Annotated in this window: 98 protein-coding genes, 4 tRNA genes and 3 pseudogenes (2 of these 105 running past the window's edge); 67 read left to right on the plus strand and 38 right to left on the minus strand. The window is 36.0% G+C overall.

Annotated elements, in window-relative coordinates:
- Positions 1 to 616 carry the 3' end of a valine--tRNA ligase gene (locus tag V3565_RS05690; RefSeq protein ID WP_455478876.1) on the plus strand. The gene continues 2,108 nt to the left of window position 1, outside the view, so only the last 616 of its 2,724 coding nucleotides appear in the window; its start codon lies beyond the left edge, outside the window; the stop codon is at positions 614 to 616.
- A 692-nt stretch (positions 617 to 1,308) separates the two neighbouring features.
- Here the strand turns inward: V3565_RS05690 and V3565_RS05695 are convergent.
- The 5 genes from V3565_RS05695 to xth form a co-directional block, all read right to left on the minus strand.
- Positions 1,309 to 2,055: an amino acid ABC transporter ATP-binding protein gene (locus tag V3565_RS05695; RefSeq protein WP_455478213.1), complete on the minus strand. Its 747-nt coding sequence runs from the start codon at positions 2,053 to 2,055 to the stop codon at positions 1,309 to 1,311.
- A gap of 10 nt (positions 2,056 to 2,065) precedes the next feature.
- A complete protein-coding gene (locus V3565_RS05700) occupies positions 2,066 to 2,782 on the minus strand; it encodes an amino acid ABC transporter permease (protein ID WP_455478214.1) in 717 nt (238 codons plus the stop codon).
- Between the two features lie 2 nt (positions 2,783 to 2,784).
- On the minus strand, positions 2,785 to 3,537 hold the full coding sequence (locus V3565_RS05705) for an amino acid ABC transporter permease (RefSeq protein WP_455478215.1): 753 nt from the start codon (positions 3,535 to 3,537) through the stop codon (positions 2,785 to 2,787).
- Positions 3,538 to 3,674: 137 nt separating this feature from the next.
- Positions 3,675 to 4,580, minus strand: a complete 906-nt coding sequence (locus tag V3565_RS05710) for a transporter substrate-binding domain-containing protein (RefSeq protein ID WP_455478216.1) — start codon at positions 4,578 to 4,580, stop codon at positions 3,675 to 3,677.
- A gap of 110 nt (positions 4,581 to 4,690) precedes the next feature.
- Positions 4,691 to 5,515 carry an exodeoxyribonuclease III gene (gene xth / locus V3565_RS05715; RefSeq protein WP_455478217.1) on the minus strand — a complete coding sequence of 275 codons (825 nt, stop codon included), beginning with the start codon at positions 5,513 to 5,515 and terminating at the stop codon, positions 4,691 to 4,693.
- A 506-nt stretch (positions 5,516 to 6,021) separates the two neighbouring features.
- Here xth and rpsL point away from each other — a divergent pair.
- The 37 genes from rpsL (at position 6,022) to V3565_RS05900 (ending at position 35,297) form a co-directional block, all read left to right on the plus strand.
- Positions 6,022 to 6,393 carry a 30S ribosomal protein S12 gene (gene rpsL, locus V3565_RS05720; RefSeq protein WP_455478218.1) on the plus strand — a complete coding sequence of 124 codons (372 nt, stop codon included), beginning with the start codon at positions 6,022 to 6,024 and terminating at the stop codon, positions 6,391 to 6,393.
- Between the two features lie 18 nt (positions 6,394 to 6,411).
- Complete coding sequence (gene rpsG / locus V3565_RS05725) at positions 6,412 to 6,882, plus strand: 30S ribosomal protein S7 (RefSeq protein WP_455478219.1); 471 nt, start codon at positions 6,412 to 6,414, stop codon at positions 6,880 to 6,882.
- 29 nt (positions 6,883 to 6,911) lie between these two features.
- Positions 6,912 to 8,996 (plus strand): elongation factor G, encoded by a 2,085-nt coding sequence (fusA, locus tag V3565_RS05730; protein WP_455478220.1) that lies wholly within the window; start codon positions 6,912 to 6,914, stop codon positions 8,994 to 8,996.
- Positions 8,997 to 9,060: 64 nt separating this feature from the next.
- Complete coding sequence (gene tuf, locus V3565_RS05735; RefSeq protein ID WP_455478221.1) at positions 9,061 to 10,236, plus strand: elongation factor Tu; 1,176 nt, start codon at positions 9,061 to 9,063, stop codon at positions 10,234 to 10,236.
- A 69-nt stretch (positions 10,237 to 10,305) separates the two neighbouring features.
- Positions 10,306 to 10,614, plus strand: coding sequence for a 30S ribosomal protein S10 (rpsJ, locus tag V3565_RS05740; protein WP_455478222.1), 309 nt, complete (start codon positions 10,306 to 10,308; stop codon positions 10,612 to 10,614).
- A gap of 27 nt (positions 10,615 to 10,641) precedes the next feature.
- Positions 10,642 to 11,382 carry a 50S ribosomal protein L3 gene (rplC, locus tag V3565_RS05745; RefSeq protein WP_455478223.1) on the plus strand — a complete coding sequence of 247 codons (741 nt, stop codon included), beginning with the start codon at positions 10,642 to 10,644 and terminating at the stop codon, positions 11,380 to 11,382.
- On the plus strand, positions 11,382 to 12,002 hold the full coding sequence (gene rplD, locus V3565_RS05750; protein ID WP_455478877.1) for a 50S ribosomal protein L4: 621 nt from the start codon (positions 11,382 to 11,384) through the stop codon (positions 12,000 to 12,002). Before rplC ends, rplD begins: the two co-directional genes overlap by 1 nt.
- The gene (locus V3565_RS05755) at positions 11,999 to 12,292 is read left to right on the plus strand and encodes a 50S ribosomal protein L23 (RefSeq protein ID WP_455478224.1); all 294 of its coding nucleotides are present in this window, start codon (positions 11,999 to 12,001) and stop codon (positions 12,290 to 12,292) included. The genes rplD and V3565_RS05755 overlap by 4 nt, the downstream gene beginning before the upstream one ends.
- A 21-nt stretch (positions 12,293 to 12,313) precedes the next feature.
- On the plus strand, positions 12,314 to 13,147 hold the full coding sequence (gene rplB / locus V3565_RS05760) for a 50S ribosomal protein L2 (RefSeq protein WP_455478225.1): 834 nt from the start codon (positions 12,314 to 12,316) through the stop codon (positions 13,145 to 13,147).
- Positions 13,148 to 13,162: 15 nt separating this feature from the next.
- Positions 13,163 to 13,441, plus strand: coding sequence for a 30S ribosomal protein S19 (gene rpsS, locus V3565_RS05765; protein WP_011180910.1), 279 nt, complete (start codon positions 13,163 to 13,165; stop codon positions 13,439 to 13,441).
- Between the two features lie 2 nt (positions 13,442 to 13,443).
- Positions 13,444 to 13,833 (plus strand): 50S ribosomal protein L22, encoded by a 390-nt coding sequence (gene rplV, locus V3565_RS05770; RefSeq protein WP_455478226.1) that lies wholly within the window; start codon positions 13,444 to 13,446, stop codon positions 13,831 to 13,833.
- Complete coding sequence (gene rpsC / locus V3565_RS05775; protein WP_455478227.1) at positions 13,833 to 14,543, plus strand: 30S ribosomal protein S3; 711 nt, start codon at positions 13,833 to 13,835, stop codon at positions 14,541 to 14,543. Before rplV ends, rpsC begins: the two co-directional genes overlap by 1 nt.
- Positions 14,544 to 14,579: 36 nt before the next feature.
- A complete protein-coding gene (gene rplP, locus V3565_RS05780) occupies positions 14,580 to 14,993 on the plus strand; it encodes a 50S ribosomal protein L16 (RefSeq protein ID WP_455478228.1) in 414 nt (137 codons plus the stop codon).
- Positions 14,994 to 15,005: 12 nt separating this feature from the next.
- A complete protein-coding gene (rpmC, locus tag V3565_RS05785; RefSeq protein WP_455478229.1) occupies positions 15,006 to 15,206 on the plus strand; it encodes a 50S ribosomal protein L29 in 201 nt (66 codons plus the stop codon).
- 12 nt (positions 15,207 to 15,218) lie between these two features.
- The gene (gene rpsQ, locus V3565_RS05790) at positions 15,219 to 15,458 is read left to right on the plus strand and encodes a 30S ribosomal protein S17 (RefSeq protein ID WP_455478230.1); all 240 of its coding nucleotides are present in this window, start codon (positions 15,219 to 15,221) and stop codon (positions 15,456 to 15,458) included.
- Positions 15,459 to 15,609: 151 nt separating this feature from the next.
- Complete coding sequence (rplN, locus tag V3565_RS05795) at positions 15,610 to 15,978, plus strand: 50S ribosomal protein L14 (protein WP_455478231.1); 369 nt, start codon at positions 15,610 to 15,612, stop codon at positions 15,976 to 15,978.
- Between the two features lie 12 nt (positions 15,979 to 15,990).
- Positions 15,991 to 16,305 carry a 50S ribosomal protein L24 gene (rplX, locus tag V3565_RS05800; protein ID WP_455478232.1) on the plus strand — a complete coding sequence of 105 codons (315 nt, stop codon included), beginning with the start codon at positions 15,991 to 15,993 and terminating at the stop codon, positions 16,303 to 16,305.
- Complete coding sequence (rplE, locus tag V3565_RS05805; protein ID WP_455478233.1) at positions 16,298 to 16,855, plus strand: 50S ribosomal protein L5; 558 nt, start codon at positions 16,298 to 16,300, stop codon at positions 16,853 to 16,855. The genes rplX and rplE overlap by 8 nt, the downstream gene beginning before the upstream one ends.
- A 24-nt stretch (positions 16,856 to 16,879) precedes the next feature.
- On the plus strand, positions 16,880 to 17,185 hold the full coding sequence (gene rpsN / locus V3565_RS05810; protein WP_455478234.1) for a 30S ribosomal protein S14: 306 nt from the start codon (positions 16,880 to 16,882) through the stop codon (positions 17,183 to 17,185).
- Between the two features lie 14 nt (positions 17,186 to 17,199).
- A complete protein-coding gene (gene rpsH, locus V3565_RS05815) occupies positions 17,200 to 17,598 on the plus strand; it encodes a 30S ribosomal protein S8 (RefSeq protein WP_455478235.1) in 399 nt (132 codons plus the stop codon).
- 38 nt (positions 17,599 to 17,636) lie between these two features.
- Positions 17,637 to 18,170: a 50S ribosomal protein L6 gene (gene rplF, locus V3565_RS05820; protein WP_455478236.1), complete on the plus strand. Its 534-nt coding sequence runs from the start codon at positions 17,637 to 17,639 to the stop codon at positions 18,168 to 18,170.
- A 12-nt stretch (positions 18,171 to 18,182) separates the two neighbouring features.
- The gene (gene rplR / locus V3565_RS05825) at positions 18,183 to 18,545 is read left to right on the plus strand and encodes a 50S ribosomal protein L18 (protein WP_455478237.1); all 363 of its coding nucleotides are present in this window, start codon (positions 18,183 to 18,185) and stop codon (positions 18,543 to 18,545) included.
- Between the two features lie 101 nt (positions 18,546 to 18,646).
- Positions 18,647 to 19,195 carry a 30S ribosomal protein S5 gene (gene rpsE, locus V3565_RS05830; RefSeq protein ID WP_455478238.1) on the plus strand — a complete coding sequence of 183 codons (549 nt, stop codon included), beginning with the start codon at positions 18,647 to 18,649 and terminating at the stop codon, positions 19,193 to 19,195.
- 32 nt (positions 19,196 to 19,227) lie between these two features.
- Positions 19,228 to 19,434: a 50S ribosomal protein L30 gene (gene rpmD / locus V3565_RS05835; protein WP_455478239.1), complete on the plus strand. Its 207-nt coding sequence runs from the start codon at positions 19,228 to 19,230 to the stop codon at positions 19,432 to 19,434.
- Between the two features lie 20 nt (positions 19,435 to 19,454).
- Complete coding sequence (gene rplO / locus V3565_RS05840; protein WP_455478240.1) at positions 19,455 to 19,910, plus strand: 50S ribosomal protein L15; 456 nt, start codon at positions 19,455 to 19,457, stop codon at positions 19,908 to 19,910.
- 108 nt (positions 19,911 to 20,018) lie between these two features.
- Positions 20,019 to 21,365: a preprotein translocase subunit SecY gene (gene secY / locus V3565_RS05845; RefSeq protein ID WP_455478241.1), complete on the plus strand. Its 1,347-nt coding sequence runs from the start codon at positions 20,019 to 20,021 to the stop codon at positions 21,363 to 21,365.
- The gene (locus V3565_RS05850) at positions 21,362 to 21,940 is read left to right on the plus strand and encodes an adenylate kinase (protein WP_455478242.1); all 579 of its coding nucleotides are present in this window, start codon (positions 21,362 to 21,364) and stop codon (positions 21,938 to 21,940) included. Before secY ends, V3565_RS05850 begins: the two co-directional genes overlap by 4 nt.
- 182 nt (positions 21,941 to 22,122) lie before the next feature.
- Positions 22,123 to 22,491, plus strand: a complete 369-nt coding sequence (gene rpsM, locus V3565_RS05855) for a 30S ribosomal protein S13 (RefSeq protein WP_455478243.1) — start codon at positions 22,123 to 22,125, stop codon at positions 22,489 to 22,491.
- Positions 22,492 to 22,616: 125 nt separating this feature from the next.
- Positions 22,617 to 23,006 (plus strand): 30S ribosomal protein S11, encoded by a 390-nt coding sequence (rpsK, locus tag V3565_RS05860; RefSeq protein ID WP_455478244.1) that lies wholly within the window; start codon positions 22,617 to 22,619, stop codon positions 23,004 to 23,006.
- A 94-nt stretch (positions 23,007 to 23,100) separates the two neighbouring features.
- Positions 23,101 to 24,114 (plus strand): DNA-directed RNA polymerase subunit alpha, encoded by a 1,014-nt coding sequence (locus V3565_RS05865; RefSeq protein WP_455478245.1) that lies wholly within the window; start codon positions 23,101 to 23,103, stop codon positions 24,112 to 24,114.
- Positions 24,115 to 24,137: 23 nt separating this feature from the next.
- Positions 24,138 to 24,566, plus strand: coding sequence for a 50S ribosomal protein L17 (rplQ, locus tag V3565_RS05870; RefSeq protein WP_455478246.1), 429 nt, complete (start codon positions 24,138 to 24,140; stop codon positions 24,564 to 24,566).
- Between the two features lie 216 nt (positions 24,567 to 24,782).
- Positions 24,783 to 26,174, plus strand: a complete 1,392-nt coding sequence (locus V3565_RS05875) for a DegQ family serine endoprotease (RefSeq protein WP_455478247.1) — start codon at positions 24,783 to 24,785, stop codon at positions 26,172 to 26,174.
- Between the two features lie 8 nt (positions 26,175 to 26,182).
- Positions 26,183 to 27,496 carry a replication-associated recombination protein A gene (locus V3565_RS05880; protein WP_455478248.1) on the plus strand — a complete coding sequence of 438 codons (1,314 nt, stop codon included), beginning with the start codon at positions 26,183 to 26,185 and terminating at the stop codon, positions 27,494 to 27,496.
- 676 nt (positions 27,497 to 28,172) lie between these two features.
- A complete protein-coding gene (gene recA / locus V3565_RS05885) occupies positions 28,173 to 29,216 on the plus strand; it encodes a recombinase RecA (protein ID WP_455478249.1) in 1,044 nt (347 codons plus the stop codon).
- Between the two features lie 214 nt (positions 29,217 to 29,430).
- Positions 29,431 to 32,118, plus strand: coding sequence for an alanine--tRNA ligase (alaS, locus tag V3565_RS05890; protein WP_455478250.1), 2,688 nt, complete (start codon positions 29,431 to 29,433; stop codon positions 32,116 to 32,118).
- Positions 32,119 to 33,323: 1,205 nt separating this feature from the next.
- Positions 33,324 to 34,307, plus strand: a complete 984-nt coding sequence (locus tag V3565_RS05895) for an RluA family pseudouridine synthase (protein WP_455478251.1) — start codon at positions 33,324 to 33,326, stop codon at positions 34,305 to 34,307.
- Positions 34,308 to 34,514: 207 nt separating this feature from the next.
- The gene (locus V3565_RS05900) at positions 34,515 to 35,297 is read left to right on the plus strand and encodes an ATP12 family chaperone protein (RefSeq protein WP_455478252.1); all 783 of its coding nucleotides are present in this window, start codon (positions 34,515 to 34,517) and stop codon (positions 35,295 to 35,297) included.
- Between the two features lie 43 nt (positions 35,298 to 35,340).
- Here the strand turns inward: V3565_RS05900 and V3565_RS05905 are convergent, their stop codons facing one another.
- The 4 genes from V3565_RS05905 to uvrA all read right to left on the minus strand — a co-directional run bounded on the left by V3565_RS05905 (position 35,341) and on the right by uvrA (position 41,004).
- Positions 35,341 to 35,886, minus strand: a complete 546-nt coding sequence (locus V3565_RS05905; RefSeq protein ID WP_455478253.1) for a hypothetical protein — start codon at positions 35,884 to 35,886, stop codon at positions 35,341 to 35,343.
- 155 nt (positions 35,887 to 36,041) lie between these two features.
- Positions 36,042 to 37,451, minus strand: coding sequence for a type I glutamate--ammonia ligase (glnA, locus tag V3565_RS05910; protein WP_455478254.1), 1,410 nt, complete (start codon positions 37,449 to 37,451; stop codon positions 36,042 to 36,044).
- 52 nt (positions 37,452 to 37,503) lie between these two features.
- Positions 37,504 to 37,842, minus strand: a complete 339-nt coding sequence (locus tag V3565_RS05915; RefSeq protein ID WP_455478255.1) for a P-II family nitrogen regulator — start codon at positions 37,840 to 37,842, stop codon at positions 37,504 to 37,506.
- A 258-nt stretch (positions 37,843 to 38,100) separates the two neighbouring features.
- A complete protein-coding gene (uvrA, locus tag V3565_RS05920; RefSeq protein ID WP_455478256.1) occupies positions 38,101 to 41,004 on the minus strand; it encodes an excinuclease ABC subunit UvrA in 2,904 nt (967 codons plus the stop codon).
- Positions 41,005 to 41,220: 216 nt separating this feature from the next.
- On the opposite strand from uvrA, the gene ssb reads away from it, so the two are divergent.
- The 6 genes from ssb to V3565_RS05950 all read left to right on the plus strand — a co-directional run bounded on the left by ssb (position 41,221) and on the right by V3565_RS05950 (position 48,477).
- On the plus strand, positions 41,221 to 41,724 hold the full coding sequence (gene ssb, locus V3565_RS05925; protein ID WP_455478257.1) for a single-stranded DNA-binding protein: 504 nt from the start codon (positions 41,221 to 41,223) through the stop codon (positions 41,722 to 41,724).
- 192 nt (positions 41,725 to 41,916) lie between these two features.
- On the plus strand, positions 41,917 to 44,694 hold the full coding sequence (gene gyrA / locus V3565_RS05930) for a DNA gyrase subunit A (RefSeq protein WP_455478258.1): 2,778 nt from the start codon (positions 41,917 to 41,919) through the stop codon (positions 44,692 to 44,694).
- Between the two features lie 24 nt (positions 44,695 to 44,718).
- Positions 44,719 to 45,237 (plus strand): pantetheine-phosphate adenylyltransferase, encoded by a 519-nt coding sequence (coaD, locus tag V3565_RS05935; protein WP_455478878.1) that lies wholly within the window; start codon positions 44,719 to 44,721, stop codon positions 45,235 to 45,237.
- On the plus strand, positions 45,221 to 45,802 hold the full coding sequence (locus tag V3565_RS05940; RefSeq protein ID WP_455478259.1) for a peptidylprolyl isomerase: 582 nt from the start codon (positions 45,221 to 45,223) through the stop codon (positions 45,800 to 45,802). Before coaD ends, V3565_RS05940 begins: the two co-directional genes overlap by 17 nt.
- A gap of 18 nt (positions 45,803 to 45,820) precedes the next feature.
- Positions 45,821 to 46,333, plus strand: coding sequence for a peptidylprolyl isomerase (locus V3565_RS05945; protein WP_455478260.1), 513 nt, complete (start codon positions 45,821 to 45,823; stop codon positions 46,331 to 46,333).
- Positions 46,334 to 47,379: 1,046 nt separating this feature from the next.
- Complete coding sequence (locus tag V3565_RS05950) at positions 47,380 to 48,477, plus strand: MFS transporter (protein ID WP_455478261.1); 1,098 nt, start codon at positions 47,380 to 47,382, stop codon at positions 48,475 to 48,477.
- Positions 48,478 to 48,494: 17 nt separating this feature from the next.
- On the opposite strand, the gene V3565_RS05955 is transcribed toward V3565_RS05950, so the two are convergent.
- From V3565_RS05955 to V3565_RS05965, 3 genes are all read right to left on the minus strand, one after another.
- On the minus strand, positions 48,495 to 49,922 hold the full coding sequence (locus V3565_RS05955) for an MFS transporter (RefSeq protein ID WP_455478262.1): 1,428 nt from the start codon (positions 49,920 to 49,922) through the stop codon (positions 48,495 to 48,497).
- Between the two features lie 121 nt (positions 49,923 to 50,043).
- Positions 50,044 to 51,258, minus strand: coding sequence for an NADP-dependent isocitrate dehydrogenase (locus tag V3565_RS05960; RefSeq protein WP_455478263.1), 1,215 nt, complete (start codon positions 51,256 to 51,258; stop codon positions 50,044 to 50,046).
- Positions 51,259 to 51,966: 708 nt separating this feature from the next.
- Positions 51,967 to 52,041 (minus strand) — tRNA-Glu (locus V3565_RS05965).
- Positions 52,042 to 53,089: 1,048 nt separating this feature from the next.
- On the opposite strand from V3565_RS05965, the gene V3565_RS05970 reads away from it, so the two are divergent.
- Together V3565_RS05970 and glpX are read left to right on the plus strand one after the other, a co-directional pair.
- Positions 53,090 to 54,406: a homoserine dehydrogenase gene (locus tag V3565_RS05970; protein WP_455478264.1), complete on the plus strand. Its 1,317-nt coding sequence runs from the start codon at positions 53,090 to 53,092 to the stop codon at positions 54,404 to 54,406.
- Between the two features lie 83 nt (positions 54,407 to 54,489).
- The gene (glpX, locus tag V3565_RS05975; RefSeq protein WP_455478265.1) at positions 54,490 to 55,476 is read left to right on the plus strand and encodes a class II fructose-bisphosphatase; all 987 of its coding nucleotides are present in this window, start codon (positions 54,490 to 54,492) and stop codon (positions 55,474 to 55,476) included.
- Positions 55,477 to 55,580: 104 nt separating this feature from the next.
- Here the strand turns inward: glpX and V3565_RS05980 are convergent, their stop codons facing one another.
- Positions 55,581 to 56,687, minus strand: a complete 1,107-nt coding sequence (locus tag V3565_RS05980) for a branched-chain amino acid aminotransferase (RefSeq protein WP_455478266.1) — start codon at positions 56,685 to 56,687, stop codon at positions 55,581 to 55,583.
- A gap of 300 nt (positions 56,688 to 56,987) precedes the next feature.
- Here V3565_RS05980 and V3565_RS05985 point away from each other — a divergent pair, with 300 nt between their 5' ends.
- Positions 56,988 to 57,392, plus strand: coding sequence for a hypothetical protein (locus tag V3565_RS05985; protein WP_455478267.1), 405 nt, complete (start codon positions 56,988 to 56,990; stop codon positions 57,390 to 57,392).
- 59 nt (positions 57,393 to 57,451) lie between these two features.
- Here V3565_RS05985 and V3565_RS05990 read toward each other — a convergent pair whose 3' ends face one another.
- From V3565_RS05990 to V3565_RS06000, 3 genes are all read right to left on the minus strand, one after another.
- Positions 57,452 to 59,854 carry an SPOR domain-containing protein gene (locus V3565_RS05990; protein WP_455478268.1) on the minus strand — a complete coding sequence of 801 codons (2,403 nt, stop codon included), beginning with the start codon at positions 59,852 to 59,854 and terminating at the stop codon, positions 57,452 to 57,454.
- A 148-nt stretch (positions 59,855 to 60,002) separates the two neighbouring features.
- A complete protein-coding gene (gene argS / locus V3565_RS05995) occupies positions 60,003 to 61,760 on the minus strand; it encodes an arginine--tRNA ligase (RefSeq protein WP_455478269.1) in 1,758 nt (585 codons plus the stop codon).
- A gap of 30 nt (positions 61,761 to 61,790) precedes the next feature.
- Entirely contained in the window at positions 61,791 to 62,987 is a 1,197-nt protein-coding gene (locus V3565_RS06000; RefSeq protein WP_455478270.1) for a deoxyguanosinetriphosphate triphosphohydrolase, read from the minus strand.
- 107 nt (positions 62,988 to 63,094) lie between these two features.
- On the opposite strand from V3565_RS06000, the gene V3565_RS06005 reads away from it, so the two are divergent.
- The 5 genes and pseudogenes from V3565_RS06005 (at position 63,095) to glmS (ending at position 68,644) form a co-directional block, all read left to right on the plus strand.
- On the plus strand, positions 63,095 to 63,418 hold the full coding sequence (locus tag V3565_RS06005) for a HesB/IscA family protein (protein WP_455478271.1): 324 nt from the start codon (positions 63,095 to 63,097) through the stop codon (positions 63,416 to 63,418).
- 60 nt (positions 63,419 to 63,478) lie between these two features.
- On the plus strand, positions 63,479 to 64,447 hold the full coding sequence (locus V3565_RS06010; protein ID WP_455478272.1) for a carboxypeptidase regulatory-like domain-containing protein: 969 nt from the start codon (positions 63,479 to 63,481) through the stop codon (positions 64,445 to 64,447).
- A gap of 48 nt (positions 64,448 to 64,495) precedes the next feature.
- Positions 64,496 to 65,283: pseudogene (locus tag V3565_RS06015) on the plus strand (cytochrome c biogenesis CcdA family protein).
- A gap of 14 nt (positions 65,284 to 65,297) precedes the next feature.
- Complete coding sequence (gene glmU / locus V3565_RS06020) at positions 65,298 to 66,647, plus strand: bifunctional UDP-N-acetylglucosamine diphosphorylase/glucosamine-1-phosphate N-acetyltransferase GlmU (protein WP_455478273.1); 1,350 nt, start codon at positions 65,298 to 65,300, stop codon at positions 66,645 to 66,647.
- 173 nt (positions 66,648 to 66,820) lie between these two features.
- Complete coding sequence (glmS, locus tag V3565_RS06025; RefSeq protein WP_455478274.1) at positions 66,821 to 68,644, plus strand: glutamine--fructose-6-phosphate transaminase (isomerizing); 1,824 nt, start codon at positions 66,821 to 66,823, stop codon at positions 68,642 to 68,644.
- A gap of 105 nt (positions 68,645 to 68,749) precedes the next feature.
- Here glmS and recG read toward each other — a convergent pair whose 3' ends face one another.
- A complete protein-coding gene (gene recG / locus V3565_RS06030; RefSeq protein ID WP_455478275.1) occupies positions 68,750 to 70,858 on the minus strand; it encodes an ATP-dependent DNA helicase RecG in 2,109 nt (702 codons plus the stop codon).
- Between the two features lie 380 nt (positions 70,859 to 71,238).
- Between recG and dnaE the strand changes: the two genes are divergently transcribed.
- On the plus strand, positions 71,239 to 74,727 hold the full coding sequence (gene dnaE, locus V3565_RS06035) for a DNA polymerase III subunit alpha (protein WP_455478879.1): 3,489 nt from the start codon (positions 71,239 to 71,241) through the stop codon (positions 74,725 to 74,727).
- Positions 74,728 to 74,906: 179 nt separating this feature from the next.
- Here the strand turns inward: dnaE and V3565_RS06040 are convergent, their stop codons facing one another.
- Together V3565_RS06040 and V3565_RS06045 are read right to left on the minus strand one after the other, a co-directional pair.
- Positions 74,907 to 76,166, minus strand: a complete 1,260-nt coding sequence (locus V3565_RS06040) for an FAD-binding protein (protein ID WP_455478276.1) — start codon at positions 76,164 to 76,166, stop codon at positions 74,907 to 74,909.
- 34 nt (positions 76,167 to 76,200) lie between these two features.
- Positions 76,201 to 76,449 (minus strand): zinc-finger domain-containing protein, encoded by a 249-nt coding sequence (locus V3565_RS06045; protein ID WP_455478277.1) that lies wholly within the window; start codon positions 76,447 to 76,449, stop codon positions 76,201 to 76,203.
- A gap of 260 nt (positions 76,450 to 76,709) precedes the next feature.
- Between V3565_RS06045 and V3565_RS06050 the strand changes: the two genes are divergently transcribed.
- Positions 76,710 to 78,890: an RNA degradosome polyphosphate kinase gene (locus tag V3565_RS06050; protein ID WP_455478278.1), complete on the plus strand. Its 2,181-nt coding sequence runs from the start codon at positions 76,710 to 76,712 to the stop codon at positions 78,888 to 78,890.
- Between the two features lie 5 nt (positions 78,891 to 78,895).
- A complete protein-coding gene (gene ppx, locus V3565_RS06055) occupies positions 78,896 to 80,407 on the plus strand; it encodes an exopolyphosphatase (protein ID WP_455478279.1) in 1,512 nt (503 codons plus the stop codon).
- 71 nt (positions 80,408 to 80,478) lie between these two features.
- Here ppx and rnd read toward each other — a convergent pair whose 3' ends face one another.
- A complete protein-coding gene (gene rnd / locus V3565_RS06060; protein WP_455478880.1) occupies positions 80,479 to 81,633 on the minus strand; it encodes a ribonuclease D in 1,155 nt (384 codons plus the stop codon).
- Positions 81,634 to 81,771: 138 nt separating this feature from the next.
- Here rnd and aspS point away from each other — a divergent pair, with 138 nt between their 5' ends.
- Positions 81,772 to 83,562, plus strand: a complete 1,791-nt coding sequence (gene aspS, locus V3565_RS06065; RefSeq protein WP_455478280.1) for an aspartate--tRNA ligase — start codon at positions 81,772 to 81,774, stop codon at positions 83,560 to 83,562.
- Between the two features lie 446 nt (positions 83,563 to 84,008).
- A complete protein-coding gene (gene parC / locus V3565_RS06070; RefSeq protein WP_455478281.1) occupies positions 84,009 to 86,258 on the plus strand; it encodes a DNA topoisomerase IV subunit A in 2,250 nt (749 codons plus the stop codon).
- 94 nt (positions 86,259 to 86,352) lie between these two features.
- On the opposite strand, the gene V3565_RS06075 is transcribed toward parC, so the two are convergent.
- The 10 genes from V3565_RS06075 to rpe all read right to left on the minus strand — a co-directional run bounded on the left by V3565_RS06075 (position 86,353) and on the right by rpe (position 95,406).
- The gene (locus tag V3565_RS06075; protein WP_455478282.1) at positions 86,353 to 87,597 is read right to left on the minus strand and encodes a multidrug effflux MFS transporter; all 1,245 of its coding nucleotides are present in this window, start codon (positions 87,595 to 87,597) and stop codon (positions 86,353 to 86,355) included.
- Positions 87,598 to 87,666: 69 nt separating this feature from the next.
- A complete protein-coding gene (gene grxD / locus V3565_RS06080) occupies positions 87,667 to 87,999 on the minus strand; it encodes a Grx4 family monothiol glutaredoxin (RefSeq protein WP_455478881.1) in 333 nt (110 codons plus the stop codon).
- Positions 88,000 to 88,098: 99 nt separating this feature from the next.
- Entirely contained in the window at positions 88,099 to 88,332 is a 234-nt protein-coding gene (locus V3565_RS06085; protein WP_455478283.1) for a BolA/IbaG family iron-sulfur metabolism protein, read from the minus strand.
- Positions 88,333 to 88,401: 69 nt separating this feature from the next.
- Entirely contained in the window at positions 88,402 to 90,612 is a 2,211-nt protein-coding gene (purL, locus tag V3565_RS06090; protein ID WP_455478882.1) for a phosphoribosylformylglycinamidine synthase subunit PurL, read from the minus strand.
- A 195-nt stretch (positions 90,613 to 90,807) separates the two neighbouring features.
- Positions 90,808 to 91,479, minus strand: coding sequence for a phosphoribosylformylglycinamidine synthase subunit PurQ (gene purQ, locus V3565_RS06095; RefSeq protein WP_455478284.1), 672 nt, complete (start codon positions 91,477 to 91,479; stop codon positions 90,808 to 90,810).
- Positions 91,480 to 91,491: 12 nt separating this feature from the next.
- On the minus strand, positions 91,492 to 91,731 hold the full coding sequence (purS, locus tag V3565_RS06100) for a phosphoribosylformylglycinamidine synthase subunit PurS (RefSeq protein WP_455478285.1): 240 nt from the start codon (positions 91,729 to 91,731) through the stop codon (positions 91,492 to 91,494).
- 81 nt (positions 91,732 to 91,812) lie between these two features.
- A complete protein-coding gene (purC, locus tag V3565_RS06105; protein ID WP_455478286.1) occupies positions 91,813 to 92,577 on the minus strand; it encodes a phosphoribosylaminoimidazolesuccinocarboxamide synthase in 765 nt (254 codons plus the stop codon).
- 178 nt (positions 92,578 to 92,755) lie between these two features.
- A complete protein-coding gene (locus V3565_RS06110) occupies positions 92,756 to 93,304 on the minus strand; it encodes an alpha/beta hydrolase (protein ID WP_455478287.1) in 549 nt (182 codons plus the stop codon).
- 101 nt (positions 93,305 to 93,405) lie between these two features.
- Positions 93,406 to 94,707, minus strand: coding sequence for an adenylosuccinate lyase (gene purB / locus V3565_RS06115; protein WP_455478288.1), 1,302 nt, complete (start codon positions 94,705 to 94,707; stop codon positions 93,406 to 93,408).
- A 24-nt stretch (positions 94,708 to 94,731) separates the two neighbouring features.
- The gene (rpe, locus tag V3565_RS06120; protein WP_455478289.1) at positions 94,732 to 95,406 is read right to left on the minus strand and encodes a ribulose-phosphate 3-epimerase; all 675 of its coding nucleotides are present in this window, start codon (positions 95,404 to 95,406) and stop codon (positions 94,732 to 94,734) included.
- Between the two features lie 716 nt (positions 95,407 to 96,122).
- Here rpe and dksA point away from each other — a divergent pair.
- Positions 96,123 to 96,539 (plus strand): RNA polymerase-binding protein DksA, encoded by a 417-nt coding sequence (dksA, locus tag V3565_RS06125; protein WP_455478290.1) that lies wholly within the window; start codon positions 96,123 to 96,125, stop codon positions 96,537 to 96,539.
- A gap of 51 nt (positions 96,540 to 96,590) precedes the next feature.
- Here dksA and V3565_RS06130 read toward each other — a convergent pair whose 3' ends face one another.
- Positions 96,591 to 97,124: a flagellar biosynthetic protein FliO gene (locus V3565_RS06130; protein ID WP_455478291.1), complete on the minus strand. Its 534-nt coding sequence runs from the start codon at positions 97,122 to 97,124 to the stop codon at positions 96,591 to 96,593.
- Positions 97,125 to 97,346: 222 nt separating this feature from the next.
- Here V3565_RS06130 and V3565_RS06135 point away from each other — a divergent pair, with 222 nt between their 5' ends.
- Positions 97,347 to 99,905 carry an ATP-binding protein gene (locus V3565_RS06135; protein ID WP_455478292.1) on the plus strand — a complete coding sequence of 853 codons (2,559 nt, stop codon included), beginning with the start codon at positions 97,347 to 97,349 and terminating at the stop codon, positions 99,903 to 99,905.
- Between the two features lie 235 nt (positions 99,906 to 100,140).
- On the opposite strand, the gene purN is transcribed toward V3565_RS06135, so the two are convergent.
- Together purN and purM are read right to left on the minus strand one after the other, a co-directional pair.
- Positions 100,141 to 100,752, minus strand: coding sequence for a phosphoribosylglycinamide formyltransferase (gene purN / locus V3565_RS06140; RefSeq protein WP_455478293.1), 612 nt, complete (start codon positions 100,750 to 100,752; stop codon positions 100,141 to 100,143).
- The gene (gene purM, locus V3565_RS06145) at positions 100,749 to 101,840 is read right to left on the minus strand and encodes a phosphoribosylformylglycinamidine cyclo-ligase (RefSeq protein ID WP_455478294.1); all 1,092 of its coding nucleotides are present in this window, start codon (positions 101,838 to 101,840) and stop codon (positions 100,749 to 100,751) included. The genes purN and purM overlap by 4 nt, the downstream gene beginning before the upstream one ends.
- A 205-nt stretch (positions 101,841 to 102,045) precedes the next feature.
- On the opposite strand from purM, the gene V3565_RS06150 reads away from it, so the two are divergent.
- The 6 genes from V3565_RS06150 (at position 102,046) to V3565_RS06175 (ending at position 108,104) form a co-directional block, all read left to right on the plus strand.
- Complete coding sequence (locus V3565_RS06150; protein ID WP_455478883.1) at positions 102,046 to 103,209, plus strand: AI-2E family transporter; 1,164 nt, start codon at positions 102,046 to 102,048, stop codon at positions 103,207 to 103,209.
- Positions 103,206 to 103,895 carry a DnaA regulatory inactivator HdaA gene (gene hdaA / locus V3565_RS06155; protein WP_455478295.1) on the plus strand — a complete coding sequence of 230 codons (690 nt, stop codon included), beginning with the start codon at positions 103,206 to 103,208 and terminating at the stop codon, positions 103,893 to 103,895. The genes V3565_RS06150 and hdaA overlap by 4 nt, the downstream gene beginning before the upstream one ends.
- A gap of 399 nt (positions 103,896 to 104,294) precedes the next feature.
- Positions 104,295 to 104,371: transfer RNA gene (locus V3565_RS06160), tRNA-Pro, on the plus strand.
- A 90-nt stretch (positions 104,372 to 104,461) separates the two neighbouring features.
- Positions 104,462 to 104,767 (plus strand): ETC complex I subunit, encoded by a 306-nt coding sequence (locus tag V3565_RS06165; RefSeq protein WP_455478296.1) that lies wholly within the window; start codon positions 104,462 to 104,464, stop codon positions 104,765 to 104,767.
- Between the two features lie 36 nt (positions 104,768 to 104,803).
- Positions 104,804 to 104,880 (plus strand) — tRNA-Arg (locus V3565_RS06170).
- 431 nt (positions 104,881 to 105,311) lie between these two features.
- On the plus strand, positions 105,312 to 108,104 hold the full coding sequence (locus V3565_RS06175) for an autotransporter outer membrane beta-barrel domain-containing protein (RefSeq protein WP_455478297.1): 2,793 nt from the start codon (positions 105,312 to 105,314) through the stop codon (positions 108,102 to 108,104).
- Between the two features lie 358 nt (positions 108,105 to 108,462).
- Here the strand turns inward: V3565_RS06175 and V3565_RS06180 are convergent.
- Positions 108,463 to 108,732 (minus strand): annotated as a pseudogene (locus tag V3565_RS06180) (helix-turn-helix domain-containing protein); the annotation flags it as partial.
- Positions 108,733 to 108,851: 119 nt separating this feature from the next.
- Between V3565_RS06180 and V3565_RS06185 the strand changes: the two are divergent.
- Positions 108,852 to 109,118 (plus strand): annotated as a pseudogene (locus V3565_RS06185) (late control protein); the annotation flags it as partial.
- A 194-nt stretch (positions 109,119 to 109,312) separates the two neighbouring features.
- Here the strand turns inward: V3565_RS06185 and V3565_RS06190 are convergent.
- Positions 109,313 to 109,388, minus strand: a tRNA-Lys gene (locus V3565_RS06190).
- A 475-nt stretch (positions 109,389 to 109,863) separates the two neighbouring features.
- Between V3565_RS06190 and V3565_RS06195 the strand changes: the two genes are divergently transcribed.
- Positions 109,864 to 111,444: a TerC family protein gene (locus V3565_RS06195; protein ID WP_455478298.1), complete on the plus strand. Its 1,581-nt coding sequence runs from the start codon at positions 109,864 to 109,866 to the stop codon at positions 111,442 to 111,444.
- Between the two features lie 352 nt (positions 111,445 to 111,796).
- Here the strand turns inward: V3565_RS06195 and V3565_RS06200 are convergent, their stop codons facing one another.
- From V3565_RS06200 to secD, 3 genes are all read right to left on the minus strand, one after another.
- On the minus strand, positions 111,797 to 112,741 hold the full coding sequence (locus V3565_RS06200) for a lysylphosphatidylglycerol synthase transmembrane domain-containing protein (protein ID WP_455478299.1): 945 nt from the start codon (positions 112,739 to 112,741) through the stop codon (positions 111,797 to 111,799).
- 24 nt (positions 112,742 to 112,765) lie between these two features.
- Positions 112,766 to 114,520 (minus strand): YbaL family putative K(+) efflux transporter, encoded by a 1,755-nt coding sequence (gene ybaL / locus V3565_RS06205; RefSeq protein ID WP_455478300.1) that lies wholly within the window; start codon positions 114,518 to 114,520, stop codon positions 112,766 to 112,768.
- Positions 114,521 to 114,625: 105 nt separating this feature from the next.
- A protein-coding gene (gene secD / locus V3565_RS06210; protein ID WP_455478301.1) for a protein translocase subunit SecD crosses the window boundary here: on the minus strand, positions 114,626 to 115,343 show its 3' end. The gene runs 1,796 nt beyond the window's last position; the window shows 718 of its 2,514 coding nt (coding positions 1,797-2,514); its start codon lies beyond the right edge, outside the window; the stop codon is at positions 114,626 to 114,628.

Raw genomic sequence — 115,343 nt, forward strand, 5'->3', positions numbered from 1 at the left:
GGTTTTTGATGAAGTTTATAAGTTGCTTCATCCTTTTATGCCTCATATAACAGAGGAGTTGTGGTTTCTCACAGAAACGCAAAGTGTAAAACGTGAAGATGTTTTGGCATTGATGCAATGGCCGCAGATAACGTTTTCAGATGAAGAAGCTGCTTCTGATATTAATTGGTTGATTGATGTTATTACTGGGATTCGTTCTGTACGCTCTGAGATGAATATTCCAGCGGGTGCACTGGCGCCTCTTATTATCGTGGATGCAGATAGTGCGGCAAGAGAGCGTGTACAACGTTATGATGTTATTCTTAAAAGGTTGGCACGTGTAGAAACAATACATTTTGCTGATAAAGTTCCCTCTGTATCAGTACAAATGGTTTTAGGAGAAGTGATTTTTTGTTTGCCATTGGGTGGGTTGATTGATTTAGAAGCTGAATGTGCTCGTTTGATGAAAAACATCAATAAAATCGAACAAGATATTGAAAAAATATCAGTTAAATTAAATAATCCAAAATTTATAGCAAATGCAAATCCAAAAATTATTGAGGATGAGCGCAATCGGATTCTGGAATTGCATGCTGCAAAGAAAAAAGTATCCGCCGCTTTAGAGAAGCTACTTTAGTTATAGTTCTGTATTCTATTATTTTTTGCAGATGTTAACGTTTTGTTTTATTTGGTATTTTTATAGTTTTCATTTAAATACCTATTTTACTAAATTACGATATTTGAAATATTCTCTTTGTATAGGGATATTTCAGATATTTATAGTAAAGTTGTCATATATGTTTGGATTAAAAATAAGATAAGTAGGGAAAATTTTAGCTTATAAATAAGTTTATAGGGTGTAGGGAGAAATTGTTATTGTTGTTCTTGGATGGTCTATATCTATTACTTTTGTGATAGATATAGATAAAAGATTATTGAGAGATTATTTAATTTTTTGAGACGTGGAGTGTCTGTATTCATACAATGTGGGTTGTATTGGTACAGGTTTAGAATTTTTGTATTTTTAGTTCTTCACTTAAATTTTTAAGTTGCATAACAGGGTATTGCTAAATCACTTATAAAATTTGATTCTTTCTATGCGTTTAGTCTTTATGTGTAGCTTGCAATGAATTATAAAAATCTAAAAATTCGGTACTAATTAAAAAAATATTTTTTAATTTAAGGGAAAGCAGTAATTTTTAGCAGATGGTAGTATGATTGTTTTGATTTTTAGAAAAAAGTAAATCTTGCTGACATCTAGATATTATAACAACGTTGTTATGTTTAATCATGCAATATAAATTGTTGTGCTAATCATAATGTAAACGATTAACGGCTAAGAATTTTAGATAAAAATTCTTGCACACGTGGTGTTCTGGCTTGTGGATCAGAGAAGAAATCTTTTGATACACAATCTTCAATAATTCTCCCTTGATCCATAAAGATAACACGTTCTGATACTTTTTGAGCAAATCCCATTTCATGGGTCACACAGATCATAGTCATACCTTCCTCTGCTAATCCGATCATAACATCTAGTACTTCACCTACCATTTCAGGATCTAAAGCGGATGTTGGTTCATCAAAAAGCATAACAAGTGGATTCATAGTTAAAGCGCGTGCTATAGCTACACGCTGTTGTTGTCCTCCAGAAAGTTCACCAGGGTATTTATTTCTATGTTCAATAAGACCAACCCGTTCAAGATATAATAAACCTTGTTCAAGTGCTTCTTTTTTACTGCGCTTTAAGACTTTGATTTGTGCAATTGTTAAATTCTCTGTTACGGATAAATGTGGAAAAAGCTCAAAATGTTGAAAAACCATTCCTACATTGCTGCGTAATTTAGATAGGTTTGTACGTTTTGAATGAACTGGTATTCCATCAATCCAAATTTCACCTTTTTGGAAAGGTACCAAAGCATTAATGGTTTTTATAAAGGTTGATTTTCCTGAACCTGATGGTCCACAAACGACAACAACCTCTCCCTTACTGATATTGGTCGTACAATTTTTAAGAATATTGACTTCGCCATACCAATTGGAAACATTTTTTATTTCAATCATATGAGTAGACATTTTTTTCCTGCTATCGAATGATGGATATTTTTTTCTGTAAATATAAAACTATTTGCGATAGTGTAAAACAAATAACAAAATAGAAAATGGCTGCCAAGATATAGGCTTCTTGCTTAACGCCAAAATTGTTAGCGAGAATGTCAAAACCGTTCAAAAGACTATTTCCACTGATTGCATAAACGAGAGTTGTATCCTGAAACAGGATAATAACCTGTGTTAAAAAGACTGGCAGCATATCTCTAAAAGCTTGTGGAAGGATTATAATGTACATATTTTGCCAATATGTCATCCCAAGAGCTTGTCCTGCATATTTTTGTCCTTGCGAAACTGAATTTATTCCAGCACGCATAATTTCTGCAAAATAAGCTGCTTCAAACGCTGTAAATGTAATCAATGCTGATTTATTAGCGCCGATTGATGTACCGATCAAGAAAGGTAAAAGAACAAAAAACCATAAAATAACCATAACAAGTGGTATTGAACGCATAGCAGTTATATAAATTATTGCAAATGAAGAAAGCAGTTTCATGGAAGAAAGCCGCATCATCGTCAATAGTGTGCCAAAAATAAGTCCAAATACCGTTGCAAAAAGAGTTAGAAAAATACTAAAGAGTAGACCTGAAAGAATGTAAGAACAGAATACATCAAAAGTAAAAAATGAAAAATCAAAGCTTGAAAAATTGAAAGGGAAATAAAATCCAAACTGAGATCTTATGAAATCTATCATATTCAACGTCCCTCTGTTTGAAAATTAGGAATTTTAATCGCTTTCTCAATGATTGTCATAATGGTGAATACACACAAAGCTATCAAAATATAAAGAATCGTAACAAGAAAGTAGTTTTCATAAACATGGCTTACTTCTTCGATTGTTTGATATTGAAACTGCATTAGCTCATTTATTGAAACGGCGAATGCGACAGATGAATTTTTTATGATCCCCATTGCTTCTGAAGTAAGTGGCGGCATGATTGTCCGTATAGCACGTGGCAATACGATATAGCAATAACTTTGATAAGTTGTAAATCCCATTGCCATAGCTGCATAACGCTGTCCGGAAGGAATGGATTCAATACCTGAGCGAATCTGTTCTGCGATACGTGCAGATGTAAAGAATCCCAAAGCACATGCTACTAATAAAACAGGAGAAAAATTTATTGCGGGTGGATAAATCTTAGGTACAACAAAGTACCATAAAAATACCTGTACAAGTAGAGGGATATTACGCATAATTTCCACCCATATTCCACCGATAATGCGAAGTAGGTAAAAAATTACGGAAGTGTTTGGTAAAGTACGCATTGTACCTATAATAATACCCCAAAATACAGCCAAAATTAGAGAAGAGATAGATAATATAACTGTATTTTTTAAACTATCGAGTAGTGTATCTAAATAAGTATGGTTGACACCAAGAGTTCCAAAACACCCAGCTACTAATGTGTGGTTAAGATCATCTATACAAAGGAAAGAAAAGTCCATTAATTGATATTTCCTAAATTGTTTCATCCTCAAAAAGCAATAAAGCAGCCATATTCACATATGCTGAATTTATAAAAAAATGAACCCTAAAATAGCTACACTCTTTTTTAAAAAGGTGTAGCTATCTTTTTTATATTTTATAAATTATTTTCTGCATACTCTTCGCGGGGCTTATTGTTTGGATGCTCCCAAGCGTATCGCGTTAACTTAGATAAAGGGAGGTTAATAATGGCATTTGCAGGAGGAATCGGTTCCATAAACCATTTATTGTAAAGTTTCTGAAGTGATTTGTCTTTTATTTTGCGTACGATGCTATCGTTGATTGCTTGTTCAAAATTTTTATCGTCTAATCGGAGCATACAAGCTATCGGTTCAACTGAAAGTACGGTATCAAGAATAACATAGTCTGATGGATTTTTTGATTTAGCAATGAGTCCTGCAAGAATTGAAGCATCCATGACAAATGCATCTGCGCGACCAGACTCTAACAGTAAGAAGCTATCTGCGTGATCTTTTCCTTTGACAACTGTAAAGTTAATGTTTTTTGCGCGTTCATTTTTACGGATAAGCTGCACAGACGTTGTACCGGTAGTGGTTGCAATTGTTTTTCCTTTTAAATCATATATGGATTTAATATTAGAGTTTTTCTTTACAGCAATTCGAACTTCTTCGACGTAAGTCGTGTAAGCAAATGCTGCTTCTTTGCTGCGAGCAGTATCATTGGTAGTTGAGCCACATTCAAAATCATAAGTGTTATTTTTTAGGAGAGGGATTCTATTTTGTGATGTGATGGGAAGGTAATGAATTTCGATTGGCTTATCAATTTTTTTTGAGATATCGGCAATAATTTGCTCTGCCATTTCTGTATGAAAACCTACATACTTATTATTACCAAGAGCATAAGCTAGTCCTGATGATTCGCGAACACCGAGAGTAATTTTCCCCGTTTTTTTAATTTTCTCAAGGGTATCATTTTCAGCTTTCGCGATACCCGTTATTCCAATGATAACCATTGTAATAAAGATTAATAGCGATTGTTTCATTTCTTCCTCCATGCATGTGCAACTTCACATTTTTGTCTTTTTGTCGCTTATGATATACTGTCGTGTGTAGTGCAACACATTTATTATTTTCTGTGAGATATTTTTGTTATCTAAGTGAAAAAGTGTTGTATTTTAGACAGTGTTTTATTTTGTTGATTAAAATTAAGATAGATCCAAACGGGGGTATGATCTGATGGTTTCTGATATCCTCTTACTTCTGTTTGACTATAAGCGCAGGTAAGTTTGTCTGTAGCCTCTGGTGATAACAGCAAATGATCTATACGAACGCCGTTATTTTTTTCCCATGCACCAGCTTGAAAATCCCAAAAGCTGAATGACGGAGTATCTGTGACATTCCGGATAGCATCATAAAAACCTAAATGAACAATGCGTTGGAATATTTGTCTTGTTTGTTGGAGAAATAATGCGTCATTATGCCACTGTTGAGGATTTTTAGCATCCAAAGCGGTGGGAATGACATTATAATCACCAGCTAAAACAGTGGGTTCTTCGTATGAAAGTAACAATTTTGCATGTATATACAATCTTTCCATCCATTCCATTTTATAAGAGAATTTTTCGCTATTCACAGGATTGCCATTTGGAAGGTAAAGGGATACTACGCGGATAACCCCTTTATTCATCGAATAAATTGCTTCGATGTAGCGTGTTTGTTTATCATCATCATTTCCTGGTAATGTGCGGATAACTTCATCAGGTGTTTTTTTAGAAAGAATTGCAACGCCGTTGAAGCTTTTTTGTCCGTGCATTGCTATATGATAGCCTAAACTTTCAATTTCATATCGAGGAAAGTCTTCGTCTGTAGTTTTAGTTTCTTGTAAACAAATTATATCGGGTTGATTTTTCTGTAGCCACTTACATAATGTTTCATGTCGTGCTTTTATGCCAGCGATATTCCACGTTGCTATTTTCATGGTATCCATCTTTTATTAAATATCAATGCGCAGTAAGAAAGATTGCTGCATTATTACTGTGTCAAAGTGTTTTCAATTATGGTGTAGCTATTTGCTATAGTAGTAGAGGGATATTACTACGAAAATCTAATTTATCAAGAACTCCTATTAAAGGCTAAATTTACAATGTTACTATGATTGGTTTATTTTTATAAACTTTCTTGTGTTTAGTCCTTGACGAATGTATGTGTTCTCGCTATTAAAAGCCATCGCAGCTGATGTTGGTAATAATTGGTAGTGAGTTTTCCAGTAGTTATTTTAGACAGAGGTTGTTTTAGGAAGTTAAAAGCAAATGCCAGTGCAAGAGGCTCTTGCCTTCTCTGCTTTAGTCGGGTAGCTGTTTTAGCAGTTATGCCCGATTTTGTGTGTGAGCTTAGATGTTTATTCTGATTGTGTTAGAGTAAATGAAACAGAAAAGAAGCCCAAATTGGGTGAGGCGATTGTAGATTAAGAAAAAGGAAGGTTGCATGCCTACCGTAAATCAATTGATTCGAAAGCCGCGTGTTTTACCGGTTAAGCGCAATAAGGTTCCTGCTCTTCAGGCGAATCCGCAGAAGCGTGGTGTTTGTACTCGTGTTTATACAACGACTCCAAAGAAACCGAATTCCGCTCTTCGTAAAGTTGCTAAGGTGCGTTTAACGAATGGATTTGAGGTAATTGGTTATATTCCTGGAGAAGGACATAATCTTCAAGAGCACTCTGTTGTTATGATTCGTGGTGGTCGTGTAAAAGATTTACCGGGGGTTCGTTATCACATTATTCGTGGTTTGCTTGATACACAGGGTGTTAAGAATCGTAAGCAGCGTCGTTCAAAATATGGCGCAAAACGTCCAAAATAATATTGAAAGACAGAATCAATGTCCCGTCGTCATAGAGCAGAAAAGCGTGAAATTAATCCAGATCCTAAGTTTGGGGATTTAGTTATTACAAAATTCATGAATGCCATTATGTTTGATGGCAAAAAATCAGTTGCTGAGCGTATTGTATATCGTGCGCTTGATGTTGTGGGGAGTAAGGTGAAGTCAGATCCTGTGGCTTTGTTTCATCAGGCGTTGGAAAATGTTGCTCCTCATATTGAGGTTAGGTCGCGTCGTGTTGGTGGTGCTACTTATCAGGTTCCGATAGAAGTTCGTCCTGATCGTCGGCAAGCTCTCGCTATTCGCTGGTTGATAGCGGCGGCGCGTGGTCGTAGTGAGACGACAATGATTGATCGTCTTTCTTGTGAGTTGATGGATGCTGCTAATAATCGCGGTTCTGCAGTAAAGAAGCGTGAGGATGTTCATCGTATGGCTGAGGCTAATCGTGCATTTTCTCATTATCGCTGGTAGTATGTTTAAAGAAGACTGAGGCAATTGCAATGGCTCGCGAATATAAAATTGAGGATTATCGTAATTTTGGTATTATGGCTCATATTGATGCTGGTAAGACCACTATGACTGAGCGTATTTTGTTCTATACTGGGAAGAATCATAAAATTGGTGAAACGCATGATGGTGCTTCCACGATGGATTGGATGGAGCAGGAGCAAGAGCGGGGTATTACAATTACGTCTGCTGCAACGACAACTTTTTGGGAAGGTGTCGATGGTCGTAAGCGGCGCTTTAATATTATTGATACGCCGGGGCATGTTGATTTTACGATTGAGGTTGAGCGTTCTTTGCGCGTTCTTGATGGTGCGATAGCTTTGTTGGATGCAAATGCAGGTGTGGAACCTCAGACAGAGACTGTTTGGCGGCAGGCTGAGAAATATCATGTGCCGCGTATGGTTTTTGTGAATAAAATGGATAAGATAGGTGCTGATTTCTATCGTAGTGTGGAGATGGTTGGTTCGCGGTTGGGGGCTAAGGCGCTTGTTTTGCAGTTGCCGATTGGTGCTGAAAATGATTTTGAAGGTGTTGTTGATCTTATTGAAATGAAAGCGTTGAGGTGGGACGGTTCTATTGGTGCATCAGCAGTGGTAAGTGAAATTCCTTCTGATTTGAAAGAGAAAGCAGAGGAATATCGTGAGAAATTAATTGAGATGGCAGTTGAAGTTGATGAAGCTGCGATGGAAGCTTACTTGGAGGGTGTTATGCCAACCAATGAGCAGCTTGTTGCTCTTATTCGTAGAGGAACAATAGAGGTTCAATTTCATCCAGTTCTTTGTGGTACAGCTTTTAAAAATAAGGGAGTTCAGCCGCTTTTAGATGCTGTTGTTTCTTATCTTCCATCTCCAGTGGATGTTCCAGCAATTAGTGGTATTGATGTTAAGACTGATGGAGAGACAACGCGTGAGTCTTCGGATGATGCTCCACTTTCTATGCTTGCTTTTAAGATTATGAATGATCCTTTTGTTGGTTCGTTGACTTTTTGTCGTATTTATTCTGGTAAAGTTCAAAAAGGTATTTCTCTTGAAAATACTGTAAAGAGAAAAAAGGAGCGTTTGGGGCGTATGCTTCAAATGCACTCAAATTCTCGTGAGGATATTGAGGAGGCGTTTGCCGGTGATATTGTTGCGCTTGCAGGGCTTAAGGAAACAACAACTGGTGATACTCTCTGTGATCCTTTAAAACCTGTTATTTTGGAACGGATGGAGTTTCCTGAGCCTGTTATAGAGATTGCAATTGAGCCAAAAACAAAAGCAGATCAAGAAAAGATGGGTATTGCGCTTAATCGTTTGGCAGCTGAAGATCCTTCGTTTCGTGTTAAGTCAGATGAAGAATCTGGTCAGACGATTATAGCTGGCATGGGTGAACTTCATCTTGATATTATTGTTGATCGTATGCGGCGTGAGTTTAAGGTTGAGGCCAATGTAGGTCAGCCTCAGGTTGCTTATCGTGAGTCGATTACAAAGGCTGCGGAAATTGATTATACTCATAAAAAACAGTCTGGTGGTGCTGGGCAGTTTGCCCGTGTGAAGATTATTTTTGAGCCTCATGAAGGTGATGATTTTCTGTTTGAGTCGAAAATTGTTGGTGGTGCTGTTCCAAAGGAATATATTCCGGGTGTTCAGAAAGGAATTGAAAGTGTTATGGGGTCTGGTCCTCTTGCTGGGTTCCCTATGCTTGGTGTAAAAGCTACTTTAGTTGATGGTGGTTATCACGATGTTGATTCTTCGGTTTTGGCTTTTGAGATTGCTGCTCGTGCTGCTTTTCGAGATGGTGCAAAAAAAGCTGGTGCGCAGCTTCTTGAACCAATTATGAAGGTGGAGGTTGTTACTCCTGAAGATTATGTTGGTGATGTTATTGGTGATTTAAATTCTCGTCGAGGTCAAATTTCAGGAACTGAAGCACGTGGTATTTCGACTGTTGTGAATGCAATGGTTCCTTTGGCAAATATGTTTGGTTATGTGAATACTCTTCGTTCGATGAGTCAAGGACGCGCTCAGTATACAATGCAGTTTGACCATTATGAGCCTGTTCCTTCAGCTGTTGCTTTGGAAATTCAAAAGAAATACGCGTAATTTTGAATTGCGTAATTAATTTTAACTTAGTCCTTGATGTAGACAAAAAAAATGGAGAGCTCAAATGGCAAAGAGCAAGTTTGAACGTACGAAGCCGCATGTTAATATAGGTACGATTGGTCATGTTGATCATGGTAAGACTTCGTTAACGGCAGCAATTACAAAATATTTTGGTGAATTTAAAGCGTATGACCAGATTGATGCGGCACCGGAGGAACGTGCACGTGGAATCACTATTTCTACGGCGCATGTTGAGTATGAAACAGAGAGCCGGCATTATGCGCATGTTGATTGTCCAGGTCATGCGGATTATGTTAAAAACATGATTACAGGTGCTGCTCAGATGGATGGTGCTATTTTGGTTGTTTCTGCAGCTGATGGCCCAATGCCTCAAACGCGTGAGCATATTTTGCTGGCACGTCAGGTTGGTGTTCCAGCGATTGTTGTTTTTCTAAATAAAGTTGATCAGGTTGATGATGCTGAGCTTTTGGAGCTTGTTGAGCTTGAGGTTCGTGAGCTTTTGTCAAAATATGATTTTCCAGGAGATGATATACCAATAGTTAAGGGTTCTGCGTTGGCAGCTCTTGAAGATACAGATAAAAGTATTGGTGAAGATGCAGTTCGTCTTTTGATGAGTGAAGTTGATAATTATATACCGACACCGGAGCGTCCAGTTGATCAGCCATTTTTGATGCCGATAGAGGATGTTTTTTCGATTTCTGGTCGTGGAACTGTTGTTACAGGTCGTGTTGAGCGTGGTGTTATTAAGGTTGGTGAAGAAATCGAGATTATCGGAATTCGTCCAACTTCTAAGACGACTGTCACAGGAGTTGAAATGTTTCGCAAACTTTTAGATCAGGGGCAAGCGGGTGATAATATTGGTGCGTTGCTTCGTGGTGTTGATCGTGATGGGATCGAGCGTGGTCAAGTTTTAGCGAAGCCTGGTTCAGTTACTCCTCATACTAGGTTTAAAGCAGAGGCTTACATTTTGACAAAAGATGAAGGTGGTCGTCATACTCCATTTTTTACGAATTATCGCCCTCAATTTTATTTTCGTACAACAGATGTGACTGGAATTGTTATACTTCCAGAAGGTACTGAAATGGTTATGCCAGGAGATAATGTTGCTATGGATGTTTCCTTAATTGTTCCGATTGCAATGGAAGAGAAGCTTCGTTTTGCTATTCGTGAGGGCGGTCGTACTGTAGGTGCAGGTATCGTTTCTAAGATAATTGAGTGAATAATTATTATTTTTTTGAATGGCGCCTTTTTTTGTTAGAGGCATTTGCGTAACAAGGAAATGAATAGTATGAATAGTCAAAATATCCGCATTCGCTTGAAAGCGTTTGACCATAGAATCCTTGATGCATCGACGCGTGAGATTGTGTCGACTGCTAAGCGTACAGGTGCTAATATTCGTGGTCCAATTCCACTTCCAACGCGAATTGAAAAGTTTACAGTTAATCGTGGTCCGCATATCGATAAGAAGAGTCGTGAACAGTTTGAAATGCGTACGCATAAGCGCCTTCTTGATATTGTTGATCCGACGCCGCAAACAGTGGATGCGCTTATGAAGCTTGATCTTTCTGCTGGTGTGGATGTTGAGATTAAGCTCTGAGGTTTGAGGATAGAAGGAATAGATCTGATGCGTTCAGGTGTAATAGCACAAAAGCTTGGCATGACTCGTATTTATAATGATGTTGGTGAGCATGTTCCAGTAACAGTGCTTCGTTTAGAAAATTGTCAAGTTATTGCTCAGCGTACAGTTGAAAAAAATGGTTATACCGCTGTTCAGTTGGGTGTAGGATTTGCTAAGGTTAAAAATACGTCAAAAGCTCTTCGTGGACATTTCATTAAGGCTTCGGTTGAACCTAAGGTTAAGATAGCAGAATTTCGTGTTAGCCCTGATAATCTTCTTGATGTTGGGACTGAGATTACGGTAGAACATTTTGTCCCTGGGCAAAGAGTTGATGTCACTGGTACAAGTATTGGTAAGGGTTTTGCTGGTGTTATGAAACGGCATAATTTTGGTGGACATCGTGCATCGCATGGTAATTCAATTACGCATCGTGCTCATGGTTCTACAGGTCAGTGTCAAGATCCAGGTAAGGTGTTTAAAGGTAAGAAGATGGCTGGTCATATGGGGCAGGTGCGTGTTACAACACAAAATATTGAGGTTATTTCTACGGATATTGAGCGCGGTTTAATCTTAGTGCGTGGTGCTGTTTCTGGTTCTAAAGGCGCTTGGATTTTGGTGCGTGATGCCGTAAAAAAACGTCTTCCTGATAATGCGCCAAGACCTGCTGGTGTTCGTCATCTTGTAAAAGAAAAGACAGAAGTAATTGCTCCAGTAGCGGAAATCGCTGAATCTAAAGGAGCCGAATGATGGATATTGTGATTAAAACTCTTAGTGGTGACGAGGTTGGCACATTAAATGTTTCTGAAAATGTTTTTGGTCTTGTTCCTCGTGAGGATATTTTACAGAGGGTTGTTCGTTGGCAGCTTGCACGTCGTCAGCAAGGGACGCATCAATCTCGTGGAAGATCTGATGTGGCACGGACTGGAGCGAAGATGTTCAAGCAAAAAGGAACTGGGCGTGCTCGGCATTCATCTGCTCGTGCTCCGCAGTTTCGGGGTGGTGGTAAAGCGCATGGTCCGGTGGTGCGTAGCCATGTGCACGATCTTCCTAAAAAAATTCGTGCTCTTGGGTTGCGCTTTGCTTTATCAGCAAAATTAAAGTCAAACAGTTTAATTGTCGTTGATGAATTAAGTGTTGAAAATGCTAAAACTAAGGTTCTTGTGTCTGGTTTTTCTAAAATTGGATTTAACAATGCTCTGTTAGTTGGTGGAAGAGAACTTGATACTAATTTTTTTCGTGCGGCATCTAATATTCCTAATATTGATGTTTTGCCGATTCAGGGAATTAATGTATATGATATTTTGCGTCGCAACATGCTTGTTTTATCAAAATCGGCTGTTGAGGCTCTTGAGGAGCGTTTTAAATGACAGATCTACGTCATTATGATATAATTGTCAGTCCGGTTATTACTGAAAAGTCAACTATGATCTCTGAGTATAATCAAGTTGCTTTTAATGTTGCGATGAGGGTTACAAAGCTTGAGATTAAGGCTGCTGTTGAAGCGCTTTTTAACGTCAAAGTTAAGGCGGTTAATACGATAATTCGTAAAGGTAAGGTAAAGCGTTTTAAAGGTGTTGTTGGTCGGCAGAGTGATGTCAAAAAAGCTATTGTTACGCTTGTTCATGGTCATTCTATTGATGTTTCAACAAATCTTTAGAGAAGCTTGGAGATAAGAATAATGGCACTGAAGTATTTTAATCCAACTACGCCTGGGCAGCGCCAGCTTGTTATGGTGGATCGTTCTTGTCTTTATAAAGGTAAGTCTATAAAGAAATTGACTGAAGGTTTATCGTCGAAGGGCGGGCGCAATAATTATGGTCGAGTTACTTCTCGGTTTCAGGGTGGCGGTCATAAGCGTAGTTATAGGTTTGTTGATTTTAAACGTCTTAGGCATGGTATTTCTGCTAGAGTTGAACGTTTAGAATATGATCCTAATCGTACTGCTTTTATTGCGTTAATTCGCTATGAAGATGGACAATTGAGTTATATTCTTGCGCCTCAGCGTCTTGATGTGGGTGATTTTGTTATTTCTGGTTCGAATGTTGATATTAAGCCAGGAAATGCGATGCCACTTAGTAATATGCCAGTGGGTACAATTATTCATAATGTAGAAATGAAGCCAGGAAAGGGTGGTCAAATTGCGCGTTCAGCTGGTACTTATGCGCAGTTGATTGGGCGAGATCAAGGAATGGCTATTCTTCGTCTTAATTCTGGTGAACAGCGTTTGGTTTCTAGTGGTTGCTTTGCAACTGTTGGAGCAGTTTCAAATCCTGATCATGGGAATATTAGTGATAGTAAGGCTGGTCGGTCGCGTTGGCGTGGCAAGCGTCCGCATGTTCGTGGTGTTGCTATGAATCCTGTTGATCATCCGCATGGTGGTGGTGAGGGTCGTACATCGGGAGGACGTCATCCAGTGTCTCCTTGGGGGAAGCCTACGAAAGGTAAGCGTACGCGCTCTAATAAAGCCACTGATAAGTTTATTATGCGTACACGGCATCAGCGCAAAAAATGAGAAAGGTAGTCTAGGATGGTTCGTTCGGTTTGGAAAGGTCCGTTTGTTGACGGTTATCTTCTTGGAAAGGCTGAGAAAGTGCGTGCAAGTGGGCGCAATGAGGTTATCAAGATATGGAGTCGTCGCTCTACTATTCTTCCGCAATTTGTTGGTTTGACTTTTGGTGTTCATAACGGTAATAAGCACATACCTGTTTCTGTTTCTGAAGAGATGGTTGGGCATAAATTTGGTGAGTTCGCTCCCACTCGAACATATTATGGGCATGGTGCAGACAAAAAGGCAAAGAGGAAGTAGAAATGGGAAAGGCTAGGGTTTTACGCCAACTTAAGGATAATGAGGCTAGGGCTGTATCCAAGACAATTCGTATTAGTCCTCAAAAGCTTAATTTAGTTGCTGCAATGATTCGTGGTAAAAAGGTTAGTGTAGCGTTGGCTGATTTAGTGTTTTCGCGTAAACGTATTGCTGGAACAGTCAAGAAAACTCTTGAATCGGCTGTTGCAAATGCGGAGAATAACCATGATCTTGATATTGATTCGTTAGTTGTTGCAGAGGCTTACGTTGGTAAGTCGGTTATGATGAAACGTTTTCATGTTCGTGGTCGTGGTCGTACCAGTCGCATTGAGCGTCCGTTCTCTCATCTTACTATTATTGTTCGTGAAGTTACCGAAAAAGTGGAGGCAGTATAATGGGTCAGAAGGTTAATCCGATAGGGCTGCGTCTTGGAGTTAATAGAACTTGGGATTCACGTTGGTATGCTGATAGTGGTGAGTATGGGCGTCTTCTCCATGAAGATTTGAGGATTCGTTTATATGTGTTAGAAGAATTGAAGCAGGCGTCTATTTCTAAAGTTGTTATTGAGCGTCCTCATAAAAAGTGTCGTGTAACAATTCATTCAGCGCGTCCTGGCCTTATTATTGGTAAGAAGGGTGCTGATATTGAGAAACTTCGTCATAAACTTTCAAAGATAACGAATGTAGAGACTTCTTTGAATATTGTTGAGATTCGTAAACCAGAGGTTGATGCGACGATTATTGCACAGTCGATTGCTCAGCAGCTTGAGCGTCGTGTTGCTTTTCGACGTGCAATGAAGCGTGCAGTTCAATCAGCTATGCGTCTTGGGGCAGAAGGTATTCGTATCAATTGTTCTGGTCGTCTCGGTGGTGCCGAAATTGCTCGTATGGAGTGGTATCGTGAAGGTCGTGTTCCTCTTCATACTTTGCGTGCTGATGTTGATTACGGTACAGTTGAGGCTAAGACTGCTTATGGTGTTTGTGGTGTTAAAGTTTGGGTCTTTAAGGGTGAAATTCTTCAACATGATCCAATGGCTTCAGAGCGTCGTGCTACGGAAGCTGATCATTCTGGTTCTTTGTCGAATCGTCGTCGTGAAAATGCTTAATTTTTGTGATTGAACTAAAGTTTGGAGTAGAGAGCAATGTTGCAGCCAAAGCGCACAAAATTTCGTAAGCAGTTCAAAGGTCGTATTCATGGTGTTTCGAAAGGTGGTACTGATTTAAATTTTGGTTCTTATGGTTTGAAAGCTGTTGAGCCGGAGCGTATCACTTCTCGTCAGATTGAAGCAGCGCGTCGTGCGATTACGCGTTATATGAAGCGTTCTGGTCGTGTATGGATTCGTATTTTTCCTGATGTTCCAGTTACATCTAAGCCAACTGAGGTTAGGATGGGTAAGGGTAAAGGAAGTGTTGATTATTGGGCAGCTCGTGTAGCGCCGGGGCGTGTCATGTTTGAGCTTGATGGTATACCTGAAGATGTAGCGCGTGAAGCGTTGAGGTTAGGTGCTGCAAAATTGCCTATTAAAACGCGTTTTGTACAGCGTGTAGCTGAGTAAAGAGGTTAAGCGATGAAGGCTATAGAGCTACGGGCGCAAACGCTCGATCAAATGAAGGATGAACTGGGTAAGCTTAAGAAAGAGCAATTTAATTTGCGTTTTCAAAAAGCGACAGGTCAATTAGAAAAGACTTCACGTATTAAGCAGGTTCGTCGGGATATTGCTCGTGTCAAGACTTTTCTTCGCCAGAATGTAAACAAGAGTAAGGCTTAAGGAAGTATAAAGATGCCTAAACGCATTTTGCATGGTGTTGTCGTTAGCGACAAAAGTGATAAGACTGTTATTGTTAAAGTGGAACGCCGCTATTCTCATCCACTTCTTAAAAAGACTATTCGGCAGTCTAAAAAATATAAGGCGCATGACGAAGGTAATCAATTTAAGATTGGGGATCAGATTTCTATTCAAGAATCTAAGCCTATTTCAAAAGATAAATGTTGGATTGTTGTTAAAGACAGTGTAACGTAATTAGGTGGGCTTATTATTTTAATATTTAGTAATAGTTATTTTTTTGTTCTATTGGTAAATTTAAGATAGTATTTTTATTCATTATTTGGCAAACAAATCCGGTGTGTTACTAACGTGATCGGATGTTGATAGTAGGAAAAGGTGGACGGTCATGATTCAGATGCAAACAAATCTCGACGTTGCAGATAATTCTGGTGCTCGTCGTGTCATGTGCATCAAGGTGTTAGGCGGTTCAAAGCGGAAATATGCTTCTGTCGGTGATGTTATCGTTGTTTCAGTTAAGGATGCTATTCCGCGTGGTCGTGTAAAAAAAGGTGATGTGATGAAAGCTGTAGTGGTTCGTACAGCTAAGGATATTCGTCGTACAGACGGGAGTGTTATTCGGTTTGATGGCAATGCTGCTGTTTTGGTAGATAATAAAAAGGAGCCTATTGGTACGCGTATCTTTGGCCCAGTCCCTCGTGAGCTTCGTGGTAAAAATCATATGAAAATTATCTCTCTTGCTCCTGAAGTATTGTAAGGAGCTTATGTTATGCAAAAGATTAAAAAAGGTGATAAAGTTGTTGTCTTATCTGGTAAGGATAAGGGGTGTAGTGGTGAAGTGATTAAGGTGAATCCGAAGAAAAGTAATGCTTTTGTTCTTGGGGTTAATATGATTAAGCGTCATCAGCGTCAAACGCAAAAGCAAGAAGCGGGTGTTATTTCTAAAGAAGCTCCGATTCATTTATCTAATTTGGCGATTGCTGATCCTAAGGATGGTAAGCCTACACGTGTAGGTTTTCGTGTGAATGCAAATGGTAATAAAGTTCGTTTTGCCAAGCGTTCGGGAGAGTTGATTAATGGCTGAAGAAAAACAAAAGCCTCGCATGAAGGTGCATTATTTTGAAGTAGTTCGCAAGGCTCTTCAAGAGAAGTTTAATTACAAAAATGAAATGCAAATTCCGCGTGTTGATAAGATTGTGATTAATATGGGGATTGGTGAGGCAATTTCTGATTCTAAGAAACCTTCTGTTGCTGCTGAAGATTTAGCTTTGATTACTGGTCAAAAAGCTGTTGTTACTCGTGCGCGTAATTCTATTGCAACTTTTAAGGTTCGTGAGGGAATGCCAATTGGGGCTAAGGTTACGTTACGTAGGGATCGTATGTTTGAGTTTTTGGATCGTCTTATTACGATTGCGCTTCCACGGGTTCGTGATTTTCGTGGTTTGAATCCAAAAAGTTTTGATGGTCGTGGCAATTTTGCTATGGGTATAAAAGAACATATTGTGTTTCCAGAAATTAATTATGATAAAGTTGATCAAATTTGGGGTATGGATATTATTGTTTGTACGACAGCAAAGACAGATGATGAGGCACGTGAGTTGTTGCGTGCTCTCAATTTTCCGTTTCGTTCGTAACGGCAAACGTAGTGAGGTAGTGTTATGGCCAAAGTGAGTGCCGTTGAAAAAAATAAACATCGTGGGATGATGGTGAAGCGTTATGCTGCGCGTCGTGCGCGTTTGAAGGCAATAGTTATGGATCAGAAAGTTTCTCTTGAGGAGCGTTTTAGAGCTTCTGTTCAGCTGGCAAAATTACCACGTAATTCTGCAAAGGTTCGTGTTCGTAATCGTTGTGAAGTGTCTGGTCGTCCGCGGGCTTATTATCGGAAATTAAAGATGTCACGAATTGCGTTGCGTGAACTTGGTTCTTTCGGTCATATTCCTGGTGTTGTTAAATCTAGTTGGTAAGAGGAGATTAATTAATGTCTATGTCAGATCCTCTTGGTGATATGTTGACACGTATTCGTAATGCTCTTTGTCGTAAAAAAAATAGAGTCGTCACGCCTGCTTCAAAGCTTCGTGCATGTGTTCTTGATGTTCTTCAGTCAGAAGGTTATATTCGTGGATATAACAAAGTGGATTTTGATGATGGGAAATCTGAGATTGAGATTGAGTTGAAATATTTTGAAGGAATGTCCGCTATTCGTGAAATTTCTCGTGTTTCAAAACCTGGTCGTCGTGTGTATGTTTCTGCTAAGCTTATTCCTCCAGTAGCGAATGGTCTTGGTATTTCGATTTTATCGACTCCTAAGGGAGTTATGGCTGATCATGAAGCGCGTAAACAGAATGTTGGTGGCGAGCTTCTTTGTCGTGTTTTCTAAATGGTTGTTAAAAAATCGGAAGAAAAGTAGGTAAGATAATGTCTCGTATTGGAAAAAAGCCAATTTCAGTTCCTTCTGGGGTGGTTGCTACTGTTGAGGGTCAAGTTGTTAAGGCTAAGGGCCCTCGAGGTGAGCTGAGCTACGTTGTGAATGATGAAGTCTTTGTTAAATTTGATGGAAGTGTTATATCAGTTACGCCACGGGATCAGTCAAAAAATGCTCGCTCCAAGTGGGGTATGTCACGATCTATGATTGAAAACATTTTTTGTGGTGTGAAAGATGGTTTTGAAAAAAAGCTTGAAATTAGTGGTGTTGGTTATCGTGCTGCTATGCAAGGTAAGGATATTCAACTGTCTCTAGGATTTTCTCATGATGTTGTTTATAAAGTGCCAGCGGGTGTTGCTGTGACAGTTCCAAAACCAACAGAAATTGTTGTTTCTGGGATTGATAAGCAGCGAGTTGGGCAAGTTGCTGCGGAAATTCGGGAATATCGTAGGCCTGAGCCTTATAAAGGTAAAGGTGTTAAGTATGCAGATGAGCGTATCTTCCGTAAAGAAGGCAAAAAGAAATAAGGATTTTGTACTATGGTTTCATCGAAAAACATTATCCATCGTCGTGCGCAACGTGTTCGTCGTCGGATTAAAATGTTTTCTAACGATCGTCCACGGCTTAGTGTTTATCGTTCAAATCAGAATATTTATGCTCAGATTATTGATGATTTGCGTGGGTGCACGATAGTTTCTGCTTCTACTCTTGAAAGTTCTTTGAAAAAGTCCTTGAGAAGTGGTGCTGATAAAGACGCTGCTTTTGCTGTCGGTAAGTTGATTGCTGATCGTGCAAAAAAAGCAGGTGTTAGTGAAGTTGTTTTTGATCGTGGAGCGTATGTTTATCATGGTAGAGTAAAAGCCTTGGCTGAAGCTGCTCGTGAAGGTGGTTTAAGTTTTTAGAGTGTTTTTGTTTTGAGGGTTTTGGGTGTTTCGTCTAAGTTCCTTTTGTATAGTGTTGGAACTTTATTAACGTGCTTCCGGAAAAGAAGAAGGAATGAGGAATGGCACAAAAAGAGCGTAGTGAGCGAGATGAGCGTGATGGTGAGTTTATAGATAGGCTCGTTCATATTAATCGTGTTGCTAAAGTTGTAAAAGGTGGTCGGCGATTTGGTTTTGCTGCCCTTGTTGTAGTTGGAGATCAGAAAGGGCGTGTTGGTTTTGGTCATGGTAAGGCGCGCGAAGTTCCTGAGGCAGTTCGTAAAGCTACAGAATCTGCAAAACGTGGAATGATTTATGTGCCATTGCGATCTGGGCGTACATTGCATCATGATCTTGAAGGTCGTCATGGAGCTGGTCGCGTTTTATTGCGTTCAGCTTCTGCTGGTACTGGTATTATTGCTGGGGGGCCGATGCGTGCTATTTTTGAAACTCTTGGAATGCAGGATGTGGTTGCAAAATCACTGGGATCATCAAATCCTTATAACATGGTGCGTGCAACTTTTGATGCGTTAAAGAATCAAATGCACCCTAAAGATATTGCAGCTCAGCGTGGTATTAAGTATTCGACTTTGCAAGAGCGTCGTCAGCATTTAGTGGGTGCAGAAGGGTAGTTTCTGAGATTATCAGAAAAGAGGATTAAAGAATGGTACAGAAAAAATCTCAGAATAAAAAGACTGTAACGATAGAACAGGTCGGGAGTCCAACAAGGAGTCCAAAGATTCAGCGTGCTACGTTGAAAGGACTTGGATTGAATAAGATGCATCGTCGTCGTACTTTAGAAGATACTCTTTGTGTGCGGGGTATGATTGCTAAGGTTCAGCATCTTATTCAAGTTGTAGATGAACGTTAAAGATCGCGGGAGTGTAGAAGATGAAACTCAATGAACTGCGTAATCGGGAAGGTGCAACAAGGAATCCTAAGCGCATTGGGCGTGGTATTGGTTCTGGTACTGGTAAAACTGGCGGTCGTGGTGTTAAAGGGCAAAAATCACGTTCTGGTGTTTCACTTAATGGTTTTGAAGGTGGGCAAATGCCTATTTATCGTCGTTTGCCAAAGCGTGGATTTAGGAATTTTTTTGCTAAAAATTATAATGAAGTTTCACTTGGTCGTATTCAGTTGGCTGTTGATGCAGGTAAATTGAGCATTGATAAGCCGGTTGATGTTGTCGTATTAAAAGAATCGGGTGTTATTCATCGTTTAAAGGATGGGGTTCGTCTTCTCTCTGATGGTGAATTGAAAGCTAAAATTACATTTAATGTTTCTGGCAGTTCAAAGGCTGCTCGCATTAAAGTTGAAAAAGTGGGTGGTCAAGTTATTTGTTCTTGAGTTATTTTATTTTTTTCATTTGTTTATGTATCACGGTGATTTTTTTGATTTGTGCTTCTATAATTTGAATGTTATTTAAAGGGTTGGAGTATAGACCGGAGACGTTTTATGGCATCAGCAGCAGAGCAATTTGCTTCTAATATAAATTTCAGTACTTTTTCTCGTGCGACAGAATTAAAAAAACGCATTTGGTTTACTCTAGCTGCGCTCCTTGTGTATCGTTTTGGTACTTATATCTCTCTTCCTGGTATTAATATTGATGCTTTACGGCAGACATTTGAACATCATTCGTCTGGTGTGCTAGGATTATTTAATATGTTTGCTGGGGGTGCGGTTGGGCGCATGGCAATTTTTGCGCTTGGAATTATGCCCTATATATCAGCATCGATTATTGTGCAATTATTAACTTCAATTATTCCTTCATTAGAATCTCTTAAGAAAGATGGAGAATTAGGTAGGAAGATTATTAATCAGTATACCCGTTATGTAACTGTTGTACTAGCTATTTTGCAAGCTTTTGGTATTGCGGTTGCGCTTGAAAGTGGTATAGGAACGGGACTTCAAATTGTTACAGAACCAGGTCTCATGTTTCGTGTTTCTTCTGTTATTACGCTTGTTGGTGGGACAATGTTTTTAATGTGGCTCGGTGAGCAAATTACATCTCGCGGTGTTGGTAACGGGGTTTCTCTTATTATTTTTGCAGGGATTGTTGCTAATTTTCCTTCTACTTTTGCTCAGCTTTTAACTTCTCATAGTCAAGCTGATTTATCAACTTTTATACTAATGGGAATTATTCTTATTACTGTCCTTGTTATTGGGGTTATTGTTTTTGTGGAACGCGCTCAGCGCCGAATCCTTATTCAGTATCCTAAGCGTCAGGTTGGTAATCAAATGTTTCAGGGAGATATGTCTCATCTTCCTTTGAAATTGAATACTGCAGGTGTTATTCCGCCAATTTTTGCTTCATCTCTGTTATTGTTGCCTGCGACTGTTAATAATTTTTCTGATAAAATGCCGCGTTTGGTTCAGGATATTTCTTATTCTCTTAGTCATGGACAACCGCTTTATATGGTTATCTATGCTATTTTGATGGTATTTTTTTGCTTTTTTTATACAGCTATTGTATTTAATCCGAGTGATACAGCAGATCAGCTAAAGAAGCATTCTGGTTTTATTCCAGGTATTCGTCCTGGTGAACGTACAGCTGAGTACATTGATTATGTTTTGACTCGCATTACTGTTGTGGGTGCTATTTATATTGTTTTGGTTTGTTTGTTGCCTGAATTTGTTATATCGACATTGCAAGTTCCTTTTTATCTTGGAGGAACGTCCTTGCTTATTGTTGTCACTGTTACGCTTGATACAGTTGCTCAGATTCAAGGATATCTTGTTGCGCATCAATATGAAGGATTAATTAAAAAGTCAAAGCTGCGTGGAGGAAAAAGGAATAGATGAGGGTTGTTCTTTTAGGTCCTCCAGGAGCCGGAAAAGGTACACAGGCTAAGATGTTATCTGAGAGATACGATGTCCCTCAGTTGTCAACGGGTGATATATTGCGTGATGTTATTGCTCGAGAAACAGAAATTGGCAAAAAAGCTAAGTTTATTATAGATTCTGGTGCTTTAGTACCTGATATTATTGTTAATCAAATTGTATCAGACCGTATTAACGAAAGTGATTGTGTGAATGGCTTTGTATTGGATGGATATCCACGTACTGTAGGGCAGGCAGAAGCTTTGCAACACATTTTGCAATCGAAAAATATGCTTCTTAATGCTGTTATTGAGCTGATTGTTGATAAAGATGTTCTGATCAAGAGAATGGAAAAGCGTGTTCAGGAAGCAATAGCTGCTGGTGGAAAAGTTCGTTCAGACGATAATTCTGTTGCTTTTGCAAAACGCTTGGTAGAATATCAGAAAAAGACAGTACCTCTATCAAAATTTTATTCAGAAAAGGGGTTATTAAAGGTAGTTAATGGAATGATTGATGCTGTTGAGGTATCCCGTGTTATTAGTAAGTTTCTTGAATAGGGAATTTTTTAAGAAATAAGTGAAAGGAGTTGACTTTTACAGTAAAATCTATCAAAAGCAGCTTTATTAGATTTCAGGAAAGTGATAGAATCTGTACTTTTTTGTGCCGGTCATTTTGTGTTTTTATGTTAAAGTATATTGGTGTTTTTTAGTTTGTTGTCAATATAATAAGGAGAATAGGTGTGGCTCGTATTGCTGGCGTCAATATTCCTGCAGGTAAGCGTGTAGTTATTGCGCTTCAGTATATCTACGGGATTGGACAAAAATTTGCTCAGGAGATTACTGAAAAGGTTGGTATTTCTGCAGAGCGTCGTGTGCATGAGCTTTCAGATTCGGAAGTGTTACAGATTCGTGAAGCAATAGATCATGGTTATCAAGTTGAAGGGGATCTTCGTCGTGAGGTTGCTATGAATGTTAAGCGTTTAATGGATCTTGGTTGCTATCGTGGATTGCGTCATCGTCGCTCTTTGCCTGTTCGTGGACAGCGTACACATACGAATGCGCGCACACGTAAAGGACCGGCTAAGGCAATTGCTGGTAAGAAAAAGTAGTGATATTTTTTTTAAGTAAAGGTTTTTTAATATCTTGTTTCTCGTAAAAAAAAAGCTTTTTATGAGAGCGAGTGGGGTGTAGCTGCTGGTGTTACGGCGGTGTAGAGATCATTGAAAGGAAGATTATGGCTAAGGAAGCCACGCGTATTCGTCGTCGTGAACGTAAGAATATTTCATCGGGTGTCGTGCATATAAATTCGACGTTTAATAACACAATGATTACCATTGCTGATGCTCAAGGGAATACGATTGCTTGGTCGTCTGCTGGTGCTCAAGGGTTTAAGGGTTCACGAAAATCGACACCTTTTGCGGCTCAGGTTGCAGCAGAGGATTGTGCTAAAAAAGCACAAGAGCATGGTATGCGTTCGTTAGAAGTTGAAGTTTGTGGTCCGGGAGCTGGGCGTGAATCAGCTCTGCGTGCATTACAGTCTGTTGGTTTTGTAATTACTTCTATTCGTGATGTAACACCGATCCCTCATAATGGGTGTCGTCCGCGAAAAAGGCGGCGTGTTTAATTGGGTGTTTTTTTTCGTTATCAGAGTTTTCTCTGATGTTCACATTTGCTGTCACGAATGAATGGTGACGGAGTTAAAGAACAGGAATAAAGATATGATCCAGAAAAACTGGCAAGAACTTATTAAGCCCAATAAAATTGAGTTTTATGCGCATGATAATCCAAACGTTTTGAGTGTGGTAGCCGAGCCTCTTGAGCGGGGATTTGGTTTAACGTTGGGAAATGCGCTTCGTCGTGTATTGTTATCTTCACTTCGTGGTGCTGCAGTTACTGCAGTGCAGATTGATGGTGTATTGCATGAATTTTCATCAATTCCAGGTGTTCGTGAAGATGTTACAGATATTATTTTAAATATTAAAGAGATCGCGCTTCGTATGGAAGAGGAAGGCCCTAAACGTATTGTCGTTTATAAAGAGGGTCCTGGTGTTATGACAGCTGGAGATATCAGTACTGTTGGAGATATGGAGATTTTGAATCCAGAGCATGTGATTTGTACTCTTGATGAAGGTGCAGAGATTCGTATGGAATTTATTGTTAATACAGGAAAAGGTTATGTTCCATCTGATCGTAATTGCATTGATGATGCGCCGATAGGTCTTATTCCCGTTGATAGTTTGTATTCACCAATCCGTAAAGTATCTTATAAAGTAGAAAATACACGTGAAGGTCAAGTTCTTGATTACGATAAATTGACGTTAACGATAGAAACGAATGGTGCTGTTAATGGAGAGGATGCTGTTGCTTTTGCGGCGCGTATTCTTCAAGATCAGTTGTCATTGTTCGTTAATTTTGAGGAACCGCAAAAGGAAATTATTGAAGAATCTGTTTCTGAGCTTGCTTTTAATCCTGCCCTTCTTAAGAAAGTAGATGAATTAGAACTGTCTGTTCGTTCGGCAAATTGCCTTAAAAATGATAATATTGTCTATATTGGTGATCTTATTCAGAAGACGGAATCTGAGATGCTTAGGACACCAAATTTTGGACGGAAGTCATTAAATGAGATTAAAGAAGTTTTGGCATGCATGGGTTTGCATCTTGGTATGGAGGTTCCTGCGTGGCCACCTGAGAACATTGATGATCTTGCTAAACGGTATGAAGATCAATATTAAATTAGGATTCAAGGAGAGGGCTTATGCGCCATAATAACTCAGGCCGTAAATTGAATCGGACTGCTAGCCATCGTAAAGCAATGTTTGCAAATATGGCAGTTTCGTTGATTGAGCATGAACAAGTCGTGACAACACTGCCAAAGGCTAAGGAACTTCGTCCTATTGTTGAGAAGTTGGTTACGCTTGGTAAGCGTGGAGATTTGCACGCGCGTCGACAGGCAATTTCAGCTATTCGTGATGTTGAAAAAGTTGCAAAATTGTTTGATACAATTGCTTTGCGTTATGCATCACGTCATGGTGGTTATCTACGTATTATGAAAGCAGGTTTTCGTGCCGGTGATAATGCTCCTATGGCTGTTATTGAATTTGTTGATCGTGATGTTGCTGCAAAAGGAGCTGCAGATCGTATGCGCATGGAAAGTGCAAGCAATGAGAAAGAAACTTCTTCGTAGAAGTGTTTTGTTATTTTGGATATTATGAAGCCGTCTTTTCCAAGGCGGCTTTTTTGTTAATATGTTTTATTCAAGAGATAAATATAAAGAGAACATTATACCATATTGAATTGTTTTATTTTTATAATATTTGTTGTAACCGTCCTTGGAATATAGGGAAACTCAGTGATTTTTTTACTTAAGTAAAAAATAGATTAATTTTATGAGGAGAAAACGATGAAGCTTTCTTTTTTTATATGGTTTATTTTTATAATTATGGCACAGATATCGCTTCATTGTGCTTATGCTCAAATTCCACAAACACGATCAGAAATCACTTTTTCATTTTCTCCTTTAGTTAAAAAGACTATCCCGTCTGTTGTAAATATTTATGCAGATCGGAAAATTATGGCGCGTTCGCCTTTTGATGGTGATCCCTTTTTTGAGCAATTTTTTGGTCGTTATAAAGACAATCGTCCTTTACGCAAGCAATCATCGTTGGGTTCTGGAGTTATTGTTGATGCGCATGGTTTGATTGTTACAAATTACCATGTCATTAAGGATGCAAATGAAATTAAAGTTGCTCTTTCTGATGGGCGGGAGTTTGAAAGTAAGATTATGCTAAAAGATGAAGCAACTGATATTGCTGTGCTTAAAATTGATGCAAAAGGTGCTAAATTTTCGGTTCTTCCTTTAGGAAATTCTGATGCAGTTGAAGTTGGAGATCTTGTTCTAGCTATTGGTAATCCTTTTGGTGTTGGGCAAACGGTTACAAGTGGTATTGTTTCAGCACAAGCACGTACGCGTGTTGGTATTTCTGATTTTGACTTTTTTATTCAAACAGATGCTGCCATTAATCCAGGTAATTCTGGTGGAGCTTTGATTGACATGAAAGGACAATTAATCGGAATTAATACAGCTATTTATTCACGCTCTGGTGGTTCTGTAGGGATTGGTTTTGCTATTCCAGCGAATCTTGTGAAGGTTATGCTTGATACTGTTAAACGAGGAAGAAAGTATTTTGTGCCACCTTATATTGGTGCATCTTTTCAAAATGTTACACCCGATATTGCAGGTGGTTTAGGTTTAGAACGTCCTTATGGTGCTCTTATCATTGAGATTGTTGACGACAGTCCTGCTGCAAAAGCTGGTTTAAAAGTAGGTGATGTTATTTTAAATGTGCAAGGGATACAAATTGACAGTCCAGATAGTCTTGGATATCGTCTGATGATAGCTGGCATTGGGCAGAATCTTGTTTTGGAATATTTGCGTGGTGGAAAAATTTTTAAGACAGAAATAACTATTTTATCAATACCAGAATCTGCTTTAAAATCTGAAAAGATTATTGATGATAGTCCTCTTTCTGGTGCTGAAGTGTTGGATTTAACAGCGCAAAATAGTCGATATTTTTATCTTCCTGTAAATGCTAGAGGTGTTGTGATCACCAATATTGATGAAGTGAGTAATGCTGCAGGGATTTTTCGTTCTGGAGATATTCTTCGTGTTATTAATGGCCATAAGATTCAAACAGTTAGCCAATTAAAAAAGGTTCTTATGCAAAGTCGTTCACGTATTTGGCAATTGGAATATGAACGTGATGGTGTGTATATTCGCCAATTTGTTCGTTGAGGTTGTTTTTGAATAAAGATTTTTTTCCTTCATTTTGTGATGCTGACGTTAATAAAAACCGTCCACTTGCACACAGAATGCGTCCTAGTTCTTTCCGAGATGTAATAGGGCAAAGTCATCTCATTGGAGAAAAAGGTGTGCTTTCACGCATGGTGGAAACAGGTTCGTTTCATTCGATGATTTTTTGGGGGCCTCCAGGGACAGGAAAAACAACGGTTGCACGTTTATTAGCACTTGAAACAAATTTTGCTTTTGAGCAAGTTTCTGCTATTTTTGCTGGGGTTTCAGAACTTAAGAAGATTTTTGAAGCAGCGCGGGTTCGTTTTGTATCTGGATGTCAAACACTTCTGTTTGTCGATGAAATTCATCGTTTTAATCGTGCGCAGCAGGATAGTTTTCTTCCTGTTATGGAAGATGGAACAGTAATTCTCATAGGTGCAACAACTGAAAATCCTTCATTTGAATTGAATTCTGCTCTTCTTTCTCGTGCATGTGTTTTGACGTTTTTCCCACACGATAATGAAAGTTTGGATATGCTCTTGAAACGCGCTGAAAAAGTGGAGGGAAAGTCTCTTCCCTTGGATGATTGTGCAAGAGATGTTTTGATAAGAATGTCAGACGGTGATGCGCGGTCGGTGTTAACATTAGCGGAAAAAATTTGGTGTGCTGCACAGCCAGGAGAGATATTCGATTCTATAGCTTTGCAAAAAATCGTTCAGCGTCGTGCTCCTGTTTATGATAAAGGGAAAAGTGGTCATTATAATTTGATTTCAGCTCTGCATAAATCAGTTCGTGGATCCGATCCTGATGCTTCCCTTTATTATTTAGCACGTATGCTTGATGCAGGTGAAGATCCTTTATATATTTGTCGCAGATTGGTTCGTATAGCCATTGAAGATATTGGATTGGCTGATCCTCAAGCTCTTGTCATATGTAATGCAGCAAAGGATGCTTATAATTACTTGGGATCACCCGAAGGAGAATTAGCCTTGGCACAAGCGTGTCTTTATGTTGCAACTGCGCCAAAATCAAATGCAACATATCTTGCTTATAAGGCAGCTATGCATAGTGCTCATAAAAATGGTTCTTTGCCTCCTCCTAAACATATTCTGAATGCATCTACAAAATTTATGAAAGAAGAGGGATATGGGAATGATTATCGTTATGATCATGACGAACCAGATGCTTTTTCAGGGCAGGAATATTTTCCAGAAAAGCTTGGAAGACAAATTTATTATCAACCACAAGAACGTGGTTTTGAACGTGAGATTGTAAAGCGCCTTGAGTGGTGGAAACAATTACGGAAAAAACGAAACAATTAAAAATAAAATATTAGTTAAGATAAACTTTTATTGTTTTGATACTGATTTTTATAAATGATATAATTGTAATTTTATTAATAAAATAAACTATACTTAAAATATAAATGAATTTTATCAAAGTAATTTTTTATTGATACAATTTATAGAAATAATATTGATATATTCTAAATATGAAGAAATATACTATGTTTCATTTAGTATTCTTAAAATTAAGTCATAAATATTGTCTTTGCATCTAATAATTTGTTTGGTTTCTATGTCCTTAAAATTTAAGTTCAGTATAGTACCGTGCTGTTTTGATTTATGATGGATTTTATAGTTCTTAATAACTTGATGATTAGCAAAGGCATGCTCTTTTGAATTTTTATAAAAAATTAAAAAGAGCATGCAAAGAGTATCATATTAAAGTTTAAATTTTTTCTTTTCTATAGGATAAATATTCAATATAAGTGTCTAGTTCTTTTCTGCTATCTTTATATAGAAAGTATTTTGTTGAAGTAGACTTTATATTTTATGATAGGAAGTATGTTTTTTTGTCACATTAATTGGGTAGTGGATACAATATATGAATAATAATGGAAATAGTCTGTGAAAATCTAAATTCAAGGCTTTAGTTCAGTTGAGAGAACGGTGTACACTGAGTGCTAGATTATTTTGACTCGTTAAGGATATAATTGTGGATAAAATAAAAGCTCTAGATGCTGCTCTATCACAAATTGAACGTTCTTTCGGTAAAGGCTCGATTATGCGTCTTGGTCAAAAAGAGCAGGTTGTTGAGATTGAGACAGTTCCAACCGGTTCACTATCTTTGGATATTGCTTTGGGTGTAGGTGGATTACCAAAAGGACGTATCATTGAGATTTATGGACCAGAAAGTTCTGGAAAGACAACGCTAGCTCTTCATGCTATTGCTGAAGCACAAAAAAGTGGCGGGATTTGTGCTTTTATTGATGCAGAGCATGCTCTCGATCCTATTTATGCACGTAAGCTTGGTGTTGATTTAGAAAATTTATTTATCTCTCAACCAGATACTGGTGAACAGGCGTTAGAAATTACAGAGACACTTGTTCGTTCAGGTGCAGTTGATGTACTCGTTGTTGATTCAGTAGCAGCTTTGACACCGCGTGCAGAAATTGATGGTGAAATGGGTGATGCTTTACCTGGGTTGCAAGCACGATTAATGAGCAAAGCTTTACGAAAGCTAACAGCATCAATTTTTCGATCTAACTGTATGGTTATTTTTATTAATCAGATTCGTATGAAAATTGGTGTGATGTTTGGTTCGCCTGAAACAACAACAGGTGGAAACGCTCTAAAGTTTTATGCTTCTGTTCGTCTGGATATTCGTCGTATTGGGTCAATTAAAGATCGTGACATGGTTGTTGGTAACCAGACGCGCGTTAAAGTGGTCAAAAATAAGTTGGCTCCTCCGTTTAAGCAAGTTGAATTTGATATTATTTATGGTGAAGGTATTTCTAAGTTAGGTGAGCTGATTGATCTTGGGGTCAAAGTTGGCATTGTTGAGAAATCTGGTGCATGGTTTTCTTATAATTCTCAGCGTTTGGGGCAGGGGCGTGAGAACGCAAAGCAGTTTTTACGTGCAAATACGGAAGTGGCTACAGAGATTGAAACAGCTTTACGTCAAAATGCCGGTTTAATTGCGATTGAATTATTAGAAAATGTAAGGTCAGATAATATGGAATGTGATGAACCGATTTAATGAAGGGTGATGTCGGTTTTTTTTGGATATTGTTTAAGTATAACTGTTCCTTTTAGAGTTTTTAAATTTTTATTTTCCAAAATATAAGTATAAGGCCGTTTACTCCCCAATTTTAAATTCTTATTCTAAATTAAATCAGCTCTATGAGTTGTGATAAATTGGGTTTGTAGTAAGGGAATGTTTTATTTTTGTGCTGTGCGCTGCAGGTGTTAATATGAATAGTGTTAATAGCATTCGGTCAATTTTTCTGGATTATTTTTGTCTTAATGGACATAAAGTTCTTTCTTCCAGCCCGCTTGTTCCACGAAATGATCCTACACTCATGTTTACAAATGCAGGGATGGTGCAGTTTAAAAATGTTTTTACTGGACTTGAACAGCGCTCTTATAAGAAGGCGGTAACTGCGCAAAAATGTGTTCGCGCTGGCGGAAAACATAACGATCTTGATAATGTTGGTTATACGGCACGTCATCATACTTTTTTTGAAATGCTAGGTAATTTTTCTTTTTGTGATTACTTTAAAGAAGAAGCAATTTTTTTTGCATGGCATCTTTTAACAAAGGAATTTTGTCTTCCAAAAGATAGATTATTGGTAACTGTTTATCATAGTGATGATGTTGCTGCTGAATTATGGCGCAAGATTTCAGGTCTTCCAGATGAAAAAATTATCCGTATTGCGACGGATGATAATTTTTGGGCAATGGGGGATATAGGTCCTTGTGGTCCCTGTTCTGAGATTTTTTATGACCATGGTGATAAAATTTTTGGAGGTCCTCCTGGAAGTGATAATGAAGATGGAGATCGTTTTATTGAAATTTGGAATCTTGTTTTCATGCAGTATGAGCAAGTAAGCAAAGAAAAGCGTGTTGAATTGCCTTACCCTTCTATTGACACAGGTATGGGATTAGAGCGTATCGCTGCTGTTTTGCAGGGTGTTCACGATAATTATGATATTGATATTTTTCGTACATTAATTAGTGCTTCACAAGAAATAACAGGTGTTGAAGCAATTGGTGATTTTATTGTGAGCCATCGTGTTATTGCTGATCATCTTCGTTCATCAGCATTTTTAATTGCTGATGGTGTTCTTCCTTCTAATGAAGGAAGGGGATATGTTTTACGTCGTATTATGCGTCGTGCTATGCGTCATGCTCATTTTCTTGGTGCTAAAGAGCCATTGATGTGGCGTTTATTGCCAGCATTAATCCGTGAAATGGGACAAGCTTATCCTGAATTGGTACGTGCTGAATCTCTGATTTCAGAAATTTTGAAATTAGAAGAAATACGTTTTCGTAAAACTCTTGAACGGGGTATTTCTTTATTAAATGAAGCAAGTACAAATCTCGAAGAAGGAGACCGTTTTGATGGTGGGATTGCTTTTAAACTTTATGATACATATGGTTTTCCACTTGATTTGACGCAAGATGTTCTTCGGCATCGTGGAATATCTGTTGATATTGACGCTTTTGATAAAGCAATGGAACATCAAAAAGAGGCAGCACGTGCTAATTGGTCTGGCTCTGGTGAAACTATAACAGAGACGATTTGGTTTTCTGTTCGTGATCAAGTGGGATCTACAGAATTTTTAGGTTATAAAACAGAAAAAGCTGAAGGTGTTATTACAGCTATTGTGCAAGACGATAAAACTGTTGATCATATTTCTTCAGGGCAAAAAGCTATCATTATTGTTAATCAAACACCTTTTTATGGCGAATCTGGTGGTCAAGTTGGTGATAGTGGCATCATTTCTGGCGAAAGTTTTATTTTTGAGGTGCATGATACCCAGAAAAAGGCTGATGGTGTTTTTATTCATATTGGAGAAGTTAAATCTGGCCAAGCGAAGATATCTGATTGTGTAGAATTAACTGTAGATATTGTTCGTCGTAAAAAAATTTGTGCTAATCATTCTGCTACTCATTTACTGCACGAGGCTCTGCGTCAAATATTGGGATCTCATGTTACACAAAAGGGTTCTTTTGTATCACCGGATCGGTTGCGTTTTGATTTTTCTCATCCAAAATCAGTTTCTTTAGAAGAATTAAAAAAAATAGAAGATTTAGCAAATGATATTATTTTGCAAAATAGTGAAGTAACAACGCGCATTATGGCTGTAGATGATGCAATTTCAGAGGGAGCAATGGCATTATTTGGTGAAAAATATGATGATGAAGTGCGCGTTGTTTCTATAGGTCGACAATTTGAACAAGAAGGATTGAAAAAGCATTGGTCAGTTGAGCTTTGTGGAGGTACACATGTGGAAAGAACAGGGGATATTGGTTTAATTCATATTATTTCTGAAAGTTCTGTAGCATCTGGCGTTCGTCGTATTGAAGCTTTAACAGGTATGGCTGCTCGCCTTTATCTCAGTAATCAAAATAAGCGCATTTATGATATTGCTGATCTTTTAAAAACTTTTCCTGCTGATGTGGAAGAACGTGTGCGTGTTTTACTGGATGATCGTCGTAGACTTGAAAAAGAATTGAATAATGCACGCAAGAAAATTGTATTGAATAATGGAGCACTAAAAAAATCTCGAGAAGATATCGTTATTATCAATGGTATTTCTTTTATGGGTCGTGTTATTGAAAATATTTCAGCGCGTGATCTTAAAGTATTTGTGGATTCTGGAAAGAAGCAGATTGAATCTGGTGTGGTTGCTTTTATTGGTATTTCAGAAGATGGGAAGGGAAGTGCCGTTGTTGGTGTTACTGATGATTTAAGCAGTATATTGAATGCTATTGACTTGGTTCGTGTGGTGTCAGATGTCCTTGGTGGTAAAGGTGGTGGTGGTCGTCCTGATTTAGCTCAAGCTGGTGGCCCCAGAGGAGATAAAGCTGATGAGGCTATTATGGCATTAAAATCTTTTCTTGAAGGATCATCTTTTGTATTCTCTACCTTTTAAATATCTTCAAAAGATGAAATTTTATCGTTTGGGCTTAGGTTTTATTACAAAGACAGACTATTGTTTATGTTATGCATGTCGATTTATGTAACAGGAGTTACATTTTCAATTAAATGATCATGCTTTTCAAATGATATGATGTTAGCATTTCGAATTATCAATAATAACATGCACTGTAGTAAAAAATAATTCAATTCTGATTATGTAATTATGTAGAATCTTTAACTATATATTCTGTTTTAATACAATTCAGATGATTAATTGCTAATTGCGCAAATATAAAAAACAATAGTTTCATCTGCATGCATTCGTCTTTTTTATAAAAAAACAAGTGAAAAAGACAAATATTATTACAACCATCGGAATCTATCAAGTTTTGTCCATTTACAAGGATCTAGCAATTTAAATTAAGGGGGATCGTGCTTTAAGCAGATTACTGTACGTTGATGAAATTCTATCGTTCTTTCTTTCTCACTTGATTATAGTTTTATAGAATATGGAAGTAAAGACGTTGAATATGTTATACATTTCAACAGGATGTCATTGTATCTCTTTACAGTGGTGTTTATCCCTCTTTTTTTGATTAACAATCAAGCTATATGATTAATATAGAGTTTATAGAGTAGAAACTATAACATATAAATGTGAATGAAAATCATTAGAAATTTCGTGCTGTTGGCGTTAAATTAGGAGAATAGTTGAAAGAGTTGGTTAAAATCGTTAATTTGTTTTCTTATATCATATGCTAAGAGGTCAGCGCTATGAGCAACAAAGACATAAGTAAGAATATTAAAATATGACAACATACTAAATTATAGGAGTCAGAAAAATATTTGATTTCTCTGCAATATAAAGAAACGGTGTATCCAAACAAAATTAATTCCATAATGACAATAACAGATAATGTAACATTGTTTTTATAGATCAAAAGATATGCGTTTTTTAAGATGAGAGAAGGTTGCTTACATAAATTTTGAATAGAGATACGAATGATACCAATATCCATATCATAGGTACAAATGTTATAACTTCTTGTAGTGGTTTGTTTTGTAAATGATAAAGTTTAAATTATAAAAAGATGAAATGTTTAGATATTGACTATAATTCTGTATGATGAATCCAATCGCATATGATATTGATTTTTGTACTTAATACAGACATAGCATAAAAATTGGTAAATAAAATTATGTGGCAAGGGAACTGTAGTGGTAGGTGTAGAAATAAAAAAAGTTGAAGCAGACGAAAGTGGAATGCGCTTAGATCGCTGGTTTAAGGTGCATTATCCAAGACTTGAGTTTGGATATTTACAAAAATTTTTGCGTTCTGGTCAAATACGTGTTGATGGTAGGCGCGTTAAAGCTGATACGCGTATCGTCATGGGGCAATCCATTCGTGTACCACCTTTGTCTGTCAATGAAAGAGAGAATTTTCCTTTAACGGATAAGATTATTCGTGGACAGGATGATAGAGTAATTTTGAAAAGAATGTTGCTCTATGAAGATGCAAAAATTTTTGTTTTTAATAAACCTGCAGGTTTAGCTGTACAGGGTGGTTCTGGCTTAACGCGCCATGTGGATAGTATGCTTGAGGTATGGCGCAATAAAAAAGGTGAAAAACCACGTTTGGTTCATCGTCTTGATCGTGAAACGTCGGGTGTGCTACTCGTTGCGAGATCAAGAGGGGCTGCGCAGGCTTTGACCGCTGCTTTTAGAGCAAGGGAAATAAAAAAAGTTTATTGGGCGTTGGTGAGGGGGGTACCCAGAAAAAAACAGGATAAAATTTCAACATGGATGGTTAAAGAAGTAACTGATCAAGGTGATAAAATGCGTGTTTGTGAACATGGAGAACCAGACTCTAGTCATGCAGTTTCCTACTATCGCGTTTTAGATACAAGAGGGCGAAATCTTTCATTGCTTGAAATGGAACCTTATACTGGAAGAACACATCAGTTACGTGTGCATGCTGCTTATATGAATCATCCTATCATAGGTGATTCAAAATATTTCTTTTCGGATAGTAATTGGAATTTACCAAGAGGAATTCAAAATCGACTTCATCTTCATGCACGTCGTATTCGTATACCTCATCCTTCAGGAGGCATATTGGATATTGTTGCACCTTTACCACCTCATATGCAGCAAAGTTTTAATCTTTTGGCTTTGAATGAAATTAATGATAATACAGAATAATAAAAAAACAGTTTATTCTATTTACTTATGTGTGAACATATTCTGTCATTGATGGTATAAGTTTTGCTACACAGATGATGATATTGGTTTGCATGCTTATTGATATTTTAAACAATTATTGTGCTGTGTCTGTTTTTGAAAAGGTTGGTACAGGTTCTCTTCGAGAAAGGTCAGAAGATTCGTTGAAAATAGTACGGATGGGGTGATATGTATGAAAATTTGGACTATTTTGATATGCCATTGAATAAAAATAATTCTATTCATAAAACTCAAAAACTTTCATGCCAGCCACTACCTAAGCGATTTTATAAAAAAGTAAAAATTACATGTGAGGAGAGGGGATTTTCTATATTATTAGATGAATGCCCAGTTAAAACACCAGCTAAACACCAATTTCTCGTGCCAACAAAAGTATTTGCTGAACTAGTAGCTCAAGAATTTGAGAATCAGAAAGAGGTTATGGATCCAGTGAAAATGCCAATTACACGTTTTGTTAATACAGTGATTGATGGCATAGCTGGCAATATGCAAGTTCTTTTCGAAGACTTATTACGTTTTGTTGCATGCGATATGATTTTTTATCGTGCAAAATCTCCGAAAGAGTTAGTACAACGACAATGTCAACAGTGGGATCCTTTGTTAGATTGGATAGAAGAAGAACTTGGTTCGCGTTTTAACGTGACAGAAGGACTTATGTATATTGAACAACCTAGAGAATCTATTCAAGCAGTGAGCAATTATTTACGCAGAGTAGAGTCTCCTTATATGCTTGCTGCACTTCATACAATGACAACCTTAACGGGGTCAGTTATTATCGCTTTCGCTATTGCTGCTAGAAAAATTGATCCCGATTATGCTTGGGATATCGCGCATTTAGATGAAAACTGGACAATGGAACAATGGAAAACAGATGAGGAAACATTAGCACGACGAGCACACAAACAAGCTGAATTTAACGCAGCAGTTACAATAATCACTGAGTGCTTGTAAGGTTTAAATTGTCTTCATTTATGCATATGCAATCATTTTTTGACTATAGTATTTTCGTGATTTTTTGAGGATTTATTTTTATCTTTTCAAGTCCAGGAAGTGCCTCATTGGTTATATTTAAGATTAACCTATCATTACCACGTAGAAAATACCACTGCTTATTGTCAAGAAGGGCAATAATTTCAGTTTGGATAGAGCATTTTTCTCCTGAATTCATTGTGATTACAAACTTTAAGGGTATAACAAAATAGGGAATATTATTATCAAGTTTTCCTTCACGTTTTTGCTTTTGATTGATTTGGATATTTTCAATTTTATAATTTTCCGCCAACTGTTTTAGTTGGTTTTTCATGATTTGCTGGAATTGTGATTTACTAAGATTCTTTTTGGTGGTTAAACTATCTATGATTTGGGGAGGAATAGCATTTAAGATGGCATCTACATCTGCATTTTGAATTGCTTTACTGTACGCAAATGCGGCTTTTTCAAGAGTTGTAAGTTCTTGATTGGTAATTGTATAGGCTTGAACTACTGATGTGATAAAAGAAAAGTGTAAAAGGATAAAGAAGAAAGAAAGAATTCGCAGCATTGAAGACCTTGATAATTGATTTAAATAAATTTAGCTAAGCTTATAAAGGAAAAGCCTGTTAATAAATAGTTCATTTTACTCTTTGAGAAGAAAAATATCCCACAAAAATGGAGGGATAATCTCAATTTTCTAATTTAAAAATAATGAGTTATTTTTTAAACAGAATAATACATGTCAAATTCAACGGGATGTGGAGTTGTTTCGTATCGTAAAACTTCTTGCATTTTCAATTCAATAAAGGAATTAATCTGATCATCATCAAAAACATCGCCAGCTTTAAGAAATCCACGATCTTTATCAAGTTCTTCCAATGCTTCACGCAGACTTCCTGATACTGTAGAAATTTCTCCGAGTTCTTTTGGTGGTAAATCATAAAGATCTTTATCCATAGCTTGTCCAGGATGGATCTTATTTTTTATTCCATCTAGACCAGCCATTAAGAGTGCTGAAAATGCTAAATACGGATTTGCTGTTGGATCTGGGAAACGTACTTCGACGCGTTTTGAATTTGGTGAAGAACTCATTGGAATACGGCAAGACGCAGAACGATTACGCGCAGAATATGCAAGTAGAACTGGAGCTTCGTAACCAGGAACTAAACGCTTATAGGAATTTGTAGATGGGTTTGTAAGAGCATTAACTGCTTTTGCATGCTTAATAACACCACCAATAAAGAATAGACAAGTTTCTGATAGTCCAGCATATTCATTTCCTGCAAAGACTGGTTTTCCATCTTTCCAAATGGATATATGTACATGCATTCCTGAACCGTTGTCACCAAAAACTGGTTTAGGCATAAAGGTTGCTGTTTTTCCATAACTGTTTGCTATTTGATGCACAACATATTTAAAAATTTGCATTTTATCCGCTTCGCGAACTAAAGTATCAAAACGAATACCTAATTCATGTTGAGCAGCAGCGACTTCATGATGGTGCTTTTCAACACGGACTCCCATATCTTTTAGTGCTGTTAGCATTTCGGATCGCATGTCTTGACAGGAATCTATAGGAGGAACTGGGAAATAACCCCCCTTCATTCTTGGACGGTGACCGAGATTTCCCATATCGTATACAGTATCATCATTTAATGGAAGTTCACTTGAATTGAGTTTAAACCCTGTATTGTAAGGATCAGTTTTGTATCTTACATCATCAAAGATAAAAAATTCTGCTTCTGGACCTATATTAATTGTATCTCCAATACCTAAAGATTTCATATAAATTTCCGCTCTTTTAGCAATAGAACGAGGATCTCTACGATAAAATTCTCCAGAAACAGGATCAAGCACGTCACAAAATAGGATCAAAGTAGATTGAGCGAAAAAAGGATCAAGATGCGCTGTTTCAGGATCTGGCATCAATACCATGTCTGACTCATTAATTGTTTTCCATCCAGCAATTGAAGAACCATCAAACATAACACCATCGATAAATGTATCTTCATTGACTTCTGCAATATCCATTGTGACATGATGTAATTTCCCTCGGGGATCGGTAAAGCGTAGATCTATAAAACGTATGTCATTGTCTGTAATCTGTTTAAGAACATCTGATGCGGTTGTCATATTTAATTTCCTTATTGTACTAGGGGAATAAAAGTAAAAAACTCTATGAATGTTAAATGGTATCGATTCCAGATTCATCGGTACTGATACGAATGGCTTTATCGATGGAGGAAACAAATATTTTTCCATCTCCAATATGTTTTGTTTGAGCAGCTTTACGTATTACATCAACGACTTGTTCCAACTTTTCATCTATAACAACAATTTCAATTTTTATTTTAGGTAGAAAATCAACAACATATTGAGCACCACGATAAAGTTCTGTATGTTCTTTTTGACGGCCAAAACCTTTTGCTTCTGTTACGGTTATGGCATGTAAACCGATCTTTTGAAGCGCTTCTTTTACTTCATCAAGTTTAAAAGGTTTTATAATGGCTTCAATTTTTTTCATGCTGAAATTATCTCCAACGTTATTTTATCCTTTTAGACTGCAATATATTATATTGACAGCTATAAGATGTACCAACAGATACTTTCTACACGGAAAAGTCAAATTAGAAAGATTTTTTTGCAGAAGAAAATAAATAGCTATTACTTTATAGAAGAAAGGGTACGATTTTTATAAAACGATTCAATGATACAGTAAGAAATATTTTAGTTTTATTTTTTCTTATTATGCTTTTATATACTTTTTATATTGAAGTCTTTTTTAAGACTTTGTACCATGTAAAGGGCGACGTTTGAGAATTTTTTTTAGAAATTTTCCGGTATAAGAAGCAGGGACATTAATGATATCTTCGGGACGTCCAGCTGTAACAATTTTACCACCACCATCTCCACCTTCTGGTCCTAAATCAATAATCCAGTCTGCTGTCTTTATGACTTCAAGATTATGTTCAATTACCATGACTGTATTACCTTGATCGACAAGTTCATGTAGTACTTCAAGAAGTTTTGATATGTCATGAAAATGTAAACCTGTTGTTGGTTCATCTAAAATGTAGAGCGTACGTCCTGTTGTTTTTCGTGAAAGTTCCTTAGCGAGTTTTACTCGTTGTGCTTCTCCACCAGAAAGTGTTGTCGCTTGCTGTCCAACTTTAATGTAGCCGAGGCCAACAGTTATGAGGGTTTTCATTTTGTTATGAATGGAAGGAACTGCTTGGAAAAACTCTTCTGCTTTTTCAACTGTCATATCAAGGATATCAGCAATAGATTTTCCTTTAAATTTCACTTCCAGTGTTTCTCTATTATATCGTTTTCCTTGACAGACATCGCAAGTAACATACATATCAGGTAAAAAGTGCATTTCAATTTTTATAACACCATCTCCTTGACATGCTTCGCATCGTCCTCCTTTAACATTAAATGAAAAGCGCCCTGGTTTATAACCGCGCGCTTTTGATTCAGGAAGTTCAGAAAACCAATCACGAATTGATGTAAATGCACCTGTATAGGTTGCTGGATTAGAACGTGGTGTGCGCCCAATGGGCGATTGATCGATATCAATAACTTTATCAAGAAATTCCAATCCTTCAATTTTGTCGTATGTTGCTGGGATTTGATGGCTTCCCATGAGATTACGTGATGCTGCTTTAAAAATGGTTTCAATGAGGAATGTGGATTTTCCTCCACCTGAAATACCAGTTATGCAGGTAAATGTTCCAAGGGGGATTTCAGTACTGATATTTTTTAGGTTATTGCCTCTTGCACCTATAATTTTGAGTGTTTTTGATTTTGATATTTTACGTCTTTGAGCAGGAATAGAAACGGTCATCTTTCCAGAAAGATATTGACCTGTAAGAGAAGATGGGTTCTTAATGATTTCTTGGGGGGATCCTTGGGCTATGATTTTTCCGCCATGAATGCCTGCGGAAGGACCGATATCAACAACGTAGTCTGCAGAAAGAATAGCATCTTCATCATGCTCAACCACTATAACTGTATTCCCAAGATCGCGTAAATGGCAAAGTGTTTTTAAAAGTCGTTCATTATCGCGCTGGTGTAAACCAATGGATGGTTCATCTAAAACATATAGGACGCCTGTAAGACCAGAGCCAATTTGAGATGCCAGTCGAATACGTTGACTTTCTCCACCTGAAAGTGTTCCTGAAGTTCGAGATAAGGTAAGATATTCAAGTCCAACATGTTTCAAAAATGCTAAGCGTGCGCGAATTTCTTTTAAGATGGGTGTTGCGATATTGTGTTGTTTTTCAGTTAAATATTTACCGACGTTTGCAAACCAATCATCTGCTTTTAAGATAGAAAGTTCTGATATTTGCCCAATATGCATCCCATTGATTTTTATAGCTAGTGCCTCTGGTTTTAAGCGATAACCATAACATGTTGGACAAGGTGAAGAAGATATGTAATTCTGGATCTCTTCACGTTGCCACGAAGAATCAGATTCTTTCCATTTTCGCTCCATATTTGGGATTATGCCTTCGAAGTGTTGGTGTGTTGTGTAAGATCGTTTGCTGTCTTTATAAACAAAGGGAATTTTTTTTGTTTTTGTACCGTATAAAATAGTATTTTTCGCTTCATCTGAAAGTGTGCACCACTCATCTGTGAGTTTAAATCCACAGGCTTTACCCAATGCTTCTAAAGTCTGGGTGTAATACGGTGATGATGATTTAGACCAAGGTGCAATAGCTCCAGATTTTAAAGTAAGGTTTTCATTAGGGATGATTCTTTTGGGGTCGATTGCCTCTTTGATACCAAGACCATCGCAAACAGGACAAGCTCCAAAAGGATTGTTGAATGAGAATAGACGCGGCTCAATTTCAGGAATAGAAAAACCGGATACAGGACAAGCAAACTTTTCTGAAAAAATAAGCCGTTTATGTGTTTCATTTTTTGATTTATTAGTTGACTCTTTTGTGTTTAAGGGTTGGTCTGTCATTTCAGCGATTGCCAGTCCATCAGCTAATTGTAAGCAAGTTTCTATGCTGTCTGCTAATCGAGATGTAATATCATTACGCATAATGATTCGATCAACTACTACGTCTATGTCATGTTTATATTTTTTATCAAGAGAAGGAATATCAGGAATTTCGTAGAATTTACCATCAACTTTTACACGCTGAAACCCCTTTTTAAAAAGTTCTGTTAGCTCTTTTTTATATTCTCCTTTTCGTCCTCGCACTAAGGGTGCCATGATAAAAATCCGTGTACCTTCTGGTAAATTCATAATTTGATCGACCATTTGGCTTACTGTTCTGCCTTCAATGGGAAGTCCCGTAGCAGGAGAATAAGGAACGCCAATGCGTGCAAAAAGAAGCCGCATATAGTCGTAAATTTCGGTGGTAGTGCCTACTGTTGAACGGGGGTTGCGGCTGGTGGTTTTTTGTTCAATAGAAATGGATGGAGAGAGACCTTCTATTTGGTCAACATCTGGTTTTTGCATCATTTCCAAAAATTGACGCGCATAAGCTGAAAGACTTTCCGCATAGCGGCGTTGACCTTCGGCGTAAATCGTATCAAAAGCTAAGGATGATTTACCTGATCCTGAAAGTCCTGTTATTACGATTAGCTTATCACGCGGGAGATCCAGATCAATATTTTTCAAGTTATGCTCACGCGCGCCACGAATGGATATGTATTTTTGATGAGCCATGTTTATCCTTGGCATATGTGACAATAATTGAACATTTATTATGAAATAAAACTGTTTTTTGGTAATTACAATGTATTTTACTATTGTAACATGGGACGAGAGCGTAGGTTGTGTATAAAAAAGAAAGAAGCTTTTTATTCTTAAAGATGAAATAAACTATACGTTGTTGTGATTTTTTGTTACAATCGAATATTTTATGACTTTGGAGTTTATGCGATGGCTGGTAGCCTTAATAAAGTGATTTTAATTGGTAACCTTGGTGCAGATCCTGAAATTCGCCGTTTGAATTCTGGTGACCAAGTGGCAAATATGCGGATAGCTACTTCAGAAAGTTGGCGCGATCGCAATACAAATGAGCGCAAAGAGCGCACTGAGTGGCATAGTGTCGTTATTTTTAATGAAAATATCATAAAAATTGTAGAACAATATCTTAAAAAAGGTAGCAAAATTTATATTGAAGGTCAATTACAGACACGAAAATGGCAAGATCAAAATGGTCATGATCGTTATACAACAGAGATTGTTTTACAAAAATACCGTGGCGAATTACAAATGCTTGATGGGCGAGGAGCAGGTGGCGAAGAACAGATACAAAGTGCAAATCAGCCAGTTGGTAGCTTTGGTGACAGTAACCTAAATCAGAGAGATGTTTTTGATCATACTCGTAGCCAGTTTGGAGAGAGTTTCTCGCATAAATTAGATGATGATATACCTTTTTGATTGTTCATTTTAGATTTTTGCGATTTAGGAAATTGAATTCTGAGCATTTGATTTAAAATATTTAATATTAATAAATAACATATTGAAAATTATTGTTAAATTTCTCTCTTGTCATGGGAGAGAAATTAGCATTTTGGTGTATTTTTCGATACAATAGAGTAAAGTGATTCTTTATTTGAAAGTCTTGAAGCTGTGACTGATATTATTTCGCTACCAGAACGTGATGTTCTGACCGATATTAAACCAATTAGTATTATTGATGAAATGCAGCGCTCTTATCTCGATTATGCGATGAGCGTGATTGTTGCACGTGCACTACCTGATGTGCGTGATGGTCTAAAACCCGTTCATCGGCGCATTCTTCATGCTATGAATGAAATGGGGCTTTCTTTTGATAAATCTTATCGTAAATCTGCAGGTGTTATTGGTGAAGTTATGGGGAAATTCCATCCTCATGGTGATGCTTCAATTTATGATGCGTTGGTGCGTATGGCGCAAGATTTCTCTCTGCGAAATCCGTTAATTGATGGTCAAGGAAATTTTGGTTCTGTTGATGGTGATCCGCCTGCGGCGATGCGCTATACAGAATGTCGTTTAGAGAAAATTTCGGAAGAGCTTTTAGCTGATATAGACAAAGATACTGTTGATTTTCAGGACAATTATGATGGGCGTGAACGTGAACCTATGGTTTTACCAGCACGTTTCCCTAATCTTTTGGTTAATGGATCAGGTGGTATTGCTGTAGGTATGGCAACAAATATTCCTCCCCATAATCTTGGTGAAATCGTTGATGGTTGTATCGCTTTGATTGATAATCCTGATATAACGCTTGATGAGATAATTAAAATTATTCCTGGCCCTGATTTTCCCACAGGTGGTATTATTCTTGGCCTTTCTGGTATTCGTTCTGCTTATGAAACAGGACGTGGTTCGATCGTGATGCGTGCTAAGGTTAATATTGAAGAAATTCGTAATGGTCGACAGGCAATTATCGTAAGTGAAATACCTTATCAAGTTAATAAAGCAGCAATGATTGAAAAAATGGCAGAATTGGTGCGTGATAAGCGTATTGAAGGGGTTTCTGATTTACGTGATGAATCTGATCGTGATGGGTATCGAGTTGTTATTGAGCTTAAGAGAGATGTTGTTGCAGATGTTGTCTTAAATCAGTTGTATCGTTATACACCGCTGCAAACTTCTTTTGGTTGTAACATGGTTGCGTTAAATGGGGGAAAGCCTGAACAAATGTCGTTGCTTGATATGCTTCGTGCATTTGTTTCTTTTCGGGAAGAAGTAGTTAGTAGAAGAACAAAGTATCTTTTGCGTAAGGCACGTGAGCGTGCGCATGTTTTGGTTGGTCTTGCTATTGCTGTCGCTAATATTGATGAGATTATATCATTAATTCGAAACGCACCTGATCCCCAAACAGCACGCGTCCAATTAATGGAACGACGCTGGCCTGCAGCTGATGTCGCGCCTTTGATTAAGCTTATCGATGATCCTCGTCACATTATTCATGAAGATAGTACTTATAATTTATCTGAAGAACAAGCTCGTGCTATTTTGGAATTGCGTTTGCAAAGATTGACAGCGCTTGGGCGTGATGAAATTTCTGATGAATTGAACAAAATTGGAGTGGATATCTCTGATTACCTCCATATTTTAGCATCACGTTTACGGATTATGAATATTGTTAAGGACGAATTAAATGCTCTTCGTGAAGCATTTGCAACTCCTCGGCGCACTGCCTTTGGTTTTGGCAGTGCTGATATGGATAATGAAGATCTTATTACGCCGGAAGATATGGTAGTAACAGTTAGTCATAGCGGATATATTAAGCGTGTACCTCTCAATACATACCGTGCACAACGTCGTGGCGGTAAGGGACGTTCTGGTATGTCTACAAAAAATGAGGACTTTGTAACTCGTTTGTTTGTGGTCAATACTCATACACCTGTTCTTTTCTTTTCATCACGTGGAATTGTTTATAAAGAAAAAGTTTGGCGTTTACCTATTGGTACGCCGCAATCGCGCGGTCGGGCTCTTATCAATGTGCTTCCATTACAGCAAGGTGAGCGCATAACAACGATTATGCCTTTGCCAGAAAATGAAGCGAGTTGGAGCGCATTGGATGTCATGTTTACAACGACTCGTGGAACTGTGCGTCGCAATAAATTATCGGACTTCGTTCAGGTTAATCGTAATGGTAAGATTGCTATGAAACTGGATGAAGAAGGAGATGAAATTCTTTCTGTAGAAACTTGTACAGAAGGTGATGACGTTGTTCTGACAACAGCTAATGGGCAATGTATTCGTTTTCCAGTCGTTGAGGTTCGTGTATTCGCGGGGCGTAATTCAATCGGGGTACGTGGTATTAATTTGGCTAAGGGTGATAGAGTTATTTCTATGACTATTTTAGAGCATGTTGAGGCGACACCAATTGAGCGTTCAGCTTATATTAAACGTGCAATTAATGAACGGCGTGCAGCTGGTGCTGATGCTGAAGATGTCCTAATTCTTGATGATGATGCAGGAATTGAAACAGAGCTGACAGATGAACGTTATGCAGAGCTTAAGTCTAGTGAGCAAATGCTTTTAACAGTTAGCGAGTTTGGTTATGGAAAACGATCTTCTTCATATGAATTTCGTATTTCAGGACGTGGCGGAAAAGGGATCCGTGCTACAGATTTATCCAAGACAGTTGAAATTGGTAAGTTAGTAGCAGCTTTTCCCGTGAAGACACAAGATCAAATTATGTTAGTGACAGATGGAGGAAAACTTATTCGTGTTCCTGTTGATGGTATTCGTATAGCTGGCCGTTCAACTAAGGGGGTAATGATCTTTAATACAGCTGAAGGTGAAAAAGTTGTATCCGTCGAGCGTATCTCTGAGTCTGAAGATGATGTTAGCCAATTAGGTAATGAAGGTGAAAAGAATTCTGATACGATTGCTATTATCAAAGAGGAATAATTGCAGAAGTAGTGGAGTATAATGATGAAAATTGCTCTTTATGCAGGTTCTTTTGATCCTCTTACTAATGGCCATCTTGATGTTTTACGAGGAGGCTTAGCTTTAGCCGATAAGGTGGTTGTTGCTGTCGGTATACAAGCTAAAAAGCAATCGCTCTTTAGTTTCGAAGAGCGCGTTGATTTAATTGTACAAGTCCAAAAAGATTTGTTAGGTGCAGATTCTGATCGATTGCAGATCATTTCATTTGATACGCTTTTGATTGATAAGGCCCGGGAAATTGGTGCTTCATTTCTTATTCGTGGATTGCGTGATGGTAGTGATTTTGATTATGAAATGAAGATGGCAGGGATGAACAGCATGATGGTTCCTGAATTACCGACTGTTTTTTTACCAGCAAGTGTTTCTGGGCGTATGATAACCTCCTCATTGGTGCGTCAAATTGCCTCTATGGGAGGTGATGTTACACCTTTTGTGCCTTCTAATGTTGCAAAAGCTTTGTGTTTGAAATTTCAATTTTTAGGGAAAAATGATTGTGTATCTTAGAATTTTTGTCTTTTTAGCATGTATTTTTTGCTTTTTTTCATTGAATGCTACAGCAAACGATTCAAATTTTCTTGTTTTATCTCTTAAAAATGGTGATGTGATTATTCGTTTGCGTCCTGATCTTGCTCCGAAACACGTTGCACAAATTAAGAAATTAACAGAGGAAGGTGCTTATAATAATGTTGTATTTCATCGTGTTATTGATGGTTTTATGGCACAGACTGGTGATGTGAAATTTGGAAAAAAAGATAGTACAGATTTTGATCTTAAGCGCGTTGGTACAGGTGGATCAAATTATCCTAATATACCAGCGGAATTTTCAAAGCAGCCATTTAAACGTGGCGTTGTTGGTATGGCACGTTCACAGGATCCTCATTCAGCAAATTCTCAGTTTTTCATTTGTTTTAATGATGCTGATTTTTTAAATGGCCAATATACTGTTGTCGGAGAGGTTATAAAGGGAATGGATGTGGTTGATAAAATTAAAAAAGGAGCTACAAGTAATAATGGATCTGTGACGAATCCTGATATTATTCATGCTGCTTATTTACAAGCTGATAGGTAAGTTAAAGGAGTAAGTCATATGGCAGAGATCAGAGATTTAGAAAATACCTTAATTCTTGAAACAACTAAGGGTAAAGTAGTTATTGAGCTCTTTGTTGATTTAGCTCCTAAGCATGTTGCACGTATCAAAGAGCTTGTACGTGAAAATGCTTATGATAATGTTATATTTCATCGTGTTATTGATGATTTTATGGCCCAAACTGGCGATGTGCAATTTGGAAAAAAAGATAGTAAAAAATTTGATTTATCACGTGCAGGTATGGGCGGTTCAGATAAGCCCAATTTGGTGGCAGAGTTTTCAAATCTTTCTCATAAGCGTGGAACAGTTTCTATGGCACGCAGTCAGAATCCAAATTCTGCTAATTCTCAGTTTTTTATATGCTTTGCAGATGCTCCTTGGCTTGATCGTCAATATTCTATATGGGGTCAGGTTATTGAAGGTATGGAAAATATAGATAAGATTAAGCGGGGTGAGCCTGTAACTGATCCTGATGCGATCATAAAAGCTACCATTTTTGCAGATACAAAATAGTGTATATTTTTGTATAAATAGGTTTTCTTGCTGTTGTTTTCCCAGAATGAAAGATCATGTTCTGGTTATTTTGTATGGTAAGAAGTGTACTTTTAATTTATATTATTTAACAATAAAAGTTTTCGCGTCCATTACTTCTTTAAGATTTTTGGTGACAGATGCTTCATGGATGCAAGTATGATAAAGTAGCGAATATGATGATAGTTGTAATGAATTAGTTTTTTTTAGTTGCTAGATTTGTTGCCCTATGAAAATTTTTTCCTAAAAGAAAAGTATTGATGCTGATGCAATATTGAAAAAAAACATCAAATTATGCCTCATAAAAAATAGGTACGCAATTTATTTATATTCCCTTTGCTATTTTTATGTTAGGTGAAAATTAATACTCCGGTACGCATTACCTGATCCGGAGACAAACAGTGTATTTCCGTTTCTCATGATTATTTATATTAACAATGTTAACAATGAGTTAGTGAATTATTAAAGAAGTATAAAAATTGTATTTTTTTTTACTATGAAATAATGAATTTTCAACAAAAGGCACCGATGGAGTTTGCCCATATATAAGATATTTTTAAATGATTCATTGTTTAAGTTATGTAAGAATAAAAATGATTTCATTTACAGTAGATGTAAAAGTAATTTAGCCTGAGATTAAAGTCTAGGAAATGTAAATAGTTATTATTGTGAAGTATGTTTCTTGTTTTTTTGGCAGTAACATTTGAATCACTGAAGTTTTATTTAATTTACGAAATATTGCATTTATCACGAAAAAAACTGATGAATATCATTATTTTGGTTGTGGATGATGTGTTTAAAATCTTGTAGATAAATATTTAAGTATAGATATAAGAGTGTGTTGTATTTGTTTGTGTGTATTACAAATATCTAGGATTAAAATTTTCTAATGCAGAGATGGTTATAATGCAGAATTCTCAGAAAAAAAAACTCTTCCGTCTTTTGAACTTGATTCTAGAACGCGGAATTTTGCAATTTTATCTCTTGCCATTGGAAGTTTTGCTATTGGTACCGCTGAATTTGTTGCGATGGGTTTACAGCCAGAGATGGCTTGCAGTTCACATGTTGATATTCCTACAGCTGGCCAATATGTTTCTGCTTATGCATTGGGAGTTGTAATTGGAGCTCCTCTTTTAGCTGTTGTAACATCTAAATTACCATATAAAGCTGTTTTAATGGGATTGATGTTTTTTTATGCATTTGCAAATATTATCAGTGCATTTTTTTCTGATTTTAGCACATTAGTAATGTTGCGGTTTATTAGTGGTTTTCCGCATGGTTTTTATTTTGGGCTTGCAGCTATGGTTGCATCTTCAATGGTGAAGACGAATGAACGTTCCAAAGCTGTTGGGGGAGTAATGCTTGGTTTGACAATTGCTACAGTTATTGGAGCACCGAGTGCAACTTGGATCGGTCAGATTTTTGGTTGGCAAATTGCTTTTATCCTTGTAGGTATTGTGGCTCTACTATGTTGTTTTTTTATTTGGCAATTATTACCCTCTATTCCGAATTTTCCAAAAACAAATCCTCTCTATGAATTAAGTGTACTGAAGCAAAAGCAGGTATGGTTTCTCTTGGTTATGGTTTCGGTTGGTGCATCAGGATTATTTTCTGTTTTTACCTATATTAAGTCAACATTAATGTATATTTCCAATGTTTCTCTTGATTGGGTGCCATTTATTATGCCGTTATTTGGATTGGGGATGGTTGCAGGTAATCTGTTAGGACCTAAATACACAGCTAAAGTAGGCACGTCACCAGTAATATTTTTTTCTATGCTTTGGAGTATATTTGTTTTTTTTCTTTTTTTCTTTTTATCCCATACTCCATTAACGGCAGTGTTAGGATGTTTTCTTGTTGGCACTTCTTTTGCAGCTATGCCTTCTATACAAACAAAAATTATGGATTTTTCTAAGCACGGACAGATTTTGGCAGGTGCTTTAATGCAATCTGCTTTTAATATTGCTAATGCGCTTGGAGCAGAATCTGGAGCATTGGTTTTAAAATTTGGCTATAGCTATGAATATACCAGTATTTTGGGAAGTATTTTAACTTTTTGTGGATTGTTAATTTTTTGCTTTTCATGGTACGCGGAAAAACGCAACAAATATTCTTCTCAAGAATAAATATTCTTTGAAAAGCATTATTTATTTGATTGTCCAGCTGGATTTTTAAATATCCTATAAGAAACACGCAGAGCAAATGGAATACCAAGACAGAATAAAATAGCAATAAGTGTTACTAGAAGAGCTTTTGCTGAAGAAATCATTCCTTCTACTCCTCCAGGGTCAAGGCGACCAGCTAAATTTGTGATTGTCCCTGCTAATGTTGCGCTTAAAGCTGCTGAGAACAGTTGTATAGAAGTCAAAGATTCACTCGCACGCAGTGCATCTTTATCATCTGCACATTGTAAGATGCGTGTCAATAAATGGGGCCATGCCATACCAGCACTAATCCCAGTAGCAAATAACACTATGCAAATGATAATAGTATATTCAAGTGCAGATACTTCTTTTGGAACAAGCCACAAAAGAATGCCTACACCGAAAAGGTTAAGTATGGGAGAGTACACGATGATGTTGCAAACTTGTTTTATAGATGCTCCGGCACTTAGCAGAGAACCACATGTCCAACCAAGGCTTATGAGTGCTGCCATATAACCAGCGACAAGTGGCTCTTGTCCATGAAGAGTTTGAAGAAAAAGTGGAAAATAAAACTCTATACTAAATGCTACTACAGTCATTATGAGCATCAATGTGTATACAGGAAAAAATTCAGAAGAGAAGAAGAAAGCTTTATATGGCAACATAGGATGCAGTGTAGATGACTCTATTTTTGCCAAAACAAAGAGAAGACTGAACCCAATAACTAACCCACAGATTTGTGCAACTACAGTATCAATAGCTTCTCCAGTAGAAATGATAAAAATCAGTAAGATAAGTATGAGTAGTTGTGGAAGAGGGAGAGGGGAAGTTGGAATGTGGTTTTTATTTTTTATTGGCAAAACTACAAAAGCTACGATTGTAAAGATTATTGCCAATGAGCCGATTATCCAAAAGGACGCTCTCCACATGCCATATCGTATACAAATTCCACCTATAGCTGGTCCTAATAGGATTGATATTCCCCACATTCCAGCGATAATACCTAATGCATACGACCATAAAGTAGGAATAAAGACAATACGGACCATAGAATATGATAGTGATAGTAAAGAACCACCTCCAAATCCTTGAATAAAGCGCCCTATTAAAAATGACGGCATGGTTGAAACCGTGCTGCACACAAAAGTGCCGATGATAAAGATAAGGCAAGCAATAACATAGGCCTTCCTAGGGCCTAGTTTTTCTAGTATTTTTGTTGCAAGTGAAGTACCAAGAAGTGAAGCTGTAACAAAAACACTGGTTACCCAAGAGTAATACACCCCCCCACCAATATCCTGTAGGAGAGACGGTAAAATAGTAACTACAATGTAAGAAGTAATAGCATATAACGCAACACCGCTTGTAAGCGTTAAAGAGAGAATAGCATTCTTACCCAATAAAAGTTCAGACCAGTTTCGGTTTTTCACTGTTTTCTTCTATCCATTAAGAATCAAATCTCTTAACTTATAAGGCAATTGTTTGAATTTGCCAAGAAAAGACTAAAAACCCTCCTTTTGGAGGGTTTTAGAATTACAATAAACTCATAATTTAATTTATTATTGCTTTTTTAAGATTTTCATCAATTTTATCAAGAAATCCTGTCGTAGAAAGCCATTTTTGTCTAGGTCCGATCAACAGTGCAAGATCTTTAGTCATAAAACCTTCTTCAACTGTTTGAATACAAACTTTTTCTAATATTGTAGAAAAGTTTTTTAATTTTTCATTATTATCCAATTTAGCGCGGTGCGCCAGTCCACGTGTCCACGCAAAAATAGATGCAATAGAATTTGTTGATGTTTCTTCATTTTTTTGATGCTGACGGTAATGGCGTGTTACTGTGCCATGAGCGGCTTCTGCTTCAACGATTTTACCATCTGGTGTCATGAGAACAGAAGTCATAAGACCTAGAGAACCAAAGCCTTGAGCGACAATATCTGACTGAACATCACCATCATAATTTTTACATGCCCAAACGTAACCACCTGACCATTTAAGTGCAGAAGCAACCATATCATCAATTAGGCGATGCTCGTAGTACAATTTTCGATTTTCAAATTCATCTTTAAATTCTGTATCGAATATTTCCTGAAAGATGTCTTTAAAACGTCCATCATAGTCTTTTAAAATGGTGTTTTTTGTAGAGAGATAAACCGGAACATTCCGCTGTAGTCCATAATTAAAAGATGCGCGAGCGAAGTCACGAATTGACTCATCAAGATTGTACATGGCCATGGCAACTCCCGCACTCGGGGCATCAAAAACATCATACTCGATCACTTGATTGTCATCTCCGACAAATTTGATACTTAATTTTCCCTTGCTAGGAAATTTGAAATCAGTTGCTTTATACTGATCACCAAATGCGTGACGTCCGATAATAATTGGCTTTGTCCAGCTAGAAACGAGGCGGGGGATATTTTTGCAGATAATGGGTTCGCGAAAAATAACTCCTCCTAAAATATTACGGATCGTACCATTGGGTGATTTCCACATTTTTTTCAAGTTAAATTCTTCTACTCGTGCTTCATCAGGAGTTATGGTTGCACATTTTACACCGACACCACATTGTTTGATAGCATTGGCGGAGTCAATTGTTACTTGGTCATTGGTTGCATCTCTATTCTGGATGGAAAGATCATAATATCTGAGATCAATGTCAAGATATGGGTAAATAAATTTCTCTTTGATATATTTCCAAATAATACGAGTCATTTCATCACCATCGATTTCAACAATGGGATTTTCTACTTTGATCTTTATCATTATAAGTCCTTGTTCGTTTTAATAATATTGTTTTATAGCACTTTCAGAACTATGATGGAAAGTAAAAATAGAGCTGCAATCAAAAGCGTTAAGACAATTTGCACTTTCTTCTTCGACATATCGGTGATGTTTTTTTGTACCTTTAGAAAAAAGCGATCTTGTTATCTTTGAGCTTGTTTTTATAATTTATAAAATTTTTATTTTAATACACTTTCATTTCTAAAAATTTTTGCACCATAGTCAATTTCAGCATCTTCGAAAATGGCAGAAAGAAGAAAAGTATGCGCATTGCCGGAAATATTTGTATGATCATGAATTTTTGCTTTGTGAGAATTTTATGTTCTTCTTCGAGGAATTTAGCACTGCCATAAGCTTAGGAGGTATCAGAGAAAACAAATTTTAATATCAAAGCACAGATTTATGGAGATAAATTTATATATTATTTTATAAAATTTTATGGATCTTTAGTGTTAAGACTTGAATATGTCCCTCTGATTCACTTGACTATCAAATTTATGGTATTTTTTATCAAGTGATAGCAGGCCTTTTATAATAAGACGTAAGTAAAAAAGCTAATAGAAAAATTTAGCGAGAAGAATACAATCTACAGGAAGACGCTTGGAAAGCATATCCCTTCACTTTTATTTACGTATCCCTTATTCTTAAAAAATGAACAAAACCAAATTATTAAGTGCTACGAAAAAAAAATGGTACGCCCAAGGGGAATCGAACCCCTGTTTCCGCCGTGAAAGGGCGATGTCCTAACCGCTAGACGATGGGCGCAAACCAATGATGAGGCTTATAGAGAGGATCTTTTTACTTCGCAAGCCCTCTGCGTAATTTTTTTTAAAAAAACATTTTTTATTGAATTATTTTTTTAATTCATTTGCGTTCCTCTACCTTGGATAATATCATTCTCTAAAATTTGGTATAAAAAATATACAATGGTTATTAAGAATAGATAGGCAATCTCAGGGGTAATTTCACATACAGTCAGAGGGTATTTTTGTTATTTCTAGTTTGAGGAATAGACAAAATAATAAAATAGGTATTTTCATGGCGCGTGATACCAAGTACTCCTATGTACTATCTTATTAGTTAATATAGAATATATAAATAAAATGACAGTCAGATATTAAACAGTTTAATAAAGTAAAGCGACAAGTGTTTATTGATCATTAATAAATGATTTGAGCTATGTAAAAATCATCTTCAAGTCATAGATCAAAAAATTGCTAATTAATAGAGAATTCATGTCATGAAGTTGAAAGATTATTTTTTCATATGTATCTCCGCATGAATGAGTAAAAATATTAAAGAAAATTTTAAATCTTTCTATATGTTATTTTGCATTTTAAGTAATCATTGTCATGATTGCATGTGTAAATAGGGATTTTTGAGGTCATTAATTTTAAATACACGCCTACGATTATTCGCTAACATTTCAATTTGTCATGGATAAGATTATGAAATATATAATTTTTACAAATTTTATTGTTGTTTTATGTTTTTATACAACATCTCTGAATGACATTTTTATGAAAACCAAATAGTATGATTTTTATAAAAAGAAACATAATTTTTAATGATTATAAGTTTATGTTTTTAGATGGTTTTTGAGCTTTGAGGCAATATTACTTATATTTCGAAACATTTTTGAGTGAATATAGTGAATATATAGATGTTATTATTTGAGAAATTATTTTATTTATTCATAAAGGCTATGAGCTCGGCAGTATTGATGGTTCGCAGGGTTTGCTCGTAATTTATTGCAAGTAATTGAGGTATTTTTTAGTAAATGTATAGGGTATAAGGATAGGCAGTTTTAATAATGGCAGAGGCTTTAAAAGTTGGTATCGGAGGTCTTGGTACGGTTGGTACTTCAGTTATTCAGATTTTACGTGAAAAAGCAGATAGTTTGGCTTGCCAATGTGGACGACCAATTAAAGTTGTTGCTGTTAGCGCGCGCGACAAAGATCGTAATCGTGGAATTGATTTGAGTGATGTAAAGTGGTTCGATTCACCTGTAAAAATGGCCTCTTCTAATGAGATTGATGTTTTTGTTGAGTTAATTGGTGGTGAATTAGATGTTGTGTATGCAGCTGTCAAAGAGGCATTTAAGGCGGGACATCATGTTGTCACTGCCAATAAAGCGTTACTTGCTCGATATGGTATAGAACTTGCTATAAATTCAGAAGAAAAAGGTGTGTTTCTTAATTTTGAGGCTGCCATTGCAGGTGGGATTCCTATTGTAAAAGCGATGAGGGAATCTTTGTCTGGGAATAATGTATCGCGGATTTATGGCATTTTAAATGGAACTTGCAATTATATCTTAACGCGCATGTTTACTGAAGGCATTTCATTTCAGGATTGTTTGGTAGATGCGCAGAGGCTTGGTTATGCTGAATCTGATCCGACCTTTGACATTGGAGGAAACGATACCGCTCATAAATTAGCTTTACTGTCAAGTATAGCATTCGGAACAGAAATTTCATTAGATGATGTTTATATCGAAGGGATTAGTAATATTTCACCTATTGATATCTGTGCAGCCGATGAATTGGGGTACAGGATTAAGCTTTTAGGGATCGCGTCAAAAACTGATTTTGGGATTGAACAACGCGTTCATCCAACGTTGATACCAAAGTCATCAATGATTGCACAAATTCATGGTGTCACCAATGCTCTTTCTGTTCAAAGCGATTTATTAGGTGAATTACTGTTTTCTGGTCCTGGTGCTGGAGGATCGGCAACAGCATCAGCTGTTATTAGTGATTTGGCTAATATAGCAAAAATTCATCCTAATTTTCACTATTCACCGGTTTTAAGAATACCAGCATTGGCGCTTATTCCTTATAAAAAGGCATGTATCACTAATCATATAGGTAATTACTTTATTCGTTTGAATGTTCATGATCGTGCTGGCGTTTTTGCAATGGTTGCACAGCATATGGCGGATAATTGTATCTCATTAGAATCAGTTGTTCAGAAATCTTTTACGAAAGATCATATTAGTAAAACAAAAACAATTATTTTAGTAACGCATAAAACAACAGAAGCTAATATACGACAAACACTTGAAGAAATTGAAAAAGATGGTCACTTTGTTACAAAATCTCGATTTATTCGCATCGAACATATAGTATGAAGACGATGATTTATTGTACAATAGTATCTCAGAAAGATCAGTTTTTTTTTGAACTCTAATATTTGTTTGGTAGGATTTTTTATATGCCCACAACTCAGAAAATTTTAAATGGATTGGATCGTATTCTTACTCTTGAATTAGTACGTGTTACTGAATGTGCTGCTGTTGCAGCCGCTCGCTGGCGTGGGCGAGGTGATGAAAAAGCAGCTGATCAAGCTGCTGTAGATGCAATGCGTCGGGAACTTAATCGTTTGCCAATTGATGGTACTGTAGTGATTGGTGAAGGTGAACGTGATGAAGCTCCTATGCTCTATATTGGAGAAAAAGTAGGTCTTAAAAATGGATCAGCCGTTGATATTGCACTTGATCCGCTTGAAGGAACTACAATTTGTGCTAAAAATCTTGCAAATTCTCTAGCTGTAGTTGCAATATCTGAAAAAGGTAATTTGCTTTATGCTCCTGATGTTTATATGAAAAAAATTGCTATTGGTCCTGGCTATCCAAAAGGAATAGTCGATATAGATGCAAGCCCCGTGGACAATATTCATGCTCTTGCGAAAGCTAAAGGAGTGGCTGTTAACCAGATTACGGTTTGTATTATGGATCGGCCTCGTCATGCAAAAATTATTGATGAAGTGAGGACAACAGGGGCAGCAATTCGTTTAATTGGTGATGGTGATGTTGCTGCCGTGATTCATACAACAGATCCAGATGAAACAGGGATTGATATCTATATGGGTATTGGTGGAGCTCCAGAGGGAGTATTAGCTGCTGCAGCTTTACGCTGTATTGGTGGGCAAATGCAAGGACGTTTACAGCTTGATACAGAAGAAAAAATTGAACGTGCGGCAAAAATGGGGATCAGTAATCCTAATAAAACTTATACAGTTGAGGAGATGGCAAAAGGTGATGTTTTGTTTTCTGCAACAGGTGTAACAGATGGAAATATGCTTTCTGGTGTTAAATTTACTCCTAGATATATTCAAACAGAGACTATAGTTATGCGCTCACACACAGGAACAATCCGAAATATCAAGGCACAGCACAGAAATTATTCCAAATTCGACTAGTATTTTATTGTTAATGATTGTTGTTGGGGAATGCTATCTAGCAAAGTGCAAACGTGCTTTTTATAAAATAATCCACAAATGTATTTAAAGGATATATTCCGCAATTATGATAGTTGAACGGAGTATACCCAGCTCTTTTTGTCCTCTATGTTTCCTTTTTGAATATTAACTAGCTGCGCATGAAGTTTTTCTGTAATTTTGCCAACTTCTTCGTTTTCAATCACCAACTCTCCACCGTTATATTTAAAACGGCCAATTGGTGTTATAACGGCAGCAGTACCACACGCAAAAGATTCTTTAATATGACCACTTCGTACATCTTCCTTAAGTGATTCAAAAGAATAAGAATCCTCTTTTACGGATAAACCCATATCTTGTGCCAATTCTAAAATTGAATGACGTGTTATTCCTGGAAGAATATTTCCGTTAAGTGCAGGTGTTATAAGTGTATTATTTTTTGTAATAAAGAAAACATTCATACCACCAAGTTCTTCAATCCACTTATGCTCAACCATATCAAGGAAAAGCACTTGACTACAATTATTTTGGGTTGCACTATTTTGGGCTAGTAAACTTGCTGCATAATTCCCCCCACATTTGGCAGCACCTGTACCACCTGGACCAGCACGACTATATTCTGTTTCAATCCATACACTGACAGATTTTTCTTTACCTGAAAAATATGATTCAACCGGAGATGCTATAACGCAGAAAACATATTCTCGAGAAGGGCGAACTTTTAAAAAGCTTTCATTGCCAAACATGAATGGACGTATATATAAGCTAACGTTTGGATTATAAGAAACCCATTTTTGATCAATTTTTATCAATTGATTAACAGCATCTAAAAAGATATCTTTTGGCAATTCGGGCATAGCCAATCTCCGTGCTGATGCCATAAAACGCTGTGCATTAGCATCGGGGCGAAATAACAAAATACGACCATCCGTTGCTCGATGCGCTTTTAATCCCTCAAAAATTTCTTGAGAATAATGTAAAACAGTACTTGCTGGATTGATTTCTAAAGGTTTGTATTGAGAAATAACAGCATCATGCCAGCCTTTACCTTCACTCCATTTGATAATAACCATATGATCTGTAAAAAATTGACCAAAACCAGGTTTTTTTAAAATATCTTCGCGTTTCTCATCTGAGAGAGGTGAGTTGTGTTTTTCTATTTTAAATGGAAGTAGTGATGCAAGAAATTCCATAGGTAAAACCTTTTTAAGAGTGCTATATCTTTGTGTATATTTTACTAAAAATAATAAAACACACTTACTACAGCATTACAATCGGCAATTTTTTTGTGTCAATTTTTATTATAGAATACAAAGCAAAGAATACTTACAAATTTTCTTTATCATATTTCCATAATCATTTTTCTAGCTTTTATCAAGTATCTTGGAACTGTTATACGTATTTATCGTTATTTGAAATAAGAACCTGAATAACTTCGTATATATTATCATATAGATGATTCAAGATATGGAAATTGAGAAAGGAAACTCATTATGATTGATAAACATTATCCAGCATACGAGAAACATATAATTTCAGACAAAACAAATCACGAACAACGCAGACAGACTGGTAAAGGCATACTTGCTGTTGTTTTTACGTTTATTATCTTTTTGTTTGTTTTTGGCTTTTTAGCATCTTTTTTTGAAGAATCATCAAAACGTAATACACCCATTCATAATCCTATAGGATCGAGTCAAACTACAACAATTCCCGAAAAATATTTAAATACGAATCCACTATCTTACACAAGCCAAGACAAGATATCATTACCATCTTACGAAAAAAATCCCCTAGGTGAAGGAACTGAATTAACAATAGATTCAAAAGAAAAACCGCTTTCGATATTTGAAAAAGACAAATTTGATACAATTTTAATGCCTGAAATTAAGCAATAAGCCAAGTCTTCAATAATCAAATATAGTGCAATAGTTGCTAAAACTATAATATTATTGATTTAGCGTGTGATAAAACAGCTGCCTCCAAAGTTTTTAATTTCTTCACAAAGGTTTATAGCTTCGTCACGGTTTCGAGCTTTAATACGTACTCGATAATAAGTACCCTTTCCCGTTATAAAAGCAGAGTGAATATTTAAAGGACGAGTACCTATTAGAAATCCAAATCTAGACTTTATGCTTTTTAAAGAATCTTTAGCCAACTCAGGTGTTGGTTGGGATGAAAGTTGTATATAATAATTTTCCAAACTGTGTGTTGCTTCTCTATTAAACTGTGTTGAAGGAGAAGCAGCAACGCTCGTTTGTTTTTCTGTATTGAATTTATTTTTTACAGGAACTGGTATAAATGAATTTCTAATTTTTTCTTCAACATTAGAGATAGAAGCATTTTCCGTGATTGTTTTATCAATATCAACCGTATCAGTAGTGGGATGATGTTCTTTTTCTTTGTTGTTTGTATCAGACAATGTAGAAGAAATTGGTGCTTCTTCTTGAAATTGATTTAAGGTATCTTGATTATCTTTTTCAAGATCATAAGCGTGTTTTTCATCTGTGTGATGCATTGGAGTAAGTGTGACTGTACCATCTTGTTTTACAATAACTGTTTGTACTTTTTTTGTTGGAACAGTACGACTGGCAATTTCTGTAACTATTTCTTCAACATCAGATTCATTAAAAGAAGGGGGAGAAGTGTTTTCAAATTCTTGTTGATTTAGCACTTCTAAATCTTCTGGCGTTTCAGAATCATTAATAAGAAATTGTTGCATATCATCATTTTTTTCAATATTTTCAGTTGATTGTTTATAAACATCTAGATTATGAGCAACAATATTTTCAGTTTCTGTCGTTTCTTGTTTAAATTTAAAAGGTGTATCATCAGAGCGAATAATAAGCGCGTTTTCGTTTTTTTGTGATGATGTAAAAAAATGAAAATAACTTATAAAACCAATTGCTATTAAAATAACAGGAATGACACTTTTAGAAATAATTTTTCTTGTGATAAAAGCTTTTGAGCTGAGGATTACAGGTTCATTGGCAAGGATTTTGTTTGTATCGTTGTTTTGTGAATTTTCAGCAAAAGAGGAGGAATAATACTCTCCATTGTCAGCAGGATAATAGCCAGTGTTTTGTTTTTGAGTATTTACATATGAACCGTCTTTTTGATTTTGTACAGTCTGATTAAAAATTTCATTTAAGATTGCACTTTGCTGCCGTTGCGAAAAATCTTCTACTGGAACATTCCCTACATTGAATACATCAGCAAATTCTGCTTCAGGACTATCAGAAAATGTATCATGTTCTGGGGATTCATATGAAGATTTCGGAACCATGATCGGCTCGGTTTTCTCTACGATTTCTTCTGTAAATTTATAAGTATCAACATTTGGGGGAGGATTATTATCATGAGGGTAAGAATATGCAGAAAAATCATCTACCTGTGTAGTATTAAAAATTGCCGATGATGTTTGTGTATTATCTAATTTTTTTTGATTATATGGAGTATCTTTTTTATTATTTTGATCAGAGATATGCTCAGTATTATCGATATATTGGGGGAAATTGTCACTATATTCTGGATTTTGCGTAATATTGATTTTTTGTTCTAAGATTTTCTTTTCGCAAAACTTATGATATTCGGTTGCATAATCCCTTTGTGGAAGATTTTTCAAAGAAAATGACTTATCCACTTGCCAGTTTTCTTGATTAACTGGATTCCTATATGAGTGATTTACGGGGATGTTAGGAAATTTTTGATGATTATCATAATAATTTTGTTCTATATTTTGAGCATCTGACTGTGGTATCTCTGTCTGTGAAAAAGGCTTTGCTTGTGTAAATGGTTCTACAGTATTATCATCCTGTGCATCTGATTTATCAAAAAAGAACTCTTTTGGCTGTGTATCTAAATTATTTTTCTCAAAAAGTTGATTAACGCGTGTTGGCATTGCTTCATCTTGAGACGTCCGATTCTTTTGGATAGGCAGTGGAGAAAGTGCATCTAAAATTCGTTCTTCATCAAGATCAACAGATGGAGAATCTACCTTTTCAGACAGAAACATACTTTGTTCTAAACGGTTGAGAGAGGCGGTTGTTGCAATATTTTCTGACATTTGTTCGTTATTGGCTGAAAGTAAGCTGTCTTCTTTGTTTTTATCATCAAACGGAAAATCATTAGCTAAATTACTCTCAAATTCTGTTTCTAAAAAAGATAAGTCTAAATCATTATCAGGGAACTGTGTTTCAGAGGGTTGATGTCTTGATTGATTAATTTGTAAAGAAGACTGAGTGTCTTGACTTTTACTTTGTTTATTCGCATCAAGAAGCTGCGCAATCCTTTCTACAGAGTCATGCGGTTGGTGATCTTGTCTTATTTTTTGTAGATCTTTGCGATCATTATCGCTCATAACTTCTCTCACATTATTATTTGCATTTAAATGTAATAATGACTAATTCTAGTTATACTATTCCCTAAATAACTTTCTTCTTCGTACGAAAGAATACACGAAAAAGTTTATCAACAAATTATACATTCTATGCATTTGTAAAACTTTTTCAACGCATTTCTGTTGGTGCTTCCACTCCTACAATTTTTAATCCTGATAATAGGATATTGATGATCGCTTGTACTAATCCCAGTCTAGCAAATGATAGTTCTTTATCATCTATTCTAATAAAGCGTAAATCGGGATTATCGCTTCCTTTATTCCAATGTGCGTGGAATCTGGAAGCTAGGTCATAAAGATAAAAAGCTAGTCGATGTGGCTCTTTATGGATTACAGCTTGTTCAATGATGCGTGGATATTCAGCGAGTTTACGTATTAGTGATATTTCATTATCGTCGGTTAATCGATTAAGATGCGCAATCATAATATCATTTGAAAGATTTTCGATAAGAAAAATTTCTTTTATCTGACGAAAGACTGAATGACAACGTGCGCTTGCATACTGTACATAAAAGATAGGGTTGTCTTTTGATTGTTCTGTTACTTTTGTGAAATCAAAATCAAGAGGTGCTTCACACTTACGATACAGCATCATAAAACGCACCGAATCGCACCCAACTTCTTCCACGACATCACGCAGAGTGATAAATGACCCCGCTCTTTTTGACATACGTACAGGCTGACCGTTGCGAAAAAGTTTTACTAATTGACACAAGAAGACACTCAATTTAGCTTTCTCTCCTGAGATTGCTTTTGCCATTGCTTCTAGTCTTTTAACATAACCGGCGTGATCAGCACCTAGGATATAGATCATTTCATCAAAATTACGATTAAATTTATCGCGAAAATAAGCGACGTCAGCGGCAAAATAAGTGTAAGAACCATCAGATTTAACTAGGACACGATCTTGATCATCTCCAACATCAGTTGAACGAAACAAAGTTTGTTCACTTGGTTCCCAATCTTCAGTGTTTTGCCCTTTCGGTGGTGGTAGCTTACCTTTGTAAATATAGCCATTTAAAGTTAGATCATTGATTGTGCTACATATAGCTCGTGCGTTATCTTCATAAAGCATTCGCTCAGAAAAAAAGATATCATGATAAATATTAAGGGAAGCCAAATCTTGCCGAATCATTGACATCATTGCATTAATTGCATACTCTTTTACTATAGGTAAAGCTTCGTTTTTATCCATAGTGAGCAATTGATCTCCGAATTCTTTAGCAAGTGATTGTCCTAGTGGTATTAAGTATTCACCGGGATATAGTCCTTCTGGAATTTCATTGATTTTCTGTCCTAAAGCTTCGCGATAGCGCAACAATACAGAATGAGCGAGTATTTCAATTTGTCCACCAGCATCATTGATATAATATTCTTTTGTAATATCATATCCCACGAATTGAAGTAGATTTGAAAGTACATCTCCAATAACTGCGCTTCGACAATGTCCTACATGCATTGGACCCGTTGGGTTTGCTGATACGTATTCAACATTGACACGTTTTCCATGTCCCATTGGAATACTACCATAAGATATTCCTGATTGAAGTATGGATTTTATTACATTTTGCCAAAATGTTTTTGTCATCTTGACATTGATAAATCCAGGACCAGCAATATCAATACACTCTATAGACTGATCACGTTTAAGAAGTTCTATAATTTTTTCTGCAAGTGCACGTGGATTAAGTCCGATAGATTTCGCAAGTACCATAGCAGCATTTGTAGATAGATCGCCATGTAAAGAATCTCGTGGAGGATCAACGGTTACTTTTGATAAATCTAAATTTTCTCCATTTTTTCCTTTTATATCAGATAACTCGAGTATTTCTTTAATTTTTTTCTCGAAATTTTTAAAGACATTCATATGCAATTTCCATAGTGTATTTAGACTTGATTAAATAAAATTGTCTGTATGCTCAAACAAACGGTGATATTCACGTAAAGCGTAGTGATCAGTCATACCTGACAAAAAATCAGCAATGTGGCGTGCTAATTCTTGATTTGTTAAGTGAATCATCTTGCTGTGCCAGTCTTCAGGCATAGCATTTGGATTTTCATAATAATAGTTGTATAATTTTCGTACAATGCATTTTGCTTTATTGCAACGACTAAGAACTTTCTCATGGTGATAAAGATTTTTAAATAAGAAATCTTTTAATTCTTTTTCATAAATAGCCATTGTAGGTGAAAAGGTCACAATAAGTTTTTTTGCTGTGTGGATATCATTGATGCTTGTTGGGCTAAGATGCACTAAGTTTTCTTGTGACTGTTTAATAACGTCTTCAACCATAGTGGTGATTTGTCTGCGAACTAACTCATAACCGCATCGAGTTTGATCAAGTTGTGGATATTCTTTTTTTATATCTTTTAATAATAATGCAGTTAGCGAAATGTGTTTAAGCTGGTCAATTGTCAATAAGTGTGAATGTAGACCGTCATCAATATCATGAGCATCATAAGCAATGTCATCAGCAATAGCGGCACATTGTGCTTCTAATCCAGAAAAACAATCAAGCTCAAGATCCTGTTTTGCATTATATTGCAGAATATCTAAAGGAACATCTTTGCAGTTAGAATACGGTCCTAAAAGGGGACCATTATGTTTTACAAGTCCTTCAAGTGTTTCCCAAGTAAGATTAAGTCCATCAAAATTTGCGTAGCGCTGTTCTAGACTCGTTACAATGCGTAATGCTTGTGCATTATGATTAAAGCCACCATAATTTGCCATTACCTCATTAAGTGCATCTTCTCCTGCGTGTCCGAAGGGCGTATGCCCAAAATCGTGAACAAGGGCAATGGCTTCTGTAAGATCTTCGTCCAGACACAGAGCACGAGCCAATGTCCGCGCAATTTGAGAAACTTCTATTGAATGTGTAAGCCGAGTGCGATAATGATCGTTCTCATCAGCAATAAACACTTGGGTTTTGTGTTTGAGTCGTCGGAATGCATTAGAATGAATAATACGATCTCTGTCTCTTTGAAAAGGTGATCGTATGCTGCTAGCAGTTTCATGAAATAATCTGCCACGGCTTTTCTGTGGGTTAGAGCTGTATATTGCTCGAAATTGATAATTTATATTGCTCATATCCATTGCAAGTCATCTATTTTCAATTTAAGTGTAAACTTATGTACTATTAATAAATTTCTAGCTATTTTGATACTCTTTCTTGATAATGTAATACAAGGACAATAGGCAAGATGAGCGTGAATATTTCAGATTTTGCTGCTAAGCATATCGCACAGATACTTTTAAATGAACCCGATAAAATAGGATTACGTATTTCCGTTGAAGGTGGTAGGTGTTCTGGTTTTTTTTACAAATATGATTTAGTTTCTGAAAGTAAAGAAGATGATCTAGTTTTAGAAAAAGATGGGGCAATTGTGTTTATTGATTCTGTATCTCTTCCCTTTATGGAAGGGGCTGAGATCGATTTTGTTGATGATCTTATGGGACAGTCTTTTCAAGTTCGTAATCCAAATGCTGTTTCATCGTGTGGTTGCGGGGTAAGTTTTTCAATTTAAAATGGCGACCTTGCTATATTGCTGCTTGAAAAGATTATCACTTTTGTTAACAATACTAAAATGGACATTTTCACAAAAATATTTCGTCAGTCTTTATGGCTATATGTGGTGTTTATATCATTGATTTGGATAAGTTTTGCATTCTCTGAGGAATGGAGAAGTCAAAATCATCAGGAAAAGCAACCAACAAGTTTTATTTTAAAATCTCAAGACCACGGACGAGATGATTTACACTCTAAAACCCAGCTTATATTGCATGCTCGATTGGCAAACAGCAATGAAAATATCACGAAAGGGCTTATATGGCGGGTTTATGCACCTATCTTAGGAATTGATAATAAATTACCGTTAATTGCATCTTTTGAAGGAGGAAGTGTGAGCTTTGATTTAGAGCCAGGAAGCTATCTTGTTCATGTTTCATTTGGTCATGCAAGTGCTGTGCAACGCGTGAATTTAGAAAATGGACAGCGTATTTCCAAAAATTTTAATCTTGATGCTGGTGGTGTTATTTTGAGTGCTACACTGCTTAACGGCGCAATCAATGAGCAGGAATTACGTTTTACTATATATGAAGATGCTAAGGAAAATGATGATACTGGTGTGGTTCTATCAAACGTTAAATCTCACTCACTTGTACGTTTAAAAGCTGGCCGTTATCATGTTGCTTCTCATTATGGGTCTGTTAATGCTATTGTACGTTCAGATATTCAAGTGGATACGGGTAAAATTACTGAAGTACGACTTGAGCATCAAGCAGCGCAGATTATATTAAAGTTAGTACGTCAAGAAGGAGGGGAGGCACTCGCAGATACAAGCTGGTCTATTATCAATGACTCTGGTGATATAATTTATGAAACAGTTGGTGCTTATGTTTCACTTGTGTTAGTTGAGGGAGAGTATGTTGCAATTGCTAAAAATAAGGATCATATTTATCAAAAAGTTTTTTCAGTTCTTTCAGGTCATGATAAAGATGTTAGTGTGGTGGCAGATGCGCACAATATGCAAAAAATAGGTGAATCAAAAAATTGAAGATTATTAATAAAGATAAATAGTAATTTTAGGGGTGGATAAAGAATTTTGGTTGTAGAAATTTCAACAGTTAGTGTATTTTTTGCAGGTGTATTATCTTTTTTATCACCGTGTGTTTTACCGTTAGTTCCTCCTTATTTGTGTTATATGGCAGGGGTTGGGATTGATGATTTTCGTTCAAAAAATTCTAACGGAAAAATATTTATACGTTTGGCACTTTTATTTTCTGTTATTGCTTTTGTTCTTGGTTTTACAACTGTTTTCGTTGTTTTAGGTGCTAGTGCTAGTACAGTTGGGGGGTTATTAGTCACTATCGTGATTGGCTTGCTATCGCCTCTGGAATTATTATTATTATTTTTGGTCTTAATTTTTTAGGTCTTTTCAAAATTGCTTTTTTATTTCGAGAAGTGCGGTTTCGAACGCACAACACTCCTACAGGGCCTCTAGGAGCTTATATCATTGGGTTAGCTTTTGCATTTGGTTGGACACCATGTATTGGCCCAATTTTAGGACCTGTCATAACACTCGCTGGAACAAAGGAAACCGTGAGTGAAGGGGCTGTGCTTTTAGGGATTTATGCACTTGGTCTTGGAGTGCCTTTCATATTGGCAGCTTTATTTTCAGGCAGTTTTATGAGATTTTTGGGTTCTTTTCGTGTTCATTTGGGAAAAGTAGAAAAAATTATTGGTGTTTTTCTAGTTATCACGGGTATTTTATTTTTGACAGGTTCTATGCAGGATATTTCGTTTTGGCTTTTGGAAAATTATCCTTTATTAAGTAAGATTGAGATTATTCGTTGGCATGATATTATTGATTTTTTAGGATTTTCTTACTAATTTTATGTGTTTTTATGGTTAGAAATTGTCTCTCTATTGTTCTTGCGGCCGGTGAGGGGACGCGCATGAGGTCGTCCCTTCCTAAGGTTCTTCATAAAATCGCTGGATTACCACTTGTATGTCATGTCATAAAACAAGTAGAATTAGCAGGAACTTCGCAATTGGCTGTAGTTGTCGGGTTTGGCTCTAAAATGGTAACTCAAGTTGTTCAATCATTTGTAAAGAATGCAATGGTTTTTGAACAAAAAGAACGTTTAGGAACTGCTAATGCTGTTTTGTCTGCTCGTTTAGCTTTGCAAAAAGTAATGGACGATGTTCTTATTGTTTTTGGTGATACTCCTTTGATTCAGCGAGATTCATTACTAAAGGTTCGTGCACAGCTTGCTGTTGGGGCAGATGTTGTCGTCGCCGGTTTTCGTACTTCAAATCCAACAGGTTATGGGCGCCTTATTGAAAAGGACAGTAAACTTGTTGCAATTGTTGAAGAAAAAGATGCGAGTGATGAAGAAAAAACAATTTCTTTTTGTAATGGTGGAATACTCGCAATTAATGGAAGGTATGCACTTTCTCTTTTAGATAAAGTTAGCAACAATAATTTGCAGCAAGAATATTACTTAACAGATATTGTTTCTATTGCGTCACATGAAGGATTGAATGTTCAAGTTGTTGAGGTACCTTTTGATAATATTGTAGGAATTAATAATTGTTTTGAACTTTATGAAGCTGATACTTTATGGCAAAGGCGTAAAGCACGTGATTTGATGTTATCTGGAGTTACGATACTTAAACCAGAAAGTGTTTATTTTTCTTATGATACAGAGATTGAATCAGGGGTTGTAATTGAGCCAAACGTTTATTTTGGGGTGGGGGTAAAGGTGCACTCTGGTGCAGTTATTCATGCATTTAGTTACTTGGAGGGAGCTGTAGTTGGTAAAGATGCGCAGATTGGACCTTATGCACGTTTGCGTCCTGGAACAGATTTGGCGCAGTCGGTAAAGATTGGAAATTTTTGTGAAGTCAAAGAAGCTAAGGTAGGAAAATACTCCAAGATTAACCATTTGAGTTATATTGGGAATGCAGAAATTGGTGCGCATGCCAATATTGGTGCTGGCACTATTACCTGTAATTATGACGGCTTTCATAAATACAAAACTACGATTGGTGATAATGCTTTTATTGGTTCCAATTCAGCACTTGTTTCTCCATTGATTATAGGGAATGGTTCTTATGTTTCTTCAGGAAGTGTTATAACTCAAGATGTTCCTGTGAACAGCTTAGCTTTTGGTCGTGCACGGCAAGTAATAAAAGAGGATTATGCAATAAAATTGCGTGCACGTTTATTAGCAAATAAACATAATAAGTAATTATTTTAAGTATATTTTAAATTTTATAATGATTCCTATTGTACAGTAATATTTCTATTCAATATTACTGTACAGGCTGTTTAGTTTATATAATTATTTTTAATATTATAGTTAAGATAATTTTGTTGTTTTATTAAATTATATAAATCTTTGATGTAAATTGGAGTTTATTAATGTGCGGAATTATTGGAATTCTTGGAAAGAGATGTGTTGTATCTTCTTTGGTTAATGGTTTGAAGTGTCTTGAGTACAGGGGATATGATTCATCTGGTGTAGCAACATTACATAATGGTCATATCTGTTGTATACGCGCTGAAGGTAAGCTTGTACGTTTAGAAGAGAAGTTAAAAAAAACACCATTAGAAGGAAGTTTAGGGATTGGCCATACGCGTTGGGCTACCCATGGAGTTGCTGCAGAGAGGAATGCTCATCCTCATGTGACTGAACGTCTTGCAGTAGTTCATAATGGTATTATTGAAAATTTTGTAGCATTGCAAAAAGAACTTATTGAATATGGCTATACCTTTGAAACAGAGACGGATACAGAAGTTATTGCCCATTTAATTACGCACGCATTAAAAAGTGGTCTGTCTCCACAGGATGCAGTGTTCACAAGTTTGAAAAAGTTGCAAGGTGCCTTTGCTATTGCTCTTATTTTTGAAGGAGAAGACAATCTGATGATTGCTGTTCGGTCTGGTCCGCCGTTAGCAATTGGCTATGGAAAAGATGAATTTTTTGTCGGATCAGATGCGACTGCTTTGGCTTCATTTACAGATCGCATAAGTTATATGGAAGATGGGGATTGTGCTATTCTCACACGAAAAGGTGTCACAATTTATAACTCAGATAATCAACCAGTGAAGCGTAAAATTACAACATTATTTCATGGAGCTTTGTCGGTATCTAAGGGTAATCATCGACATTTTATGCACAAGGAAATGTTTGAACAACCCGAAGTTATCTCTCATAATTTGGCGCATTATCTTGATCTTGGAAAGAATATCATCCGTCCACTGAAAAATTTTATTAATTGGAAAAGAATTAACCGTATATTATTTGCAAGTTGTGGAACGGCTTATTATTCAACCTTAGTTGCACGTTATTGGTTTGAAAGTTTGGCCGCTTTAAGTGTTGATAATGATGTAGCTTCAGAATTTCGTTATCGTGAAACACCTATAACTTCAAATATGTTATCAGTGTTCGTTTCTCAGTCTGGAGAAACAGCTGATACATTAGCGTCTTTACGTTACTGTCGTGAGCATGGTATGAAAATAGCAACCATTGTTAATGTTGAGCAATCAACAATGGCAAGGGAAGCTGATTTTGTTTTGCCAACATTAGCAGGTCCAGAAATTGGTGTTGCTTCAACAAAAGCTTTTACTTGTCAATTAGCAACGCTTGCTATAATGGCGCTTAGCGCTGCCAAGCAACGTGGTTATCTTTCAGAGGGGGCAGAACATAAATTTATTCAGCAATTGGCAGAAATTCCTAGGTTTTTGAATGAGGTTTTAAAATTAGATAACAAAATTGAATATATTTGTCGTAATTTAGTAAACGTAAAAAGTGTTCTGTATCTTGGACGTGGCACTTCTTATCCGATTGCTTTAGAGGGAGCGCTTAAATTAAAGGAGCTTTCTTATATTCACGCTGAAGGTTATGCAGCAGGTGAATTAAAACATGGTCCGATTGCATTGGTAGATGAGACAATACCAATTATTGTTGTAGCGCCTTATGATAGATGGTTTGAAAAGACTTTTTCTAATATGCAGGAAGTAGCAGCACGTCGTGGTCGCATTATTCTGATAACTGATAAAAGAGGTGCAGAAGCAGCTTGTCTTGATACATTGTCAACTATTATTTTGCCAAATGTTCCCGAGTTTATTGCACCCATTATTTATACCTTACCTGTTCAACTAATCGCTTACCATACAGCAGTTTTATTAGGAACGGATGTTGATCAACCTCGTAATTTGGCAAAATCAGTTACAGTTGAATAAACAACAATTTCATATCTTTAAGATTTATGAATAATAATTGAAGATACAGGTGTAAAATTTTTTAACATAGAGATATACAAAGCGTATCATAAGTATTCTTAATGATTATCCTGCACGTAATAATCGAGTTGCGTCATCCTTTCTAAAGAGATCAAGAAGCAAGCGTAGAGCTTGTCCTTGTTTTGAAGAAAAATTTGCATCACGTTGTAAGAATAAACGAGCATCTTTTCTTGCCATTGATAAAAGATCGCTATGTACTGCAAGATTTGCCATATGAAATTCAGGCATACCAGATTGTTTTGTTCCCAACAGTTCTCCTTCTCCTCTCAAACGCCAATCTTCTTCAGCAATTTTGAAACCATCTTCTGTATTACGTATAATATTCAGGCGCATTTCAGCCATTTTTGTTAGTGGATCCTTGTATAGCAAAATGCAGGAGGATTTTTTTTCTCCCCGTCCAACACGTCCACGCAATTGATGCAGTTGTGAAAGACCGAAATGTTCTGCATGTTCTATGATGATGATTGAAGCATCTGGTACATCTACTCCTACTTCAATTACTGTGGTTGCAACTAAAATACTTATATTTCCACATTTAAAAGATTCCATAATTTCTTCTTTTTCATTTGTAGACATTTTTCCATGTATCATACCAACACGTATTCCAAATTGCTCACGGAGAGCAGTAAAGCGGCTTTCAATTGAAGTAAGCTCGAGAATTGTAGATTCTTCTACTAAAGGACAAACCCAATAAAGTTTTTCTCCTTGTTCTAATGCAATTGCAATACGTTCTATAAGTTCATGAATACGTTTTAAAGGAAGCGTTGCTGTTTTAATTGGTTGTCGTCCAATTGGTTTTTCAGTAATTTTTGAAACATCCATATCTCCAAAAGCTGTTAAGACTAGTGTGCGCGGAATAGGGGTAGCAGTCATTACCAGCATGTCAGGTTTATTGCCTTTTGCTATAAGAGAAAGGCGTTGATGCACGCCAAAACGATGCTGTTCATCAATAATGGCTAAGGCAAGATTATTGTAAGAAATACTTTTTTGTATTAGAGTGTGAGTACCAATGATAATTGATGTTTTACCTGATAAAATATCTTTTAGAATGTTTGCGCGCAATTTTCCTTTCTCTCGTCCAGTTAAAAGGGCTGTTTGCAATCCAATCTTTTCAGCAAAAGGAGCGATTGTTGCAAAATGTTGTCGAGCAAGAACTTCTGTTGGAGCCATTAAAGCTGATTGTCCAGAATTTTCGGCAATCTGGGCTATTGCCATTAATGCAACTATGGTTTTTCCTGATCCTACATCACCTTGAAGAAGTCTTAACATAGGTTCTGATGAAGCGATATCGTTTGCAATATCTTTTATCGCTTCATTTTGTCCATTTGTAAGTTGAAAAGGTAAGGCTTTAATCAATTTATTGGTATAAGTACCAGTTTTTGGGCGAGAGATTCCTGAAAAAGATTTTGTTTTTAAACGCATTAAACCAAGAGCTAATTGACAAGCGAGTAATTCATCATAAGCAAGACGTCTTCGTGCTGCACTTTCTAAAGATAAATCATTGGGATCTATTGGAGTATGGATTCGGTGTAAAGCAACTGAAAATGAAGGAAAATTGTGCTGTTTTTTTATACTTTCTTCTATCCATTCTGGCAAAAGAGGAATATAGTTGAGGGTTGTTTGTATTGTACGTCTTAGCATTTTTGCTGATAATCCAGCAGTGGATGGGTAGATGGGTTCTATCAATGGCATTTGATTTGATTGTTCAATTGGCACGATATGATCTGGATGCACCATTGAAAGTTGCCCATTAAATCGTTCAATTTTACCTGATACAATTACTTTTTTTCCTTCTGGTAGTTTATTTTTGAGCCAAGGGCGTTGGGTATGAAAGAATACTAAATTTATTTTTCCTGTTTGGTCATGAGCAATGATACGATAGGGTAACCGGTTACGGCCATTTGGTGGTGGTTGATGTTGATCAATGATAATTTCAAGGGTAACAGTGCCTTCTTCTTGTGCGAAAGCAATGCTGGAACGCATTCTACGGTCTATAACGGAATGTGGCATTAATTGGAGAAGATCAATAACGGTTGGTTCACGTTGCGTAGAATTAATATTTAAGATTTTAGCTAGTAAAGTACATATTTTAGGGTTGATTCCTGGAAGAGCGCGAACAGAAGTAAAAAGAGGGGAAAGAAGGTTTTGACGCATAAGGAAATTTAGTCTTCTCTTTTTGTTTTTTCTAGTACTTTAAAATATTTTTTTATTATAATTCAATTAATATATAAAAATACACATTTATACTTTTATTTTTAAAGTAAATAACAAATTATTTAAAGAATAAATATAATAAAAATAGAAAAATACGAAGATAAAAGTTATTAATATTTGATATGTTTTGCTATATTTTATTTTCTGTTATTGTCAGTGTTTTTTTGATAGAATTTTTATATAAATATAAATAAATTTTTTTCTGAATGATAGAGTCATGAATTGATAGATTTAAGAGCATTATGAGATAAAACGATCTTTGTTATGAGAAAGATAAGAGCCATGATTTTACATTTATTTTATAACAGGAAATTATGATAGTGTCAGAAAATAAAAGTAAAATACGAGATGATAATAATTTTTTTCCGCGTTTTATTCATTTAAGAGTACATTCTGCGTATTCGTTGCTCGAAGGGGCTTTAAAAATCCCACAAATTATTCAGCATGCAATTGCTGATAATATGCCATCGGTTGCTATTACAGATACCAATAATTTATTTGGTGCTTTGGAATTTTCACAACATTGTTTTTCTCATGGTATTCAACCTATTATTGGTTGCCAGATCGCAATTGATTTTGGCGATGAAAGTAGTAATTTTGGTTCAATTAAATGGCGCAATTCTTCTGATTTTTGTTCTATTGTTTTGTTAGCTGCTAGTGAAATTGGTTACGCTCATTTAGTTCGTCTTGTCAGTCGTGCTTATCTTGATAATCATGATACTGATCCTCCTCATATTAAAGCAGATTGGTTGTTATCACACAATGACGGCATAATTGCTTTAACTGGTGGCAGGGGGGGGCCTATTAATTCATCTTTGGCAGAAGATAGAAAAAAACGCGCTATTGATCGCTTAGCTTATTTGAAAAAAATTTTTGGTGATCGTCTTTACGTGGAATTACAACGACATGGTTCTTATGACCGAAAAGTAGAGGCTGCACTTATTGAATTGGCTTATGGATATGAAATTCCTCTTGTTGCAACTAATGAGGCTTTTTTTCTCAACAGAGAAGGATATGAAGCTCATGATGCACTTATGGCGGTTGCAGAAGGGCAAATTGTCTCTAATCCAGAGCGCAAACGTATGACACCGGATCACTATTTAAAGTCACAAGATGAAATGGTTGCATTATTTTCTGATCTTCCAGAAGCTTTGGAAAACAGCGTTGAAATAGCATTGCGTTGTCATTTTGCTACACCAATTCGGAAACCAATTTTGCCTCGTTTTATAAAGCAGTCTGTAGATTCAAATTTAACTTTAGAAGAAGAAGATACTGAATTGTTAAATCAGGCTAAAGATGGCTTAAAAATACGACTTAAGACAATTGGGGCAGCAGAAGGATACACAGTTAGAGATTATGAGGAAAGGCTTGATTATGAAATTTCAGTTATTACGCGTATGAAATTTTCTGGTTATTTCCTTATCGTTTCAGATTTTATAAAGTGGGCAAAAATTCATGATATTCCTGTTGGTCCAGGACGTGGCTCTGGTGCTGGTTCACTTGTTGCTTATGCACTTACAATAACTGATATTGATCCATTGCGTTTTTCTCTTCTATTTGAACGTTTTCTCAATCCAGATCGTGTTTCGATGCCAGATTTTGATATTGATTTTTGTCAGGAAAGACGTGAAGAAGTGATTCATTATGTTCAAAACAAATATGGACGTGACCAAGTTGCTCAAATTATTACGTTTGGTAAATTGCAGGCACGTGCTGTATTGCGTGATGTTGGGCGGGTTTTGGAAATTCCATATCGTCAAGTAGATTATCTCACAAAATTAATTCCTGCTACGCCTGGGAATCAAGTCGAATTAGCTGATGCTATCAAAGATGAACCAAAATTTGAGGAAGAAAAAAGAAAAGATCCTGTCATTGGACGAGTTTTAGATATCGCACTTCAGCTGGAAGGTCTTTATCGTCATGCATCAACTCATGCTGCAGGGATTGTTATCGGTGATCGTCCGCTGTCTGAGCTTGTGCCGATGTATCGCGATCCTCGTTCTGATATGCCTGTGACTCAATTTAATATGAAATATGTTGAACAGGCTGGGTTGGTAAAATTTGATTTTCTTGGATTAAAAACGCTTACTGTTTTAAAAATGGCTATAGATTTTGTTGCAAGAAAGGGGATCAAAATAGACTTGTCGCATCTTCCTCTGGATGATGAAGCAACTTACGCTATGATGGCGCGTGGTGAAACTGTTGGTGTATTTCAAGTTGAAAGTTCTGGTATGCGTAAGGCACTGATTGGTATGAAGCCAGATCGCATCGAAGATATTATCGCACTCGTTGCGCTTTATCGCCCTGGTCCAATGGAAAATATTCCAACATATAATGCACGCAAACACGGAGAAAAGAAGATTACTTCTATTCATCCTAAAATAGATCATCTTGTTGAAGAAACACAAGGAGTTATTGTGTATCAAGAACAGGTAATGCAAATTGCTCAGGTGCTTTCTGGTTATTCACTTGGGGAAGCAGATTTATTGCGTCGAGCTATGGGTAAAAAAATCCACAAAGAGATGCAAAAGCAACGTGCACGTTTTGTAAACGGAGCTGTTACTGGTGGTGTTGATAAGGGACAAGCGAATACTATTTTTGATCTTTTAGCAAAATTTGCAGATTACGGTTTTAATAAATCACACGCTGCTGCTTATGCGATTGTTTCTTATCAAACAGCTTATATGAAAGCGCATTATCCAGTTGAATTTTTAGCTGCTTCAATGACGTATGATATGACAAATATGGATAAGTTAAATGATTTTCGACGTGAAGCATTAAGATTAGGTATTGAAGTTATTGCACCTTGTGTCCAAACATCACATCGTATTTTTGAAGTCGGTGAAAATTGTATTTATTATTCTCTTGCTGCTATTAAAGGTGTGGGTGAAGCAGTTGTTGATCATATTGTAGCGTGTCGTGGAAATAAGATTTTTAGAGATTTGGAAGACTTTTTTGATCGTATTGATCCTCGTATTGTTAATAAACGTGCAATGGAAAATCTAATTTGTGCTGGTGCTTTTGATTGTTTTAATATTGAACGTGAGGTTTTATTAGCGAGTTTTGGAACTCTTCATGCACGTGCACTCCGTGTTATTGATGATGATTCTAGCGGGCAGATTGATATATTTGGGATAACAGGTAAGCTAAAAGAGCCGTTAATTTTGTCGCAAGCTTCTCCTTGGTCACATGCTGAAAAACTTTATCGAGAATTTCAAGTAATAGGTTTTTATTTTTCTGCTCATCCTCTGGATGAGTATCAAGCTATTCTCACAAAAAAACGTATTCAGACTTGGGTAAATTTTTCAAATTCAATTAAAGGAGGAGCAATTGCTGCTCGGCTTGCTGGAACTGTAGTCGCAAAGCAGATCCGTAGAACGAAATCTGGCAAAAAAATGGGGATTATTCAATTTTCTGATACAAGTGGACAGTATGAAACAGTTTTATTTTCTGAGGAGCTTTTGGTTTATGAAGATATGTTAGAACTCGGAAAGTCTTTTATCCTTACAGTGACTGCAGAAAATCGCTCAGAGGGGATTAGTTTACGACTTGAAACAGCCCAATCGCTAGAAAAAGAAGCATTACATCATTATAAAATGATGCGTCTTTTTATAAAAACAGTTGATACGCTTCCACAAATTGATCAGAATCTAAAGTCTGGTGGTAATGGAGAGGTAGGACTTATTTTCGTTCAGGAAGATGGACTACGGGAAATTGAAATTTCGCTTCCAAAGCGATATAAGGTCAATTCACATGTGGCGAAGATTATGAGATCAATTCGTGGCGTTGTTGATGTGGAGTTAATTTAAATTAATGGGTTCATTTGAGAAGTGTCTTTACTTTATTAGAGAAAGAATTGTATTTTTAATAAAATTATAAATTCTGGAAGTTTTTTTAGGTAAGAAAGAGTGTAGTTTTAATATAGAGAAGAACAAAACTCATCTATTCCTTTATGAATAATCTTCAAGGTCATTGAAAATTTGAATTTTTATCGGTTTGCATTAAAATTTTTTATCTCATTTTTCGTGAAATTTACAGCATCATACATATAAAGCCAATCAAGGCTAGACATAACGCTTTCTGGTTTACGGATTTTCATTATAAAATTACGTGCAACTGCTATGGAACCAGTGGCATGGTATGCTATTTTATTAAAATTTCCACGTTTTTTAACTGCTGTAATACGAGGAGCTCGTATCTTTTCGTAGAGTGAAAGAGATTCAATTTGTGAAAGATCTTGAATAGAGAGAACTTCTGCTAATGTAGCAGCATCTTCTATCGCCATAGCAGCTCCTTGTGCTGCAAAAGGGAGTGCTGCATGTGCACAATCACCAACAAATACTTGCCGATCTAGTCCTAAAAAACGATTATGTTTCATTTGAAAGAGTGGCCAGTAGCTCCATTCATCAATCTGATCAAAAATTTGTAAAATTTGAAAATTCCATCCTTCAAAAAGAGATTTAAGTTTTTCTTTTTTTCCTTTGTGATTCCATTCTTCTTCTGATCTGTTTCCGGGCGTTATAGCTACAAAATTAAAAACCATTTCTGACTTAATAGGATAAATAATAAGATGATTTTTAGGTCCCATCCAAGCAGTAATTGTCTTTATATCTTGCAATAAAGAACGAAAGTTTTTAGGAAGATTTTGAAATTTGATTGTTGCACGCCAAGCAATGAAGCCACTAAAACTTGCTTTTTCATGAAAAGGAGCTAATTTCCGTAATGTTGACCAAACTCCGTCGCATCCAATAAGGAGGGGTGTTGAATAAAATTGATGTTGTTGTATTTTGGTCGCTGAATCTGTTTTTACTGTTTTTAGGTTAATGTTATTGGTTGCCATTTTGACATCTGATATAATAGCCTCCCCTGGTTTATATTTTATAAGGGGATTTGCAATAACAGCATTGTACAAGACTTTTTGTAGATCAGCTCTGTGAACCGTGAGATAAGGAGATTTCCAGTGTTTTTCAGATAAGTTCATGAGATTTGCGCGTAGATGTATTTTTAAAGATACGCCATTTCTTAATTCAAGAAAATGCGGTATTACACCCACTTCTAAGAGTTGATTAAGAGTTCCCCAACGATCAAGAATACACGTTGCATTTGGGGTTAACTGAATGCCAGCACCTACAATATCAAGATGTTTTTGCTTTTCTATAAGGGTGCTTGCGATTCCTTTGTAAGCTAACGCTAAAGCAGAGCTCAAACCTGCAATACCTGCTCCTATAATAATTGGTGATTGGTTCATTGGTTATTTTATATTGAATAAGGTATGCAATATATTACGCATGATTATTGGAATGGTATAAACACCCTGTGGGATTTGTTTGATCATATTGCAGCGAGGGATCATAGCGATAACGCGTTGAACAATAAGGACAAAGTTTTTCATCCGCTGATCCCATATCTATAAAGATATGTGGATGATCGAATGGCTGTGTGGCTCCCACGCACATAAATTCTTTTACACCAACATTTATTATTTTGTACCCAAGATCATTTTGGAAATGGGGAATATTATGGTTAGTCATTACATAAAAACTCCAGATATGTAACCTGATAAGTAGTGATCTATATTCTGTATCCATTAGTCTGTAACAAAGTTTATTATAATGCAAGGTTCTTGTTAAGACAATTGTGCATGAGAATGATTTCAATTATTTAAAATATCATCATCAGTGATAAAAGATAGATTATCGATAATATGGTTACGGTAAAATATCTTAAAGCGTTATACGGGATATTTGTTCATAAAAATTTTCAACAATATAAGGGAGACTGTGTAAAATATATGGAACAAACGGTAACAGATCAGGTTTCTACATTAGATGTAACAATGCAAAGTCCGACACGGTTTGTTAATCGAGAATTTTCATGGCTACAATTTAATAATCGTGTTTTGATGGAAGCTATGAATTCTAAGCATCCTTTATTGGAACGGGTACGATTTCTGTCAATCTCAGCAAAAAATCTCGATGAATTTTTTATGGTTCGTGTTGCTGGTCTTGCTGCTCAAATTCGTGCTGGGACTACAGAATGTAGCGCAGATGGGCACACACCGCAGGAGCAATTGGATTTTGTGCTAGCTGAAATTTTCAATATGCAAAAGAATCAACAACAAGCATTGGATGAGTTGCGTCTTGAATTAAAACAAAATGACATTGAAATTGTGGATTCTCAAGAGCTATCTGAAATTGAAAAATCGTGGCTCGAAGGACATTTTCTTCATACAATCTTCCCTAATTTAAAGCCTTTGTATATTGATACCGCTCATCCTTTTCCATTTATTCCTAATTTAGGTTTTTCTGTAGCACTTCATTTGTTACGGAATGATGATTGGCGTCCTATGGTAATGATCCTGCGGGTACCAACTACATTGAAGCGTTTTATTCTTCTTCCTAAAAAAGGAAATGGTTTTCGTTTTATTGCATTTGAAGATGTTGTTCGCCTTTTTATTCATCGTGCATTTCCTAGTTATGAAGTTGATGGAATTGGTACATTTAGGGTAATTCGTGATAGTGATATTGAAGTAGAAGAAGAAGCTGAAGATTTGGTTCGTTTTTTTGAAACTGCCCTTAAAAGGCGTCATCGAGGTCAAGTTATTCAAATTGAATTTGACACGAGAATGCCTAAAAATTTACGTCAATTTATAATAAATGGGCTTGCTGTTTCTGATGATCGTATCAGTATTCTAAATGGCTTTTTGGCATTAAGTATGATGTCAGAAATCGTTTCTATTCCACGCAATGATTTAAAATTTGTTCCTCATAATCCTAAATTTCCTGAATGTATTAATCAGCATAATGGTGATTGTTTCGCAGCCATTCGTGAAAGGGATATTGTACTTCACCATCCTTATGAATCGTTTGATGTTGTGGTACAGTTTTTATATCAAGCTGCTGCAGATCCTGATGTCGTTGAAATTAAGCAAACTCTTTATCGTACATCAAATAATAGTCCAATTATCAGAGCTTTGATCGATGCAGCCAAAAAGGGCAAGTCTGTAACCGCTTTAGTAGAACTTAAAGCACGTTTTGATGAAGAGGCTAATATTCGCTGGGCACGTGATCTTGAACGTGCCGGTGTTCAAGTTTTTTTTGGTTTTATTACTTTAAAAACACACGCTAAGATATCACTTGTTACAAGACGTGAAGGGGATCGTCATCGTTTTTATGTCCATCTTGGAACCGGTAATTATCATCCAGTTAATGCAAAAGTTTATACCGATCTTTCTTTTTTTACTACCGATGATGATATTGGTCATGATGTGGCATTACTTTTTAATTATATTGCCAAATATGAGCAGCCGAATGAAACAATGAAAATTGCGTTTTCACCTTTAACATTGCGCAGCCGTATTCTTGAGCATATCGAAGGAGAGATTATTAATGCGAAACAAGGGCGGTTTGCTGCCATTTGGATGAAAATTAATTCATTGGTTGATCCTGAGATTATTGATGCTTTATATCGCGCCAGTCAAGTAGGTGTTCAAATTGATTTGGTTGTGCGTGGCATCTGTTGTTTGCGTCCTAATATTCCAAGAATTTCGGACAATATTCGTGTAAAATCTATTGTAGGGCGGTTTCTTGAGCATAGTCGTATTTTTTGTTTTGGTAATGGTGAGGATTTGCCAAGTGAGAATGCACTTGTTTATTTGGGATCAGCTGATATGATGCCTCGTAATCTTGATCATCGTATTGAAATATTAGTTCCAGTTTTTAATAAAATAGTTCGTAAGCAGATTATTTTACAAATTATGCTGGCTAATATTATTGATAATCAGCAAAGCTTTGATATATTGAGAGATGGAACATCAAAACGTATTGCACTACAAGAAGGTGAGAGTGCGTTTAATGCGCAGGAGTATTTTATGACCAACGCAGGTCTTTCAGAGTGGACAAAGTCTTTTGAGCCTTCTGCTTCGCGTCTGGTTGCGTTGCATCGGCTGCAAGCCAAAGTGCATAAAGACTAAATCCAATGACATATATAAACGCTCAAGGTCGGCTAAAAGGGCGTAAGCCTATAGCTGTTATTGATATTGGTTCGAATTCTGTTCGACTTGTTATTTATGAAGGTCTCGTCCGTTCACCGACTGTTTTATTTAATGAAAAGATTCTTTGTGGTCTTGGTCAAGGTGTTGCAAAAAATGGATTTTTAGAAGAAAAATCTAGCGAAATGGCGCTGCGAACACTGAAACGGTTTCGTGCACTTTGTCAACAAATTGGAGCAGATGAGGTCTATACTTTAGCAACAGCAGCAGCACGAGAAGCAAAAAATGGGTCAGCATTTATTCATAATGCCGAGAATATTTTACAAAATAAAATACATCTTCTTTCAGGAAATGAAGAGGCTTTTTATTCGGCGTATGGAGTCATTTCAACTTTTTACCAACCTAACGGTATTTTGGGTGATCTCGGTGGTGGTAGTCTTGAACTGATTGATATTTGTGATTCTAACGTGGGTGAAGGAATAACTCTGCCATTAGGTGGTTTACGGTTACAGTACATGTCAAATGGTGATATTACTGAAGCAGCAAAGATTGTGCATGAGAATCTTTGTAAAGCTGATTTCATACGTAAAGGTATGGCACGTTGTTTTTATGCAGTAGGAGGGACTTGGCGTAATTTAGCAAAACTTCATATGGCAACAAAAAATTATCCATTACCTGTTATGCATGGCTATGAAGTTGATGCAACTGAAATGGAAAATTTTTTGCAGCTTGTGGTAAGAGGTGGTATCGACAATATGCAGGGGATTTCGGCTATTTCAAAGAATCGTCGTCAACTTTTATCTTACGGAGCAATCATTCTCATTGAGCTTATTAAATTTATGGAGTTTGAAAATATAATTTTTTCCGGAGCTGGAGTACGTGAAGGTTTTCTTTATTCACGATTGTCGAACGAGGCACGTCGCTCAGATTCTTTAATTACAGCATGTACGGAAATGGCCATTCTACGAGCACGTTCGCCAAAGCAAGCAGAAGAATTGATCGATTTTACTACGAATGCATTTGAAGCTTTTGGAATTTCTGAAACTGAAAATGAGTGTCGTTACCGTAAAGCTGCTTGTCTTCTTGCTGATATTGGTTGGCGTATACATCCAGATTATCGAGGTAATGAGGCAGCTCATCAGATAGCGTTAGGGTCTTATCCTGGAATTTCTCATGAAGGGCGTGTTTATGCTGCACTAGCTGTTTTTTTTCGTAATACAGGTTCATTAATTAATAAAGAATCTCCAGTTATTTTTCATTTAGCAACTAGAAATATATTTGAGAAAGCATGTATTCTTGGTGGAACGATGCGTGTTGCTAACCTATTTAGCGCTTCTACTGCAGGAATTTTACCAAATTTGTCGTGGCGTAAAAAACTAGATCATGTTGCACTGCACATTCCGATACGTTATGCTGATTTAATAGGAGAACGTCCACTGGAGCGGTTAAATAAATTATCAAAAATAGTAAAATTACCCCTTGCATTTGAAGTATCTTGATATACTAGGATGATGTTTAGTTAAATTTCTTAGGAATTCATAGTATAGATAATTGAAATTTTTTTTATGAATTAAAGTGCTTTAGTGCTTACTTTTCCATTATTAAAATAAAGCCCTATTTCTCCTTTAAGCATTTTTTCAGCTTTTTTACCAAATATTTCATAGCGCCAACCATTCATGGCTGGAATGCTGTGTTTCGTATTACCATTTGCAATTTTTTCTAAATCATCAGATGTAGCAATAATTTTAGGTGCAATGCTGTTTTCGTTTGCGACAAGTTTTAATAAGACTTTGAGAAGATCGACAACAACAGCTGTTGTCTCGTTAATGGGGTTATGCTTAGGAAAAGCAGGTAAAGTAGAAATATCAACATTTAAGCCTTCGTGTATGGCTTGGATTAACGTTTTCGTTATTGATAATTTATCCCAGTTTTTATTGAGACTTCGTAAACGTTTTAGCGCTAATTCATCTTTTGGTTGTTGAATTGCAATTTCGATAAGACATTCATCTTTCATGATATGGCGGCGCGGAAGATTATATCTTCGCGCTTCACGTTCACGCCAAGCTGCTATTTTTTGTAATACGGCGAGTTCACGGAGTTTTTTTACTTTCCCTTTTACTTTTTTCCATGCTTCATTTTCTGGCATATCATAAGTTTTAGGGGCTAATAGAATCGCTATTTCGTCATCCATCCAGTGTGTGCGGTTATTTTTTTCTAGTTGTTTTTTTAATGTTAGGTACACATCTCTTAGGTAAGTCACATCAGAAAGCGCGTAGAGTAATTGTTTTTGCGAAAGAGGACGATAGCTCCAATCTGTAAAACGAGATGATTTGTCAATATGGTGGCCTGTACAGCGTTGTACAATTTGATCATAGGAAATAGAATCACCAAACCCGCAGATAGATCCTGCCACTTGTGTATCAAAAATAGGATAAGGAATGACTCCTCCAAGATGATAAATAGTTTCAATGTCTTGTCGCGCAGCGTGAAAAACTTTAACAATTTTTTCATCTATCATTAAATCAAAAAATTGTTGTAGGTCAATATTTTGTGCTATTGGATCAATGAGCACTGTAGCATCTTGTGATGCAAGCTGTATCAAACATAGCTGAGGCCAAAAAGTTGTTTCACGGATAAATTCGGTATCTACTGTTACAAAATTAGATGTACGTAAAGCAGCAATAGAAATTTCAAGATCTTTTGTTTGTGTAATAAGTTTCATAATTTTATTATAACAAGATAAATTAAATTTGTCTTGGTGTTGTATTTTTTTTAATTTTTGCAGTCATGTTCTTGACAAATGGCTATTAAAAAGCGTTTGTAACGCATGTTATAATTTATAATATCATCAAAGGCAAAAACTATGCACCGTTATCGTAGTCATAATTGCGCTGCTCTCCGTAAGTGTGATGTGGGAACACAGGTTCGTCTTTCGGGGTGGGTTCATCGTGTTCGTGATCATGGAGGAATCCTTTTTGTAGATTTACGTGATCATTTCGGGATCACGCAAATCGTTGCTAATCCTAATTCACCAGCTTTTAAAGTCATGGAAAAGGTGCGTTCTGAATGGGTTATTCGTGTAGATGGGAAAGTATGCGCACGTTCTGATGAAGTTATTAATACAGCTCTTCCAACGGGTGAGATTGAAATTTTTGTGAAAGAGGTTGAAATTCTTTCTAAGTCTGATGAGCTTCCTTTACCTGTTTTTGGTGAACCTGATTATCCAGAAAATATTCGATTGCAGTATCGTTTTCTTGATTTACGTCGAGAAACTATGCACAGAAATATAATGCGTCGTACTGAAATTATTGCTGCTATGAGACGATATATGCAGGATAATGGTTTTATAGAATTTACTACGCCACTTTTGACAGCATCATCACCAGAAGGCGCGCGTGATTTTTTGGTTCCAAGTCGTATTCATCCAGGAAAATTTTATGCATTGCCACAAGCACCTCAACAATACAAACAGTTGTTGATGATGTCGGGTTTTGATCGTTATTTTCAAATTGCTCCGTGTTTTAGAGATGAAGATCCACGGGCAGATCGTCTTCCAGGTGAATTTTATCAATTAGATATTGAAATGAGCTTTGTTGAACAAGAAGATGTTTTTATCACAATGGAACCTATTATACGTTCTATTTTTGAAGAATTTGCAGATGGAAAGTCTGTAACACAAAGCTTTCCCCGTATTTCGTACGATGAGGCAATGCAAAAATATGGTTCTGATAAACCTGATTTGCGTAATCCCATTATTATAGAAGATGTTTCTCAACATTTTTATGATTCTGGTTTTAAAGTTTTTTCTCAGATTTTAAAAAACGATCAAAATGCACAAGTGTGGGCCATTCCAGCTAAAACGGGTGGAAATCGTGCTTTTTGTGATCGTATGAATGTATGGGCACAAAGTGAAGGACAACCTGGACTCGGCTATATTTTTTGGCGAAAAGAACAAGAGAAGTTTGAAGGAGCAGGACCGATCGCCAAAAATATTGGTGAGCAAAGAACAGAAGCTATCCGTATGCAGCTTGGACTTGAAAGTGGAGATGCTTGTTTTTTTGTTGCAGGAAATCCAAAGAAATTTTTATCTTTTGCAGGAGCAGCGCGTACAAAGATAGGAGAAGAATTAAACCTTATCGATCAAGAATGTTTTTCTTTAGCGTGGATAGTTGATTTTCCATTTTTTGAATGGAACGAAGATGAAAAAAAGCTTGATTTTGCGCATAATCCTTTTTCCCTGCCTCAGGGTGGAAAGAATGCTTTTGATTGTCAAGATCCTCTTACTCTTAAAGCTTTTCAATATGATCTCGTGTGCAATGGTTATGAGATTGCATCAGGTGGAATCCGTAACCATTCACCAGAAATGATGCTAAAGGCTTTTAATCTTGCTGGACTTTCTAAAGAGGTAGTAGAGAATCGTTTTGGAGGTCTTTATCGCGCTTTTCATTATGGGGCTCCACCTCATGGTGGTATGGCAGCAGGTATTGATCGTATTGTTATGCTTTTGCAAGGTGTAGAGAATTTGCGTGAAGTTGCTCTATTCCCCATGAATCAGCAAGCATTGGATCTTTTGATGAGTGCTCCATCTGATGTTTCTGCTACACAATTACGTGATTTATCAATTAGAGTTATTCCTGCTGCTAAGAATGACTAATAAAATTAGTTATGAAAGAATATTAATGTTATTTTTTGTGTGTAACAAAATTTTTAGTACTTTATGAAGTTTATTTAGGAGGTACAATTATATTTCTTAGTATAAAAAGCGCCATTTTATTAGATTTATATTTAATAAATATTTAAAAATAAAAAAGTTATTTTTGTTTATTTTTAAATTACTTGATGTATAGTTTTTTATTTTCTTATTTCAGGTTTATTTATAATATATATTTATCATAATGTTGTACTTGTGTTTTTTGCTAAAATAAATAATGAAGTATACGTGTAAGTTTTTTAAATTGATATAATTTTCCGTTCATGTTTTAATGACAATGCTTATTTTTTATGATCAATTTTTAATAAAATAGCATATTTACAAAAGTTTTATTTAATAGATCTTACAGAATAATTTCTTATTATTTGGGAAATTTTTGTTCTAATATTGTGTTTGATAAAATGAGTTTACCTTTTAATGAAGAACATATTGAGCCAATAGAATTACGTTCTGCTTTACAAGAACGCTATTTGTCTTATGCTCTTTCTACCATCACTCATCGAGCATTACCTGACGTACGTGATGGGTTGAAACCAGTACATAGACGCATTGTGCATGCTATGCGTTTACTTAAGCTTAATCCTGGACAGTCTTATGCTAAATGTGCACGGATTGTTGGTGATGTAATGGGAAAGTTTCATCCTCATGGGGATGCATCTATTTATGATGCATTGGTGCGTTTGGCTCAGAGTTTTGCTGTTCGTTATCCATTGATTGATGGACAAGGTAATTTTGGTAATATTGATGGTGATAATGCTGCTGCTATGCGTTATACAGAAGCACGTATGACTGAAGTTGCTGCGTTGCTGCTTGAGGGGATTAGTGAAAACGCCATTGATTTTCGTTTAACCTATAACGAAGAAGATAAAGAGCCTGTTGTTTTACCTGGAGCTTTTCCTAATCTTTTGGCTAATGGTTCGTCAGGGATTGCTGTTGGTATGGCCACATCTATTCCACCACATAATGTTGCTGAATTATGTGATGCAGCACTGCATTTGATTTTTAATCCTGATGTAAATGATGAAGAGTTGAATCAGTTTGTTCTAGGACCTGATTTTCCAACAGGAGGCATTTTGGTCGAGCCAAAAGAAAGCATTGAAGAATCTTATCGTACGGGACGTGGTTTTTTTCGATTGCGTTCGCGTTGGCATAAGGAATTTGGTAACCGCGGATCTTATGTAATTGTTGTTACTGAAATTCCATATCAGATTCAAAAGTCACGCCTTGTTGAAAAAACAGCAGAATTGTTGCTTACACGGCGTTTACCAATGCTGGAGGATATTCAGGATGAATCGGCAGAAGATATCCGTATTGTACTTGTTCCCAAAAATCGTACCGTTGATCCTGAATTTTTAATGGAATCACTTTTTAAATTAACTGATTTTGAAGTAAGATTTCCCCTCAATCTCAATGTCTTATCTTTAGGAAAAGTTCCAAATGTTCTTTCTTTGCGTGAAAGTTTGCAGCAATGGCTTGCACATCGTAAAGAAGTTCTTATTCGTCGTTCAGGCTATCAACTTGATAAGATTGATTGCAGATTAGAAATCTTACATGGATATCTTATAGCATATTTAAATCTTGATGAAGTAATTCGGATTATTCGTGAGGAAGATGACCCCAAAAAAGAATTGATTGTACATTTTAAGTTAACGGAAAATCAAGCTGAAGCCATCCTTAATATGCGATTGCGTTCTTTACGTAAACTTGAGGAATTTGAAATTCGTAAAGAATTTGGAGCTTTGAAAATTGAACAAGAAAAATTACAAAATTTATTGGTATCTAACGAAAAGCAATGGAAAATAATTTCAGAAGAAATCATAAAAGTTCGTAAGATATTTGGTCCTGAAACCTTTTTAGGCAAAAGACGTACAACATTTGAAAAAGCGCCGAAGCACAATATTGATGATATTAATCAGGCAATGATTGAAAAAGAACCAGTAACTATCGTTATTTCTGAAAAAGGATGGATGCGTGCTTTAAAAGGGCATTTGGGTGATTATAAAGCACTTTCTTTTAAAGAAGGAGATTGTTTAAAATTAGCATTTTCAGCATTTACTACTGATAAGATTATGGTGGTGAGCACTGGTGGAAAATTTTTTACTATTAGCGCTCATAGCTTACCTGGAGGGCGGGGACATGGTGAACCAATTCGTATTTTAGTTGATATGGATAATGAGCATGATATCCTTACGGCTTTTGTGTATAATGCACAGGGGAAACGGCTTTTGATTTCATCTTGTGGAAATGGTTTCATTATTTCCGAACCTGAAGTGATTGCTAATACACGAAAAGGAAAGCAAGTAATGAATGTAAAATTTTCTGATAAAGTCAAACTTTGCATTCCAGTAGAAGGTGATTACGTTGCACTCGTTGGAGAAAACCGTAAAATGCTTATTTTTTCTGTTGAGCAAATTCCAGAAATGAGTCGCGGTAAGGGTATTCGTCTTCAACGTTATAAGGATGGGGGGATTGTTGACGCTAAAACTTTTAATTTAGCAGAAGGTTTAAGTTGGCAAGATACAGCTGATCGTATCTTTAGCCGTAAGGCTGATGATCTCATTGAATGGATGGGAATGCGTGCCGGCATAGGACGTTTGGTTCCAAAAGGATTTCCAAAATCAGGAAAATTTGCTAATTAACATAGCACAAAGAAATACAACAGAGAGAGTTTTCAAATTTTTCTTTATTTTGTATAATCGAGAGGGTTTTTAAATCTTTTTATGGTGTTATTTATTAGCTATTGTATTGCATAAAAAGACGCCCACGTTCAGCCCATAATACAAGAAGTATGGCAATAAGGCTGAGAAAAAAAAATCCCGCTGAATTAGGAATTGTTGTTTCATCAAATTGTTGTGCGATGAAAAAGCCAAGACCTGTACCAATAGATGTTTGAAGAAAACCAGATACAGACGATGCAGTTCCTGCTATTTCTCCTACAGATTCAAGAGAGATTGCATTAAAATTGGCTATAATACCACCACATGCAAACATCAAGATGCAGTATAACAACATGTAAAAAGAAGAAGGAATAACGCCACCTGTCAAAATAGAGCTGACAAACCATATTCCTGAAACAGCGCAAAAGAGAAGAAGCATAGTATGAGCAATTTGCCGCATTCCAAAACGTTCGACAAGTCGAGAATTTAAAAAAGCAGACACAGCTTGGAATGCAGCACCAGCTGCAAACGCAACAGGAAACCAAAGTCCAAAATTATAAATTCCTTCATATGTCTGTTGCGATGTATTGATAGCAGTAAAAATACAACCGAAAATGATAGAGGTAGCAAGCGTGTAACAGAGCATTGTTCGATTAGATATGACGAACCTGAAACTTTTTTTGACAGAAGAAAAAGAAAGAGATTGTTGTGTATGTAGAGTTTCTGGAAAACGAAATTGAATCCAAGCCATTAACCCAAAACTAACAACTGCCATAAATATAAAAATAAATTTCCAGTTTCCAAACAACAAAATTATTTGTCCTGTCGCTGGTGCAAGCATTGTTGCAATAAGAAAAACCATCATGACTGTGGACATCACTTTTGCCATTTCTCGGCCACCATAGAGGTCTCGTACAATAGAAACTGTGAGCACACGCATAACAGCTCCTCCAATACCTTGCAAAATGCGTAAAATAAGAAGTATAGAAAAACTTGATACTAAGGTACAGCCAATAGCTGCAAATGAATAAAGGGCAAGACCCATAAGAATAAGTTTACGCCTACCGTAACGATCACTTATTGGTCCAAAAAATATTTGTGTGATACCATAACTGATAAGATAACAAGAAATAATATAATGCTGATCATTATTGTTAACAATATGCAAGCTTTGTAGAATATCAGGCATAGCAGGAAGCATAATATCAATAGCTATAGAATTAATTGCCATAAGCGCTGCAATGATAATCACAAATTCTTTATATCCAATTTTTTGTCTAATTGCATCTATACGCTTTTGTTCATTAATTGAATACGACATACACATCCATGAAATAAGGGTTTTTGTTAAAAAATACTCTATGGAAAATTAAATAAGAGCAGAGATAATTTATGATATATTAAAGGAAATACCTTTTTCTTTTAGAAGATCTTGTAACTCATTGCTTTGAAACATTTCTTTAATGATATCGCAGCCACCAATAAATTCGCCCTTAATGTAAAGTTGTGGAATAGTTGGCCAATTTGAGTAATCTTTTATCCCTTGGCGCAATTCATTAGAGGTTAAAATATTAATTCCTTTATAATTTAGTCCTAGATAATCAAGGATCTGAACAACTTGTCCAGAAAATCCACATTGTGGAGAGCTGGGTGTTCCTTTCATGAATAAAACAACGTCATTTGTTTTAATTTCATTATCAATAAAGTCATGAGTAATTGTCATATTCATTCCTCAATACCAAAGATTTACAAGAGTTTATCACTCATACCAATCATACTTTAAATCGTATTAATAAAACGAATGCAAGAGAAAATTTTTAGATCATTCAGGGATATTTGTTTGAAGTGCTAAAGCATGGAGTATATTTCCCATATTACCTTTAAGAGCATCATAAACCATTTTGTGTTGTTGAACACGATTCTTGCCCCGAAAACTTTCTGAAATAACTTCTGCAGCGTAATGCTCGCCATCTCCGGCAAGGTCACGAATTGTTACTTTTGCATCGGGGATTCCTTCACGAATAAGAGTTTCAATTGCATGAGCGCTCATTGCCATAATTATTCTCCTTTATATATTTACCTTTTTCATGAGGATAGCATACAGCCTATAAAAATGAATAATTATTTATTTTTCTTCCATAAACTTTGGAAACCAGCCTTCATATGCTTGTGTTAGTGTTGATATTGAAAGTTTTAATATGTTTTTGATATCAAGTGCATCACCTTCGACCTTACCAAGTTCTGTAAGGCAAATAGTATTTGTTTGGGCAAGTTCCTTAAGGGCATTAAGTGCATCAGGTTTTACTGCTAAAAGGTAACGTCCTTGATCTTCACCAAAAAGTTCTGCATGACGTGGTGACCTGTTGCTTAATTCTGCTTTTATTCCTTTGTTGGCTTTAATCACCATTTCTGCAAGGGCGATAGCTAGTCCTCCATCTGAAAGGTCATGAGCAGCATGAATAAAACCAAGACTAATGCTATCTCTAACAAATAGACCATGCTTTTTTTCAAGTTGTAAATCTACATAAGGAGGAGAACCTGCATCAATATTTAAAATATTACGTGCGTAGATCGATTGCCCTAAATGTGAGCCACAAGATCCAACCAAAACAATAATATCTCCATTTTGCATACCGTAGATTGTTGCCATCTTTGACCAATCATTAAGAATGCCAACACCAGCTATTGTTGGAGTAGGAGGAATGGCTTTGCCATTGGTTTCATTATAAAGGGAAACGTTTCCTGAAACGATTGGAAAGTCGAGAACCCTACAAGCTTCACCTATACCTTTAATGGCAAAAACCAGCTGCCCCATAATATCAGGCTTTTCAGGATTGCCAAAATTTAGGTTATCAGTGGCAGCTAATGGTGTTGCACCTGTAGCGCTGATATTGCGCCAACACTCTGCTACAGCTTGTTTTCCTCCTTCATAGGGATCAGCTTCACAATAGCGCGGCGTTACATCAGAAGAAAAAGCAAGGGCACGTTTACAGTTATCACTTACACGAATAATACCTGCATCACCTCCGGGGCCAACAAGACTATTTCCTTGGATAAGTGTATCATATTGTTCATAAACCCACCGGCGTGAGCTTTGATCAGAAGAGTTTAATAATGTTAAGAGTGCATCGCCAAGATTTTCTATCTCTTTAACTTCTTCTGTTTTTAGAGTATTTTTTTTAATAGGTTCTATCCAAGGACGGTCATAAACAGGTGCTTCATTACCAAGATCTTTGATAGGAAGATTAACTACAACTTCTTCTCGATGTAGTACACGGAAACGTAAATCATCTGTCGTTTTTCCAATAATAGAGAAATGAAGTCCCCATTTTTGAAAAATTTCAGCTGCTTGTTGTTCCATTTCAGGATTAAGCACCATGAGCATGCGTTCTTGGCTTTCAGAAAGCATCATTTCATATGCTGTCATGTTTTCTTCACGAACAGGGACTTTATCAAGATTAAGCTCTATTCCAAGATTTCCTTTGGCGCCCATTTCAACTGCTGATGATGTAAGTCCTGCAGCCCCCATATCTTGAATAGCAATGACAGCTCCTAATGCCATCAATTCTAAACAAGCTTCAAGGAGACACTTTTCAGTAAAAGGATCACCAACTTGAACGGTTGGACGTTTTTCATTGATTGAGTTATCAAATTCAGTAGAAGCCATAGTTGCTCCACCGACACCATCACGTCCTGTTTTTGCCCCAAGATAAACAACAGGAAGTCCTATTCCTTGCGCTTTAGAATAAAAAATAGAGTCTCTCTCTACAATACCAGCGGCAAAAGCATTTACAAGAATATTGCCATTATAGCGTTGATCAAAGTTAACTTCTCCACCAATAGTTGGAACACCAAAAGCATTGCCATAACCACCAATTCCAGAAACAACACCAGCAACAAGATGGCGCGTTCGTGGATGATTAGGGGATCCAAATCGCAATGCATTCATTGTTGCAACAGGACGAGCACCCATTGTAAAAATATCTCTTAAAATACCACCAACACCTGTTGCCGCCCCCTGATAAGGTTCAATATAAGAAGGGTGGTTATGACTCTCCATTTTAAAAACAACACATTGGCCATTTCCAATATCAACAACACCAGCATTTTCACCAGGTCCTTGGACAACACATTTCCCTTTTGTTGGCAAAGTTTTGAGCCATTTTTTAGAAGATTTATAAGAACAATGTTCGTTCCACATTGCCGAAAAAATTCCAAGTTCTGTAAATGTTGGTTCTCTGCCAATTAATATTAAAATACGCTGATATTCATCAGGTTTTATACCGTGATGAGCAATTATTTCTGGTGTAATGGCAATGTTATTATTAAGATTCATGGGCACTTTATTCCACTAAGTTAATCAAAATTTATCACTTATTTCGTCTTTAATCTAGTTGCTTAGATTATGAGGTATTTTATTTATCGATGATGAATAGACGAATGAATCATAAAGCTAAAACGTTATTATGTGTTTTTTGCTGTTTTGTTCCAGTAATTATAGTTAAATAATCTACAACATCTACCATTATGATCATCCATTAACTAATTCTAAAACACTTTGAAAAAGCAAACGGCCATCAGTACCACCATGTGCAGCTTCAATAAAATTTTCAGGATGAGGCATCATACCAAGAACGTTACCTTCTTTATTGATAATACCGGCAATATCTTTCATTGAACCATTAGGGTTCGTATTTTCTGCATAACGAAAAACAATTTGTTCATTGTCTTCTATTTGTTTTAATGTTTCGCTGTCAGCAAAATAATTTCCATCGTGATGAGCAACGGGACAACGGATAATTTGTCCTTTGGAATAATATCGAGAAAATTTTGTACTGGCGTTAACTACCTCGAGTTTTATTTCACGGCAAACAAATTTCAATGAAGCATTACGCATTAAAGTACCTGGCAATAATCCAGCTTCCAATAAAATTTGAAATCCATTACATATACCTATTACTGTAATACCTTTACGTGCTTTTTCACGAACAGCTTGTAACACTGGTGTCCGTGCGCCAATAGCGCCACACCTCAAGTAGTCTCCATAAGAAAAACCACCAGGAATAATAATAACATCTACATCTGGAATTGTTGTATCTGTTTGCCAAATTTTTACTGGCTCAGCTCCTGTTATATGGCGTAATGCTGCAATCATATCTCGATCGCGATTTAATCCAGGTAATTGAATGATAGCGGTTTTCATGGAGAGATCCACTTAAAGAAGTTCTATTGTATAGTTTTCAATGACAGTATTTGCGAGTAATTCTTCACACATTTTTTGAAGTTCTTGCTTTGCAGATTCAGCAGGCATGCTATCAAGAATAATATCAAATATTTTTCCTTGGCGAACAGATTGAATGCAGTGAAAGTCTAAGCTATTTAAAGCACTAGCAATTGCTTTTCCTTGAGGATCAAGGACGCTGTCTTTGAGAGTAACTGTAATACGTGCTTTCATTTTTATTTCCTATTGCTAGAGAAATTTTTGGAAGAGAATGATGTTCAATAAAGGAAAGATGATATTACATCATCTTGTTTGTTATTTAACTAAAACTGGACCACTAGGTCTCTGAGGTTCATTTTCGTTGATTATACCAAGACGCTTTGCAACTTCCTGATAAGCATCAATAAGTCCACCCATGTCGCGGCGAAAACGATCTTTGTCCATTTTTTCTTGTGTTTGCATGTCCCACAAGCGAGCTGAATCGGGAGAAATTTCGTCAGCAAGAACAATACGTGTTGTTTCATTTTCCCATAAACGACCAAATTCCATTTTAAAATCAATTAATTGGATGCCAACACCTGCAAAAAATCCGGAAAGAAAATCATTAATTCGAATTGAAAGTTGCATAATATCTTCTAATTCTTGTGGAACAGCCCATCCGAAAGCGGTGATGTGTTCTTCTGTTACCATTGGATCATCTAGAGAATCATTTTTATAATAAAATTCAATGATGGATTGTGAAAGAGCTGTTCCTTCTTCTAATCCTAAGCGTTTAGAAAGAGAACCTGCAGCAACGTTACGGACAACAACCTCTAACGGAATAATTTCAACTGCTTTAATGAGTTGCTCACGCATATTGATACGCTTGATAAAATGTGTTGGGATTCCTAAGCGTCCAAGATGGCTAAAGATGTGTTCAGAAATGCGGTTATTTAAAACCCCTTTTCCGTCTATAATTTCATGTTTTTTTGCATTAAAGGCAGTCGCATCATCTTTAAAAAATTGAATATAAGTTCCTGGTTCAGGTCCTTCGTATAAAATTTTAGCCTTGCCTTCATAAATACGGTGGCGACGATTCATTGTAATTCTCTATTTTTTGAGAGGTCTTAAATAATATTGATAAGCAATACTATCCTAATTGATACAAATTCTCAATAATTGCTACGATACTTCTTAAGAATTTTTATTATTTGTATTTTATCTAAAAGGAACAAGGTTACATGTTGTGCTAGAATTAAAAAGATCACCTTTAACTAAATCAAAGCTTTGCAAGAAAATGGGAAAGAACCATAAGTCCTTCAGGCCAAGGTCCATGTCCAGATTCTACATCAATGTGTCCAGATTGCCCAGCATCAATAAAGAGTGCTCCCCAATCATAGGCAAGATTTTCTGCGATTGAAAATGGGCAAAATCTATCGTTACGGCTGGCTATTACCACGGATGGGAAGGGAAATTTTTTACGGTGGTATGAGCTAAATGTTTCAAAGTATTTAGGGCATATCTCTTCATTGTTTATGTTTGGAGGGGCAACAAGAAAAGCACCACAAATTTTTTTTGTGCTTTGTATAGTTGCATGAAGTGCTGCTGGGACTCCTAATGAATGAGCAATAATAACAACGGGTTTTTGAGATTGTGCAATAGCAATTTTAATTTCATTAATCCATTTTTCACCATTAAAATGTGATTGATGATTTTGTTGAATATGGCGAGCTGTGGATAATTTTTTCCCCCAGCGTGTTTGCCAATGATCAGAACTATATCCTTGATGGTCAGGAATCATAAGAATATCGAGTTGATTTACTTTCATTAATTGTTTCCTTCATTACAATAAAATTTGGAGTGCAATGGTGAGCTTTTGTATCGTAGGTGAAAGACAATATATTTCTTCATTTATAGAAAATTTTGTTGCTATTCGAAGACTCGTTTAAAAATCGTGTCGACATGTTTTGTATGATAAGAAAGGTCAAATTTTTCACGAAGTTCTGTCTCAGTTAAAGCTTTTGTAACATCTTTATCTTTGAGCAATTCCTCTAAAAAATCCTTTCCTTGTTCCCAAACTTTCATCGCGTTTCTTTGGACAATTCTATAAGAATCTTCACGACTAATTCCGGCTTGAGTGAGTGCTAAAAGTACACGTTGTGAATGCACAAGACCACGAAATTTATTAAGATTTTTTTGCATGTTTTCTGGATAGATAATTAAATTTTTAATGACAGATGTCAGTCTATCAAGAGAAAAATCAAGTGTAATCGTAGCATCAGGAGCGATATAACGCTCAACAGATGAATGAGAAATATCACGTTCATGCCACAGTGCTACATTTTCCATAGAAGGAAGCGAAAATGCACGTACCATACGTGCTAATCCAGTTAAATTTTCTGTTAAAACTGGATTTCGTTTATGAGGCATAGCAGATGATCCTTTTTGTCCAGGTGAAAAATACTCTTCTACTTCAAGAATTTCTGTTCGTTGCAGATGGCGTATTTCTATAGATAATCGTTCAATTGATGAGGCAATAACACCAAGCGTTGCAAAAAACATTGCGTGACGATCTCGTGGTATAACTTGGGTAGAAATGGGTTCTATGCGCATACCTAAAGCTTTTGCTACATGTTCTTCAACTCGTGGATCAATGTTTGCAAAGGTTCCTACTGCTCCTGAGATGGCACAAGTAGAAATTTCTTCGCGTGCTGCAAGAAGACGTTTGTGACAGCGGGAAAATTCAGCGTATGCGAGAGCAAATTTAATACCAAACGTTGTTGGTTCAGCATGAATGCCATGACTGCGTCCAATGGTGATTGTTTCTTTATGTTCAAAAGCACGTTTTTTTAATGCTTCAAGAAGTTTTTCTATATCTTTTAAAAGAATATTGCTGGCACGCATCAATTGAATATTAAGTGTTGTATCTAAAATATCTGATGATGTCATACCTTGGTGAACAAAACGAGCTTCTGGCCCAATGAATTCGGCTAAGTGGGTAAGAAATGCTATAACATCATGCTTGGTTATTTCTTCAATTTCATTGATACGATTGATATCAAATTTGGCTGCCGTTCCTTTTTCCCAAATTATTTTTGCTGCTTCTTTTGGAATAATACCCAACTGGGCTAGTGCATCACAGGCATGTGCTTCAATTTCAAACCAAATACGGTATTTCGTTTCTGCTGACCAAATTGCCGCCATTTCAGAGCGGGAATAACGTGTTATCATGACTTTTTCCTTATGGTGATTGTGTTATTGCGAGAGAATTGCAGCTTGGCGCAATGCATTAATACGCGTTTTGTAAAGGTCTTTGTGTCCATTTTTATAAATTGCAGAGCCTGCTACAAATACATTTGCACCAGTTTTTGCAGTTATTCCAATTGTATTTGTAGTGATACCGCCGTCTACTTCAAGATCAATGGGACGGTTAACAATCATGTTTTTAATTCGTTTAATTTTGTTTTGCATTTCTATGATAAAATTTTGTCCACCAAAACCAGGATTGACAGTCATTACTAAGATAAGATCTAATTGATCAAGCAAATATTCAAGAATATGTTCTGATGTTCCTGGATTAATTGCGATTCCTGCTTTTTTTCCCATAGCTTTTATTTTTTGTATAGAACGATGAAGATGAGGACTTGCTTCCGCATGAATAGTTATGATGTCTGATCCAGCTTTTGCGAACGCTTCAAGATAAGGATCCACTGGTGTAATCATCAAATGAACGTCAAATATTGTTTTTGTTAACGGGCGTAGAGATTTAATTACATCAGGCCCAAAAGTGATATTAGGAACAAAATGGCCATCCATAACATCAAAGTGAATCCAGTCTGCACCAGCATCGACAACATCCAATACTTCTTGGCCAAGTTTAGAAAAATCAGAAGCCAATAGTGAAGGTGCAATGAAATAAGAATGAGGCATTAAGATCTCCTTAGTTGTTTTTTTAGCATGCAGTTCTACATGTTCAAATATCATATGTGTAGAATATCAGAGAATGGAGCTATATATAGAATTGAAATTTTACTTGAGATTTTAGAAATTGTATATGAAAGGTGTATCAAATCACATTGTACATTAATATACATAACTTCAACGTATTATTATTTTATAAAGATATGATGAGGCATTGTACAAGTGGTTAGTGTAATTATGATAATTGATGGTATCAAAAAAAGAAATACAATAATAACCTAATTATTTTTTATTACATAATTTTGCAATACTTCTTACTTAATCTAATTTGAGATAATTCTAAAAACAACCAGTTTGTGCAAAATAAAATCTTGTGTCAATCTTTTTGGAAAATAACTGTTTTGTTAGAAGGCATTTTTTAGTTATTGTTATTTAGTTTAATGAGATAAGCGCGCAATATACTTCATTTTATCTGTTAAGGTATTGTAATAAGTCGTTAGCATAGAAAAATGCTATCTATATCCTATTTTTGTTTTGTGGGCTTATAAGCACAATTAAGAATGGCTTATCATATCATATTGCTGTTCTGATTAGAGCAAACATAAAATGATATATTTTATAAAAAACTTGTTGGTATGTTGCTATAAAAAAAAGCATTTCACACTTGTGTTGATTGGTATTACAAAATATATAGGCCACACATACCATATATGGAGGTTTATGGCATGAAAAAAAAGGTTGGTGGTCAATATCGTCCTAGTGAAGATGAACCTTTTATGAATGAACGGCAAAAAGCATATTTTCGCGCTAAATTGATTTCTTGGAAGAATGATATATTAAAAGAAGCTCGTGAAACTTTAGATAATTTGCAAGAAGAGAGTGCTGGTCAACCTGATTTTACCGATAGAGCGTCCTGTGAGACTGACCGTACAATTGAATTACGTGCTCGTGATCGTCAAAGAAAGCTTATTTCAAAGATAGATGCTGCTTTGGAACGCATTGATAATGGTACTTACGGATTTTGTGAAGAAACTGGTGAACCTATTAGTATAAAACGTCTTGAAGCTAGGCCGATAGCGGTGCTGTCATTGGAGGCGCAAGAGCGTCATGAACGACGGGAAAAGGTTTACCGTGATGATTGATTGGTCGTGATAGAAAATAAACCAAATATTCAACATATCAGGATTATTATTTTATTTTTTTGGGGAAGGAACGAATAAGGATGGTTCTTGTCTTCCTTCAATTTCTGCAATAATTGCCGAGTCTTTCAAATGTCCATTATCCACAAAAGAAATTGGAATGTTTTCCTGCGCATGCTCCATCTTACACGTAGAAAAAGAACTTTTTTCTGTCAGATCATGATCTTGGTGAGTTTCTAGTATTGTTGATGCTGGTTGTGTATTTTTCTTTTGTTGGTAAATACTTTGAGGAGAACCAACCACATTGGATTTCACAACGCAATCTGTTGATCCACCAATTAGAATTAAATGCTCTGTATCATCGCAACGTACCAAAATAAGACGACGTGCACAATCAATTTTTATTGCATCACATATAGTAAGTCTTTGTATTGGATTTTTTTTATGGGTATTGAAGTCTCTTTTGTTAAAATGGCGTAAAAACATAATGACCATAGCACTAATCACAATTATCACCACAAAAAGCATAAAACCTACGGTTATGCTTTCTGTGAATGCGCCTATCTGATTTGATAACCATGCATGCATGTTATTTTTCCATTTTCATGATTAAAGTATTATTTTCTATTTATATAGGTTTGTAAATATACTTCAACATGGTCATCTGTACTATAAAATGTGGTTAAAACATGATTTTTTAAATATTAAGTGATTTTAATTGGATAGGTATTATCATGATGTACACTGTATAATATCGATCATAAAGATAATTTTTAGCATAATAAATGCCCTTAACTAAGGTAAATAGAAATGGACAAAGGTTTTGATAATATTGAAAAATCATCGTCTACTTCCGTACATTGGATAGTTGTAGTTTTTTGTTTTGTTTTTGTAATAGCTTTTTTGTTTATTGTGGGGTTTTTAGGTTTTTTTTATCCGAAGAGCTATTTTTATAAAGCTGCGTTGGTATTTTTTTTAGCTTTTGCAGTTATAGGTTTTGTTACGCTTATTTTGATAATAATGGGCAAGATAAGCTACAAGACAGAATATTTGCATGAAGATTTTGATTTGAGCATTTTTAATGATGCTGATGAGGTGTTTATAGTATCAGACCTATCAGGTTGTGTTTATTATTCTAATCACAGTTATCGAAAAATTATTACATATAGGCCTGATGCATCTTGTTATGCGGTTATTGCAGATCTTTCTGGATCTGGTAGTCTTTCGTATCGATTAAAAGTTGCTGCATGTAGCAATCGTACGACGCAGGAAGAGTTAAGAACGGAGCAGCCAATTTTTAACCATTCTACACAAAGAGGTCCTGTTTGGTACAATATTTTCATTCAACCGATAACAAAGCGAAGAAAAAAATTTTTGCTCTGGCGCATCACGGATGTTTCGCATTTGCAGAATTGTCGTGAATCTTTTTTTTCTTCTTTTCAAGAGGCTGTTGATCACTTAGAGCAAACTTCTGTTGGTTTTTTATCTGTTAATGCACACGGAATAATTCTTTATGCAAATGCATTTTTTGCTGAATGGTTTTCTATTGGTTTGGTGAATTTTACTGTTGGTCAATATAATTTTGATCAGCTATTTTGTAGCAGTGAAAACAATAGTGCGTGGAGTGATATTTGTTTACAAAGTCATAAATACCAACATTTGGGTTATTCTATGCCTTATACATTTTCATTACGTGTAAGTTCAGAGGATGGCAGCGAGAAAATATTGAATTGCTTTATGTGTTCTTCTTCTCTTTCGGAGAATGAAATCGTCTACCGCATCATAATGATACCACAGCAGAGACAAAAGAAAAATGATGAATTTCAACCAAAATTACAAAGTGCACTAGTAGAATATTTCGATGTAAGTCCTTTTGCAATAGCAGTGGTAAATCAAAAAGGACAATTAGTTTACAGTAATCGCCCTTTTTCTTTGTTGATGGGATATACGGGCAAAAATACTAAACTTTATGATATTATATCTCAGTATGATAGTGCGCAGCTAGAGCACGCATTTCAGAAGATTGCGACAAATAAAGATTGTTCAGTTTTAATAGAAACAGTTTTAGAAAATAATAAAGAACGTCATTTACGTCTTCATATTGTTCCTGCAGCATCATATCATATTGATGAATTACAAAATTGGGTCATTGTATCTGTTACAGAAATAACAGAACAAAAAACGCTTGAAGATAAAATGGTGCAAAGCCAAAAAATGCAGGCTGTTGGGCAATTAGCTGGTGGTATTGCTCATGATTTTAATAATGTTTTAACAGCAATTGTGATGTCGTGTGACCTTCTTTTAAATACACATCGTAGTTCTGATCCAGCATATGCTGATCTTATCAATATCAAAAATAATGCTAATCGTGCAGCGGCACTTGTACAGCAATTGTTAGCGTTTTCTAGAAAGCAAACACTTCGACCTGAAAAAGTTGATTTTACCGAATTTTTATCAGACATTCGTAATCTTATTTTACCCCTTTTGGGTACCAGTATTCAGTTAAAAATTATTCATGGTAGAGATTTATGGAGCGTTGAGGTCGATCAAGCATCTTTTCAGCGTGTCATTATGAATTTGGTTATTAATGCACGTGATGCTATGCCAAAAGGAGGTACTATCACGATTGCAACCAACAATATTACAAAACAACAAAGTGCCGAATTGGATAATTTTGATTTTGCGATTGGTGAATATGTGCAGTTAACTATTTCAGATACAGGAACTGGGATATCACCTTCTATCCAAGAAAAAATATTTGAGCCATTTTTTACAACAAAAGAAGTCGGAAAAGGAACCGGACTTGGTTTATCAATGGTTTATGGGATTATAAAACAGACAGGTGGTTATATTTATTGTGATAGCCGAGAAGAGGAGGGTGCAAAATTTCATATTTTTCTTCCTCGTTGCATATCTGAGACTGGTGATAAGATTTCTTGGCAAATTCAAAAAGTAGATAAGGAAAGAAAAAATGAAGAAGACAAAAGTGCAGACTTAACAGGATCCGCAACTGTTTTATTAGTTGAGGATGAAGATTCTGTAAGAATAGGTGGAGTAAGAGCGCTCAAAATGAGAGGATATAATGTTTTAGAAGCGGCAAGCGGGATGGATGCACTCGCTATTCTTGAAGAAAATAAGGGCGCTATTGATATTATTGTTTCCGATGTGGTGATGCCAGAAATGGATGGGCCAACTTTATTTAAGGAAGTGCGCCAAAATTATCCTGACATCAAATTTATTTTTATTTCTGGATATACAAAAGATAATTTCACCAAAAATCTTCCGCAAAATGCTTCATTTGGTTTTTTATCTAAACCATTTACACTTAAACAGTTGGCTATAGAGGTCAAAAAAATGCTTGCACAGTAAAAAGAGAAAAATGATGCATTATTTTTATTTTTTAAATATACATGTCATTATAATAAAACAGTAGCTAATAATCATTTTAATACTCATAGCGAAAAAATAAATTATTGTAGATTTTGTGTATAAAATTTTCTTAAAATAGTAAATCTAACATTAAATTAAATATAATTACAGTTTAAAATATGTATTTTTAGTAATTAAATTAAGGTATAATTTTGTAACGAGCAAGTTAATGTACTCAAAAGGATAGAAGTTGTTGTTGAGCATTTGTCATTTTATCGTTTCCTTCAATGAAGGCTTTTAAAGCCTGCGGGTAGAGCTTGTGTTCAATTTTAAGAACTCTTTGTGTTAAGCTATCAATGGTATCGTTTGTGCATACTGGAACTGCTGCTTGGGCAATAATTGTTCCTGCATCCATGTCTTCCGTAACCAGGTGAACAGTGCAACCAGTAATTTTAACACCTGCTTGTAAAACTCTTTCATGAGTTTTCAAACCTTTAAATGATGGTAGAAGGGAAGGATGAATGTTTAAAATTCGTCCTTCATATGGTTTTATAAAGTGCGCTGAAACGAGTCGCATATAACCCGCAAAGCAAATAATGTCTGGCTGATATTGATCTAAAACTCGAAAGATAGATTCTTCATGTGCTTTTCTAGTTGGATAACTTTTGTGATCAATAATATGAACAGGCAAATGAAAGTTACGTGCTTTTTCAATGCCAGCAGCATGAGGGTTGTCACAAATAACAGCAGCGATCTTAGCTGGATATGTTTCTTGTTTGCTTTTTTCAGCAAGGGCTAACATATTAGATCCATTGCCAGAGATAAAGACAACAATTTGTTTTTTCATAAATGAAGTGTTCCTTTACAAAAAATTTTCTTATTTTGGTGTTTTGTTAAAATACCCAGCAAAGTAACGGTTTCTCCTTGTTTTTTAAGTTCTTCTGTAATCGTTTTTACTGCATTTTGTGCTACGATAATGACCATACCAATACCGCAATTAAATGTTCGTAACATTTCTATTTCCTCTATTTTACCTTGTTCAGCGATCCATGAAAAGACCGATGGAACATTAATAGCAGACAGATTGATTTCAGCGCAAAGAGTTGCTGGCAGTACGCGTGGAATATTTTCGAGAAAACCTCCGCCTGTGATATGAGCTAAAGCTTTGATTCCTTCATAATTTCGTATAACTGATAGGAGTGATTTTACGTAAATGCGTGTTGGTGTGAGAAGTGTTGTGCCAAGGCTAATTTGGGGATTAAAAGGGGCTGGATCTTCTAATTTTAGGCCACTTTGTTGGATAATATGTCTAACTAGCGAAAAGCCGTTGGAATGCACTCCGGATGAGCTAAGACCTAAAATAATATCACCTTCCATAATGTTTTGTGACGGTAATAGTGCGTTACGTTCGACAGCTCCTACGGCAAATCCTGCCAAGTCATAGTCTCCTTTCGCATACATATCAGGCATTTCTGCAGTTTCTCCTCCAATGAGAGCAGCTCCTGCTTGCTGACATCCAGCCGCAATACCTGAAATTATTGTAGCACCTTGTTCAGGATCAAGTTTTCCGGTCGCAAAATAATCAAGAAAGAAGAGAGGTTCAGCACCTTGTACAAGTAAATCATTGACACACATGGCTACGAGATCAATACCGACAGTATCGTGTACACCCATTTCAATAGCAATTTTTAATTTTGTTCCTACACCATCATTGGCAGCTACGAGGATAGGATCTGTGAAGCCTGTTGCCTTTAAATCAAACAAGCCACCAAAGCCACCAATTTCTGCATTTGTACCCGCTCGTTTTGTTAAGCGTATGTAGGGTTTAATTTTTTTTACCATGGCATTACCCATATCGATATTTACACCGGCTTTTGTGTAGGTAAGACCATTATTAGATTTATCATTCGTTAGATTTTTATCGTTATCGCTCATTTAAGCTTTCCTTATGGAAAATCAGATTATTATATTATGCAATGCCATGGTAAAGTTATCTCTGCAAGATATATTGGTATTTAGCGTTTAAGAAATTAGTGACTTTACTTGACCCGTGTAAAATAAGTTTATAATCTTTTATAAGAATTTTTTTGGAATGTTTATGAGTAAGATACCGGATAATCACGATAATTCTGCTTTGCAGATGGCACAAGAAAACATTACTGGGGGTAGAGCTCATAGTTGTTACACAGCTTATGCTCAAGTATCACTACCAAACAATATGAATATGAAAAAGCAAATTTTGTTTTGGTTGAGTACATTGGTTTTTTTCATTCTTTTTATGTTCGTCTTTGGATCAATTTTACTTCCTTTTGTTGCAGGGATTGTATTAGCTTACTTTCTTAATCCAATTGTTCAATTTCTTGAAAAAATTGGTATTCGTCGTGTTTTTGGTACTATTCTGATTACTTTGTTTATTATTGTTGTTTTTGTTGCTGCCTTAATAATCTTGATTCCTGTTATTAGTGGTCAAATCCAGCAATTTATGAGTGATGGTTTGCCAATTTATATTCATCGTATTCAGGTTTTTTTTAGTAAGCATGATTTTGATTGGGTAAGGCGATATTTTGGTAGTGACCCAAGTGAATTGCAGACTAATATAACAGGGCTTTTAGGACAGGGATCTGATTTCATTAGATCTCTTTTGAATTCACTTTTGAAATCGGGAAAATCTATAGTTAACATAGTTAGTCTATTTATAGTAGCACCTGTGGTGGCATTTTATATGTTACTAGATTGGCCACGTATGGTGTCAGCAGTTGATTCGTGGATACCACGAGATCATCTTAAAACTGTCCGTGGTATTTTTCATGAAATGGATAGAGCTGTTGCTGGCTTTGTTCGTGGACAAGGAACAGTTTGTTTAATATTGGGAGGATATTATACTATTTGTCTTACTATCACAGGACTCAATTTCAGTCTTTTAATTGGTGTGTTGGTTGGTCTTATAAGTTTTATTCCTTATATCGGCGCAATGAGTGGTTTTGTTCTATCTGTTGGTGTAGCATGGGTTCAGTTCTACCCAGATAATTGGGGTTGGATTATTGTCATTATAACTATCTTTTTTATAGGACAATTTATTGAAGGTTATATTCTTCAACCTAAACTTGTAGGCTCGTCAGTAGGGCTTCACCCAGTGTGGTTGATGTTTGCGCTTTTTGCTTTTTCTTCGTTATTTGGTTTCACTGGCATGCTTGTTGCAGTTCCTGCTGCTGCGGTTGTTGGTGTTTTGGTTCGTTTTGCCCTTCATACTTATCTTAATTCTCAAATGTATTCTCGAAGTGGAAATTCGGAGCCGCTGACATGAATGAGCGTGAAATGCAGTTACCTTTAAATTTTTCTTACAAGTCTGCTTTTCAATTTGATGATTTAATCATTACAGAAAGCAATCGTATGGCTTTTAAGCTAATTGACCATTGGCCAAACTGGATTCTGCCTGTCGCAGTTTTGGTTGGAAAAGAAGGATCCGGAAAAACTCATTTTTCTAATGTATGGGCACAGAAAGCTGACGCTTTAATTATTCATCGTAATAAAATTAATCAAGCTATTGCTGTGGCTTCTTCAGGAAAATCGTTTTTAATTGAGGATATTGACGCTGGTAAAATTAGTGAAATTGACCTTTTTCATTTTATTAATAGTATTAAGCAAGCAAATCTTAATGCGTGTCAATCTACTTTACTAATCACTGCACGTACAGTACCTTCTAGTTGGAATATACAGTTAAATGATTTAAGGAGTCGTCTTAATTCTGTTATGTTGGTTACAATTGATCAACCTGATGATGCGTTGTTGACAGCTGTTGCTTTTAAGCTTTTTTCTGACAAGCAAATTACTGTTCATCCAGATATCATTTACTATCTTATAAATCGTTGTGAGCGTTCTTTATTTTCGTTGAAGCGTATTATTGATTCTATTGATCAGCTAGCATTACAAAGAAAAAGCAAAATCACACGTGCTGTTGTTGGTGAAGTTTTGAATATGGAAATTCATTAAATACTTTTTTCTAATTTATGTACTTATCTTTGTGTAAAAGTATAAAATTTTTGATAAGAGCTGGATAAAAGAATAAAGAAGTAGAGATTTTAAATCAATTTTTTATTATTATTAAACTATTTTGATTCTAAAGTTGCATATTGCTGAAGGTAATTGAAGCTATTCTAAAAATAGTATTAATAATTGTGTATTTTTATATAAAAATTAATTAGCCCTGTTATAGGGAGAGAATTTTTTCTTTTGTGGATATCACTTTTTAATCTCCATCAACAACGTATTGCTTAACATAAAAGTTATTATTTATAAAAAAATAGAACAAAATTTAAAAAAAAATGTGTTTTACTCTTGCACTTCTGTTACTAAAATTTTAGGAGATGTGCATTGGATAAGTAAAAATGGCGGAGCGTAGCGCAGCTTGGTAGCGCACCTGATTTGGGATCAGGGGGTCGTAGGTTCGAATCCTATCGCTCCGACCACGTTTGTATGTATAGGATAGTAGCTCAATTGAGTGGGGATGGTAAATTAATTGTCATCAAATACTTTGTGTAGTTTGAAGGAAAATTATCATGATTGCACGTATTTATAGTCCTGCGAAAACAGCTATGCAGTCAGGTAAAAGAAATACTGGTTTTTGGATTTTGCAGTATGAGCCAGCGCGAGCAAAAATGCTTGAGCCTCTCATGAAATACACGGCAACATCTGATATGAATAATCAGGTAAAAATTCGGTTTAATATGAAGGAAGAGGCCGTTGCTTTCGCAGTCAGGAATGCTATCCCTTATCGCGTAGAAAAATCATCTAAGCAAATTCGTCGCTCTATTTCTTATTCCGATAATTTTCGTTGCGATAGGCAACAATCTTGGACACATTAGTGATTATGCCGTTTTGAATTAAGAAAATGATAAATTGGTCCCGTAGCTCAGCTGGATAGAGCAACGGCCTTCTAAGCCGTGGGTCACAGGTTCGAATCCTGTCGGGATCACCAGATTTAGATAAAGTCGATGAATTATTATAAGATACCGTAAGATTCAGGTATTTTGTTTTATTGGGTAAGTTTCTATTTATCGCACGACTTCGAATTATCGCACGACTTCGAATCATTTTCTTTAAAATATAAAATCCATAATAGATTATAAAAATAGAACATTAAATTATTCTATTATGTTTATCGTTAGAATTTAATCCGTATTTTATCATACTTAAAAAAATCTTGTTTCTCTTTATGGTATATTTTATCTGAAACAAATCTTGCTATATCACTTGAATTGTATTTTATGCTAATTTTTTGCACGATCATAATCATAGATCATAATTTTTTCACTTTTTATGGTAGCTTAATCAAAATGTATTATAGGTTTTATACCTATCGTGTTTTATATTATAATTTTTTGTTGAAAAAAGAAAGTTTCAGAAGGAATGATAGTTAAAATATCTAGAAATCACTTACATTCATGCGTTTTTACAGCAGCTATGTTTTCTTTTTTATCGAATGCAGATGTTGAGGCAGGTTCTGATTCTAAATCACCCATATTATTCTCATGTAAAGAAGACAAATTGTCTTATAGATGTAATGATCGTAAGAAGCATGTAATTTCTGATAAAGTATACAACATCATTGAATTTTTAGAAGAAGAAAAAAAGGGAAATGGATCTTTTATGCTGCCTGCTGCTATAATGGCGCAGGAGTCAGGTACAGTTATCCAAGCTATGCGCATTCAAGTGAAAGGTACGAATGATGCAAGTAATAAAGATACCAATGGCGTAGTTAAAAGCGGCAATGGTGTATTTGTATCAAAGGGCGGAAAAGTTGTTTTATACGATTCAACCTTTAAGGATGTTCCAGTTGGCTTGAAGGCTAATGGTGGAGAGATTGAGATAAATCGTGGAATAATTGGAGCGACAAAAGTAGGTGTTTATGCAGAAAATAAAGGAACATCTGTTATTTTAAAGGGAGCGACAATTAAGGTAGACGCTCAGGAAACCAATAAAGGAACAGCTATTTTTAGCGCAATTGGTGCGGATATTAATATGTTGTATGGGGCAATTGATACGACAAATGCTGCTGCACTCTATGTTAGTACTAAAGGAAATGCAACTTTAGATGGGATTATCGTTACTGCAAAAAATAAGAAAACGAGAGATGAAGAAGATAGAATTTCTCATGCAGTTTTAAATATAAATCAATATGGTTCTATCAATTTAAAGAACAGCAGCGTTGTTGCGTCTAATGTTCGTGGTTTATGGATTGGACTTGATGCTAACGCGCCATCAAATACTGGAACAGAAGAGAATATTTTAGTTTCTCATGTTAATATTGAAGATTCAAAAATTACAGTTACCGGTGACAATTATGGTATACACTTGGATATGAAGAGAGGAAATAACGAGTACGAGCAAGGAATTGTTGTGTTAAAAAGGACAGCCTTTGAAGTATTAGATGGTACAGCTATTCATAGCAGCAAAAGTAGCGGTTATATTGCAGCATTCAAAGGTACGACAATCTCTGGTGATTTATTGTTAACGTCTGAGAGAGGATCTTCTATAACGCTTTTAGTTAATTCCTCTTCACTTACAGGAGGTGCTCGTATTTCTGGTAATTCCACTGCTGAACTTTATTTAACAGAGGATTCACAGTGGCTTCTAACAAAAAGAAAAAAAAGAAATTTGCAAGACTTTGATCGTGTAAATTCATCTGTTTCTTTTGTAAAGCTTTCTGATAGTGCTATTGCTTTTGAAGATCCAACATCTCATGAATATCAAGTGCTCCGTATTGGAAATGGATCAGGTGAAGTTTATAATGCGCAAGGTAATGCGCGTCTTTATCTTAATACGTATATCAATAGTGATGGTTCTCTTGATCATCAGAGAACTGATAGGCTTTTGATTCATGGTGATGTTTCAGGGAGAAGCACAGTGCATGTGCAAATTATCGTAGGAAATCAAGAAAAAATAGTGAATGGTAAAAATGCTCAAGACATTTCAATTATTCAGGTTTCTGGAAAAGCAGAGGAGGATTCTTTTCAGCTGAGTGGCGGTTATATTGCATTGGATGGTTTACCTTATCAATATTATCTCCGTGCATATGGTCCAAGTTCTTCTCTTGGTCGTTCACGCACCAGCCAAAGGTTAGTTGAAGGTAATGAAGATTTTTGGGATTTTCGACTCGAGAATAAACGTGCTCATCCCACTCTATCTACTCCAGACGGGTTAATTTTATCTGCATCTGATTCTTCTTCTCACACTGAATCAAGAACAATGGCCGTTGTGCCACAGGTTCCAACTTATTTGTTATTGCCAAATTCTTTGTTTCAAGTTGGTTTATTGGATATCAGTAATCAAAACAATCAATTAACTATGATAAGAACTGTTTCCAGTAAATTGTTAAAAATAAATGAATCACCTTCTTTATTTTTACGTGGTTATAGCGGTAATTACCGTTATTCTTCAAATTTGTCTGCACTTGAATATGGTTATGGAGGAAATCTAGATTATAGCGCTATTAAGGCAGATATTTTATTAAGTACAGCTGAGCACACATCCTTTGGAGTTATGGGGATTTATGGAAAATTTTCTTTGTCTCCTCAGAATGTTGAAAAAAGTCAAAAAAGTACGTTAGATAGATGGTTAGTTACAGCATATGGTAGCATGAAACATGATGTGGGGGTTTATGTGGATGGTCTTTTATCTTATGGTTTGTTTAGAGGTGATATCCTAACTTCTGCTAAAGGAAAGGTCGCAACATTAAAAGGAAGCTCTTTCAGCTCTTCATTGACTATTGGTAAAACATTTATGACTAGGTATGAAGGTCTTGTTTTTGATCCGCAGATTCAGTCTATTTACCAATATCTTCGGTTTAATAAGGAACGTGATATTGATGGTTTGGATATTGAGATAGGAAATCCTGATAAATGGATGATGCGTGTTGGTGGGAGTTTAACAAAAACTTTTGTTCGATTGGATAAGAATCGCACGGTTTCTTTTTATGGTAATTTGCATTTTGCTCATAGTTTCGAAGGAAAACAATTTGCGCATTTTAAAGATCCTTTTCAGTTAGGTTCTTTTGGTTCTTCTTTAGAGATTGGGTTTGGTGTCCATTCACAATTATCTCCCAAAATTACAATTCAGAGTGATTTTATCTACAAGCATAAGCTTACACAAGCTGGTTTCTCAGGGATTAATTTTTCTGGTGGATTGCGTTATCATTTTTAATTAATTTTATAAAGATCTATAATTAACTTATTACTTTATCTATTTTATTTTTGCTATTCCAGCAATGATCTTTTTGCAGTTTTTGTAAGATTTTTTTGATACTGATAAGTATATTATACTGCAGAAAAAAAGAGTTATAAGATAGAGTTAAGATATAAGTTTAATATTTTTCTTGTTCTGTAACAGTTTAGAAATAATTGTAGTTTGACACTATGTTTTGTAGTAAGTGGGAAAAAGTAAGATTCGTTAAAAACAAGTGATAATTTATTGTTTTTATGTGTATTTTTATCGTTAAATGCGTATTTTATTAAAAGAGCAGAAAAGATTTTCTATAAGTTTTTCTTTTAGAGGAGCATTAGGTCGTATAAGCTATGCAATCAAGCTTTTTCATAAGGCTATAAGGGATAGTTTGTGATTTAAAACCTACTGCTTTAGCTATGTCTGTGAAAATTTCATCATTGCCAGTCATAAGCTAGTTTAATGAAACACCGCATATCTTTTAATATTTAGAGAGAGAAGAGGTTGTTGGTTCACTTATACCGGTTTAATAAGTTCTTATAGATCTAGCGGTTATACCAAAATTCTTTGCAAATTGCTTACGCTTTGTAAAACCAAGGATGCGTCGCACTTCGCGAAAGCGTTTTGCTAATTTTGTTTTTTATTCTATTTCTGAACGTGCCTAAAAATTATATAAAAATCAATATAATTTTTGATTAAATAATTATATTGATTTATGCCTCTAATTACTGCCTGTTATTTTTAGAGGAGGCTTTAGCGGTAGCAGCCTCAGAAGGGGATAGGATGTGTTGTGCCATAGGAAGTGGTTCTTTGACATTAGAAGGTCGACCGGAAATTATGGCTGGCTAGCCTCTTTTGTTACGAGAGTTTTGTGAAGAAATGAATGAACCATGGAAAGCCTCAACGGTGATCCATTATTATGAGAAAGCCAGCGGCTATACCATAGAAATTATCTTAGAAGCCCCAGAAAAGAGAAAGGAAGAATCGGAAAATTAAATTTGTTCAAATAATGCTTGTGAGGAAAAGAAAATAATCTTCATTTTAGAGGGTTTGAAGACTCTTTGAAAAGTTATTGAAGATCCTTTTAGAACCTCTTAAAAGCACTTTGAAAAAAATAAATTTGTGCAAAACGAGGTGGTAAGCTATAAAGGTGGTAAGCTGCGACGATTAACTTATTGAAAATTAAGGATTGGTGGGTGATGAGGGAATCGAACCCGCGACCCGCTGATTAAGAGTCAGCTGCTCTACCGACTGAGCTAATCACCCATACTCATTTAAAACGATTAGAATAAGAGATTCTATAGCGTTCTGAAGAAAGGATGTCTAGGTGATTTTGTTATTTTTTCATATGGGAACAATAACAGCCATGGTTAACCTAAGGTGTATAATTAAATATGCTGTTACCCCTTGATCTTATACAAAAATAGAACCATTATAGTGACCTCTATAAATAAATATTGTAATTATTATGTGGTATTGTAGTTGGAGGATCACCGAGCATAATGCCCGAACAAAACTTAGGGGAACCTTCTTATGGTTGCAGACGGTATGAGCTGCTATTTTGTTTTATGAATTTCATCAATGATTATTTGCATTTAGGCGATTTTTTTCAGTCTATTATTTTGAGATTAAATCCATTTGCATTTAATGTTATCAGTCAATTGTGTAGATTAAGGCTCATGGATTTGTTTTGTGAATTGCGTGCATTTAAGCTTTTGAAGACTTTGTTCAAGGGTGAGCTATGATGGAATGGATCATTGATCCTAATGCGTGGTTTGGCCTAGTTACTTTAATTTTTCTCGAAATTGTTTTGGGAATAGACAATCTTGTCTTTATTGCTATTTTAGCAGAAAAATTACCACTGCATTTGCGCAACAGTGCGCGCTTGATAGGTTTAGTTTTAGCATTAGTTATGCGACTTTTCCTTCTTACCGTTATTGGTTGGGTGATGAGTCTTGATACAGTAATTCTTTCAATTTCATCTTTTGCGTTTAGTTGGCATAGTTTCATTTTGATTGGTGGGGGAGCTTTTTTGCTGGCAAAAGGAACATTAGAATTACATGAAAGATTAGAAGGTGAGATACATGAAAGAGAAACAGATGTTACATATGCTGTTTTTTGGCAGGTCATCGTTCAAATCGTTGTGCTTGATGCTGTATTTTCGCTTGATAGTATTATTACTGCAACAGGTATGATTGCTAAGGAGCAGGCAGCCGTTATGTATATAGCCGTAATCGCTGCTATGGGTGTGATGATGTATGGATCTGGTCTCCTTATGCGTTTTATTAATCGTCATCCTACTATTGTAATTCTTTGTCTTGGTTTTTTGATGATGATAGGCTTTACACTCATTGTTGAAGGATTTGGTTTTCATATTCCAAAAGGGTATCTGTACGCGGCTATTGGTTTTTCTGTCCTTATTGAAGCTTTTAATCAAATTGGACGCCGTAATCGTGAGAAGATGATTATAACAAATGATTTACGAAGTCGAACAGCTGATGCTGTATTGAGGCTTTTGGGTGGTGGAAAAAAGGATGGTAATCTTAGTGAGACCGTAGATGTTATTGCTGAACGAGCTGCAGCTTCTGAGATTTTTCGACCTGAAGAAAAAGAGATGATTCGTGGTGTTCTTGATTTGGCTGATCGCCCTGTTCGTTCTATTATGTCACCACGTAATGAAATTGAATGGCTAGATTTGAATGGTGATGAAAATGAAATGCGTGAAGAATTACAACAAGTTAAACATAGCCGCTTAATTCTTGCACGTGAAAAAGTGGATGAATTTGTTGGGGTTGCTTTGACAAAGGATCTTCTTTTAAATTTGGCTGAGGGAAAAAAGATCAATTGGAAAAAAGCTATGCGTGAACCGCTAGTTGTTCATGAAAATACAAGCGTTTTACGATTAATGGAACAACTAAGGCGTTCTTCAATTCAGCTTGCAATTATTGTTGATGAGCATGGATCGTTTGAAGGAATTGCAACACCAACGGATATTCTTGAGGCTATTGCAGGTGATTTCCCTGATGATGATGAAGAGCCTGTTGTAGCAGAAAAACTTGATGATGGAAGTCTCCTTGTTGAAGGATATGCTGATATACGCCGTTTAAGTGGTTACCTTGAGCGTAATCTTGTTGATGAATCAGATCGCTATACTACTTTAGCGGGGTTTATGCTTTGGCGTTTTGGGCATTTGCCAAATGAAGGTGAAAGCTTCGAAACAGATGGTTTACGCTTTAAAGTTATTGAAATGCACCATCGAAATATATCTAAGATTCTTATTTCTCCACTCGTATTGCAGGAAAAAAATAGATCATCTTCTTAAGATAAGGGTTAAAATGATTATCACAAAAAATTAAAAATTTACGGGAATAGTAGATCAGTCAACTATTCTAAAATTATTGTTTTCGTTAAGTAGCGTACAAGCTTCTTTTATTTATTCTGTAGCTTGAAAGTATAATAAAACACATTATACACTCAATTTGAAATCGATTCATGTAATTTATGAAAACAGTAATTTTTCTGCATGAGTTTTAAACTGGCTAATTTTCAGACTTTGAGAAAAAGATACAGCGGAAATATGTTGAATCACACGTAAAACAAAATTAGACAACATTGCTGTTACTAATGGTTACAAACATAAAAAGAATAATGTAAATCCCTACCTTCTTATTTTGTTATGTGCTACGTGTTCGCTTCCAATATTGCTGAATTTCAAAAATTGCTACAACAAATAATGATATAATAAATGGTATAACTAAATAAAGTATCCTAAATACGATAAGCGCCGCAATTACATCGGTTGGGTCTACGCTGGGCATACCGGTTATGAATAAGGCTTCAAGAACACCAACTCCTCCAGCTGGAGCATTTGAAAGAAGAGTTATGGTAAAAGATGCAAGAAAAACACCAAGTACTAAAATAAAATGAACATTTTCATTGTGTGGGAGGACAGAGTATATAATTCCAGCTGCACCTAAAAGTTCTATAGGACTAATAAGAAGTTGTTGAATGACAATTTTAAGTCTTGGATAGGAAAGTTGAATTTTTTTTCCTAAATGTAGAGGTTTTAACTGAAGCCAGCTGCCAAAGGTATAAAGTGCTATACAACCAAGTAAAACTGTGCCAATTGTTGTCCCAAGCCATTCAGGAATATTATCATTGATTAAAGTAATAATTTCTGGCTTCAAAATTAAAACAATACCAGAAAGTAAAATTGTACCTATCACGAAAGTAAAAGAGCAAAAGCCTACCAATATTGCAATTTCTGTTCCATTTAATCCTTTCATTTTATAGGCTCTATAGCGTACGACTGCACCAGAAAAAACTGAAGCACCAATATTGTGCGAGAGTGCATATGTGGTAAATGAACATATAGCAATAAAAATCCAAGATATCTTATGACCAAGATGTTGCAAAGCAATTCTGTCATATCCAGCAAGAGCAGCATAAGCTATAAAAGAGCACAAACATGCCAACAGCCAATGATGTGTACTTAAATCACTCAAGCGCCCAAGTACATCACTGAAAGAAATGGCAGACAGTTTTATATAAAGAATACGGATAGATATTAGCATTGTTAAAATACCAACAAATGGCCATATAAATTGCTTTGTTTTCACGCTTCTTTATCCATTTTTTTCTATTTATGTTTTCTTTAAATTTAATGCACAGTTATTTGGATTAAATAAAGATTGCTGTTCAAGTATATGCTTAATAATACCATTAGCAACTTCATCATCATCAGTTATTACAACATCTGCACCCAAATCGGTGAGATAGGATGCTTCTGTATCAGACAGCGTATGAGCAATTATTATGATATCCTTTTTGATATCACGTATATTTGTTATGCATTGTCCCACTTCAATAGTGCTTCGCATTGTAATAACAACTTTACATGCACCACCAACATTTGCAGCATCCATTATCTCCTGTTTAATGATGTTGCCGCAAATTGCTTCTATCCCATCTTCAACAGCTTTATCGGTAAGGCGTTTTGATTCTTCTATTACTATTACAGATTCACCTCTATTCATTAAAGATAATGCGATGTATCTACCAACACGTCCGTAACCAACAATAACAATATGATTGATTTTTGATGTGATTGGAAGAGAATCTTGTTCAGATTCTTCCGAATCAATATCAATAATTGTCTGCATATTCTGTAAATTTATAGGAAGATTTTCCAGATATTTTTTAATTTTATCACAGATAATGAACACAAAAGGATTGAGTAAAATAGAAAGGATTGCGCTCCCAATGATTAAGTCATGAGCGTCATTATTTAGAAATCCAAAGTTTAAACTGAGGCCAGCAAGGATAAAAGAAAATTCTCCGATTTGGGCTAAACTGGCAGAGATTGTTAGAGCTGTCTTATTAGAATAGCGAAAAGCTTTTATGATAAAAAAGGCAATAACAGATTTTCCTAGTACAATAATTAATAGTGTTGCTAAGAGAGGGAAAAAATTTGTCAATATTTTTCCTGGGTCAAATAACATACCTACAGAAACAAAAAAAAGAACAGAAAATGCATCTCTAAGAGGTAAGGATTCTTCTGCTGCACGATGGCTTAACTCTGATTCACTCATAACCATACCGGCAAAAAAAGCACCAAGAGACAGAGAAACACCAAATAAATGAGCTGCTCCAAAAGCAACTCCTAATGCAATAGCAAAGACGCTAAGACGAAATAATTCACGTGATCCTGATTGTGCACTGACTTTTAATAACCATGGAATAATTCGCCTTCCAATAACGAGCATAAGAACAATAAATACAATGACTTTTAGGATAGTGAGACCAAAAATTCCCCAAATATTCAGGTCTAACCATTGAACTAGAGGATCTATAGTTTCTTTCTTTGTGTTGCCAAAGATATTTGCTAATGATGGTATAAGAACCAGTATAAGAACCATGGCCAAGTCTTCAATAATCAACCAACCAACAGCAATGCGTCCTTTTTCTGTTTCAATAAGGTGGCGTTCTTGTAAAGTACGCAACATTATAACAGTGCTTGCTATTGATAAAGCTAAACCAAAGATTAAGCTACCACTTATTCCCCATCCCATAATGAGACCAAGACATAAACCTAGAAAAGTAGAAAAAAGCATTTGTGCAATAGCAGCAGGTATAGCAATTGCTTTTACAGATAATAGATCTTTTAATGAAAAATGTAATCCAACACCAAACATTAATAAAATTATACCAATTTCAGCGAGCTGATTAATAATCATGGAATCTATTTTAAATCCACCTGTATTGGGTCCTACAATAACACCAGCTAACAAGTATCCAACTAATGGAGAGATGCGTAAACGGTTAGCAATCATTCCCAAAAGAAATGCTAAACATAAACCTAAAACGATAGTTGTAATAAGTGGGGTATCATGGAGCATGATTGTTCAAGACTTTTTACAAAAAAATAAATTAGTTTAAATGGCTACAATAATTCTTGCATGAAAACAAAGAAATAGTATGTCATACTGAATTAAGTGGCGTTTTCATGTTAGCTTAACGTTCGTACGATGATTTCGTTCATGCCACCAAGTACCTAAAAATAATAAAATAGGGGCTGCGATAAAGATTGAGGATGACGTTGCAATAATAATTCCAAAAACCATAGGACATGCGAAGTTGTAAACAGCACTTCCACCCCATATTGCCATAGGTAGCATAGCTAAAACTGTGGTGGCTGATGTAAAAAGACAGCGTATCAGAACCTGGTTAATGGAAAGATCAATCAGTTCACGTAGTGGCATTTTTTTATAAAGGCGCATATTTTCACGCATTCGATCATAGACAACAACTTTATCGTTTATAGAATAACCAACAATCGTCAAAAGAGCAGCAATAGCAGTTAAATTGAAATCAAATTGAAACAAAGCGAAAAAACCAATCATTTTTGTAGTATCTAACGTGAGTGTAATAATTGCTCCGAGTGCAAAGAACCATTCGAAGCGCAGCCATATATAGAGTGACATGGCAATTGCTGCTAGAATAACAGCGGTAAAGGCAGCTGTTGCAAGTTCACCTGAAATTTTAGGGCCAACAACTTCTATTTGATCAAATATAACGTTTGAATAGATGTTTTGTACGGCTGTTTTTACCTTATCAATGGCAATAGTTTGTTGTGCTTCACCGCCACTTTGTTTTTGGATGCGGATCATAACGGTGTTTATATTATCGATATTTTGCAGAGTAATTTCACCAATATTAAGA

The sequence above is a fragment of the Bartonella sp. B10 genome (assembly GCF_053794435.1).

Bases quoted from the DNA above. Each gene is read 5' to 3' on its own strand.
- rplP (WP_455478228.1), top strand. From the start codon at position 14,580: ATGTTGCAGCCAAAGCGCACAAAATTTCGTAAGCAGTTCAAAGGTCGT.
- rplD (WP_455478877.1), top strand. From the start codon at position 11,382: ATGGATATTGTGATTAAAACTCTTAGTGGTGACGAGGTTGGCACATTA.
- glmU (WP_455478273.1), top strand. From the start codon at position 65,298: ATGGTTAGAAATTGTCTCTCTATTGTTCTTGCGGCCGGTGAGGGGACG.
- purB (WP_455478288.1), bottom strand. From the start codon at position 94,707: ATGATAACACGTTATTCCCGCTCTGAAATGGCGGCAATTTGGTCAGCA.
- glnA (WP_455478254.1), bottom strand. From the start codon at position 37,451: ATGACAACCGCATCAGATGTTCTTAAACAGATTACAGACAATGACATA.
- rpsS (WP_011180910.1), top strand. From the start codon at position 13,163: ATGGTTCGTTCGGTTTGGAAAGGTCCGTTTGTTGACGGTTATCTTCTT.
- V3565_RS05700 (WP_455478214.1), bottom strand. From the start codon at position 2,782: ATGATAGATTTCATAAGATCTCAGTTTGGATTTTATTTCCCTTTCAAT.
- xth (WP_455478217.1), bottom strand. From the start codon at position 5,515: ATGAAAATAGCAACGTGGAATATCGCTGGCATAAAAGCACGACATGAA.
- ssb (WP_455478257.1), top strand. From the start codon at position 41,221: ATGGCTGGTAGCCTTAATAAAGTGATTTTAATTGGTAACCTTGGTGCA.
- V3565_RS06130 (WP_455478291.1), bottom strand. From the start codon at position 97,124: ATGCATGCATGGTTATCAAATCAGATAGGCGCATTCACAGAAAGCATA.
- rpsL (WP_455478218.1), top strand. From the start codon at position 6,022: ATGCCTACCGTAAATCAATTGATTCGAAAGCCGCGTGTTTTACCGGTT.
- V3565_RS05850 (WP_455478242.1), top strand. From the start codon at position 21,362: ATGAGGGTTGTTCTTTTAGGTCCTCCAGGAGCCGGAAAAGGTACACAG.
- V3565_RS06165 (WP_455478296.1), top strand. From the start codon at position 104,462: ATGATTGCACGTATTTATAGTCCTGCGAAAACAGCTATGCAGTCAGGT.
- V3565_RS06010 (WP_455478272.1), top strand. From the start codon at position 63,479: ATGGACATTTTCACAAAAATATTTCGTCAGTCTTTATGGCTATATGTG.
- V3565_RS06175 (WP_455478297.1), top strand. From the start codon at position 105,312: ATGATAGTTAAAATATCTAGAAATCACTTACATTCATGCGTTTTTACA.
- rplF (WP_455478236.1), top strand. From the start codon at position 17,637: ATGTCTCGTATTGGAAAAAAGCCAATTTCAGTTCCTTCTGGGGTGGTT.
- V3565_RS06110 (WP_455478287.1), bottom strand. From the start codon at position 93,304: ATGAAAGTAAATCAACTCGATATTCTTATGATTCCTGACCATCAAGGA.
- purQ (WP_455478284.1), bottom strand. From the start codon at position 91,479: ATGAAAACCGCTATCATTCAATTACCTGGATTAAATCGCGATCGAGAT.
- rplX (WP_455478232.1), top strand. From the start codon at position 15,991: ATGCAAAAGATTAAAAAAGGTGATAAAGTTGTTGTCTTATCTGGTAAG.
- ppx (WP_455478279.1), top strand. From the start codon at position 78,896: ATGACATATATAAACGCTCAAGGTCGGCTAAAAGGGCGTAAGCCTATA.
- V3565_RS06195 (WP_455478298.1), top strand. From the start codon at position 109,864: ATGATGGAATGGATCATTGATCCTAATGCGTGGTTTGGCCTAGTTACT.
- rplC (WP_455478223.1), top strand. From the start codon at position 10,642: ATGCGTTCAGGTGTAATAGCACAAAAGCTTGGCATGACTCGTATTTAT.
- coaD (WP_455478878.1), top strand. From the start codon at position 44,719: ATGAAAATTGCTCTTTATGCAGGTTCTTTTGATCCTCTTACTAATGGC.
- rpsQ (WP_455478230.1), top strand. From the start codon at position 15,219: ATGCCTAAACGCATTTTGCATGGTGTTGTCGTTAGCGACAAAAGTGAT.
- rpsG (WP_455478219.1), top strand. From the start codon at position 6,412: ATGTCCCGTCGTCATAGAGCAGAAAAGCGTGAAATTAATCCAGATCCT.
- rpmD (WP_455478239.1), top strand. From the start codon at position 19,228: ATGGTACAGAAAAAATCTCAGAATAAAAAGACTGTAACGATAGAACAG.
- rpsK (WP_455478244.1), top strand. From the start codon at position 22,617: ATGGCTAAGGAAGCCACGCGTATTCGTCGTCGTGAACGTAAGAATATT.
- V3565_RS05945 (WP_455478260.1), top strand. From the start codon at position 45,821: ATGGCAGAGATCAGAGATTTAGAAAATACCTTAATTCTTGAAACAACT.
- purC (WP_455478286.1), bottom strand. From the start codon at position 92,577: ATGAATCGTCGCCACCGTATTTATGAAGGCAAGGCTAAAATTTTATAC.
- rplQ (WP_455478246.1), top strand. From the start codon at position 24,138: ATGCGCCATAATAACTCAGGCCGTAAATTGAATCGGACTGCTAGCCAT.
- V3565_RS05865 (WP_455478245.1), top strand. From the start codon at position 23,101: ATGATCCAGAAAAACTGGCAAGAACTTATTAAGCCCAATAAAATTGAG.
- purL (WP_455478882.1), bottom strand. From the start codon at position 90,612: ATGAATCTTAATAATAACATTGCCATTACACCAGAAATAATTGCTCAT.
- rpsN (WP_455478234.1), top strand. From the start codon at position 16,880: ATGGCCAAAGTGAGTGCCGTTGAAAAAAATAAACATCGTGGGATGATG.
- V3565_RS05940 (WP_455478259.1), top strand. From the start codon at position 45,221: ATGATTGTGTATCTTAGAATTTTTGTCTTTTTAGCATGTATTTTTTGC.
- V3565_RS05900 (WP_455478252.1), top strand. From the start codon at position 34,515: ATGTATGAAAATTTGGACTATTTTGATATGCCATTGAATAAAAATAAT.
- rplR (WP_455478237.1), top strand. From the start codon at position 18,183: ATGGTTTCATCGAAAAACATTATCCATCGTCGTGCGCAACGTGTTCGT.
- purM (WP_455478294.1), bottom strand. From the start codon at position 101,840: ATGAGCGATAACGATAAAAATCTAACGAATGATAAATCTAATAATGGT.
- V3565_RS06135 (WP_455478292.1), top strand. From the start codon at position 97,347: ATGGACAAAGGTTTTGATAATATTGAAAAATCATCGTCTACTTCCGTA.
- V3565_RS06050 (WP_455478278.1), top strand. From the start codon at position 76,710: ATGGAACAAACGGTAACAGATCAGGTTTCTACATTAGATGTAACAATG.
- purS (WP_455478285.1), bottom strand. From the start codon at position 91,731: ATGAAAGCACGTATTACAGTTACTCTCAAAGACAGCGTCCTTGATCCT.
- alaS (WP_455478250.1), top strand. From the start codon at position 29,431: ATGAATAGTGTTAATAGCATTCGGTCAATTTTTCTGGATTATTTTTGT.
- ybaL (WP_455478300.1), bottom strand. From the start codon at position 114,520: ATGCTCCATGATACCCCACTTATTACAACTATCGTTTTAGGTTTATGT.
- purN (WP_455478293.1), bottom strand. From the start codon at position 100,752: ATGAAAAAACAAATTGTTGTCTTTATCTCTGGCAATGGATCTAATATG.
- glpX (WP_455478265.1), top strand. From the start codon at position 54,490: ATGCCCACAACTCAGAAAATTTTAAATGGATTGGATCGTATTCTTACT.
- rpsE (WP_455478238.1), top strand. From the start codon at position 18,647: ATGGCACAAAAAGAGCGTAGTGAGCGAGATGAGCGTGATGGTGAGTTT.
- rplB (WP_455478225.1), top strand. From the start codon at position 12,314: ATGGCACTGAAGTATTTTAATCCAACTACGCCTGGGCAGCGCCAGCTT.
- V3565_RS05915 (WP_455478255.1), bottom strand. From the start codon at position 37,842: ATGAAAAAAATTGAAGCCATTATAAAACCTTTTAAACTTGATGAAGTA.
- V3565_RS05695 (WP_455478213.1), bottom strand. From the start codon at position 2,055: ATGTCTACTCATATGATTGAAATAAAAAATGTTTCCAATTGGTATGGC.
- glmS (WP_455478274.1), top strand. From the start codon at position 66,821: ATGTGCGGAATTATTGGAATTCTTGGAAAGAGATGTGTTGTATCTTCT.
- V3565_RS05970 (WP_455478264.1), top strand. From the start codon at position 53,090: ATGGCAGAGGCTTTAAAAGTTGGTATCGGAGGTCTTGGTACGGTTGGT.
- argS (WP_455478269.1), bottom strand. From the start codon at position 61,760: ATGAATGTCTTTAAAAATTTCGAGAAAAAAATTAAAGAAATACTCGAG.
- rplV (WP_455478226.1), top strand. From the start codon at position 13,444: ATGGGAAAGGCTAGGGTTTTACGCCAACTTAAGGATAATGAGGCTAGG.
- V3565_RS05755 (WP_455478224.1), top strand. From the start codon at position 11,999: ATGACAGATCTACGTCATTATGATATAATTGTCAGTCCGGTTATTACT.
- V3565_RS06040 (WP_455478276.1), bottom strand. From the start codon at position 76,166: ATGAACCAATCACCAATTATTATAGGAGCAGGTATTGCAGGTTTGAGC.
- aspS (WP_455478280.1), top strand. From the start codon at position 81,772: ATGCACCGTTATCGTAGTCATAATTGCGCTGCTCTCCGTAAGTGTGAT.
- V3565_RS05705 (WP_455478215.1), bottom strand. From the start codon at position 3,537: ATGGACTTTTCTTTCCTTTGTATAGATGATCTTAACCACACATTAGTA.
- V3565_RS06045 (WP_455478277.1), bottom strand. From the start codon at position 76,449: ATGACTAACCATAATATTCCCCATTTCCAAAATGATCTTGGGTACAAA.
- V3565_RS05905 (WP_455478253.1), bottom strand. From the start codon at position 35,886: ATGCTGCGAATTCTTTCTTTCTTCTTTATCCTTTTACACTTTTCTTTT.
- V3565_RS06005 (WP_455478271.1), top strand. From the start codon at position 63,095: ATGAGCGTGAATATTTCAGATTTTGCTGCTAAGCATATCGCACAGATA.
- V3565_RS05990 (WP_455478268.1), bottom strand. From the start codon at position 59,854: ATGAGCGATAATGATCGCAAAGATCTACAAAAAATAAGACAAGATCAC.
- rpsH (WP_455478235.1), top strand. From the start codon at position 17,200: ATGTCTATGTCAGATCCTCTTGGTGATATGTTGACACGTATTCGTAAT.
- rplN (WP_455478231.1), top strand. From the start codon at position 15,610: ATGATTCAGATGCAAACAAATCTCGACGTTGCAGATAATTCTGGTGCT.
- V3565_RS05710 (WP_455478216.1), bottom strand. From the start codon at position 4,580: ATGAAACAATCGCTATTAATCTTTATTACAATGGTTATCATTGGAATA.
- rplO (WP_455478240.1), top strand. From the start codon at position 19,455: ATGAAACTCAATGAACTGCGTAATCGGGAAGGTGCAACAAGGAATCCT.
- hdaA (WP_455478295.1), top strand. From the start codon at position 103,206: ATGAATGAGCGTGAAATGCAGTTACCTTTAAATTTTTCTTACAAGTCT.
- secY (WP_455478241.1), top strand. From the start codon at position 20,019: ATGGCATCAGCAGCAGAGCAATTTGCTTCTAATATAAATTTCAGTACT.
- V3565_RS05985 (WP_455478267.1), top strand. From the start codon at position 56,988: ATGATTGATAAACATTATCCAGCATACGAGAAACATATAATTTCAGAC.
- V3565_RS05875 (WP_455478247.1), top strand. From the start codon at position 24,783: ATGAAGCTTTCTTTTTTTATATGGTTTATTTTTATAATTATGGCACAG.
- recG (WP_455478275.1), bottom strand. From the start codon at position 70,858: ATGCGTCAAAACCTTCTTTCCCCTCTTTTTACTTCTGTTCGCGCTCTT.
- rpsC (WP_455478227.1), top strand. From the start codon at position 13,833: ATGGGTCAGAAGGTTAATCCGATAGGGCTGCGTCTTGGAGTTAATAGA.
- V3565_RS06075 (WP_455478282.1), bottom strand. From the start codon at position 87,597: ATGTCGTATTCAATTAATGAACAAAAGCGTATAGATGCAATTAGACAA.
- V3565_RS06150 (WP_455478883.1), top strand. From the start codon at position 102,046: ATGGCACAAGAAAACATTACTGGGGGTAGAGCTCATAGTTGTTACACA.
- rpe (WP_455478289.1), bottom strand. From the start codon at position 95,406: ATGCCTCATTCTTATTTCATTGCACCTTCACTATTGGCTTCTGATTTT.
- V3565_RS06085 (WP_455478283.1), bottom strand. From the start codon at position 88,332: ATGGCAATGAGCGCTCATGCAATTGAAACTCTTATTCGTGAAGGAATC.
- fusA (WP_455478220.1), top strand. From the start codon at position 6,912: ATGGCTCGCGAATATAAAATTGAGGATTATCGTAATTTTGGTATTATG.
- grxD (WP_455478881.1), bottom strand. From the start codon at position 87,999: ATGACAATTACTCATGACTTTATTGATAATGAAATTAAAACAAATGAC.
- rpsJ (WP_455478222.1), top strand. From the start codon at position 10,306: ATGAATAGTCAAAATATCCGCATTCGCTTGAAAGCGTTTGACCATAGA.
- V3565_RS05980 (WP_455478266.1), bottom strand. From the start codon at position 56,687: ATGGAATTTCTTGCATCACTACTTCCATTTAAAATAGAAAAACACAAC.
- V3565_RS05950 (WP_455478261.1), top strand. From the start codon at position 47,380: ATGGGTTTACAGCCAGAGATGGCTTGCAGTTCACATGTTGATATTCCT.
- uvrA (WP_455478256.1), bottom strand. From the start codon at position 41,004: ATGGCTCATCAAAAATACATATCCATTCGTGGCGCGCGTGAGCATAAC.
- tuf (WP_455478221.1), top strand. From the start codon at position 9,061: ATGGCAAAGAGCAAGTTTGAACGTACGAAGCCGCATGTTAATATAGGT.
- rpmC (WP_455478229.1), top strand. From the start codon at position 15,006: ATGAAGGCTATAGAGCTACGGGCGCAAACGCTCGATCAAATGAAGGAT.
- V3565_RS05960 (WP_455478263.1), bottom strand. From the start codon at position 51,258: ATGATAAAGATCAAAGTAGAAAATCCCATTGTTGAAATCGATGGTGAT.
- rplE (WP_455478233.1), top strand. From the start codon at position 16,298: ATGGCTGAAGAAAAACAAAAGCCTCGCATGAAGGTGCATTATTTTGAA.
- dksA (WP_455478290.1), top strand. From the start codon at position 96,123: ATGAAAAAAAAGGTTGGTGGTCAATATCGTCCTAGTGAAGATGAACCT.
- V3565_RS06000 (WP_455478270.1), bottom strand. From the start codon at position 62,987: ATGGATATGAGCAATATAAATTATCAATTTCGAGCAATATACAGCTCT.